Annotated in this window: 111 protein-coding genes and 2 other RNA genes (2 of these 113 cut by a window edge); 103 read left to right on the forward strand and 10 right to left on the reverse strand. The window is 57.1% G+C overall.

Annotation, left to right across the window (positions count from 1 at the left end):
- The 9 genes from GXN74_RS00245 to ssrS all read left to right on the forward strand — a co-directional run.
- Positions 1-373, forward strand: partial view of a ferritin-like domain-containing protein gene (locus GXN74_RS00245; protein ID WP_162368904.1) — the 3' portion only. Its footprint begins 95 nt before the window's first position; the window shows 373 of its 468 coding nt (coding positions 96-468); its start codon lies beyond the left edge, outside the window; its stop codon occupies positions 371-373.
- 162 nt (positions 374-535) lie between these two features.
- Positions 536-1,543, forward strand: coding sequence for a deoxyguanosinetriphosphate triphosphohydrolase (locus GXN74_RS00250; protein WP_162368905.1), 1,008 nt, complete (start codon positions 536-538; stop codon positions 1,541-1,543).
- A 118-nt stretch (positions 1,544-1,661) separates the two neighbouring features.
- Positions 1,662-3,437, forward strand: a complete 1,776-nt coding sequence (gene dnaG, locus GXN74_RS00255; RefSeq protein WP_162368906.1) for a DNA primase — start codon at positions 1,662-1,664, stop codon at positions 3,435-3,437.
- 34 nt (positions 3,438-3,471) lie between these two features.
- Entirely contained in the window at positions 3,472-4,596 is a 1,125-nt protein-coding gene (gene rpoD / locus GXN74_RS00260) for an RNA polymerase sigma factor RpoD (RefSeq protein WP_425481799.1), read from the forward strand.
- Positions 4,597-4,671: 75 nt separating this feature from the next.
- Positions 4,672-5,397: a tRNA (adenine(22)-N(1))-methyltransferase gene (locus GXN74_RS00265; protein ID WP_162368908.1), complete on the forward strand. Its 726-nt coding sequence runs from the start codon at positions 4,672-4,674 to the stop codon at positions 5,395-5,397.
- Positions 5,398-5,408: 11 nt separating this feature from the next.
- Positions 5,409-6,203 (forward strand): Nif3-like dinuclear metal center hexameric protein, encoded by a 795-nt coding sequence (locus tag GXN74_RS00270; RefSeq protein ID WP_162368909.1) that lies wholly within the window; start codon positions 5,409-5,411, stop codon positions 6,201-6,203.
- Between the two features lie 17 nt (positions 6,204-6,220).
- Positions 6,221-7,888, forward strand: coding sequence for a nucleoside kinase (locus GXN74_RS00275; protein WP_162368910.1), 1,668 nt, complete (start codon positions 6,221-6,223; stop codon positions 7,886-7,888).
- A 1-nt stretch (position 7,889) separates the two neighbouring features.
- On the forward strand, positions 7,890-8,567 hold the full coding sequence (locus GXN74_RS00280) for an RluA family pseudouridine synthase (RefSeq protein WP_343032779.1): 678 nt from the start codon (positions 7,890-7,892) through the stop codon (positions 8,565-8,567).
- A 59-nt stretch (positions 8,568-8,626) separates the two neighbouring features.
- Positions 8,627-8,805, forward strand: a non-coding RNA gene (ssrS, locus tag GXN74_RS00285) — 6S RNA.
- Between the two features lie 91 nt (positions 8,806-8,896).
- On the opposite strand, the gene aroA is transcribed toward ssrS, so the two are convergent.
- Genes aroA through aroF form a run of 3 tightly spaced genes read right to left on the reverse strand, consistent with a single transcriptional unit; the run spans position 8,897 to position 12,325 of the window.
- Positions 8,897-10,183, reverse strand: a complete 1,287-nt coding sequence (gene aroA, locus GXN74_RS00290; protein WP_343032775.1) for a 3-phosphoshikimate 1-carboxyvinyltransferase — start codon at positions 10,181-10,183, stop codon at positions 8,897-8,899.
- A 25-nt stretch (positions 10,184-10,208) separates the two neighbouring features.
- Positions 10,209-11,312, reverse strand: a complete 1,104-nt coding sequence (locus GXN74_RS00295; protein WP_162368912.1) for a prephenate dehydrogenase/arogenate dehydrogenase family protein — start codon at positions 11,310-11,312, stop codon at positions 10,209-10,211.
- A complete protein-coding gene (gene aroF, locus GXN74_RS00300) occupies positions 11,312-12,325 on the reverse strand; it encodes a 3-deoxy-7-phosphoheptulonate synthase (RefSeq protein WP_162368913.1) in 1,014 nt (337 codons plus the stop codon). The genes GXN74_RS00295 and aroF overlap by 1 nt, the downstream gene beginning before the upstream one ends.
- Positions 12,326-12,647: 322 nt before the next feature.
- Here aroF and fusA point away from each other — a divergent pair, with 322 nt between their 5' ends.
- The 5 genes from fusA to mnmA all read left to right on the forward strand — a co-directional run bounded on the left by fusA (position 12,648) and on the right by mnmA (position 18,100).
- Positions 12,648-14,723 (forward strand): elongation factor G, encoded by a 2,076-nt coding sequence (fusA, locus tag GXN74_RS00305; protein ID WP_162368914.1) that lies wholly within the window; start codon positions 12,648-12,650, stop codon positions 14,721-14,723.
- 164 nt (positions 14,724-14,887) lie between these two features.
- The gene (locus tag GXN74_RS00310; RefSeq protein WP_162368915.1) at positions 14,888-15,334 is read left to right on the forward strand and encodes an RrF2 family transcriptional regulator; all 447 of its coding nucleotides are present in this window, start codon (positions 14,888-14,890) and stop codon (positions 15,332-15,334) included.
- On the forward strand, positions 15,331-16,512 hold the full coding sequence (gene nifS / locus GXN74_RS00315) for a cysteine desulfurase NifS (protein WP_162368916.1): 1,182 nt from the start codon (positions 15,331-15,333) through the stop codon (positions 16,510-16,512). The genes GXN74_RS00310 and nifS overlap by 4 nt, the downstream gene beginning before the upstream one ends.
- Positions 16,513-16,543: 31 nt before the next feature.
- On the forward strand, positions 16,544-16,981 hold the full coding sequence (nifU, locus tag GXN74_RS00320) for a Fe-S cluster assembly scaffold protein NifU (RefSeq protein WP_162368917.1): 438 nt from the start codon (positions 16,544-16,546) through the stop codon (positions 16,979-16,981).
- A gap of 24 nt (positions 16,982-17,005) precedes the next feature.
- The gene (gene mnmA / locus GXN74_RS00325) at positions 17,006-18,100 is read left to right on the forward strand and encodes a tRNA 2-thiouridine(34) synthase MnmA (protein ID WP_162368918.1); all 1,095 of its coding nucleotides are present in this window, start codon (positions 17,006-17,008) and stop codon (positions 18,098-18,100) included.
- A gap of 81 nt (positions 18,101-18,181) precedes the next feature.
- Here mnmA and GXN74_RS00330 read toward each other — a convergent pair whose 3' ends face one another.
- Positions 18,182-18,985 carry a histidinol-phosphatase HisJ family protein gene (locus GXN74_RS00330; protein WP_162368919.1) on the reverse strand — a complete coding sequence of 268 codons (804 nt, stop codon included), beginning with the start codon at positions 18,983-18,985 and terminating at the stop codon, positions 18,182-18,184.
- Positions 18,986-19,151: 166 nt separating this feature from the next.
- On the opposite strand from GXN74_RS00330, the gene GXN74_RS00335 reads away from it, so the two are divergent.
- The 33 genes from GXN74_RS00335 to GXN74_RS00495 all read left to right on the forward strand — a co-directional run bounded on the left by GXN74_RS00335 (position 19,152) and on the right by GXN74_RS00495 (position 51,941).
- Positions 19,152-20,813 (forward strand): Na/Pi cotransporter family protein, encoded by a 1,662-nt coding sequence (locus GXN74_RS00335; RefSeq protein WP_162369054.1) that lies wholly within the window; start codon positions 19,152-19,154, stop codon positions 20,811-20,813.
- A gap of 193 nt (positions 20,814-21,006) precedes the next feature.
- Positions 21,007-22,059: a sugar-binding transcriptional regulator gene (locus GXN74_RS00340; RefSeq protein ID WP_162368920.1), complete on the forward strand. Its 1,053-nt coding sequence runs from the start codon at positions 21,007-21,009 to the stop codon at positions 22,057-22,059.
- Between the two features lie 46 nt (positions 22,060-22,105).
- Complete coding sequence (locus GXN74_RS00345; protein ID WP_162368921.1) at positions 22,106-23,299, forward strand: phosphoglycerate kinase; 1,194 nt, start codon at positions 22,106-22,108, stop codon at positions 23,297-23,299.
- Between the two features lie 22 nt (positions 23,300-23,321).
- A complete protein-coding gene (gene tpiA / locus GXN74_RS00350; protein ID WP_162368922.1) occupies positions 23,322-24,068 on the forward strand; it encodes a triose-phosphate isomerase in 747 nt (248 codons plus the stop codon).
- Between the two features lie 75 nt (positions 24,069-24,143).
- Positions 24,144-25,151, forward strand: coding sequence for a type I glyceraldehyde-3-phosphate dehydrogenase (gene gap / locus GXN74_RS00355; RefSeq protein WP_162368923.1), 1,008 nt, complete (start codon positions 24,144-24,146; stop codon positions 25,149-25,151).
- 67 nt (positions 25,152-25,218) lie between these two features.
- Complete coding sequence (gene gpmI / locus GXN74_RS00360) at positions 25,219-26,760, forward strand: 2,3-bisphosphoglycerate-independent phosphoglycerate mutase (protein WP_162368924.1); 1,542 nt, start codon at positions 25,219-25,221, stop codon at positions 26,758-26,760.
- A gap of 97 nt (positions 26,761-26,857) precedes the next feature.
- Positions 26,858-28,171, forward strand: a complete 1,314-nt coding sequence (gene eno, locus GXN74_RS00365) for a phosphopyruvate hydratase (RefSeq protein ID WP_162368925.1) — start codon at positions 26,858-26,860, stop codon at positions 28,169-28,171.
- A 105-nt stretch (positions 28,172-28,276) separates the two neighbouring features.
- Positions 28,277-28,516 carry a preprotein translocase subunit SecG gene (gene secG / locus GXN74_RS00370; protein ID WP_162368926.1) on the forward strand — a complete coding sequence of 80 codons (240 nt, stop codon included), beginning with the start codon at positions 28,277-28,279 and terminating at the stop codon, positions 28,514-28,516.
- 166 nt (positions 28,517-28,682) lie between these two features.
- Positions 28,683-31,091: a ribonuclease R gene (gene rnr, locus GXN74_RS00375; protein WP_162368927.1), complete on the forward strand. Its 2,409-nt coding sequence runs from the start codon at positions 28,683-28,685 to the stop codon at positions 31,089-31,091.
- Between the two features lie 120 nt (positions 31,092-31,211).
- Positions 31,212-31,679: an SsrA-binding protein SmpB gene (gene smpB, locus GXN74_RS00380; protein ID WP_162368928.1), complete on the forward strand. Its 468-nt coding sequence runs from the start codon at positions 31,212-31,214 to the stop codon at positions 31,677-31,679.
- A 66-nt stretch (positions 31,680-31,745) separates the two neighbouring features.
- Positions 31,746-32,073: a transfer-messenger RNA gene (gene ssrA / locus GXN74_RS00385) on the forward strand.
- Positions 32,074-32,507: 434 nt separating this feature from the next.
- A complete protein-coding gene (locus GXN74_RS00390; RefSeq protein WP_162368929.1) occupies positions 32,508-32,984 on the forward strand; it encodes a permease in 477 nt (158 codons plus the stop codon).
- A gap of 16 nt (positions 32,985-33,000) precedes the next feature.
- Entirely contained in the window at positions 33,001-33,528 is a 528-nt protein-coding gene (locus GXN74_RS00395; protein ID WP_246208530.1) for a permease, read from the forward strand.
- Between the two features lie 139 nt (positions 33,529-33,667).
- Complete coding sequence (locus GXN74_RS00400; protein ID WP_162368931.1) at positions 33,668-34,549, forward strand: universal stress protein; 882 nt, start codon at positions 33,668-33,670, stop codon at positions 34,547-34,549.
- A gap of 101 nt (positions 34,550-34,650) precedes the next feature.
- Complete coding sequence (locus GXN74_RS00405; RefSeq protein WP_162368932.1) at positions 34,651-37,218, forward strand: calcium-translocating P-type ATPase, PMCA-type; 2,568 nt, start codon at positions 34,651-34,653, stop codon at positions 37,216-37,218.
- 102 nt (positions 37,219-37,320) lie between these two features.
- Positions 37,321-38,010, forward strand: a complete 690-nt coding sequence (locus GXN74_RS00410) for a FadR/GntR family transcriptional regulator (protein ID WP_162368933.1) — start codon at positions 37,321-37,323, stop codon at positions 38,008-38,010.
- Positions 38,011-38,121: 111 nt separating this feature from the next.
- Positions 38,122-38,775: a bifunctional 4-hydroxy-2-oxoglutarate aldolase/2-dehydro-3-deoxy-phosphogluconate aldolase gene (locus GXN74_RS00415; RefSeq protein WP_162368934.1), complete on the forward strand. Its 654-nt coding sequence runs from the start codon at positions 38,122-38,124 to the stop codon at positions 38,773-38,775.
- Positions 38,776-38,804: 29 nt separating this feature from the next.
- Positions 38,805-39,827: a sugar kinase gene (locus GXN74_RS00420; RefSeq protein WP_162368935.1), complete on the forward strand. Its 1,023-nt coding sequence runs from the start codon at positions 38,805-38,807 to the stop codon at positions 39,825-39,827.
- Between the two features lie 183 nt (positions 39,828-40,010).
- Positions 40,011-40,394, forward strand: a complete 384-nt coding sequence (locus GXN74_RS00425) for a DUF302 domain-containing protein (protein WP_162368936.1) — start codon at positions 40,011-40,013, stop codon at positions 40,392-40,394.
- Positions 40,395-40,427: 33 nt separating this feature from the next.
- A complete protein-coding gene (locus tag GXN74_RS00430) occupies positions 40,428-41,702 on the forward strand; it encodes an O-acetylhomoserine aminocarboxypropyltransferase/cysteine synthase family protein (protein WP_162368937.1) in 1,275 nt (424 codons plus the stop codon).
- A 110-nt stretch (positions 41,703-41,812) separates the two neighbouring features.
- The gene (locus GXN74_RS00435) at positions 41,813-42,193 is read left to right on the forward strand and encodes a GntR family transcriptional regulator (protein ID WP_162368938.1); all 381 of its coding nucleotides are present in this window, start codon (positions 41,813-41,815) and stop codon (positions 42,191-42,193) included.
- Positions 42,190-43,101 (forward strand): ABC transporter ATP-binding protein, encoded by a 912-nt coding sequence (locus GXN74_RS00440; protein WP_162368939.1) that lies wholly within the window; start codon positions 42,190-42,192, stop codon positions 43,099-43,101. Before GXN74_RS00435 ends, GXN74_RS00440 begins: the two co-directional genes overlap by 4 nt.
- The gene (locus GXN74_RS00445; protein ID WP_162368940.1) at positions 43,076-45,202 is read left to right on the forward strand and encodes an MnmG/GidA family protein; all 2,127 of its coding nucleotides are present in this window, start codon (positions 43,076-43,078) and stop codon (positions 45,200-45,202) included. Before GXN74_RS00440 ends, GXN74_RS00445 begins: the two co-directional genes overlap by 26 nt.
- Positions 45,203-45,320: 118 nt before the next feature.
- Entirely contained in the window at positions 45,321-46,124 is an 804-nt protein-coding gene (locus tag GXN74_RS00450) for an amino acid ABC transporter substrate-binding protein (protein WP_162368941.1), read from the forward strand.
- A gap of 10 nt (positions 46,125-46,134) precedes the next feature.
- Positions 46,135-46,776, forward strand: coding sequence for an amino acid ABC transporter permease (locus GXN74_RS00455; protein WP_162368942.1), 642 nt, complete (start codon positions 46,135-46,137; stop codon positions 46,774-46,776).
- An 8-nt stretch (positions 46,777-46,784) separates the two neighbouring features.
- A complete protein-coding gene (locus tag GXN74_RS00460) occupies positions 46,785-47,414 on the forward strand; it encodes an amino acid ABC transporter ATP-binding protein (RefSeq protein WP_162368943.1) in 630 nt (209 codons plus the stop codon).
- A 130-nt stretch (positions 47,415-47,544) separates the two neighbouring features.
- Entirely contained in the window at positions 47,545-48,306 is a 762-nt protein-coding gene (locus tag GXN74_RS00465; protein ID WP_162368944.1) for an NYN domain-containing protein, read from the forward strand.
- An 11-nt stretch (positions 48,307-48,317) separates the two neighbouring features.
- The gene (locus tag GXN74_RS00470) at positions 48,318-48,728 is read left to right on the forward strand and encodes a NifB/NifX family molybdenum-iron cluster-binding protein (protein WP_162368945.1); all 411 of its coding nucleotides are present in this window, start codon (positions 48,318-48,320) and stop codon (positions 48,726-48,728) included.
- 27 nt (positions 48,729-48,755) lie between these two features.
- Entirely contained in the window at positions 48,756-49,208 is a 453-nt protein-coding gene (locus GXN74_RS00475; protein ID WP_162368946.1) for a YjbQ family protein, read from the forward strand.
- A 32-nt stretch (positions 49,209-49,240) separates the two neighbouring features.
- On the forward strand, positions 49,241-49,555 hold the full coding sequence (locus tag GXN74_RS00480) for a nucleotide pyrophosphohydrolase (RefSeq protein WP_162369055.1): 315 nt from the start codon (positions 49,241-49,243) through the stop codon (positions 49,553-49,555).
- A gap of 107 nt (positions 49,556-49,662) precedes the next feature.
- A complete protein-coding gene (locus GXN74_RS00485; protein WP_162368947.1) occupies positions 49,663-50,037 on the forward strand; it encodes a desulfoferrodoxin in 375 nt (124 codons plus the stop codon).
- A 106-nt stretch (positions 50,038-50,143) separates the two neighbouring features.
- Positions 50,144-50,962 carry an aldo/keto reductase gene (locus tag GXN74_RS00490; protein WP_162368948.1) on the forward strand — a complete coding sequence of 273 codons (819 nt, stop codon included), beginning with the start codon at positions 50,144-50,146 and terminating at the stop codon, positions 50,960-50,962.
- Positions 50,963-51,065: 103 nt separating this feature from the next.
- Positions 51,066-51,941, forward strand: coding sequence for a universal stress protein (locus tag GXN74_RS00495; protein ID WP_162368949.1), 876 nt, complete (start codon positions 51,066-51,068; stop codon positions 51,939-51,941).
- Between the two features lie 68 nt (positions 51,942-52,009).
- Here GXN74_RS00495 and GXN74_RS00500 read toward each other — a convergent pair whose 3' ends face one another.
- Genes GXN74_RS00500 through GXN74_RS00510 form a run of 3 tightly spaced genes read right to left on the reverse strand, consistent with a single transcriptional unit; the run spans position 52,010 to position 54,937 of the window.
- Entirely contained in the window at positions 52,010-52,738 is a 729-nt protein-coding gene (locus GXN74_RS00500) for a DUF6062 family protein (RefSeq protein ID WP_162368950.1), read from the reverse strand.
- A gap of 20 nt (positions 52,739-52,758) precedes the next feature.
- A complete protein-coding gene (locus GXN74_RS00505; protein ID WP_162368951.1) occupies positions 52,759-53,130 on the reverse strand; it encodes a VOC family protein in 372 nt (123 codons plus the stop codon).
- 1 nt (position 53,131) lies between these two features.
- Positions 53,132-54,937: an O-antigen ligase family protein gene (locus GXN74_RS00510; RefSeq protein WP_162368952.1), complete on the reverse strand. Its 1,806-nt coding sequence runs from the start codon at positions 54,935-54,937 to the stop codon at positions 53,132-53,134.
- A 272-nt stretch (positions 54,938-55,209) separates the two neighbouring features.
- Between GXN74_RS00510 and panB the strand changes: the two genes are divergently transcribed.
- From panB to GXN74_RS00595, 16 genes are all read left to right on the forward strand, one after another.
- Positions 55,210-56,016, forward strand: a complete 807-nt coding sequence (gene panB, locus GXN74_RS00515; RefSeq protein WP_162368953.1) for a 3-methyl-2-oxobutanoate hydroxymethyltransferase — start codon at positions 55,210-55,212, stop codon at positions 56,014-56,016.
- A 13-nt stretch (positions 56,017-56,029) separates the two neighbouring features.
- The gene (panC, locus tag GXN74_RS00520) at positions 56,030-56,905 is read left to right on the forward strand and encodes a pantoate--beta-alanine ligase (protein WP_162368954.1); all 876 of its coding nucleotides are present in this window, start codon (positions 56,030-56,032) and stop codon (positions 56,903-56,905) included.
- Positions 56,896-57,279 carry an aspartate 1-decarboxylase gene (gene panD, locus GXN74_RS00525; RefSeq protein ID WP_162368955.1) on the forward strand — a complete coding sequence of 128 codons (384 nt, stop codon included), beginning with the start codon at positions 56,896-56,898 and terminating at the stop codon, positions 57,277-57,279. The genes panC and panD overlap by 10 nt, the downstream gene beginning before the upstream one ends.
- Positions 57,280-57,290: 11 nt before the next feature.
- Positions 57,291-58,097, forward strand: coding sequence for a phosphopantothenoylcysteine decarboxylase domain-containing protein (locus tag GXN74_RS00530; protein ID WP_162368956.1), 807 nt, complete (start codon positions 57,291-57,293; stop codon positions 58,095-58,097).
- Positions 58,069-58,677 carry a flavoprotein gene (locus GXN74_RS00535; RefSeq protein WP_246208531.1) on the forward strand — a complete coding sequence of 203 codons (609 nt, stop codon included), beginning with the start codon at positions 58,069-58,071 and terminating at the stop codon, positions 58,675-58,677. The genes GXN74_RS00530 and GXN74_RS00535 overlap by 29 nt, the downstream gene beginning before the upstream one ends.
- Positions 58,678-58,800: 123 nt before the next feature.
- Positions 58,801-59,598 (forward strand): sirohydrochlorin cobaltochelatase, encoded by a 798-nt coding sequence (locus GXN74_RS00540; RefSeq protein ID WP_162368957.1) that lies wholly within the window; start codon positions 58,801-58,803, stop codon positions 59,596-59,598.
- Between the two features lie 167 nt (positions 59,599-59,765).
- Positions 59,766-60,995, forward strand: coding sequence for a glutamyl-tRNA reductase (hemA, locus tag GXN74_RS00550; protein ID WP_162368959.1), 1,230 nt, complete (start codon positions 59,766-59,768; stop codon positions 60,993-60,995).
- Positions 60,996-61,007: 12 nt separating this feature from the next.
- Positions 61,008-61,586 (forward strand): precorrin-2 dehydrogenase/sirohydrochlorin ferrochelatase family protein, encoded by a 579-nt coding sequence (locus tag GXN74_RS00555; RefSeq protein ID WP_162368960.1) that lies wholly within the window; start codon positions 61,008-61,010, stop codon positions 61,584-61,586.
- Between the two features lie 3 nt (positions 61,587-61,589).
- Positions 61,590-62,516 carry a hydroxymethylbilane synthase gene (gene hemC, locus GXN74_RS00560; protein WP_162368961.1) on the forward strand — a complete coding sequence of 309 codons (927 nt, stop codon included), beginning with the start codon at positions 61,590-61,592 and terminating at the stop codon, positions 62,514-62,516.
- The gene (gene cobA / locus GXN74_RS00565; protein ID WP_162368962.1) at positions 62,513-64,033 is read left to right on the forward strand and encodes a uroporphyrinogen-III C-methyltransferase; all 1,521 of its coding nucleotides are present in this window, start codon (positions 62,513-62,515) and stop codon (positions 64,031-64,033) included. Before hemC ends, cobA begins: the two co-directional genes overlap by 4 nt.
- Positions 64,034-64,035: 2 nt before the next feature.
- Positions 64,036-65,028, forward strand: coding sequence for a porphobilinogen synthase (gene hemB, locus GXN74_RS00570; protein WP_343032776.1), 993 nt, complete (start codon positions 64,036-64,038; stop codon positions 65,026-65,028).
- Positions 64,989-66,323 carry a glutamate-1-semialdehyde 2,1-aminomutase gene (gene hemL / locus GXN74_RS00575; RefSeq protein WP_246208532.1) on the forward strand — a complete coding sequence of 445 codons (1,335 nt, stop codon included), beginning with the start codon at positions 64,989-64,991 and terminating at the stop codon, positions 66,321-66,323. Before hemB ends, hemL begins: the two co-directional genes overlap by 40 nt.
- Positions 66,324-66,718: 395 nt before the next feature.
- Positions 66,719-68,605 (forward strand): DUF4914 family protein, encoded by a 1,887-nt coding sequence (locus GXN74_RS00580; protein ID WP_162368964.1) that lies wholly within the window; start codon positions 66,719-66,721, stop codon positions 68,603-68,605.
- 69 nt (positions 68,606-68,674) lie between these two features.
- A complete protein-coding gene (locus GXN74_RS00585; protein WP_162368965.1) occupies positions 68,675-69,325 on the forward strand; it encodes an MtnX-like HAD-IB family phosphatase in 651 nt (216 codons plus the stop codon).
- Between the two features lie 46 nt (positions 69,326-69,371).
- Positions 69,372-69,746 carry a CoA-binding protein gene (locus GXN74_RS00590; protein WP_162368966.1) on the forward strand — a complete coding sequence of 125 codons (375 nt, stop codon included), beginning with the start codon at positions 69,372-69,374 and terminating at the stop codon, positions 69,744-69,746.
- Positions 69,747-69,763: 17 nt separating this feature from the next.
- Positions 69,764-70,984: an ATP-binding protein gene (locus GXN74_RS00595; RefSeq protein WP_162368967.1), complete on the forward strand. Its 1,221-nt coding sequence runs from the start codon at positions 69,764-69,766 to the stop codon at positions 70,982-70,984.
- 129 nt (positions 70,985-71,113) lie between these two features.
- Here GXN74_RS00595 and GXN74_RS00600 read toward each other — a convergent pair whose 3' ends face one another.
- Complete coding sequence (locus GXN74_RS00600; protein ID WP_162368968.1) at positions 71,114-71,533, reverse strand: acyl-CoA thioesterase; 420 nt, start codon at positions 71,531-71,533, stop codon at positions 71,114-71,116.
- 197 nt (positions 71,534-71,730) lie between these two features.
- On the opposite strand from GXN74_RS00600, the gene pilM reads away from it, so the two are divergent.
- The 21 genes from pilM (at position 71,731) to recN (ending at position 90,131) form a co-directional block, all read left to right on the forward strand.
- Complete coding sequence (pilM, locus tag GXN74_RS00605; protein WP_162368969.1) at positions 71,731-72,798, forward strand: pilus assembly protein PilM; 1,068 nt, start codon at positions 71,731-71,733, stop codon at positions 72,796-72,798.
- Between the two features lie 12 nt (positions 72,799-72,810).
- Entirely contained in the window at positions 72,811-73,374 is a 564-nt protein-coding gene (locus tag GXN74_RS00610; protein ID WP_162368970.1) for a PilN domain-containing protein, read from the forward strand.
- On the forward strand, positions 73,358-74,539 hold the full coding sequence (locus tag GXN74_RS00615) for an S-layer homology domain-containing protein (RefSeq protein ID WP_162368971.1): 1,182 nt from the start codon (positions 73,358-73,360) through the stop codon (positions 74,537-74,539). The genes GXN74_RS00610 and GXN74_RS00615 overlap by 17 nt, the downstream gene beginning before the upstream one ends.
- 72 nt (positions 74,540-74,611) lie before the next feature.
- Positions 74,612-75,376 carry a prepilin peptidase gene (locus GXN74_RS00620; RefSeq protein ID WP_162368972.1) on the forward strand — a complete coding sequence of 255 codons (765 nt, stop codon included), beginning with the start codon at positions 74,612-74,614 and terminating at the stop codon, positions 75,374-75,376.
- 18 nt (positions 75,377-75,394) lie between these two features.
- Positions 75,395-75,907, forward strand: a complete 513-nt coding sequence (locus tag GXN74_RS00625) for a YqeG family HAD IIIA-type phosphatase (protein ID WP_162368973.1) — start codon at positions 75,395-75,397, stop codon at positions 75,905-75,907.
- 23 nt (positions 75,908-75,930) lie between these two features.
- Positions 75,931-76,431 (forward strand): shikimate kinase, encoded by a 501-nt coding sequence (locus GXN74_RS00630; protein WP_162368974.1) that lies wholly within the window; start codon positions 75,931-75,933, stop codon positions 76,429-76,431.
- Positions 76,432-76,443: 12 nt separating this feature from the next.
- Positions 76,444-77,511: a M24 family metallopeptidase gene (locus GXN74_RS00635; RefSeq protein ID WP_162368975.1), complete on the forward strand. Its 1,068-nt coding sequence runs from the start codon at positions 76,444-76,446 to the stop codon at positions 77,509-77,511.
- 93 nt (positions 77,512-77,604) lie between these two features.
- Positions 77,605-78,162, forward strand: a complete 558-nt coding sequence (efp, locus tag GXN74_RS00640; RefSeq protein ID WP_162368976.1) for an elongation factor P — start codon at positions 77,605-77,607, stop codon at positions 78,160-78,162.
- A gap of 91 nt (positions 78,163-78,253) precedes the next feature.
- Entirely contained in the window at positions 78,254-79,342 is a 1,089-nt protein-coding gene (locus GXN74_RS00645) for a response regulator (protein WP_162368977.1), read from the forward strand.
- Positions 79,343-79,430: 88 nt separating this feature from the next.
- Positions 79,431-79,802: an Asp23/Gls24 family envelope stress response protein gene (locus GXN74_RS00650; protein ID WP_162368978.1), complete on the forward strand. Its 372-nt coding sequence runs from the start codon at positions 79,431-79,433 to the stop codon at positions 79,800-79,802.
- A gap of 63 nt (positions 79,803-79,865) precedes the next feature.
- Entirely contained in the window at positions 79,866-80,300 is a 435-nt protein-coding gene (nusB, locus tag GXN74_RS00655) for a transcription antitermination factor NusB (RefSeq protein WP_162368979.1), read from the forward strand.
- 1 nt (position 80,301) lies between these two features.
- Positions 80,302-81,534 carry an exodeoxyribonuclease VII large subunit gene (xseA, locus tag GXN74_RS00660; RefSeq protein ID WP_162368980.1) on the forward strand — a complete coding sequence of 411 codons (1,233 nt, stop codon included), beginning with the start codon at positions 80,302-80,304 and terminating at the stop codon, positions 81,532-81,534.
- Complete coding sequence (gene xseB / locus GXN74_RS00665; protein WP_162368981.1) at positions 81,527-81,748, forward strand: exodeoxyribonuclease VII small subunit; 222 nt, start codon at positions 81,527-81,529, stop codon at positions 81,746-81,748. The genes xseA and xseB overlap by 8 nt, the downstream gene beginning before the upstream one ends.
- A gap of 10 nt (positions 81,749-81,758) precedes the next feature.
- Positions 81,759-82,637 (forward strand): polyprenyl synthetase family protein, encoded by an 879-nt coding sequence (locus GXN74_RS00670; protein WP_162368982.1) that lies wholly within the window; start codon positions 81,759-81,761, stop codon positions 82,635-82,637.
- An 18-nt stretch (positions 82,638-82,655) separates the two neighbouring features.
- A complete protein-coding gene (locus GXN74_RS00675; protein WP_162368983.1) occupies positions 82,656-83,108 on the forward strand; it encodes a divergent PAP2 family protein in 453 nt (150 codons plus the stop codon).
- Between the two features lie 609 nt (positions 83,109-83,717).
- Entirely contained in the window at positions 83,718-84,314 is a 597-nt protein-coding gene (locus GXN74_RS00680) for a hypothetical protein (RefSeq protein WP_162368984.1), read from the forward strand.
- A gap of 16 nt (positions 84,315-84,330) precedes the next feature.
- Positions 84,331-86,229: a 1-deoxy-D-xylulose-5-phosphate synthase gene (gene dxs, locus GXN74_RS00685; RefSeq protein WP_212505660.1), complete on the forward strand. Its 1,899-nt coding sequence runs from the start codon at positions 84,331-84,333 to the stop codon at positions 86,227-86,229.
- Entirely contained in the window at positions 86,219-87,046 is an 828-nt protein-coding gene (locus tag GXN74_RS00690; RefSeq protein WP_162368985.1) for a TlyA family RNA methyltransferase, read from the forward strand. Before dxs ends, GXN74_RS00690 begins: the two co-directional genes overlap by 11 nt.
- A gap of 13 nt (positions 87,047-87,059) precedes the next feature.
- Positions 87,060-87,965: an NAD(+)/NADH kinase gene (locus GXN74_RS00695; protein ID WP_162368986.1), complete on the forward strand. Its 906-nt coding sequence runs from the start codon at positions 87,060-87,062 to the stop codon at positions 87,963-87,965.
- A 20-nt stretch (positions 87,966-87,985) separates the two neighbouring features.
- Positions 87,986-88,438 (forward strand): arginine repressor, encoded by a 453-nt coding sequence (argR, locus tag GXN74_RS00700; protein ID WP_162368987.1) that lies wholly within the window; start codon positions 87,986-87,988, stop codon positions 88,436-88,438.
- A gap of 19 nt (positions 88,439-88,457) precedes the next feature.
- A complete protein-coding gene (recN, locus tag GXN74_RS00705) occupies positions 88,458-90,131 on the forward strand; it encodes a DNA repair protein RecN (RefSeq protein WP_162368988.1) in 1,674 nt (557 codons plus the stop codon).
- Here the strand turns inward: recN and GXN74_RS00710 are convergent.
- Positions 90,128-91,873 carry an Rqc2 family fibronectin-binding protein gene (locus tag GXN74_RS00710; RefSeq protein WP_162368989.1) on the reverse strand — a complete coding sequence of 582 codons (1,746 nt, stop codon included), beginning with the start codon at positions 91,871-91,873 and terminating at the stop codon, positions 90,128-90,130. The two genes, recN and GXN74_RS00710, sit on opposite strands and share 4 nt — an antisense overlap.
- A gap of 197 nt (positions 91,874-92,070) precedes the next feature.
- Here GXN74_RS00710 and GXN74_RS00715 point away from each other — a divergent pair, with 197 nt between their 5' ends.
- From GXN74_RS00715 to GXN74_RS00735, 5 genes are all read left to right on the forward strand, one after another.
- On the forward strand, positions 92,071-93,246 hold the full coding sequence (locus tag GXN74_RS00715) for an ABC transporter substrate-binding protein (RefSeq protein ID WP_162368990.1): 1,176 nt from the start codon (positions 92,071-92,073) through the stop codon (positions 93,244-93,246).
- Positions 93,247-93,349: 103 nt separating this feature from the next.
- Positions 93,350-94,228: a branched-chain amino acid ABC transporter permease gene (locus GXN74_RS00720; RefSeq protein ID WP_162368991.1), complete on the forward strand. Its 879-nt coding sequence runs from the start codon at positions 93,350-93,352 to the stop codon at positions 94,226-94,228.
- Positions 94,229-95,221 (forward strand): branched-chain amino acid ABC transporter permease, encoded by a 993-nt coding sequence (locus GXN74_RS00725; RefSeq protein WP_343032777.1) that lies wholly within the window; start codon positions 94,229-94,231, stop codon positions 95,219-95,221.
- 11 nt (positions 95,222-95,232) lie between these two features.
- A complete protein-coding gene (locus GXN74_RS00730) occupies positions 95,233-95,991 on the forward strand; it encodes an ABC transporter ATP-binding protein (RefSeq protein ID WP_162368992.1) in 759 nt (252 codons plus the stop codon).
- A gap of 9 nt (positions 95,992-96,000) precedes the next feature.
- Positions 96,001-96,702, forward strand: coding sequence for an ABC transporter ATP-binding protein (locus GXN74_RS00735; protein ID WP_162368993.1), 702 nt, complete (start codon positions 96,001-96,003; stop codon positions 96,700-96,702).
- Positions 96,703-96,776: 74 nt separating this feature from the next.
- On the opposite strand, the gene GXN74_RS00740 is transcribed toward GXN74_RS00735, so the two are convergent.
- Positions 96,777-97,430, reverse strand: coding sequence for a CBS and ACT domain-containing protein (locus GXN74_RS00740; RefSeq protein WP_162368994.1), 654 nt, complete (start codon positions 97,428-97,430; stop codon positions 96,777-96,779).
- A gap of 168 nt (positions 97,431-97,598) precedes the next feature.
- Here GXN74_RS00740 and GXN74_RS00745 point away from each other — a divergent pair, with 168 nt between their 5' ends.
- From GXN74_RS00745 to xerD, 14 genes are all read left to right on the forward strand, one after another.
- Entirely contained in the window at positions 97,599-100,016 is a 2,418-nt protein-coding gene (locus tag GXN74_RS00745) for an FtsK/SpoIIIE family DNA translocase (protein ID WP_162368995.1), read from the forward strand.
- Positions 100,013-101,683, forward strand: coding sequence for a formate--tetrahydrofolate ligase (locus GXN74_RS00750; RefSeq protein WP_162368996.1), 1,671 nt, complete (start codon positions 100,013-100,015; stop codon positions 101,681-101,683). Before GXN74_RS00745 ends, GXN74_RS00750 begins: the two co-directional genes overlap by 4 nt.
- 13 nt (positions 101,684-101,696) lie before the next feature.
- On the forward strand, positions 101,697-102,539 hold the full coding sequence (folD, locus tag GXN74_RS00755) for a bifunctional methylenetetrahydrofolate dehydrogenase/methenyltetrahydrofolate cyclohydrolase FolD (RefSeq protein WP_162368997.1): 843 nt from the start codon (positions 101,697-101,699) through the stop codon (positions 102,537-102,539).
- A complete protein-coding gene (rimO, locus tag GXN74_RS00760; protein WP_162368998.1) occupies positions 102,536-103,882 on the forward strand; it encodes a 30S ribosomal protein S12 methylthiotransferase RimO in 1,347 nt (448 codons plus the stop codon). The genes folD and rimO overlap by 4 nt, the downstream gene beginning before the upstream one ends.
- Positions 103,866-104,399: a CDP-diacylglycerol--glycerol-3-phosphate 3-phosphatidyltransferase gene (gene pgsA / locus GXN74_RS00765; protein WP_162368999.1), complete on the forward strand. Its 534-nt coding sequence runs from the start codon at positions 103,866-103,868 to the stop codon at positions 104,397-104,399. Before rimO ends, pgsA begins: the two co-directional genes overlap by 17 nt.
- Positions 104,400-104,461: 62 nt before the next feature.
- Positions 104,462-105,724 carry a competence/damage-inducible protein A gene (locus GXN74_RS00770; protein ID WP_162369000.1) on the forward strand — a complete coding sequence of 421 codons (1,263 nt, stop codon included), beginning with the start codon at positions 104,462-104,464 and terminating at the stop codon, positions 105,722-105,724.
- A gap of 111 nt (positions 105,725-105,835) precedes the next feature.
- Positions 105,836-106,987, forward strand: coding sequence for a recombinase RecA (recA, locus tag GXN74_RS00775; protein WP_162369001.1), 1,152 nt, complete (start codon positions 105,836-105,838; stop codon positions 106,985-106,987).
- A complete protein-coding gene (locus tag GXN74_RS00780) occupies positions 106,974-107,633 on the forward strand; it encodes a regulatory protein RecX (protein ID WP_162369002.1) in 660 nt (219 codons plus the stop codon). Before recA ends, GXN74_RS00780 begins: the two co-directional genes overlap by 14 nt.
- 104 nt (positions 107,634-107,737) lie before the next feature.
- Entirely contained in the window at positions 107,738-109,297 is a 1,560-nt protein-coding gene (gene rny, locus GXN74_RS00785; RefSeq protein ID WP_162369003.1) for a ribonuclease Y, read from the forward strand.
- Positions 109,298-109,489: 192 nt separating this feature from the next.
- Positions 109,490-110,680 (forward strand): pyridoxal phosphate-dependent aminotransferase, encoded by a 1,191-nt coding sequence (locus GXN74_RS00790; RefSeq protein WP_162369004.1) that lies wholly within the window; start codon positions 109,490-109,492, stop codon positions 110,678-110,680.
- A gap of 134 nt (positions 110,681-110,814) precedes the next feature.
- Entirely contained in the window at positions 110,815-112,245 is a 1,431-nt protein-coding gene (gene purB, locus GXN74_RS00795; RefSeq protein ID WP_162369005.1) for an adenylosuccinate lyase, read from the forward strand.
- A 10-nt stretch (positions 112,246-112,255) separates the two neighbouring features.
- Positions 112,256-113,053 carry a pyrroline-5-carboxylate reductase gene (gene proC / locus GXN74_RS00800; RefSeq protein ID WP_162369006.1) on the forward strand — a complete coding sequence of 266 codons (798 nt, stop codon included), beginning with the start codon at positions 112,256-112,258 and terminating at the stop codon, positions 113,051-113,053.
- A 20-nt stretch (positions 113,054-113,073) separates the two neighbouring features.
- Positions 113,074-113,613 (forward strand): NUDIX hydrolase, encoded by a 540-nt coding sequence (locus GXN74_RS00805; protein ID WP_162369007.1) that lies wholly within the window; start codon positions 113,074-113,076, stop codon positions 113,611-113,613.
- Positions 113,614-113,645: 32 nt separating this feature from the next.
- Positions 113,646-114,461, forward strand: the 5' portion of a protein-coding gene (gene xerD, locus GXN74_RS00810; protein WP_162369008.1) for a site-specific tyrosine recombinase XerD. Its footprint extends 69 nt past the window's final position; only the first 816 of its 885 coding nucleotides appear in the window; it begins with the start codon at positions 113,646-113,648; its stop codon lies off the right edge, out of view.

Below are 114,461 nucleotides of genomic sequence, written 5' to 3' on the forward strand. Positions count from 1 at the left end.
GACAGGCGAACTGAAGGAAATCCTGCTGGGGCTTGCGGACGACGAGAAGCGGCATGTGCACATCTTCCAGAAGATGTATGATGAAATGAAAAAAGGGCAGGAATCCGAGGAGTACCTGTTCGACGAGAATGTCAAGGAGTATTTCCATTCCTTTGCGAAAAGCGAGGCCTTCAGCCGGGAGCCCAAGGTGGTCAGCACAGTAAAGGGAGCCCTTTTGGTCGGTGTGGAAACAGAGAAAGCCACCGTGGACTACTACAAGAATTTGATGAAGTACATCCAAGGGGATGCGAAGGACGTGTTGGGACGGATGATCAAAGAGGAGGTCTCCCATATGGAAAGGCTAAAGGAACTGTACGACAACTACCAGGAATAGGTTGTAGGAAGTGCGGCAGATGGACAAGCGTTTGGCAGAGATGCCGGATGCTTGTTTTTTGTTGGAAAAAAGGAAATTTCTGAAAAAAGTCGTATATTATGAGTAATGAAAGAATTAGGGCCCGGGGGTGCGGTCATCGACCACAAGAAGAGGAGGAAAGCCATGAATCTCAGGGAACATCAGGAAGCTTTTGAGGCAGAGTATCTAAGCCCGTATGCGGCGTTGAGCAGGAACTCCAAGGGAAGGGAGGTGGAGGAGCCGGAATGCGACATCCGCCCCGTATTCCAGAGGGACCGGGACAGGATCCTCCATTCCAAAGCCTTCAGGAGGTTGAAGCATAAGACGCAGGTGTTCATATCCCCCGAGGGGGACCACTACAGGACCAGGCTGACCCATACCCTGGAGGTCTCCCAGATCTCCAGGACCATTGCCCGTGCCCTGCAGCTGAACGAAGACCTGACGGAGGCGATCGCGCTGGGGCATGACCTGGGACACACGCCTTTCGGACATGCGGGAGAGTACGCCTTGGACAAGATCTGCCCCCAGGGCTTCAAACACTACGAACAGAGCCTGCGGGTGGTGGAGCGGCTGGAGAACAAGGGAAAGGGACTGAACCTGACCTTCGAGGTGAAGGACGGCATCCTGAACCATCCTTCCAAGGGGATGCCGACCACCTTGGAAGGGAAAATCGTACGGGTCTCGGACAAGATCGCCTACATCAACCACGACATCGACGATGCGGTCCGGGGAAGGATCCTCGCGGCGGAGGACTTGCCCCGTCCATACATCGAAATCCTGGGAAGCACCTCCAGCAAGAGGATCAGCAGCATGATCCACGACATCGTGCGGCACAGCGCAGGGAAGGACGATATCCTGATGGGAAAGGAAATGGAGGAAGCCATGCGCGAGACCCGCAAATTCATGTTCGAGAACGTGTACATGGAGTCCAAGGCCAAGGAGCATGAGGACAAGGCCAAAAACCTGCTGACACAGCTCTACCTGTACTTCAAGGAGAACACCCACCTGCTGCCGGTGGAGTATCTGGAGATGATGGACGAGGGGGATGAGGAAGACCGTGTGGTGGCGGATTACATCGCAGGGATGACGGACAGGTATGCCGTGCGGAAGTTCTACGAGATATTTGTTCCCGCAAATTGGAAGGAAGTTTAGAGGATATCCGAGCTTTATGTCGAATTATTCATACAGTGCGCATCAAAAGGGCAAGGGGTCCAGGATGCGGAAACCGTAAAGGAACAGTCGTCCGTCTTTCGGAGGAGGAGCAGTGGTCATGTATTTTCCAGACGAGATTATCGAAGAGGTGCGGGTGCGGAATGACATCGTGGATGTCATTTCCCAATATGTGAAGCTCACCCCCAAGGGAAGCTCCCACTTCGGCCTGTGTCCTTTCCATCATGAGAAGACCCCCTCCTTCTCCGTATCCAAGGACAAGCAGATGTATTATTGTTTCGGGTGCGGTGCGGGAGGGAATGTATACACCTTCCTCATGGCCTACGAGAATTACTCCTTCGTGGAAGCGGTGAAGAGCCTGGCGGACAGGGTCCACCTGGAGCTTCCGGAACCGGAGGTTTCGGAGGAAATGAAGAAGGAAATAGGATACAAGCAGCAGCTCTACGAGGCCAACCGGCTGGCTGCCCGCTACTTCTACTACCAGCTGACCCAAGGCCAGGGGAAGACAGCCCTTGCCTATCTGGAGAACCGGAAGATCGGCGAAGAATATAGGAAGAAGTTCGGCCTGGGGTACGCCAATTTTTACAGGGACGACCTGCTGCAGTTCATGCAAAGCAAAGGGATTCCGATTCAGGTGCTGCTGGATGCGGGACTGGCGATGGAAGACAAAGGAAAGAAAGGCAGCCATTACGACAGGTTCTTCAACCGTCTGATGTTTCCCATCCTGGACGTGCAGAACAGGATTGTAGGATTCGGGGGACGTGTGCTGGGGGACGGAGGTCCCAAGTATTTGAATTCACCGGAGACAAAAATTTTCGACAAGAGCAGGAACCTGTACGGCATGAACCTGGCGAGGACGTCCAGGGGCGGTTCCATCCTTCTGGTGGAAGGATATCTGGATGTGATTTCCCTCCATCAGGCCGGATACGGCAATGCGGTGGCTTCTTTGGGAACCGCCCTCACGAAAGGGCAGGCGGCCCTCATCAAGCGCTATTCCGACGAGGTGGTCATCGCCTACGATACGGACGAAGCCGGAATACAGGCGGCCCTGCGGGCCTTCCCGGTGCTCAAGGAAGCGGGACTCTCGGTCCGGGTGGCAACCATGGAAGGGGCCAAGGATCCGGACGAACTGATCCAAGCCAGGGGGCCGGAAGCGTTCGGGGAAGTTTTGGGCAAGGCCCTGCCGGGATTCATGTTCGAGGTCCGCACCATGGCCGCAAGGACCGACCTGGAGGATCCGGCCTACAAGACCCAATTCACCAGGGAAGTTGCCCGGAAGATTCTGATGATGGAGGACGGACATGAACGGGACAACTACATCGCAGCCGTCGCCAAAGAGTACGGGATTCGGGAGCATACCCTCGGGAGCCTGGTGAACGAGCTGGGAAACCAGGGGGGGCTGGTCCGTCCGGAACCGCCTTCCAGAGCAAGGAAGAAGCCCATGGACGGGGAAAACGAGGATGCTTTGGTCAAGGCGCAAAAGAATCTCCTGTCCTTTATGGTGAACCATGAGAAATTGTTCGCAGTCATCAAGGAGCATGTTTCGCCCTTTCATTTTACGGATGCGTTGCTCCATCAAGTGGCAGTGACGGTATACGGTCTAGACGGGGAAGGGCTGGAAATCGTACCTTCCGCGGTGATCGACAAATTCATGAAGCTGGAGGACCAAACCAGGGTGGCGGGCGTCTTCAACAACCCCATTCCCATAGAGAACCAAATCCAACTGGAAAAAATGATCAATGAGAGCATCCGGTTGTTGAAAGGGGCCTATCTGGACAATCTGGCCAGGAACCTGGCAGACCCCCAAGCGCTGATGGAAGCCATCCAAGAGAAGCGGATGCTTCAGAACTTCCATCTGTCCTTGCGGGACCTATGAAGAAAGGACGAACGAAATGGCAGCAGATGAGAATATGATCGGCTTTGAAATCAAATTGAGGGAACTCGTACAGAACGCAAAGGAAAAGAAAAACATCCTGGAGTATAAAGAAGTGGAGGAGCACTTCAAGGACCTGGCGCTGGAGCCGGAAAAGATCGAAAAGATCTATGAGTATCTGGAACGGAACGGCATCGACCTGATCAATGCCATCGACGAGCCGGAAACGCCCGTGTTGGACTTGGATCTGGACATCGACCTGGACATCGACCTGGAATTGGAAGTGGAAGAGGAAGAGGAAGTGGAACTGGACCTGTCCCTTCCAGAAGGGTTGAACATTGATGACCCGGTAAGGATGTACCTGAAGGAAATCGGGAAGGTCCCCCTGTTGACAGCGGAAGAGGAGATCACCCTCGCCAAGCAGATGGAGGAAGGGCAGGAGGCAGCCAAGAAGCGCCTGGCCGAAGCGAACTTGCGCCTGGTGGTCAGCATCGCCAAACGTTACGTGGGAAGGGGCATGCTGTTCCTCGACCTGATCCAGGAAGGGAATCTTGGGCTGATCAAAGCAGTGGAGAAGTTCGACTACAGGAAAGGCTACAAATTCAGCACCTATGCAACCTGGTGGATCCGCCAAGCCATCACCAGGGCCATTGCGGACCAGGCCAGGACAATCCGGATCCCCGTGCACATGGTGGAAACCATCAACAAGCTGATCCGCGTGTCCAGGCAGCTCCTCCAGGAATTGGGCAGGGACCCCCTGCCCGAAGAGATTGCTGCGGAACTGGACATGCCGGTGGAAAAGGTCAGGGAAATCTTGAAGATTTCCCAGGAACCGGTATCCTTGGAAACCCCCATCGGGGAGGAGGAGGACAGCCATCTGGGGGATTTCATCCAGGACGAGAATGTTCCCGTGCCTGCGGAAGCTGCCGCGTTCACCTTGCTGAAGGAACAGCTGGTGGAAGTGTTGGACACCCTGACCGACAGGGAACAGAAGGTGCTACGGCTCCGCTTCGGGCTGGACGACGGCCGGGCACGCACGCTGGAAGAGGTGGGCAAGGAGTTCAATGTGACACGGGAGCGGATCCGACAGATCGAAGCCAAGGCATTGCGCAAGTTGCGCCATCCCAGCCGAAGCCGGAAGTTGAAGGACTATTTGGAATAGATGCCCTAGGAGGCGTTGAAGCCACGGCTGGACAGGGAGTTCCTGGAGGCCGTGGTTTTTTGGACAGGAGAAGACATGGAATTATCAAAACGTTTGGAACACATCGCCTCCTACGTGCCCGTGGGAGCGGTTGTAGCCGACATCGGGACGGACCACGGCTACATCCCCATCCAGCTGGTCCTGGAAGGCAGGATCTCCAAGGCCTACGCCATGGATGTCGCCCGGAAGCCGCTGGAAAAGGCAAGGGACAACATCCGTGCCTTTGGGGTGGAACGGCAGGTGGAGGTCCTGCTATCCGATGGACTTGAAGGATTCCGCACACTGAAAGCCAAGGACCCCCATGCGTATGCCGCCATCGATACGGTGGTTGTGGCCGGCATGGGAGGGAAATTGATGGAAAGGATCCTCCTGGAGGGCGGGGACCTGCTTGAGCATGTGGAACATCTGATCCTTTCCCCCCATCTGGACGAAGGTGCCGTCCGCAGGACGGTCCACGGCCTCGGCTACAGGATCCGGGAGGAATCCTTTCTGCGGGAGGAGGGAAAACCCTACCTGGTCCTGCACTGCACGAAAGGGAAGGAAAGCTACAGAAGCAGGTTCGAGTACAGGTACGGAAAGCGGTTGCTGGAGACCCTGCCGGAGGAATACAGGGAATACCTCCGGCAGCAGCTGGAAGCCAAAAGGAGGCTGCTGGAGATGCTGGGAAAAACAGGCTCTGCAGGCGCGGCCAGAAAAGCGGAGGAACTGAAGGAGGAAGTGGAGGAGCTGTCACGGTTCCTCCACGGAGGGACAACCGTATAAGGAGGAAGGGTATGGCGACTACGGTCATGGATTTTATGGAGGCTTTGGGGAAGGAAGCGGACGAGAGTTGGGCGATGGAATGGGACAATGTGGGCCTGTTCCTGGGAGACCCCCGCAAAACGGTGGAGCAGGTGTTCTTCGCCCTGGACCCCACACTGGACGTGATCCGGGAGGCGGGCGCCTGGGGGGCGGACCTGCTGGTGACCCACCATCCTCTTGCCATCCGGGGAGTGAAGGATATCACCACCAGGACTCCGGCAGGCAGGAAAATCCTTGCCATGATGGAGGCGTCCATGGCCCACCTGGTGGCCCACACGAACTTCGACGTTTCCGGCATGGGAATGAACGTGCATCTGGCCCAACTTCTGGGACTGGACAAAATCCAGGGGCTGGGGGGGATGCAGGAAGGGGAGGGTCCCTTCGGATTGGCTGTGGCAGGGGAGCTGAAAGACCCCCTGCCCCTTTCAGACCTTGTGCGGAGGGTGAAGTCGGTTCTAGGGCTTCCCCATGTCCGTTATGCAGGTGATGGGGAAAAGGCCGTACGGCGGGTGGGAATCTGCACGGGAAGCGGCATGGGCCTTTTGCCCCTGGTGGAAAAGGCCCAGGTGGACGCATTCATCACAGGCGACCTGAAGTACCACGATGCGCTGGACGCTGTGGAAGAAGGCAGGGGAATCATCGATGCAACCCATTTCGGAACAGAGCATGCCTTCCGGGAGCTGATGGCCGGATGGTGCGGAAAAAGGTTTCCGGAAATCCGCTGTGCCGTATCCCGAAGCGAAATGAATCCCATCCAAACGATCTGACCACGAAGGAGATCCCTATGAAAAGCAGCGTACAAGCAAGGTTCCCGTCCGGCGTTCAAAAGGAAGTGCACCGGGGAACCATCCTGCTGGAACTGGCGGAGGAATTTGCCGGCGAATTCCAAGGCCCGATCGTGCTGGCGCTGGTGAACGGCCAGCTGAAAGAGCTGGACAACCCTTTGGAGGAAGATGCGGACATCGAATTCCTGGACACGACCAACCAGGATGGATACAGGACATACCAGCGCAGCCTTTCCATGCTGTTCATAAAGGCGGTGAACGAAGTGCTGAAGGGCATCCCCGACGTGCAGCTTGTCATCAATTTCGCCATCAACGAAGGGCTCTATTGTGTGATCAAACCTTTCAAGGGAGTCACCAACGACATGCTGGTGAAGATCCGCATGCAGATGGACGAAATGGTGCGGGCGAACATCCGGTTCAAGAAGAGCATCATGAAAACCACCCAGGCCATGGAGGTGTTCAGGAACCAGGGCATGATGGACAAGGCGGAACTGTTCAAATACCGAAGGTCCTCCCATGTGAACCTGTACGAGCTGAAGGGGTTCTTCGACAACCTGTACGGCTACATGGCCCCGTCCACAGGCTGCATCTGGCATTACGAACTGCATCCCTACGACGAGGGGTTCATCCTCCAGTACATGAGCAAGAACGACCCCACCAGGGTGGCACCCTTCCATCCGGACAAGAGCCTGTTCAACAGCTTGAAGAAGAACAGCCAGTGGGGGGAAATCATGGGCATCAACAATGTGGGGGAACTGAACTCCATCATCGCCAACGGGGAGATGAACGACATGATCCTGGTGGCGGAAGCGCTGATGGAGAAGCAGATCGGACTGATTGCCGATGAAATCATCCATGGCATGGAGAACAAGCGGCTGGTGTTCATCGCAGGCCCCTCCTCTTCCGGGAAGACGACCTTCGCCCACCGGCTCTCCATCCAGTTGCGGGCCAATGGGGTCCATCCGCATATCGTGTCCGTGGACAACTATTTTGTGGACAGGGAGAAGACCCCCCGGGATGAAGAGGGCAACTATGACTTCGAAACCCTGGAGGCCATCGACCTGGAAGCCTTCAACCAGGACATGCTGGACCTGATGGATGGGAAACAGGTGGACATCCCGGAATTCAATTTCATCACAGGGCGCAGGGAATATCTGGGGAAGAACGTGCAGTTGAAGAAGAACGGCATCCTAGTGGTGGAAGGCATCCACTGCCTGAACCCTAAGCTCTCCCGGTCCATTCCCGACGCCTACAAGTACAAGATCTACATCAGCGCCCTGACGGCCCTGAACATAGACAACCACAACCGGATCTCCACCACGGATGCGCGGCTGGTGCGCAGGCTTGTGCGGGACAGCTGGTCCAGGGGGGCCGACGCATCCAGAACCATCACCATGTGGCCTTCGGTGCGGCGCGGCGAAGACAAGTTCATCTTCCCCTACCAGATGGAGGCGGACATGACCTTCAATTCCAGCCTGATTTATGAGCTGGCGGTCCTCAAACAATATGTGGAGCCCCTGTTGTTCAGTGTTCCGAGGGGGACCCCCGCCTACCTGGAGGCGAAAAGGCTGGTGAAGTTCTTCGAGTATTTCCTGGGGGTCACCAGTGAAACGGTTCCCAGGCAATCCCTGCTGCGGGAGTTTATTGGAGGAAACTTTTTTGGGTAAAGTGGAAGTGGCCGTCCATTATGAGGACGGACAGGTGCTGGTGCTGGAAAAACCGCCTGGGATGCCCTCCCAGAAGGATTACAGCCGTGCCTTGGATGTGGAAAGCTGGGCACGGAACCATACGGGAGGGGAGATGTTTTTGGTCCACCGCCTGGACCGTCCGGTGGGGGGGTTGATGGTCCTTGCAAAGGACAAGCGGAGTGCCGCCCTTTTGTCGAAGGAATTCGCCGGACACCAGGCGGAAAAGGAATATCTGGCCGTGGCTTGCGGTGCGGCCGCCTCCCAAGGGAGCTGCAGGGACCACCTGCACAAGGGCAGAGGGAACAGGTCGGAAGTGGTGGAGGCAGGGAAGCCGGGGGCCAAGGAGGCCGTGCTGCACTACCGGCTGCTGGAAACCAGGGAAGTGGATGGGGAACCCCTGTCCCTGCTGGAAATCCGCTTGGAATCAGGAAGGCACCACCAGATCCGGGTGCAGCTGGCAAACGCGCGCCTTCCCCTATGGGGGGACACCAAGTACAATCCCCGGTTCCAAGACTGGAAGGGATGGGTTCGGATCGGCTTGTTTTCCAGCCGTCTCCGGTTCATCCATCCCGGAACCGGGAGGAGGATGGAATTTGCTGTCCAACCCAAGGGATTCCCCTTCGACCTGTTTGAAATTGCCGCCCCAGATCCTTTGTAAAGTCTTGATATAAATGTGAAATGGGTGTATAATCTAATTAAAGAAAAACACAAAGTGTTTATTTCCTGGGATGCTCGATACCCTGATATTTTGAACCTACATTTGTAATAAGGGACTCCTAAATCGTGCTTAGGATGCCAGGCCTCGTCAAGCTGGAGGAAGGCAGAATAGGCATTGCGGACACCCACCTAGCTAGCGCTAGGGATCAAAATTCAGGAACCGGCATTTCGGGTACGATATGAAATGTTCATACATGGAATATTGCAAAAGAGGGGTCCCCATGGCGACATGGGGACCCCTCTTTTGCCCTGTTCCTGGGAAGACCCACCCTAGGGACGGGCCAGCCTTTCCAGGTCATCGAAGAAACCGGGATAGGAGATGGAGATGCAGCCGCTGTTGGCGATGGTGGTCGGGCCGTCCGCCCGCAATCCCGCCACTGCCAAGGACATGGCGATCCGGTGGTCGTGATGGCTTTCCACCGATGCTCCACGCAAGGGAGCTCCTCCATGGATGACCATCCCATCCTCGGTTCCGTAAAGGTCGGCGCCCATTTTGCCGAGCTCTGCAACCATGGCGTCGATCCGGTTGGATTCCTTCACCTTCAATTCCGCAGCATCCCGGATGGTCGTCGTCCCTTCCGCAAAGGCGGCGGCCACGGCGATGGCGGGAATCTCGTCGATCAGCCGGGGAATCTCCCCTTTTTCGACCACCGTGCCGGTCAACCGGCTGCTGCGCACCCGGATGTCGGCCACGGCCTCCCCGTTGGTTTCCCGGACATCCAGCAACTCGATGTCGCCGTTCATGCGCTTCAGCACGTGGATGATTCCATCCCGGGTGGGATTGATGCCCACATTTTTCAGCACCACATCCCCCTGGGGCACGATCAAGGCGGCAACCAGGAAGAAGGCCGCGGAGGAGATGTCTGCAGGCACCTCGATGGCGATGCCTTCCAGAGGAGAGCCCGGGACCAAGGTGGCGGCAGCGCCTTCCCGGGCGATGGATGCGCCAAACTGGCGCAGGAGGATTTCCGTATGGTTGCGGGATACGTAAGGTTCGACAACAGTCGTTGCTCCCTGGGCGTAGAGGCCGGCAAGCAGGATGCTGGACTTCACCTGGGCGCTGGCTACAGGGCTATGATAGGTGATGCCGTGCAGAACGCCGGGTTCGATGGCCAAAGGGGCCAGGTTGTCGCCGCTGAGGCTCCGGATGTTGGCTCCCATACGGGTCAAGGGTTCGATGACCCTGCCCATGGGGCGTTTGCGGATGGAAGCGTCCCCGGTCATGGTGCTGGGAAAGGATTGTCCCGCAAGGATTCCGGACAGGAGGCGCATGGTTGTGCCGCTGTTCCCCACATCCAGCATCTTTCCGGGGGCCTGGAGGCCGCCCAGACCCTTTCCGAACACCGTAAGTTCCGTTGGGGAAGAGAACTCCACAGGAATTCCCATGGCGTGGAAGCAGGAGATGGTGGAAAGGCAGTCCGCCCCGTTCAGGAAACCGCGGATGCGGGTCTTCCCGTTCGCAAGGGAACCGAACATCACGGAACGGTGGGAAATGGATTTGTCGCCGGGAACCGCAAGGATTCCTCGAATGGATCTGATAGGATTGATGGTCTTCACTTGTCACCTCCGAAGGGGATTGGTCTTACAGCACATAGACAGGATATTCCAACCCGCTGAGCAGGGATGCGCTGTCCTGCTGACTTTTCTTGTCATAAAACACAATTTCCAATACACCGGGATCGTCTTCCCGGTTGTTGTTGATGCCGATGTTCTTGATGTTGATGCCATGGGTGCTCAAGGTCGAAGCGATCTTCGCGATGATGCCGGGCTCGTCCACTACGTCCACGGTGACGGAATAGGTCTGCACAAGGGGCCGGCCTCCCTTGTCCTGAAACGAATCCCGGTACCGCTTGGCCTGATTGAAAAAGTCGTAGATGCCGACCGCGTCAAGGTCCGCCAGGGACCGGCGGATACCCTGCAACTCCTGCAGCAGCCGGTCCAACACCTGCAGGATGCTGGACCGGTTGGTCAGGCTGATCTGCTGCCACATGACAGGGGACGCGGATGCGATCCGGGTGATGTCCTTGAACCCCCCTGCCGCCAACGTATGCATATGTCCGGAGCTGTCGTCCAGGCAACGGACGGTGTTCACCAGACCGGAAGCAAGGATATGGGGCACGTGGCTGATGGCCGCCGTGAAGAAATCATGGGTTTGGGGATCCACAACCATGGGGATTGCGCCCATGGAGGAAAGCAGCTCCAGCAGACCCTGCAGCTGCTGGTCATCGGAAAGGCCGGCAGGGGTCAGAAGATAAAAGGCGTTTTCAAAGAGATGGGGATTCGATGCCTTGTAGCCGGTCTTTTCCGAGCCTGTCATGGGATGGCCGCCGATGAAGGCGCTTTGCGCCCGCATGGAACGGACGGCCGCCATGATGTCCTCTTTGGTGCTTCCCACATCTGTGATCAATGTATTCCTGTCCGTGCAACCCTGCAACAGCCTGAAATATTCCAGATTCACCTGGACAGGGCAGCACAGGAAGATATAGTCGAGTCCGCGGAAAAGGTCCGCAAGCTGGGAAGGGTCCTGCGGAAAATCATCGACGACGCCCTCGGCACGGGCCTGCAGCAGGCTCTCCCGGCTGCCGTCATAGGCAACCAGGCGGCTGGTCAGGTGGAAGTGCTTCATTGCTTTGGCAAGGGAACCTCCAATCAAGCCGAGACCTACAATCCCCACCGACGGCTTCATCAGAAGTGCCTGCCCATCAGGTTTGCGAAAGGAAGCAGCTCCCTGCAGAGCCGGTCGAATTCCTGAGGGGTGAGGGACTGGGCGCCGTCCGACAGGGCGGTGGCAGGGGTTGGATGGACTTCGATCATGAGGCCGTCGGCGCCCGCGGCTATGGATGCCCTGGACATGGAAGGCACCAGGTCCTTGATGCCGGTGGCATGGCTGGGATCCACAATGATGGGGAGGTGGCTCTTCGATTTGACCACAGGCACCGCACTGATGTCGAGGGTGTTCCGTGTGGCGGTTTCAAAGGTGCGGATGCCGCGTTCGCAAAGGACCACCTGGTGGTTGCCCTCGCTCATGATGTATTCTGCAGCATTCAGCCATTCGTCGATGGTGGCTGCAAGTCCCCGCTTCAGCAGCACGGGCTTGTCGGTTTTTCCGACTTCCTTCAAAAGATAGAAGTTCTGCATGTTCCGGGCACCGATCTGGAACATGTCCACATGCTGGTATGCCGCTTCCACGGCAGCCAGACTGGTGACTTCGCTGACGATGGCCATGCCGGTTTCCTTGCCTGCCTCCGCCATGAGCTTCAATCCCTGCTCCTCCAGTCCCTGGAAGGCATAGGGGGAAGTCCGCGGCTTGAACGCCCCTCCCCGAAGGATTTGGGCGCCGGAAGCTTTCAGGGCCCGGGCTACGGTGAACACCTGCTCTTCGCTTTCAATGGAACAGGGGCCTGCCATGAAGACCAGCTCATCGCTGCCGATCCTGGCGTTCCCCACGGTCACGATGGAAGGCTGGGCATGGAACTTCTTGTTGGCCAGCTTGTAGCTTTCCGTGATGTGGGTGACCTTTTCCACACCGTCCAGAAGGTCGATGTTGCTGCCTTCCAAGCGGGTCTTGTCGCCAATCACGCCGATGATGGTAACTTGTTCTCCCCGGGAGAGATGTGTCTGCAATCCCTTCTCCTCGACGATGGAAATCACATTTTCTATGGTCTTCTCCGGGGCGTTGGGTTTCATTACAATAATCATGGGTTTCCCTCCGTTTGCTTGTTTTGTCCAGTCCAATCATTTTACAATGGATGCCCGGGAGTGTCAATAGTATGGCGCGTTGAAGTGTGAAAATATTTGACGGAATATTTTGCGCAAATACGACAAATGAAAGAATAGAGAGCGCCGAATGCAGAGCGAATCCCAAAAATGGATGAATGGCTGAGAAAAAAGCGTATAAAATGAAAAAAATGAAAATATCTCAAAATTGGTGAAGGAAAGTCCGGAGTCAGGTAGAATATTCTTATTATCCATTGCAAATCCATGATTGGATCATAAACTGGCAAAGATTGGGGGATACTGCATGAAGATTTATCCATCAGAGCAAATTCGGAACGTGGCGGTTTTGGGCCACGGTGGGTGTGGAAAGACAACCTTGGTGGAAGCCATGGCCCATGTTGCGGGACTGACCAAGCGGCAGGGCCGGGTGGAGGACGGCAGCACCATCAGCGATTTCGACAAGGAAGAAGTCAAACGCGGCATCAGCATCAATGCGGCGCTGGTTCCCATCGAGTGGGAAGATGCGAAATTGAACCTGTTGGACACTCCCGGATATTTTGATTTTGTAGGCGACGTGAAGGGGGCGGTCCGTGTGGCGGACAGCGCCTTGATTGTGATATCTGGAAAGTCCGGCGTGGAAGTGGGCACGGAGAAGGCGTTCGAATACGCGGATGAAATGGAGATACCCAAAATCGTTTTTGTGACGGACATGGATGACGACAAGACCGACCTGCAGAAGATCCTGGATGACCTGAGGAACCTGTATGGGAAGAGCATCGCCCCCTTCCAGGTTCCCATCAGGGAAGGGGAGCATTTTGTGGGGTTTGTGAATGTCCCCAAGATGGAAGGCAGAAGATTCGTCAAGGACCATGTGGAAAATTGCCCCGTTCCTGACGGGATGGACGATGAAATCGGACCCGTCCGGGAGATGATCCTGGAGGCCGTGGCAGAAACGGACGAGGCCCTCATGGAGAAGTACTTCGCAGGAGAAGAGTTCACCTTGGAGGAAATCCAGAGCGCCATCCACAAGGGAGTGGTGGACAGGACACTTGTTCCCGTCCTGATTGGTTCCGGCATGAACAATACAGGCGTGCAGGTGCTGATGAGCGCCCTGGTGAAGTACATGCCCGCTCCCAAAGAAGAGCACACCTCGGTGTTCGGGGAAGACCCCGCCACAGGGGAACCCGTGGAAGTCAAGTGCGACACGGAGGACCCGGCGACCGCCCTGGTCTTCAAGACCATCGTGGACCCCTACATCGGGAAGTTTTCCCTGTTCAGGGTCTATTCCGGCATCATCCGCACGGACGATGTGCTGCTCAACGTGAACAAGGAGAATATGGAGAAAGTCAGCCACATCTATGTGCTGCGGGGAAAAGAGCAGATCGAGGTGGACGCCATCCATGCCGGGGACATCGGAGCTTTCGCCAAACTGGTGAATGTGGGGACGGGAGACACCCTTTGCGCCAAGGAGAGGCCGGTCCGCCTGGAGGGCGTCGAGTATCCGGAATCCCTGGCCTACAAGGCGGTGATCCCCAAGACCAAGGGAGACGAGGACAAGATTGCGGCAGGCCTGCAGAGGCTGATGGAAGAGGATCCCACCATCAAGGTGGTCCTGGACAACGAGAACCACCAGGAGCTGCTTTACGGAGTGGGCAGCCAGCATCTGGAAATCATCGTCAGCAAGCTGGAAGCCAAGTTCAAGGTGGGCGTCGACCTGGTCAAGCCGAAGACGCCCTACAGGGAGACCATAAGGAAGAAGGTGCAGGTAAGGGGAAGGCACAAGAAGCAGTCCGGCGGGCATGGGCAATACGGCGACGTGGTGATGGAGTTCGAGCCCCTGGGAGACAACGACACCGCCTTCGTCTTCGAAGAGAAGGTGTTCGGCGGATCCGTGCCGAGAAACTATTTTCCGGCGGTGGAGAAGGGGATGCAGGAATCCGTGAAGAAGGGGATCCTTGCCGGATACCCGGTGGTCGGAATCAAGGCGACCCTGTTGGACGGGTCCTACCATCCGGTGGACTCCTCGGAAATGGCATTCAAGCTGGCGACCCAAATCGCCTTCAAGGAGGCTTTCAGCCAGGCATCTCCTACCCTACTGGAGCCCATCGCCAAGGTCCTGGTCCTCGTTCCCGACGATTACATGGGAGACATCATCGGCGACCTGAACAAGCGCAGGGGCCGGGTCCTGGGCATGAATCCGTTGGGCGGCAAGCAGGAAATCATGGCGGAAGTCCCCATGGGGGAAATGTACGGCTACTCCACCGACCTGCGGTCCATGACCCAAGCAAGGGGAAGCTATTCCATGGAGTTCCAGCGGTATGAGGAGGCACCGAAAGAAGTGCAGGAAAGGGTCATCGCAGAACGGACAAAAGAGGAATGAGGGATGCCGATATCGGCACGAGGGAACAGGACGCTGGAGACAAGCGTCCTGTTCTTCATTTTGTAACGAAAGTCATTGTTTTTTTATTGACAAGAGGAAAGAAAGGTGATACTCTGATTCTAGTCATATCCTACTTGTTAAGTAGGAATTGGGAGGCTTGAAAGATGAAATTATCTACTAAAGGAAGATATGGATTGAAAATGATGATCGACCTGGCCATTCATTCCGAAAAGGAAATGGTTTCCATCAAGAGTATATCCGAACGACAGGGAATTTCCGAGAACTATCTTGAACAGATCATCGCCCTTTTGAAGAAGGCGAAGCTTGTGGAAAGCGCCCGGGGTTCCAAAGGGGGGTATTCTCTGGTGAAACCTCCGGAAGAAGTCAGTGTGGGAGAAATCCTCCGGGCCCTTGAAGGAAACCTTTCCCCTGTGGATTGCACCTCCTTGAACGATGGCCACAAATGCGAGGAAGCGGACCTGTGTGTGACCAAAAACGTATGGCGAAAAATCAGCGACAGCATCAATGAAGTTGTGGACAACATTCCCCTTTCGGAATTGATGGACGAACAGATCAAGGCGGAAGATACCTATAAAGGAGAGTTTCAATGAAAGAGACGATTTATTTGGACCATGCGGCCACCACGCCGGTGAAACAGGAAGTTTTGGAAGCGATGCTTCCCTTTTTTACAGAATCCTTCGGGAACCCCTCCAGCATCTACTCCTTTGCCCAAGACAGCAAGCAGGCGCTGGAAGAGGCCAGGGAGACCATCGCCAAAGGCATTGGCGCATTGGACAGGGAAATCTATTTCACAGGCAGCGGAACGGAAGCGGACAACTGGGCCATCAAGGGAGTTGCGGAGAGCTACCGATCCAAAGGGAACCACATCATCACCTCCAAGGTGGAGCACCATGCGGTGCTGCATGCCTGCGAATATCTTGAAAAGAACGGATTCGAAGTGACGTACCTGGATGTGGATGCGGACGGAATCGTGGACCTGGAGCAGCTGAAATCCTCCATCAAGGACACCACCATCCTGATCACCATCATGTTTGCGAACAACGAAATCGGAACGGTGCAGCCGATCCGGGAAATCGGACGGATCGCCAAGGAGCGCGGCGTGCTTTTCCATACGGATGCGGTCCAGGCCATCGGCCACGTCCCTGTGGATGTGAACGACCTTGGCGTTGACCTTCTGTCCATCAGCGGGCACAAGTTCTATGGTCCCAAGGGGGTCGGGGTCCTTTATGCCAGAAAGACCGTCAAGCTGAAGGCCTTCATCCATGGAGGCGGCCAGGAGCGGGGCAGGAGGGGCGGAACGGAGAACGTGCCCGGCATCGTGGGGATGGCAAAAGCCATGGAGCTGGCGCTGGCGGACATGGAAGAGGAGAGCGCAAGGCAAAGGGAACTCCGGGATTACGTCAAGGAACGGATCCTGGAGAAGGTTCCTTATGCCAGACTGAACGGGCACCCGGAGAAGCGGCTTCCCAACAACGTAAACATCAGCTTCCGGTTCATCGAGGGGGAATCCCTGCTGATCATGCTGGACATGAAGGGGATTTGCGCCTCCAGTGGCTCGGCATGCACGTCCGGATCCTTGGACCCGTCCCATGTGTTGCTGGCCATAGGTCTCCCTCATGAAATCGCCCATGGTTCCCTGCGGATATCCCTGGGGGAATCCAGCACCAGGGAGGACATGGACACCCTGGTGGAGGCATTGGTGCCTATTGTGGAGAAGTTGCGGGCCATGTCCCCCTTGTACGAGGACTTTGTCAAAAACAACGGATGAAATTGATACGATTCGATCGGGAGGAAAGCATATGTACAGCGAAAAAGTGATGGACCATTTCACCAACCCAAGGAACATGGGAGAAATCGAGAACGCCGACGGGGTAGGCACCGTGGGGAACGCCAAGTGCGGAGACATCATGCGGATTTACCTGAAAGTGGAAAACAACGTGATCCAGGATGTGCGTTTCAAGACTTTCGGTTGCGGAGCCGCCGTGGCGACCAGCAGCATGGCTACGGAACTGGTCAAAGGAAAGACCATCCAGCAGGCCCTTGAAATCACCAATGCCGCCGTGGCGGAAGCGCTGGACGGACTGCCCAAAGCAAAAGTCCATTGTTCCCTTCTTGCGGAGGAAGCCCTCCATGCGGCGATCTGGGACTATGCACAGAAGAACGGAATCGTGATTGAAGGACTGGAGCCCCCCAAAGAGGACATCCACGAGGAGGAAGAGGACGAGGATGAAGACTAGGGCCTGTCCCTGGGGGTGATGGATATGGAAAAGAAGCGTGTGGTTGTGGGCATGTCCGGTGGGGTGGACTCCTCCGTGGCCGCCTATCTGCTGAAAGAGCAAGGATATGATGTGGTGGGGGTGACCATGCAGATCTGGCAGGATGAGGATCCGGAACAGGTCCAGGAGAACGGAGGCTGTTGCGGCCTGACGGCGGTGGACGACGCCCGCAGGGTGGCCAACGCCTTGGGGATCCCCTATTACGTCATGAATTTCAAGAAACCCTTTGAAGAAAATGTGATCGACTACTTTGTCCGGGAGTATCTGGAAGGCAGGACTCCCAACCCCTGCATCGCCTGCAACCGGTATGTGAAATGGGAGTCCCTCCTGGAAAGGAGCCTGGCCATCGGAGCCGAATACATCGCCACCGGACACTATGCCAAGGTGGTGCGGCTGGAGAACGGGAGATATGCCTTGGAGCAATCCGCGACACTGGAGAAGGACCAGACCTATGCCCTGTACAACCTGAACCAGGAACAGCTTGCCAGGACCCTGATGCCCGTGGGCGACTACACAAAGGAAGAAGTCCGGCAGATGGCGGAGAAGATCAGCGTCAGGATTGCGAACAAGCCGGACAGCCAGGAAATCTGTTTCGTACCGGACAAGGACTATGCCGGATTCATAGAGCGCCATACCGGCGCCCCTTCCAAAGAGGGCGATTTCGTTGACCTGGAAGGCAGGGTGCTGGGAAGGCACAAGGGGATAGCCCACTATACCGTAGGACAAAGGAAAGGGTTGGGGCTATCCTTGGGAAGACCCTGTTTCGTGGTGGAAATAAGGCCCCAGACCGGGGAAGTGGTGGTCGGTACGGACCAGGACGTCTATGCCATCGGCTGCATCGCCGACCGCCTCAACTTCATGCCTTTCGAGCAGTTGGAAGGGACCCTGCGTGTCCAGGGAAAGGTGCGGTACAACCAAAAGGCTTCGGACTGCACCGTTCGGATGATTGGGGAGGACCGGTTGGAATGCATCTTCGACACCCCCCAAAGGGCCGTCACACCCGGCCAGGCCCTGGTGCTGTACGACAAGAACCTGGTGGTGGGAGGGGGGACCATCCTCGCATCCATCAAGAAGGAATGATTCCGGACCCATGGAATCCAGCAGCAACGAAAGCGCCGCCGTTCAAGAGAACGGCGGCGCTTTCGTTGCTGGAAATCCTTCCTACAGGGGAAGATAGGTGGGCTTGCGGTTATGGAAAACCGCATAATGGCGGTATCCAAGGGAGCGGAGGAGGTCCGCCGCCTGTTCCATCCGGTTCAAGAGGAACCGGGGATTGTGGGCGTCCGATCCCAAAGTGATGGTTTCGCCGCCCAACTCCCTGTAGCGCCGCAGGATATCCGGGTTCGGATGGGGAGCGTCCAATTTGTACCGGTATCCGGAGGTGTTCAGTTCGATCCCCTTGCCGTTGGAAACGATGGTCTTCAGGATTTCGTCCAGCACATCCTGGAAATCCCGGTAGACCATTTTCTTGTCCTCCTCCAGGCCGTAGCGGACCACATAGTCCAGGTGCCCGTAGGAATCGTAGTCCTGGAAGCGCTGGACATTGTAGAGCATGTCCTCGAAATAGGCCAGGTATCCCGCGCTCTGGCTCCGGCCCTCGAAGAAGGTCCGCTCGTAAGGGTCCAGGCCGTTGGCCAGATGGTTGGACGCGAGGACGAAGTCCAAAGGCCTGCTTCGGACCAGGTCCGAAAGCGCCTTGTGCAGGTGCGCCTGCATCCCCAGTTCGATGCCGGAGAGCAGACGGATCCGGCCCCGGTACTGCTCCTTGTATTTCTCCAGGGCATCGAAATAGCCGTCCAGGTCCAGAAGGAAATTGATGGTCGGGTGGGGGAAGTCCAGGTCGTGGTGGTCGGTAAAACAGAGGTTTTCCATCCGCAAGGCGATGGCGGCCTGGATCACCTCTTCCATGGGGATGTCGCAGTCGCCGGAGAAGGCGCTGTGCACATGGTAATCGGATCGGATCATAAAATGGAACCTGCTTTCTAGGTCGGATGGTCCAAGGTGGATGACCAAAGTTTAGCATATTGCATCTTGTGTTTGCAACCTGGAATATGATAAGATGTAGCAGATGTTAACACATGTTTAACAAACAAAGGTCTAGACTTAGGAGGAACTTCTGCCAATGGAAGGAATGTCGACACAGGAGTATGTTTTTCTAGCGTTTGCTTTTTTTGGAGGATTCGGCATGTTCATCTTCGGCATGCATATCATGGCCGAAGGACTGCAGAAATCCGCAGGGGACAAGATGCGGAACCTGCTGGCGCTGCTCACCAACAACCGTCTGCTGGGTGTGCTGGTGGGTACGGTGGTGACCGTCATCGTGCAGAGCAGTTCGGCCACAACCGTCATGGTGGTTGGCTTCGTGAACGCGGGACTGATGAACCTGGTCCAGGCGGTGGGGGTCATCATGGGTGCCAACGTCGGCACCACGGTCACCGCGTGGATCGTCTCCAGTTCCGAATGGGCGGTGTTCCTGAAACCGGACAAGATTGCGCCCATGGTGGTGGGCATCGGCGCCACCATGCTCTTCTTCCTCCGGGAAAAAAGGCAGAAGCAGGTGGGGGAGATTCTGATCGGTTTCGGCCTGATCTTCATCGGATTGGAATACATGAAGGACGCCATCACGCCCTTCAAGGACGCCCAGGCATTCAAGGACGCCTTCCTGATGCTGGGGCACCATCCCTTCTTCGGTATCCTGGCGGGTTTCCTGGTGACCGCCATCGTGCAGAGCAGCTCCGCCTCCGTGGGAATCCTGCAGACCCTGGCCGCCCAGGGGCTTGTGCCTTGGAGCGCCGCGGTCTACATCATCCTGGGACAGAACATCGGGACCTGCGTGACGGCCCTGCTGTCCAGCATCGGGGCCAGCAAGATGGCCAAGCGGGCTGCGGTGATCCATCTCCTGTTCAACATCTTCGGAACGCTGCTGTTCACCGTAGGCACGATCGTCTACTTCAAGACGGTGGGTTCCGCCCAGGGCGCCGTCATCATCGGCATGACGGGCATCAGCATCTTCCACACGGTGTTCAACATCTCCAACACGGTCCTGCTCTATCCCTTTGCGGACAAGCTGGTCTATCTGTCTGAGAAGATCGTCACCGGCAAGGACGTGGAGGAGGAGAGGGAGGAAATCATCGCCCTCCGGCATCTGGACAACAGGATCCTGGAGTCACCCACCTTCGCCGTGGAGAACGCCATCAAGGAAGTGGTCCATATGGGCGAGCTTGCCGTAGAGAATGTCCGTACGGCGGTGGAGGCTTTGGTCACGAAGGACGAAGGACTGGTGGAAAAGGTGTTCCAAAGGGAAAAGGACATCAACGCCCTGGACAAGATGATCACGGACTATCTGATCAAGATCAGCAACACCCCCTTGAGCGAAAAGCAGCAGATTGTCATCACGAACCTTTTCCACACCGTCACCGACCTGGAAAGGGTGGGGGACCATGCGGAGAACATCGCCGAGCTTGCGGCCTACTACAAGGAGAAGGACTTGACCTTCACGCCGGAAGCCATGGAGGAGTTCGGGCAGATCTCCCGGAAGGCCATCGAAACCATCGAGCTTGCAATCCAGGCAAGAAGGGACAACAATCCGAAGCTGGTCCCCAAGGTGGAGGATTCCGAGGAGGAAGTGGACGCTTTGGAGGAGCTTCTGCGCCAAAGGCATATCGAGCGCCTGGCGGCCAACCTTTGCAATACGGTGACGGGGGTTGTGTTCCTGGACTCCATCAGCAATTTCGAGAGGATTTCCGACCATGCCCTGAACGTGGCCTATTTCGTCAAGGATGAGGCCATCTAAGCTTCGTTCATAGAAAGTTCATTTTCTTGTAAGAAATTCACAAAAGAGCATTTTTTAACAGGAAACAGTTGAAAAATACAACAAATCCGGTATAATGGAAGCATGATGCAAAGTTGTCATGCCTCTTTTTTTAGAGAGAACGGGCCAAGATAGGGCTAATAGGGACTTTTTAAGGCCCGGAAGCGAGCATACTATGACGGAACTGCTAAAAATCCTACAGAAAATCATGCCGAAGGAGATGTCAGCCTTATCAAGACGCTATACCTTGCTGCATACGATCCGGCTTTTCCAGCCCATCGGGCGTAGGCTTTTGTCCCAAAAGATGAGGATCAGCGAGAAGGTAATCCGGACAGACACGGAGCTGTTGAAAAGCGAAGGTTTGATCGACATCGTGTTCGCAGGAATGACGCTGACCGAAGAGGGTGCCCGTGTGCTGGATTCCCTGCAGGAGCTGATGCGGCCTCTGGAGGAGCTGGACAAGGTCAGGGAAGGCGTCCAGACGCTCCTGGAATCCCAGGAGCTGTATGTGGTCCCGGGGGACAGCCAGAACAACCAGGAGGCTTTCAAGGAACTGGGCAAGGAGGCGGCCAGGGTGCTGCTGGAACATCTGCAGGGCAAATCCACCGTGGCGATCACAGGGGGGAGCACGATAAGGAAAGTGGTGGAAGCCATACCGTTCCAAAAGGCCCCCTCGCCCTTCCCCAAGCTGATGGTGGTGCCAGCGCGGGGAAGCCTGGGGAACAACGCGAAAATCCAGGCGAACAACCTGGTGGCCAAAATGGCCGAAAGGCTGCAGTGCAGATACCGGTTGTTGAACCTTCCGGATAATCTGAGCAGGAAATCCCTGGACAGCGTAAGCCAGGAACCGGAAATCAAGGAAGTCTTTTCTTTGATCCGCAATGCGGACATCGTGCTCTTCGGCATCGGTATCGCAGAACGGATGGTGGAGAGAAGGAACCTGGAACCGTCGGTCATGGAGGAAATCAGGGAGAAGCGGGCGGTGGCGGAAGTCCTGGGCCATTATTTCGACGGGCAGGGAAACATTGTATCCACTTCCTGTTCCATAGGCCTGCGCCTCCATGAGTTGGAGCAGGGCGGAGGCTACCCCATCGCCGTGGCAGGGGGAGCCGACAAGGCGGAGGCCATCCTGGCGGTCAGGAAATATCTGCGCAGGGGCGCCCTGGTGATCGACGAAGGCGCCGCCAAGAGGATCCTGGCATTGGCCGCCGGGAGCAAAACATTGTGAATAGCGGCAAAGCCGTTAAATAAAGTGTCCAGAAGGGAGAACGAGAATGCTGAACAAAGTGTCCGTAGACGATTTAGAGGTTAAAGGGAAAAAGGTGCTGGTGCGCTGCGATTTCAACGTCCCATTGAAGGAGGGCGTCATCACGGATTTGAACCGCCTTACAGCCGCTCTGCCCACAATCAAGAAGCTGGTTGGCGACGGAGCGAAAGTCATCCTGTGTTCCCACCTGGGCAAACCCAAAGGGGAGCCGAAACCTGAATTGTCCCTTGCTCCCGTTGCGGCAAAGCTGTCGGAACTCTTGGGACAGGAAGTCGTGTTCGCCGCCGATCCGGAAGTGGTTGGGGAAAACGCCAGAAAAGCGGTGGAAGCCATGAAGGACGGGGATGTGGTCCTTTTGGAGAACACCAGGTACCGGGCGGAGGAAACCAAGAACGGTGAAACGTTCAGCAAGGACCTGGCAAGTCTGGCGGAAGTGTTCGTCAACGACGCTTTCGGAACAGCCCACAGGGCCCACTGCTCCAACGTGGGTGTGACGGAACACATCAAGACATCCGCTGTAGGCTACCTGGTGCAAAAGGAAATCGAATTCCTTGGAAATGCGGTGAACAACCCGGTAAGGCCGTTTGTGGCAATCCTCGGTGGCGCCAAAGTATCCGACAAGATCAACGTCATCAACAATCTTCTGGACAAGGTGGACACGCTGATCATCGGAGGCGGAATGGCCTACACCTTCCTGAAGGCCCAGGGGATGGAAATCGGGAACTCCCTGCTGGAGGCGGACAAGATGGACTACTCCCTGGAGATGGTCAAAAAGGCGGAGGCAAAAGGCGTCAAGCTGCTGCTGCCCGTGGACCATCTGGTAGGCAAGGAGTTCAAGAACGATACTGAATTCAAGACGGTTCTGGACACGGAAATGGAAGAGGGATGGCAGGGCTTCGATATCGGACCCAAGACCAGGGAGCTCTTCACGGAAGCCATCAAGGATGCAAAAACGGTTGTTTGGAACGGTCCCATGGGCGTGTTCGAGTTCGAGAACTTCGCTGGCGGAACAATCGCTGTGGCTAAGGCCCTGGCGGAAGCGGATGCCACAACCATCATCGGCGGCGGAGATTCCGCAGCGGCGGTGAACATCCTCGGATTCGGGGACAAAATGACCCACATTTCCACGGGCGGAGGCGCTTCCCTGGAGTTTTTGGAGGGCAAGGAACTTCCCGGTGTGGCTGCAGTCAACGACAAATAAATCGAAAATCGGAGGAATCGGCATGCGCAAGAAAATAGTTGCAGGAAACTGGAAAATGAACAAGACCCCGAAAGAAGCGGTAGCTTTGATCGAGGAACTGAAGCCCCTGGTGGCGAGCGATGATGTGGAAGTCGTCTTCTGCACACCGGACGTGTCCCTGACCACGGCGCTGGAAGCCGTGAAGGGCACCAACATCAAAATTGGCGCGCAAAACATGTACTTTGAGGAAAACGGCGCCTATACAGGCGAGACCGCACCCTCCATGCTGACGGAAATCGGCGTCGGCTACGTGATCATCGGCCACTCCGAAAGAAGGGCCTATTTCGCCGAAACGGACGAGACGGTGAACAAGAAGGTCCTCAAAGCAATCGAGCACAAGCTGGTTCCCATCATCTGCGTTGGAGAATCCCTGGAGCAAAGGGAACAGGGCATCACGGTGGACCTGGTCCGCCTGCAGACGAAAATCGCCCTGAAGGACGTGCAGCCGGAAGACGCGAAGAACGTCGTGATCGCCTACGAACCCATTTGGGCCATAGGCACAGGCAGGACGGCCACAAGCCAGCAGGCGGAAGAGGTTTGTGCGGCAATCCGCCAGGTCGTTTCCGAAATCTACAGCCAGGAAGTGGCTGAAGCCGTGAGGATCCAGTACGGCGGCAGCGTGAACGGCGCCAATGCGGCGGAGCTTTTCTCCATGCCCAACATAGACGGCGGTCTGGTGGGAGGCGCTAGCCTGAAAGCCGAGTTCGGCAAGATCGTGAACTACAAGTAGCAACCATCCTGAAGGTAAACCGGAACCGGATTTTACGGTTCCTCAATCAAATAAATCAAATTATGAGGTGAAAACATGGTAAAAGTAGGAATCAATGGATTTGGACGTATCGGAAGACTTGTTTTCAGAGCTGCAATGCAGAACCCCAACGTACAGGTAGTGGGCATCAACGACCCCTTCATCGACTTGGACTACATGGTATACATGCTGAGATATGACTCTGTTCATGGACAATACGAAGGAACCATCGAGATCAAAGGCGACAAGCTGGTTGTGGATGGCCAGGAAGTAGCCGTATTCGGAGCCATGAACCCTGAAGAAATCGCTTGGGCTTCCTGTGGAGCAGAGTATGTCGTAGAATCCACCGGCGTGTTCACAACAACGGACAAGGCATCCGCCCACCTGAAAGGCGGCGCCAAGAAGGTTGTCATCTCCGCTCCTTCCGCAGACGCTCCCATGTTCGTAATGGGCGTGAACAACGACAAGTACACGAAAGACATGGTTGTCGTGTCCAACGCATCCTGCACGACCAACTGCCTGGCACCTCTTGCCAAGGTCATCAACGACAAATTCGGCATCGTGGAAGGCCTCATGACGACCGTACACTCCACAACAGCCACACAGAAGACCGTAGACGGACCTTCCAAGAAGGACTGGAGAGGCGGACGCGCAGCGGCTGCAAACATCATCCCTTCCTCCACCGGCGCTGCAAAAGCGGTAGGAAAGGTAATCCCCGAGCTGAACGGCAAACTGACAGGCATGGCTTTCCGTGTTCCCACAATCAACGTTTCTGTGGTTGACCTGACCTGCCGTCTGGAAAAGGCCGCCAGCTACGAAGAGATCAAAGCTGCCATTAAGGAAGCTTCCGAGAACGAACTGAAAGGCATCCTGGGTTACACGGAAGATGCAGTGGTCTCCACAGACTTCATCCATGATGCAAGAACTTCCATCTTCGATGCGGACGCTGGAATCAGCCTGAACGACAACTTCGTGAAGCTGGTATCCTGGTACGACAACGAATGGGGCTATTCAAACAAAGTAGTGGATCTGATCAGCCATATGGCTAAAGTGGACGCTCAATAAGAAACTTTAAGAGAGACTGCCCTGATCCAAGGGCGTCTCTTTTTTTCCCGGGAGGAAGGTGCGCAATATGAACAAGAAGCCAACAGTCCTTATGATTTTAGACGGATTCGGCTTGAACCAGCGGATCGAGGCCAATGCGGCCAAGCTGTCCGCATCACCCAACATCGACAGGATCCTGAACCACTATCCGTTCGTACAGGGACATGCCAGCGGCATGGCCGTAGGGCTTCCGGAGGGACAGATGGGGAATTCCGAAGTGGGGCATCTGAACATCGGTGCCGGCAGGATCGTATACCAGGAATTGACGAAGATCACGAAATCCATCCTGGACGGGGATTTCTTTGACAACAAAGCGCTTGCAGGGGCTGTGGACCATTGCCTGGAGAAGGGCACCGCCCTGCACCTGTACGGGCTGCTGTCGGACGGTGGGGTGCACAGCCACAACACCCATCTGTACGCCCTGCTGGAACTGGCGAAGAAAAAAGGTCTGGAGAAGGTGTATGTCCACTGCTTCCTGGACGGACGGGACACGCCCCCCGCATCGGGTAAATCCTTTGTGGAGGAGCTGGAGGCCAAAATCCAGGAAATAGGAGTGGGCAGGATTGCGACCGTCATGGGCAGGTATTATGCCATGGACAGGGACAACCGTTGGGACCGGGTGAAGCTGGCCTACGAGGCCATGGTCCTGGGACAGGGCGTCCAGGCGGACGATGCGGTCGCCGGGGTCCAAGCCTCCTATGACGCCGGCAGCAACGATGAGTTCGTCAAACCGCTGGTGGTCCAGGAGAACGGCGCCCCTGTGGCAAGGATCGCCGAGGGCGACGCCATCATCTTCTACAATTTCCGACCGGACAGGGCGAGGGAAATCACCCGAGTGTTCCTTGACCAGGAGTTCAAAGGCTTCGAACGCGCCAAAGGCTATTTCCCCGTGCATTACGTGGGATTCACCAACTACGACATCACCATCCAGAACCTGGGGGTGGCGTTCGAGAAGGATTCCCTGGAAAAGACCCTGGGCGAGTACCTGTCCGAGCAAGGCATGACCCAGCTCCGTCTGGCGGAAACGGAAAAATACGCCCATGTGACCTTCTTCTTCAATGGAGGTGTCGAGGAGCCCTACAAGGGGGAGGATAGGATCCTGATTGCTTCCCCCATGGTGGCCACCTACGACCTGCAGCCGGAAATGAGCGCGTTCGGGGTGCTGGAAGCCCTTGTCAAGGCAATCCGGGAAAAGAAGCATGACCTGATCGTAGTGAACTTCGCCAATCCAGACATGGTGGGTCATACAGGAGTGGAAACTGCGGCCATCCAGGCGGTCCAAGCGGTGGACGAGTGTGTGGGGGAAGCCCTGGAAGCCCTCGTGGAGGCAGGGGGACAGATGTTCGTTTGCGCCGACCACGGCAACATCGAACAGCTGCTGGACTATGAGACCAGGCAACCGTTTACGGCCCATACGACAAATCCCGTCCCCTTCGTACTGGTCAATGCGGAGCAGAGCCTGACCTTGCGGGAGAACGGCGTGCTCGCCGACATCGCCCCCACCCTGCTGGACATGATGGGAGTGGAAATTCCCCGCCAGATGACCGGAAAGAGCCTGTTGGTCCGCTGAGCCCAAATCCAGTTGAAAAAATGGCAAAAACAGGTATACTGTAAATGGAAACACATACGATGCGCAACGTCCCAAGGACGACGAAAGGAGTCAAAACATGAAAAACTATCTTGAAATCACAGATGTCATGGCAAGGGAAGTGTTGGATTCAAGGGCAAACCCCACAATTGAGGTGGAAGTGGTGGTTGAGGACCAGTATGTCGGTAGGGCGGCGGTTCCTTCCGGAGCCTCCACAGGAGCTTTCGAGGCGATGGAACTGCGGGACGGCGGCAGCCGTTACATGGGCAAAGGCGTAGAAACCGCCGTTGACAACGTGAATGACATCCTGGCCAATGAACTGATCGGCATGAACGCATTGGACCAGAGAAGCATCGACATGCGCATGTGTGAACTGGACGGAACACCCAACAAATCCAAATTGGGGGCCAACGCGATCCTCGGGGTTTCCATGGCGGTGGCAAGAGCGGCTGCGGAAGCGCTGGGCCTTCCCTTGTACCAGTATCTGGGAGGGTTCAACGCGCACCAGCTGCCTGTCCCCATGATGAACATCATCAACGGAGGAGAGCACGCGGACAACACCGTGGACCTGCAGGAATTCATGATCATGCCGGTGGGCGCCACTTCCTTCAGGGAAGCGCTGCGCACCTGCTCTGAAATCTACCACAACCTGAAGAAGGTTTTGAATGAAAGGGAACTGGCTACCGGTGTAGGCGACGAAGGCGGATTCGCTCCCAACCTCAAATCCACGGACGAAGCCATCGACATCATCCTGGAGGCCGTCGTGAAGGCCGGCTACAAGCCTGGCGACGACATCCGGATCGCCATCGACGCGGCCGCCAGCGAACTGTATGACGAGGAGACCGGCAATTACTTCTTCCCGGGCGAAAGCAAGATGAAGGGGGAAAAGGTCTACAGGACAAGAGAGGAAATGGTGGAATACTATGCCGCGCTTGTTGAAAAATACCCCATCATCTCCCTGGAGGACGGTTTGAACGAGGAAGACTGGGAAGGTTGGAAGCTCCTTACGGAAAGGCTGGGAGACAAGATCCAGCTGGTTGGAGACGACCTGTTCGTAACCAACACCGAGCGCCTGGAGCGGGGAATCGAAGGAGGCATCGCCAACTCGATCCTGATCAAGGTGAACCAGATCGGTACGCTGACGGAAACCTTCGAAGCCATCCAGATGGCCAACAGGGCGGGTTACACGGCAGTCGTATCCCACCGTTCCGGCGAGACCGAAGACACGACCATCGCGGACATCGCCGTGGCGGTGAACGCCGGACAGATCAAGACAGGCGCACCCTGCCGTTCCGACCGGGTGGCAAAATACAACCAGCTGCTTAGGATCGAAGAGGAGCTGGACGAGCAGTCCCTGTTCCCGGGCCTGGGCGCATGGTTCAACCTGCGCTAGGGAAAGCCACCCGCACCCCCATGCTGCCGGCGGTGCAGCCAAAATAGTGGTTGAACATCCTCCTGATTTGTGCTAGAATAGTCATGTTGATTAGGAGGTGTACACATGCCGGTATTCATAGGGGTATTAAAAGTGGCATATGCTTTGGTATGCATCGCCTTGGTGGCCATCGTGCTTCTGCAGCAGGGAAGGACAGCTGGACTGTCTGGAGCAATTGGCGGAGCTGCGGAGACGTATTGGGGCAAGAATAAGGCAAGGTCCATGGAGGGCGGCCTGCACAAGTCAACGATTGGCTTGGCGGCGGCATTCATTCTTCTGGCCTTGGTCATCAGCATATTGAGCTAGCATGACAACACAAGAAGCTGGTTTGAGCGGTCAGAAGACTGTTCAGACCAGTTTTTGTTTTACACTTGGAAAGTGCGCCCAAGCGCGCTTGGGCACAGTCTTTTATGATATAATGAGGAAAAGGGGATCGACGCCGTAGTGCGGAACCTACGCCAGGAGGGACAGAATGGAAGGAGATTTATTGAAGGAAGAACAAAAGAAGGCGCTGCTGGAGGTCATCAACGATCCAGGCTATGCGCCGATGAAAATCAAGGAATTGGCCCATTTGCTGCAGGTGCAGCCGGAGGAAAGGGAGCGGTTGGACGAAAACCTGCGGGAACTGGTGAAGACAGCCAAGGTTGTCTTGACCAAGCACGGAAAATACATGCCCAACAAAAGCAGCCATGTGCTAGCCGGCAAATTCATCGCCCACCAAAAGGGATTCGGATTTGTACGGGTGGAGGGGCAGGAGGACGACATCTTCATCCCTGCGACCGAAGTGCAGGGGGCATTCCACGGGGACCTGGTGACCATCAAGGTCAACAAGGGGACACCGGAAGGAAGCGGCAAGAGAAAAGAAGGACGGGTTGTGGAGGTTCTGGAACGGGGACGCACCGACATGGTGGGCACGTTCGAAAAAAGCCGGAACTACGGCTTTGTGGTGCTGGACAACAAGAAGTTCAGCAAGGACGTGTTCATCCGGCAGGGTAAAGAGAACGGAGCGGTCAGCGGCCATAAGGTCGTGGTGCGGATTACCCACTGGGGCGATGAGGACAGGAAACCCGAAGGGGAAATCGTGGAAATCATCGGCCATGTCAACGACCCGGGAGTGGACATCCTGTCCATCGTACGGGATTTGGGCATCCCCACGGAATTCCCGGAGCTGGTCATGGCCCAATCTTCCCATGTGAGCCAGACCATACCGGAGGAGGAGGCCAAAAGACGGCTGGACATCCGTTCCTGGCAGACCGTAACCATCGATGGAGAGGACGCCAAAGACCTGGACGACGCCATCACCATCCGGAAGAAACAGGACGGCTATGAGCTGGGTGTCCACATCGCAGACGTCTCCCATTACGTGCGGGAAGGGACGGCTTTGGACGAGGAGGCGCTGGAACGGGGAACGAGCGTCTATCTTGTGGACCGCGTGATTCCCATGCTCCCCCACAGCCTTTCCAACGGAATCTGTTCCCTGAATGCCGGGGAAGACCGCCTGGCCCTCAGCTGCATCATGCAGGTGGACAACAAGGGGCATGTCACCAGCCACAAGGTGGCGGAAACGCTGATCAACGTGGACCGCAGGATGAGCTATACGGAAGTGAAGAAAATCCTGGAGGACAAGGATCCGGACCTGGTGCGGGAATGCCATGCGTACCTGGACATGTTCAAGGACATGGAGGAGCTGGCCGCATTGCTGCGGGCCAAACGGAAAACCAGGGGATCCATCGACTTCGATTTTCCGGAAACCAAGGTCATCCTGAACGAACAGGGCGAGCTGGTGGACATCCGGGCCTACGACAGGAACGTGGCCACCAAAATCATAGAGGAATGCATGCTTTTGGCCAATGAGACGATTGCGGAATCCTACTACTGGCAACAGGTTCCCTTTGTCTACCGCACCCATGACGAGCCGGATCCGGACAAGATCCAGGCCCTGGGAGAGTTCATCTACAATTTCGGTTACCACATGAAAGCGACCGGGGAAATCCATCCCCGGGAGATCCAAAAGCTGCTTGCGGACATTGACGGCACCCCGGAGGAACCCATCATCAGCCGGCTGACCCTGCGCTCCATGAAGCAGGCCCGCTATACGGTGAGCAACGACGGGCACTACGGTCTTGCGGCCAAGTTCTACTGCCACTTCACTTCCCCCATCCGGCGCTATCCGGACCTGCAGATCCACAGGATCATCAAGGAAGTCCTGCGGGGCAAAATGAATGAAAGCCGGATCCAGCATTATGACAAGATATTGGAGAAGGTAGCCATCCGGAGCTCCGAAATGGAGCGAAGGGCAGCGGAAGCGGAGAGGGAGACGACCAAGCTGAAGAAGGTGGAGTACATGGCCATGCATGTGGGCGAAGCTTTCCAGGGAGTCATTTCCGGCATCACCGGATGGGGCATGTATGTGGAACTGGAGAACACCATCGAAGGCCTCATCCATGTGACATCCCTCTGGGACGACTACTACTATTTCGACGAAAAGCAGCACTGCATGATCGGAGAGAGGACATCCAAGGTCTTCCGGATGGGGGATGTCCTGACGGTGAAGGTCGTGGGGGTCGACAAGGACCAGCGCACCATAGACTTCGCCATCCATGATCCGGAGGCGGAAGAAAACCCGTCCAGGCCCCAGAACGGAAGGGCCCAGAGCCCCAGGCCCCAGAAGCAGGAAAACAGGGGCTCCGGAGCAAGGGGAAATGCAGCCAGGGAGAAATCCAAACAAGGAACGGGCGCAACCCGGGAGAAGTCCAAGCAAGGAACAGGCGCAGGCAGGGCAAGGACGAAGCAAGGAACAGGCGGTCCCGGAGGCGGAGCGCCGAAACAGGGAGATGGAAATAGGGGAAGGACAAGGAAACGCAAGGAAACCAAAGCATGAAAACCGGCAGTTTTCGCGTTTCCCTTGAATTCCGATGAAAATGTGATATAATGAGGAGGCCGAAGGGATGTTCCAGTGGCAGCACCTTCGGCCAGGCAGAAATGGAGAGTGGTCGTTTGCATGGCGAAAAAGGAAGGGTACAAGCTGGTCGCCCAGAACAAAAAGGCGTGGCATGATTTTTTCATCGACGAAAGCTATGAGGCCGGAATCGTCCTTGCAGGCACGGAAGTGAAATCCCTGCGCATGGGCAAGGGGAGCATCAAGGAAAGCTTTGTCAAGATTGTGGATGGGGAAGTATTCATCTTGGGGATGCACATCACCCCCTATGAAAAAGGAAACATCTTCAACAAGGATCCTTTGCGGACCCGGAAGCTCCTGCTCCACCGGAGGGAAATCATAAAGTTGAACGCAGCCGTGGCCCAGAAGGGATACACCATCGTGCCGCTGAAAATCTACCTGAAGGACAGCCTGATGAAGATGGAAATCGGTTTGGCAAGGGGCAAGAAGCTCTACGACAAACGGGAGGACATCGCCAAGAAAGACCAACGCCGGGAGGCGGAAAAACAATTCAAGATTAAAAATCTGTAGGGACCCCATCGGACCTATGTCCGGAAGGGGCGCCTCGGATCTTTAATATATCCAGTACGGGGGTGTACTGGTTTCGACGGGGATCGATGAAGAGAAGGAAGCCATCCGCAGTTTACGGGGCTGCGTCAACAAACTGTAAAACAATTTAAACGCAGAAGATAATTTAGCGTTCGCTGCCTAACGGCAGCTGTCTTGCCCTGACCACCCGCTGTCAGGGGCCAAGGCATCGACGATGCGGGGACCTATCGTTTCAAAGCTTTGAGATTCGATAAGATTTAATGAAGCTACTGAAGGCCGGAGCCTGTCGTTGGGCGCCGGTTGGAGGGAATGTCAAAACAGCGACTGTGATGGGAGATGCTTTCTTGGATGGGTTTTCGGACAGGGGTTCGATTCGCAGAGGGTCGCCTTGTCCAGTGATGGACAAGTGAAAATCCGGCTTGATCGGTGGAACCGTAACAGATGGGGGACTACACGCCTCCAGGATGACGGCAATACCGAGGAGTATGTGGAGAAATCCAACAGCTCTGTATCGACTCATAGGCTTCTAAAGTCTCGACCAGGAAGCACTAGGATGGCTGTCCCAAACCAGACCATGGCAGCCATAACACGCCGGAAGGCTTTTCATAAAGCCTAAGATATAGTCAGGACCATTGGAAACAATGGAACAACCGTCCCCTCACCTCCATAGAAGAGACCGGAAATCCGGTCTTTTTTCTTGTTCAAAATCCGGTGCATGCCGGAAGGCCACGGAAGGGCCTTGACAAATGACCTTCCGTAATATATTATAATATACGAATAATATGAATTTATTGGAAGGCAGGTGGAAATTTGAACATCGCATTGTATTCTGCAACATTCCTGGCATTGGGGGCTTCCTTCCTCAAGGACAGGGGAAAAACGAAAAAGGCTTTGAAAAAGGCCTGGAAAGCTTTTGAAAACATACTTCCGGAGCTGCTGGTGGTGATCCTGTTGGTCGGCTTCGTTCTGGCTGTTGTGGACCATGCCATGATTTCCCGTGTTATCGGTGAAAGTTCCGGCTGGCTTGGGGTGCTGTTCGCAGCCATCATCGGTTCCATAACGCTGATCCCAGGATTTGTGGCATTTCCCACCGCAGCCATGCTGGTCCAGGGGGGAGCCGGCCTGATGCAGATCGGCGCGTTCGTCTCCGCCCTGATGATGGTGGGAATCGTTACCATGCCGGTGGAAATCAAGTATTTCGGCAAGAAGGCAACCGTGCTCAGGAACCTGTTCGCATTCCTGTTCACCTTCATCGTAGCAATGGTCATCGGATGGGTGGTGGCCTGACATGAGAAGGATTCTAATGAGATACAGGGCTTTTTTGGCTGCTTTGCTAGCTTTCGGCGTGCTGTTCCTTGTGAACAGGGAACTTGGGATGGAAGCGCTGGACATCACCACCTTCTCCTTGAAGGAGATGCTGATGGTCATCCCCCCCATCTTCGTGCTGCTGGGATTGCTGGACATGTGGGTGCCCAGGGAAACGATGGTCAGGTACATGGGCGAGGAATCCGGATTCAAGGGGGTCCTGCTGGCATTCCTGATCGGGTCTGCGGCTGCGGGACCGCTCTACGGTGCCTTTCCCGTCGCGGCGGTCTTCATGAAAAAAGGCGTGAAATTCAGCAACATACTGATTTTCATAGGCGCCTGGTCCACGACCAAAATCCCCCTGCTGATCTTTGAAATGACGTCCCTTGGATTGCAGTTCGCATTGACCAGGCTTCTGGTCAACATCCCGGGAATCATCCTCATCGCCATGCTCCTATCCTCCTTCCTTTCCAAGAAGGAATTGGATACAATCTACGCTTCGGCGGAACAGTTGAATATGGGATAAAAGAACGCGTGCCGAGGCACGCGTTCTTTTATCCCGGAGCTCTCTGCAAATGTTTGACAAATCCCCTAATTGTTGGTAAACTTAGGACAAGAAGATGCAGTTGTGTGATTTTTGCTGCTGTTGGATTGGGAGGTGTATTATGTTCAAACGTGTGGTCATCGCTACGGATTTGTCTCCCCAGGCGGATGCTCTGGTGAACTGCATGGGAAACATGCGGGAATTCGGCATGGAGGAGTGTTTGCTGGTCCAATGCCTGCATACCATGGAAAGCTACGTGGATGTGATTCTCAGCATGAAGACCCATCTTCTGAAAAACCTGAAGGCCCAGGAGAACGTCCTGAAAGGCATGGGTTATCGGGTGGAAAGCCGATTGGTGGTGGGATCCCCCCGGGTCGAATTGAACAAGATTGCGGAAAAGGAAGAGTACGACCTGATAGTCGTGGGAGCCGAGAAACAGAGCCTGACCGGAGGCAGTCCCTTGAGCACCAACGCCTACGAACTCCTCCACCACATGGCCAAACCGGTATTGCTTGTACGCATGGCAGAAGAAGAGCGGGAGGAAGGCTCCAAAACCTGGAGCATCGGTTGCGGCTTGGAGGGGCCGATCCTCTTCCCGACGGATTTTTCCGTCAATGCTGGACAGGCCTTCCAGTATCTGCAGGAAATGGTGCGGAGGGGAGCGAAAAAAATCACCCTGCTGCATGTGCAGGATGAGGGAAGGATCTACCCCTATCTGGTGGAGCAGCTGGTGGACTTCAACGAGACGGACAGGCAGCGCCTGGAAGAGATGAAGGAAACGCTCCTGTCCCATGGGGATGCGGAAGTGGAGACCATGTTGGTCTATGGATATCCCAATGGGGAAATACCCAAAGCCATCCAGGAGAAGGGTGCGGGGCTGGTGGTCATGGGAAGCCAAGGGAGAGGGGTCCTTTCGGAGTTCCTCCTGGGCAGCGTGAGTCAAAACATCGCCCGCCACGGAAACGCATCGGTGCTGCTGATTCCTGTCCATCAGGAGGGGTAGCGGACAAGAAGGAGGCCTTCCCAGGCGGGGGAGGCCTCTTGTTGATGTGTACATGGGATGGTTCGAAAGATGGTCCGGTTGACGGGTGGGAGGTGAATGGAATGGGCGGGGGTTTTCATGGAAAGACCATCGGAGATTTGGAAGCGGCCTTCTCCACGGACCGGAGCCGGGGATTGGGAGACGGCCAGGTGTGCTCCGCAAGGGACACCTATGGCTGGAACAAGCTGTTGGAGACGGAGGGAAGGAAACTGCACCAAATGGTCCTGGAACAGCTGGGGGATGTCCTGATCCTGCTCCTGCTGGCCGCCAGCGTCCTATCCTATCTTGTGGGGGAAAAGGTGGATGCGATGGTGATTGTGGCCATCGTCGTGTTGAACACGGTCCTGGGTGTCGTGCAGGAACGAAAGGCGGGCAAGGCGCTGGAGGAATTGAAGAGGATGGCGGCCCCCAAAGCCAAGGTGGTCCGCGGGGGTGAACTTTCCATGGTGGAAGCGGCGGAACTGGTGCCGGGGGACCTGGTGGTGCTGGAAACCGGCGACTATGTGCCGGCAGACCTGCGGGTAACGGAATCGGTGCTGCTGGAAATCGACGAATCCGCTTTGACCGGGGAGTCCGCCCCTGCACCGAAAGAGGAAGGATTGCTGCAGGAAAAAGACCTGCCGGTAGGGGACCGGTCGAACATGGCCCACATGGGAACCGTAGTGAGCTATGGACGGGGAAAGGGAATCGTGGTGGCTGTGGGGATGGAGACGGAAATCGGGAAAATCGCCACCTTGCTGAATGAAACCGTGGAAGAGAAGACTCCGCTGCAACTGAAGCTGGCCCGGCTGGGCAGGATGATCGGTGCCCTCTGCGTGCTGGTGTGCATGGTGATCCTGTGGATCGGCATCTACCGGCAGCTGCCTCTCCTGGAAGTCTTCATGACCGCGGTGGCGCTGGCGGTGGCCGCCATTCCGGAAGGGCTTCCCGCAGTGGTGGCGGTGGTCCTTGCGATAGGAGTCACCAGGATGGTTTCCCAGAACGCCATCATGAAGAATCTGGGCGCGGTGGAGACCCTGGGAGCGACCACGGTCATCTGTTCCGACAAGACGGGCACACTGACACAGAATTCCATGACCGTGCGCCAGGTACAAGGAAGCAGGGAGCTCCTGCTGCTGGCGGGCGTGCTCTGCAACGACGCCCAGATCAGGGAAGGGAAAGTGGTCGGAGACCCTACGGAAGGGGCGCTCCTGACCGCAGGCGCCAAAGAAGGGCTGGACAGGGACCGGCTCCACAGCCTTTATCCCAGGCAGGGGGAAATCCCTTTCGACGGGAAAAGGAAGATGATGAGCACGCTGCACAGGATGGAAGAAGGGTGGAGGATGTACACCAAAGGAGCACCGGACCTGCTGGTGGACGGTTGCGACAGGATCCAAACCCCTCAGGGAATCCGACCGCTGGCGGCAGCGGACAGGGAGGAAATCCTTGCGGACAGCCATGCCTATGCGGAACAGGCCCTGCGGGTCCTGGGGTTCGCCATGAAGGACTTGGGGGAAAAGGAGGAAATGGAAGGGGGGGAAACCGGCATGGTATTCCTGGGATTGGTGGGGATGATGGATCCGCCCAGGAAGGAAGCCAAAGAAGCGGTGGAAATCTGCCGGAGGGCAGGCATCCGTCCGGTGATGATCACGGGCGACCATATCGCCACCGCCTGTGCCATCGGCAAGGAATTGGGTATCCTGGTGGAAGGCAATCTAGCCATGGACGGGAAGACCCTGGACGGTATGGACCAGGTAGCGCTGGAGGGGGCCGTCCGGTCGGTGGGGGTCTTCGCACGGGTTTCGCCGGAGCACAAGGTTCGGATCGTGGACGCCCTCAAGGCCAACGGGGAGATTGTGGCCATGACCGGCGACGGTGTAAACGATGCACCGGCATTGAAACGCGCGGACATTGGAATCGCAATGGGAATCACGGGCACGGATGTGACGAAGGAGGCCGCGGACATGATCCTGACCGACGACAACTTCTCCAGCATCGTTTCCGCCGTGGGGGAAGGAAGGGTGATCTACAGCAACATCCGGAAATTCGTAGGCTTCCTGCTCTCCTGCAACATCGGTGAAATCTTGATCATCCTGGTGGCCATGCTGGCGGGATGGCCGGTCCCCCTTTTGCCCATCCAGTTGCTCTGGATCAACCTCATTACGGACTCCCTGCCGGCCTTCGCACTGGGACTGGAGAAGAAGGAGGCGGGCGTCATGGACCAGGCGCCTAGGGAACCGGATGTCCCCATCGTGGACAGGGCCATGGGCCTGTCCATCCTCGTGCAGAGCCTGGTCCTGCCCCTGGGCGCCCTGGGCGCCTACCGGTTGGGAACGGATCTGGACGGGGTGGGGTACGGCAGGACCCTCTGTTTTGCAACCCTGATCCTTGGGGAGATGTTCCGGGCCTATTCCGCCCGTTCCGAGCATGCGTTCCTGCATAGGATGCGCCCCCTGGAGAACCGTTACCTGAACGGATCCGTAGCGGCGGCTTCCACGCTTCTGTTGGCTGTCGTCTATATCCCGGTCCTGCAGCCGCTCTTCGGCACAAGGCCCATCGGTGCGGTCCACTGGCTATGGGTGCTTGCCCTGGCACTGCTTCCGCTGACCGCAGGGGAGGTGTCGAAAAACTGGAAGGGAAAGCCCCTTTGATGGGAAACGTCTGAGGCCGCGGAGAGATCCATCTTGTGCAATCCGGAAAAACGGTGTAGAATGTAGCAAGACCAGCAATAGAAGAGAGGAACGTAGAAAACCATGTACGACAAGAACCTGTTGTCCCAGAAAGTGGCAGAGGACATCCGAAGGATGATCAAGGAAAAGGAGCTGAAAGCCGGGGACAAGCTTCCCAATGAACTGGAGCTGACAGCATCCCTGAATGTGAGCAGATCCACCGTAAGGGAGGCCATCAAGATCCTGGTTTCCACCAATGTATTGGAAGTCCGCAGAGGCAAGGGCACCTATGTGACAAGCAAGCCTGGGTTGGTGAAAGATCCGTTGGGGGTGTCCCTGATGGAGAAGGCGAACCTGATGCAGCATCTTTTCGAAAGCAGGCTGATCATGGAGCCGGAGATCGCCGCCTTGGCCGCCCAAAGGGTCACCCCCCAAGACAGGGAGAAGCTGAAGAAGGCCTATGCCAAAGTCAGTGATGACATCTCCCAGAAGCTGGACCATACGGTCCATGACATCGCCTTCCACAATGAAATCGCCAAGAGCGCCCACAATCCGGTAATCCGGAGGATCCTGCCCATCATCAATGAGGGGATTCGTGCCGGCTATGCGGAAACCAAGGACCTTCCGGAGAGCACGGAAATGGTGCTGAAACATCATGCGGACATTCTGGAGGCCATCCTGGAAGGGAATCCCGATAAGGCCAAGGAAGCCATGCGCAGCCACATCCAGTACGGCCTTTCCCAGGTCATGGACCACCAGGAAAAGGAAGAATGAAAAAATGGTGTAAATTTGAGGTTACCCCTTGACTTTCAGAAAGAACAAGGGTATTATATCAGTATTAGATGTCAGACAACAGTCAACAACAGTACAGGGAGGAAACAAGGGATGAAAAAGCATGAAACGATCGCCAGGATTCTGGAAAGCGGTGTTGTGGCGGTGATCCGCGCGGAGTCCAAAGAAGAGGGCCTCAAAGTCATCGAGGCCGTACGCAAGGGTGGCATCAAGGCGCTTGAGATCACCATGACCGTACCGGGAGCGGTGGACATCATCAAGGAACTGGTGGAAGCCTACAAGGGGGAAGACTTGGTCATCGGAGCGGGAACCGTTCTGGACAGCGAGACAGCCCGCGCATGCATCCTGGCCGGAGCGGAATACATTGTAAGCCCCAGCTTCGATGAAGGCACCGTGAAGCTTTGCAACCGTTACAGCATCCCTGTCATGCCTGGCGTCATGACCCCTAGAGAAGCGGTGGAAGCCCTGGAAATGGGTGTGGACGTCTTGAAGGTGTTCCCAGGAAACGCTTTCGGACCCTCCATCATCAGCGCATTCCGTGGTCCCCTTCCCCAAGGCAACTACATGCCCACTGGCGGCGTGGACCTCTCCAACGTGAAGGACTGGATCAATGCCGGGGCTGTGGCTGTAGGCGTGGGAAGTGTCCTGACCAAGGGAGCGGAAAGCGGAGACTTTGAAAGGGTCGCCCAGACGGCCGCACAGTTTGTGGAAGAAGTGGCCAAAGCCAGAGCCGCAAAGAAACAATAGATCCCATCATACCATTGGAGGTTCCTAAGATGAAAAAAATCGTTACCATGGGCGAAATCATGCTGCGTCTGTCCACCCCAGGTCACCAGCGCTTTGTGCAGGCAGAATCCTTTGACGTGATTTATGGAGGAGGAGAAGCCAATGTCGCCGTTTCCTTGGCCAACTATGGCCTTGACCCTTACTTCGTGAGCAAGCTGCCGGACAACCCCATCGGGCAGAGCGCCATCAACCATTTGAGAAAATTCGGGGTCAACACGGATTACGTCGCCAGAGGCGGGGAACGTGTGGGCATCTACTACCTGGAGACGGGAGCATCCATGCGCGCCTCCACAGTCGTCTACGACAGGGCCCATTCCTCCATTTCGGAAGCTGTCCTGGAGGATTTCGACTTCGATGCGATCTTCAAGGACGCGGAGTGGTTCCACTTCACAGGCATCACCCCCGCATTGGGTGAAAACGGAGCGAAAATCACCGAAGCGGCGCTGAAGGCGGCCAAGAGGCACAATGTGACCGTAAGCGTGGACCTGAACTACAGGAAGAAGCTTTGGACTCCGGAGCAGGCGCAAAAAGTGATGACAGGCCTCATGCAGTATGTGGATGTCTGCATCGGAAACGAAGAGGATGCGGAAAAGGTGCTGGGATTCAAGCCCGGGGACAGCGATGTCACCAAAGGCGAATTGGAAATCGACGCCTACAAGGACATCTTCAAGCGGATGAAAGAGACCTTCGGATTCAAGTATGTGGTCACTACCCTTCGGGAAAGCCACAGCGCTTCCGACAACGGATGGTCCGCCCTCATCTACAACGGCGAGGAATTCTACCAGTCCAAGAAGTATGAAATCCGCATCGTGGACAGGGTCGGTGGAGGGGACTCCTTTGCGGGAGGCCTGATCTATGGACTGGCCACATCGGACGATTTCAAACACGCCCTGGAGTTCGCAGTGGGCGCATCCGCACTGAAGCACACCATCTTCGGGGACGCCAACCTGGTCACCGTAGCCGAAGTGGAAGCCCTGATCCAAGGGGACGCATCCGGCCGGGTGCAAAGATAACACCAGCCAACCATATGCATCACCGATAGACTACCTACCTACCTACCCTGTCTCCTCCTGGAGATGAAAAGGCAACCTTTACCTGGGTTGCCTTTTGAATTTGCAAAGGAAAGTCGGACCAAGCTTAACAACCCCCGGCCTGCTATGGTATAATCTTCTTATGCCATTGAAGGGAGGAACAGCATGGAAATCATATATGAAGTGGAAAAGGACATGTCCGTAGCGGAGGCTGCGGACAGGGTCAAGGAGGCCCTTGCGGCGGTGCAGTTCGGCGTGCTTTGGGAATTGAATTTCAAGGAGAAGCTGGCGGAGAAGGGATTGGATTTCGACAGGGATTTTCTGGTCATGGAGGTCTGCAATCCCAAAAAGGCCAAGACGGTTCTGGACACCACCATCAGGGCAGGCTATTTCCTGCCCTGCAAAGTGGCGGTCTATGAGAAGGACGGGAAAGCCGTTGTGGGAATGGCAAGGCCGACGGTGCTGATCAGGGCATTGGAGGTGGAGGCGCTTGTCTCCCTGGCCGCAGAAGTGGAGGCCGACCTGCGCCAAGCCATCGACAGCATCTAGGGAAGCAGGAAATACGACAACCAGGAGGAACAGATGAACGAGTATCGGATCAACACAAAATGCGTGCAATCGGGGTACACACCCAAGAACGGAGAACCCCGGGTGGTGCCCATCGTACAGAGCACCACATTCAAATACGATTCCACGGAACAGATGGGGCGGTTGTTCGCCCTGGAGGAGTCGGGCTACTTCTACACACGGCTCCAAAACCCTACCAACGACGCCGTTGCGGCAAAGATTGCGGACCTGGAGGGCGGGGTGGGCGCCATACTCACCAGTTCCGGACAGGCTGCCGCCTTCTTCGCCATCTTCAACATCTGCAATGCGGGGGACCATGTGGTCTGCGCCTCCACCATCTATGGAGGAACCTTCAACTTGTTCGCCGTGACCTTCGAGAAGTTGGGAATCGGATTCAGCTTCGTTCATCCCGACGCGTCCGAAGCGGAAATCCAGGAGGCGTTCCGGCCGGAGACGAAGGCGGTGTTCGGAGAAACCATCGCCAACCCGGCCCTGGTGGTCCTGGACATTGAGAAGTTCGCCCGGATCGCCCATAGGAACGGCGTGCCGCTGATCATCGACAACACCTTCGCGACACCCATCAATTGCAGGCCCTTCGAATGGGGGGCGGACATCATCATCCATTCCACCACCAAATACATGGACGGACACGCCACCAGTGTGGGCGGAGTGGTTGTGGACAGCGGGAATTTCGATTGGGAAGCCAACAAGGAAAAGTTCCCCGGACTTACGGAACCGGACCCTTCCTACCATGGGGTAACCTATACGAAGGAATTCGGCAGAGCGGCCTACATCACCAAGGCTACCACCCAGCTGATGCGGGACCTGGGTGCGGTCCAATCCCCCCAGAACGCCTTCTACACAAACATTGGATTGGAAACCCTGCACTTGCGCGTTCCCAGGCACTGTGAGAACGCCCAGGGATTGGCCGAATTCCTGGAAGGCCATGGGAAAATCGCTTGGGTGAACTATCCGGGGCTCCCAGGCAACAAATACCACGGGCTGGCGGGGAAATACCTGCCCCACGGATCCTGCGGCGTCATCTCCTTCGGAGTGAAGGGCGGGAGGGAAGAGGCGGTCCGCTTCATGGACAAGCTGAAGCTGGCGGCCATCGTGACCCATGTGGCCGACGCAAGGACCTGCGTCCTGCACCCTGCCAGCCATACCCACAGGCAGTTGACGGACGAGCAGCTGGAGGCCTGCGGCGTAGGCCCCGACATGATCCGGATGTCCGTCGGGATCGAGGACCTCAGGGATATCCTGGGGGATGTGCGCCAAGCGTTGGAATGATTTGACATTTTCCACCCGGGGATTGACAGGAGTCCGATTCCCGGGTATAATTTTCCCATAGTGTACTAATACTAATAGAACACATAGAACAAACAGAACGGAGGTTGGCCATGTTTTCCATTGATTTGCGGAGCAGAACGCCCCTATACGCACAGCTCGTGGACAGCGTCAAGGATGCGGTCCTCCAGGGCCGCTTGGAACCGGACAGCCAATTGCCATCCGTGCGGGAACTCGCCGCCCGGCTGGCAATCAATCCCAACACGATCCAGAAGGCGTTCAGGCAGCTGGAGAAGGAGGGATATCTGTATTCCGTACCGGGCCGGGGCAACTTCGTGGCTTCGCTTCATCCCCGGGATTTGGAATTGGAAAGGGAGAAGGTGGTCCTGGAACTGGAAAGGGTACTGGATGCGGCGGCAAAGCGGGGGCTCCCCTTGGAGACGGTGCTGGAGCTGGCGCGAAAGACATACGATAGGAAGGCGGGAGAAGAATGATCAGCATGGATGCAGTCACAAAGAATTTCGGCAATTTCAAGGCCTTGGACCAGGTGGACCTGCATGTGGCGAAAGGGTCCGTATATGGACTGGTAGGTCCCAACGGAGCAGGCAAGACAACGCTTCTGAAAATCCTGGCGGGCGTCTACCGTCCGGATGGGGGGGCGGTTTCGGTGGATGGCGTCCCCGTATACGAGAATGTGGACGTCAAACAGAGGATGGCATTCATTCCCGACGAACTCCATTTCCTTCCGCTGGCCACCCCAAAATCCCTTGCCGCCTTCTACGGGGACATCTACCGGGAATTCGATTGGGAGCGGTATCGGAAGATTCAAGGGATTTTGGAACTGGACGAAAGACAGAAGGTCTCCAAGATGTCCAAAGGGATGCGCAAGCAGGTCTCCTTCTGGCTTTCCATGGCCTGCAGGCCTGATGTGCTGGTCCTGGACGAGCCTGTGGACGGCCTTGACCCCGTCATGCGGAGGCAGATTTGGAGCCTCTTGCTGCAGGATGTGGCGGAAAGGCAGATGACGGTCCTGGTGTCCTCCCATAACCTGCGGGAGTTGGAAGACGTCTGCGACCATGTGGGGATCCTGAACAAGGGGAAAATGCTCCTGGAACGGGATCTGGACGAGATGAAGAGCGACATCCACAAGATCCAGGTGGCCTACGGACCGGATGTGGCTCCTGGAGTGCTGGAGGAAAGGGAGGTTTCGTTGGACATCCTGAAGAAGGAAAGGTCCGGAAGCGTGTCCACCTATATCGTACGGGGAGCGAAAGCGGAGGTGGAGCCTGTTGTCCTGTCCCTTTCCCCCCTGCTGTTCGAATTCATACCGCTGACACTGGAGGAGATATTCATGTATGAAATTGGAGGTGCGGGTTATGAAGTCAAAAACATCCTACTCTAAAAAGCTGTGGAGCGGCCGGCTGGTAAGGCATAATCTGCGCCTGTATGGCCTGTTGAGCCTGTTGTTCACAATCTTCCTCTGGCTGGTGCACCCTGTGCGGATGTTGCTGGACCATGAGAGGATGCTCGGGATGCAGGAGGTTGGAGCGCTGTACACAGAGGGGATGCGCATCCTGTCCTTTCCAAACCCCGTGGATGGCCTGCTGGCGTTCGTCGTGCCGGTCGTCATGGGGCTGGTGCTACTCCGGTATCTGCAGGAGCCTTCCGCCACTGCTGTCTACCACTCCTTCCCTCTGGGGCGGTCCCAGATTCTGGGAAGCCAGATCCTGTCCGGAGCCGTCCTGTTCCTAGGGCCGCTGCTTCTGAACGCCCTGGTGATGGGAGGGCTGGTGCTGTGGGAAGGGAACGGAGCCTGGACGGAAGCCATCCGCTGGTTTGCAGGATACGGCACCACGGGAATGATGGTGTTCGGCTTCGCATTGATGCTGGGCATGGCGCTGGGTTCCACCCTGGTCCAAGGGGTGCTGGTCTATGTGTTCCTGTTCCTACCGGTGGGGCTGGTGCTGGGGGTGGCGAACATCCTGGAGCTGCTGCTGCATGGATATCCCTATGGGGAGTCGGATGTGATGAAGTGGACCAGAATTTCCCCTGTCATGGCGCTGGAGAACATGGCAAGGGACGGAAACGGATGGGACAGGACCATGGTCCAGTTCCTGGCATACATTCTCCTGTTTTTCGGAATGGCCTTTTTGCTTTACAGGAAAAGGAAACTGGAAAGGAATACCGATTATCTCTGCTTCGACAGCTTCAAGACGGGGTTCGTGTTCCTGATGACTTTCCTGGGGATGACGCTGGCAGGCGTCTACTTCAAGGAAATGATGTACACCAGGACCTCCACCCACGTGGGGATGGCCGTGGGGGCTGTGCTTGCGTACGCAGCCAGCCAGATGATTGCGCAGAAGAGCGTCTTCATCCACCGCACATGGAAAGGGATGGCGGTTTACGGACTGGCCATGACGCTAACCCTGACCGCCATCTCCCTGGACGTGGGAGGCTACAGCCGCCGGATCCCCAACCTGGGGCAGGTCCGGTCCATCCAATTGACCCAGCAGCTGCTGGACACGGAAGGGCAGCTGCGTTCCTATGGGAATTGGGGGAGCCATTACGATCCGGAGACAGGGATGCCCCTGCCGGAAGGATTCAATCCCATCCTGGCCATACAGGAGGGGAACGGGGCGGCGGGCCTGAAAACCTACATCGCCCAGGAGCAGGAGGCCTATGTGACTCCGGAGGCACTGCAGGCGATTTGGGAGCTGCATTTCTCCCGGATGTCCGAAGCGGATCCGGTGGAAAGGGGCAGCCGTGTGGTGCTGGAATACAGGCTGGAAAATGGAGGAACCCTTCGCCGGGGCTACAGCTTCGAGTATGACGCGAAAGTTCCGGAATTGGGAAGGTTGTTCGAGACATTGGAGTACAAGCGGAAGAACAACCCGGTCCTCTTCCTTGCGTCCCAAGGCCTTTCCAAGGCGGTTGTGAACAGCCCCTTGGGGGAACCCATAGGAATCAGGGGGCAGGAGGCGATCGGAGTCCTCCTTGACGGCATCCGGGAAGATGTGCTGGAAGAGACCTACGAGTCCCGGTGGGAGGAAGGCGGGCCTTTCTACTTCGTGGATTTCTACTATCCCTACACGGACCTACAGGGAAAAACCCTGGAATCGTACGTGAATGTGCCTGTCTACAGCGGATACGGCAGGACCAGGGAAGCACTGGATGCCCTGGGACTGCTGGACAGGGTGGTCCCTACCCCGGGGAATGTGCGTTCCCTGGCGGTCCTGGACCGGATGGGGGAAGACCCCTATCTGGAGAAGATGAGAAGCATGGAAATGCCGGAGGCCTATGAAGGCCTGCGGAAGGTGGAGGACAAGGAGAAGCTTGCTTTGCTCCTGCCCCAACTGCAGTCGAACTACCGCTACACGCTGGCGGGAGACTATTACCAGGTCCAGGTGAAGGCCTTGAATGCCGTAGGAGAAGAGGGGCTGCGGACATTCTACCTGAGGAAGGAGAAGCTGCCGAGGGAACTGCTGGCGGAAGTCAACGATTAACTGGGCCTTGACATTATTGCGCTACCCCAGTAAACTCTCCTTATGCGGCCTTTTTTCCGGATGGCGACGGAAGGAAGAAGGCCAGGCACAAGACAATGGAACCTGAAGGAGAGAAGAGATGAAAAAGAAATTTGTATTTACGATCGCGTTGGTGCTTGGGGCCATGGTGCTTGCAGGTTGCGGGAAGAAGGAAACGGCAAGCGATACCTGGGCTGACCTGGAGGCAAGGGGAACCGTCATTGTCGGTTTGGACGACACCTTCGTCCCCATGGGATTCAAGGATGAGAACGGCCAGATGACAGGGTTCGACGTGGAGTTGGCCGTCGAGGCGTTGGGACGCATGGGGCTTGAGCCGGTGTTCCAACCCATAGACTGGAACCTGAAGGAGACGGAGCTGAGTTCCAAGAACATCGACCTGATCTGGAACGGCTACACCATCACGGAGGAGCGCAGGGAAAAGGTCAACTTCACAACCCCCTATCTGGACAACCAGCAGTCCATCGTAGTGCTCGCAGGCTCCGACATCATGGACAAGGCGGCCCTGGAAGGCCGAGCGGTGGCCACACAGAATTCCTCCAGCGCCCTGGCGGCCATCGAAGCCGAAGGCGCCATGGAGGCATTCAAGGATGGGAACGTGGTTCTGTTCGACACCTACAACGACGCCTTCATGGATCTGGAGGCAGGCAGGGTGGACGCAGTGGTGGCGGATGAGATTTTGGCCCGGTACTATATCGCGACAAGAGGCGAAGCGCAGTACCGCGTTCTGGAAGAGGACTTCGGCGACGAGGAATACGGTGTGGGTGTTCGCAAGGGGGACGAAACCCTGCTGGAGAAACTGAACGAAGCTTTGGACGCCATGAAGGCGGACGGGTCGGCAGCTGCCATTTCCGAGAAGTGGTTCGGTGAGAACATCGTAAAGTAAGGGGGGGCCTATGGTAGAAATCATGGAAATGATGCCTTTGATGCTGGAGGGGATGAAAACCACCCTATGGGTTTTTTTCCTAACAGCGTTGTTTTCCATCCCCTTGGGCATGGTGGCCTGCACTTTGCGCCTGTCCAGAAACAGGGCGCTCCAAACCCTGATGCAAGCCTACATCCTGGTCGTCAGGGGAACGCCCCTGCTGCTGCAGCTGATCTTCATCTATTTTGGACTTCCGCTGGTAGGCGTGCGCCTGGACCGGGAAGTGGCGGTGGTCATCGCCTTCGTGGTCAACTATGCGGCCTATTACACGGAGATCTTCAGGGGAGGGGTATTGTCCATCAGCCTGGGACAATATGAGGCCGCGAAAGTGCTTGGGCTGTCCAAGTTCCAAACATTCTTCGGCATCGTGCTTCCCCAGGTGGTCAAGCGGGTGCTCCCCCCTGTGGGAAACGAACTCATCACACTGGTGAAAGACACATCACTGGTCTATGTCCTGGGCTTGGGGGACGTGCTCAGGGCCGCGAAGACCCTGTCGAACAAACAGGCATCCCTGGTGCCCCTGTTTGTGGCAGGTCTGCTGTACCTGTTGCTGATTGCAGCCGTTACCTTTTTCCTGAAGAAAACCGAAAACCGTTATGACTACTACAGGTAGGTGCCCATATGTTGAGAGTTGAAAACATTTCGAAAAGCTTCGGGGACAAGAAGGTGCTGGACAACATCACCTTCGAAGTGGAAAAGGGGGACATCGCCGTGGTGCTGGGCCCCTCGGGCGTCGGAAAGACGACGTTGATCCGATGCCTGTCCTCCCTGGAAACCATCGATTCCGGAAGGATCGAAATCACCGAACGGAGCAGGGAAGAGGAACACCCCGTGGGGCTGGTGTTCCAGAACTTCAACCTGTTCCCCCACCTCAGCGCCATGGAGAATGTGGCCTATCCCCTGCAGAAGGTGAAGCGGCTGTCCAAGGAAGAGTCGGAAGCCAAGGCGAAGGAGCTGCTGGATTCCCTGGGACTGGAGGGTCTGGAAGGGAACTACGAGTTCCAGCTGTCGGGAGGGCAGAGGCAGAGGGTTGCCATCGCCCGGGCACTGGCCATGGATCCGGAATACCTCTGCTTCGACGAGCCGACTTCGGCGTTGGACTCGGAACTGCGGGACAGCGTGGGGGAGACCCTGAAGGAGATTGCGAAAAGGGGAACGGGCGTGATCGTCATCACCCATGACCAGGTCTTTGCAAGGAGCCATGCGACCAAGCTGTATGAATTGGGGACAGAACTGAAGAGGGTGCGTTGAGAAGGCGGCCGGAGCGTATCCGGCCGCCTTCCCTGCCTTCCGGGGGGCGGTCAGGTTGCCATCCCCGGGAATTGGGAGTATAATGGGTGGAGGAACGCAACCAAACACAAGTGCAGGGAGACAACAATCAATGGAAAACGAAAAGAAAATAGCGGTGCTCATCGATGCGGACAATGTGTCGGACAAATACATCAAGTACATCTTCGACGAGCTGTCCAACCATGGGACACCCACCTACAAGAGGATCTATGGGGATTGGACTTCGCCGCAGCTGGGCTCCTGGAAGAACGTGCTTCTGCACTATTCCATCACACCGATCCAACAGTACAGCTACACCACAGGCAAGAATGCCACGGATTCGGCGCTGATCATCGACGCCATGGACATCCTCTACTCCAACAATGTGGACGGCTTCTGCATCGTGTCCAGCGACAGCGACTTCACCAGGCTGGCCGCCAGGCTGCGGGAAGCCGGAATGTATGTGGTGGGGATGGGGGAAAAGAAGACCCCCACCCCCTTCATCGCCGCCTGCGAGAAGTTCAAATATCTGGAGGTGCTGGTTTCCGTTCCTGAGGAGAAACAGGAACCCGAAAAGGCGACCCCTGGAGAGAAGCAGCAACAGGCCAAAGAAGGCCTGGCTGAAATGGTGGAGCTGATCAATTCCATCCGCAACATCATCAACGAAAGCTCCGACGAGGACGGGTGGATCAACCTCAGTGAAGTGGGGAACAAGCTGAACAAGCGTTATCCGGATTTCGACACCAGGAACTACGGATACGCCAAGTTGTCCTCCTTCATCATGTCCCTGGGACAATTCGAACTGCAGACAAGGAAGACGAGCAACCCCAACAGGAAGAAGACGCTGGTGAAGAATAGGAACGGAAAGGCTTAGGGGGGATGAACATGAAAATCGCCATAACGCTGGAACAAGGCAGCGTAAGCCAGAAATTCGGACACTGCGAAGGGTTCCGGCTGTGCACGGTGGAGGAAGGCAAGTGCAGGGAAAGCGTGTTCGTACCGAATCCGGGACATGCGCCTGGAAGGATTCCCGCATTTTTGGTGGAGCAGGGTGTCCAGACGGTGATTTCCGGAGGCATGGGAGAAGGCGCCTTGGGATATTTTTCCGGAGCCGGGGTGGACGTCGTGCTCGGCGTGGAGGGAAGTTGGGAATCCGCGCTCCAGGGGTACCTGGACGGCACCCTGGCAGGAGGCCCGAACCTGCACGGGAAGCCTGGGGGGAAGAAGCCGGAAATGCCGGAGGATTTCAATCGGGAATTGTACAACAAACGCGCCAGGTGCCAATTCCCCCAGTAGGCGGATGACAGACGGAAGGAGAAGGTCATGGGCGTATTCACCATGCGAAAGGACTACCATACAAAAGCCCATATGGGCATGATCGACGTGACGGAGGATTTCCGGGAGGCGGTCGCGAGGGCGTGCAGGGATAAGGGAATCTCCTCCGGCACCGTCACCGGATTCACCACCGGTGGCGTCGCGGGTCTGACCACACTGGAGTTCGAACCGGGAATCGTGGGGACGGACCTGAAGAAGGCCATGGACGTGTTTTCCCCCTATGCGGACGAGACCGGAAAGGTGGTCCAATACAGGCACCACGAAACTTGGAGCGATGACAACGGTTCCAGCCATATCAAGGCGGCGCTCCTGTCCCCCTTCATCACCATCCCTTTTGTGGAGGGAAGGCTCACCTTGGGGCCCTGGCAGAACCTGACCCTGGTCGAGTGTGACACCAGGGACCGGAAGCGGGAAATCGTCTTCCAGGTCATGGGGGAGTGAGGATGGAGGAAGGGAAGAAAACAGGAGGCGGCATGGAGGACGCGGTCAAGCGGATCCTGGCGTTTCGGGACGAGAGGAATTGGAAACAGTTCCACACCCCGGAGAACCTGGCGAAGTCCATTGTGATCGAAGCCGGGGAGCTGCTGGAGAATTTCCAGTGGGACCACCGGTTCGACCTGGAGGCCGTACGGCAGGAACTTGCGGATGTGGTGAACTATTGCATCCTTATGGCTGACGCGCTGGATGTGGACCTGATCCAGGCCATCCAGGACAAGATCGATCTGAACGAACGGAAGTATCCGGTGGAAAAGTCGAGGAACTCCAGCAAAAAATATACGGATCTCTAGGTGCATCCACTTGCGCAAGGGACAGTTCTGGTTTAAAATGGAAACATGAGACACCAGAGGGAGAGGAAAGGCAGCTCCTGGGACTGATGACAAGAGGAGGTATTCCAATGGTACAATTGAATGAAATCTACAAATGCTCCGTCTGTGGGAATATGGTGGAGGTCGTGCACGTCGGCGGCGGTACGCTGGTGTGTTGCGACGAGGACATGGTATTGCAGGTGGAAAACACGGTGGATGCGGCCAAAGAGAAGCATGTTCCGGTCATTGAAAAGGTGGACGGTGGTGTCCTGGTGAAGGTCGGATCCGTAGCCCATCCCATGGAGGACTCCCATTACATCGAGTGGATTGAAGTGGCGACGGCCAGCAAAATCTACCGCAAATACCTGAAGCCGGGTGAAGCGCCGGAAGCCAAGTTCCTGCTGGAGGAAGAAGTTCTTTACGCCAGGGAATACTGCAATCTCCACGGTTTGTGGAAAGCGTAGCAAACAAGCCGCTCCAAGGGCCCTGACGGGTCCGGGGGCGGCTTCTTCCATTCCGGCCGGCTGGCTGGCAAGCGGTTTCAAGGAATTTACAGGGAGGAGATGCGGTATGAACGAAGAAGGGATTGTCCTGTTGGAAAACGGCGTGGCCATGCCCCTCCAGGGGTTCGGCGTTTGGCGGATCAAGGATGGCGAAGAGACCAGGGCTGCGGTGGAAAAGGCGCTGCGGGTGGGCTATAGGAGCATAGACACCGCCGCAGTCTATGGAAATGAAAGGGCTGTAGGAAAGGCTGTGAGGGAAAGCGGCATTCCCAGGGAAGAGCTCTTCATCGCCACCAAAGTGTGGAACCAGGACCAGGGCTACGAAGGCACGCTGGCCGCCTTCGAGGAGAGCAGGAAGAAGCTCGGGTTGGAAAGGCTGGACCTCTACCTCGTCCACTGGCCAGTGCCGGGAAGGTACAGGGAGACCTGGAAAGCCATGGAGAAGCTGTACAGGGAAGGGCTCTGCAGGGCCATCGGCGTGAGCAATTTCCAGGTCCACCATCTGGAGACGCTGGAGGCATCCGAAATCAAGCCCATGGTGAACCAGGTGGAGCTGCATCCACTGCTCACCCAGATGCCTTTGAGGGACCATTGCAGCCGCAAGGGGATCCGGATGGAGGCCTGGAGTCCGCTGATGCAGGGGAACCTGAACCTCAAGGTCCTCCTGGAGTTGGGAGAGAAGCATGGGAAGTCTCCGGCCCAGGTGGTCTTGCGGTGGCATCTGCAGAACGGAATCGTGGCGATACCCAAATCCACCCACAAGCATCGGATCGAGGAGAATTTCCGGATCCAGGACTTCCATCTGGAGCCGGAAGAGATGGCCCGGATCGAGGACATGAACCGGGACCACCGCTTCGGTCCCGATCCGGAGAATTTTTCTTTCTAACAATTTGACAGGATGGGGATAAGTTGTTAGAATATAATAAGGAATGGCCAAAAATGCGTGCCGATACCAGTCCTGCAACAGGTGACAAATGTCAGGAGGGATCATGATGTTCAAACGAATGTTGGTCGCCACAGATACATCGACGGCATCCGATGCGCTGGTCGAAAGTCTGGAGGGCCTGCGGGCCTATGGAGCGGAGCAGTGCCTGCTTCTCCAGTGCACCGGAATCCAAGCGCCTGCCGCCAGAGCGTATCTGGAGACGGAGGAATCGACCGACGAGGCGCTCCAAGCCCAGAAAAGGGTGCTGGAGCGCCAGGGTTACACCGTGGAAACGAGAGTCGTGTCCGGGATTGCAAAGAACGAAATCAACCGGGTTGCGGAAACAGAGGGATACTCCATCATTGTGGTAGGTGCCGAGGCCCATTCCCTAACCAGTGAAGTCCTGTTCAGCGGCCTTGCCTATGATGTGATCCATCATTCCAGGCTGCCGGTGCTCTTGGTACGGCTTGTACGGGATCCGGACGGATCCGAAGTGCGGGCAAGCGGCATGAAACCCGAAGGCCCGGTGCTTTTCAACACGGACTTCTCTGAAACGGCGGCCAATGCCTTCCGATACCTGGAAAGCCTGGTGGAAGGGGGAACGAGGCAGGTTGTCCTGTTCCATGTCCAGGACCAGTCCAGGATCTATCCCTATCTGATCGACCAGCTGGATGAGTTCAACCGAATCGACACCGAGCGGCTGGAAAACATGAGGCAGGAGCTGGCTCGAAAGGGGAAGGCAGAGGTGGAATGCATGATCCGGTACGGATATCCCCAGAAGGAAATCCTGCAGCTTGCAAGGGAGAAGGGCGCCCAACTGATTGTCATGGGCAGCCAAGGCCGGGGCTTCCTGAAGGAGATGTTCCTGGGAAGCGTCAGCAACAGCATTGCGCGGCAGGCCGCCTGCTCCGTGCTTCTGGTTCCCGCCAGGCGGGACTGAGGAAGGAGCGGATGCAGACAAGGAGAGGCCGCATTCCCTATGGTAGGGAATGCGGCCTCTCCTTGTCTTTAGGAAGGGTCTGTCAGGGACAGGCCGGAGAGCTTCTCGATGGCCCTCCGGGGAGCGTCCTTGGAGTTCCCCCAGGGCTCGTCCTTGAACCGGTAGTCGAATTTCCGGATGAACCAATCCAGCTCTTCCTGGACCTGACGGTAGTGGCTGAAGAACACCTCCCATGCGGCCAGGCGGAAGTCCTCCAGTTCCTTGCCGGAAAAATGGGAGGCTGCCTCCTCGTAGAGCCGCAGGAAGTGGGGGAGACAAAAACCTTCGGAAGAGCGGAAGAGTTGCTGGAACTCCTCCTCCCTCTTCCACATGTGGAAGAGGGTGTTCACATACTGGTCCAGTTGCTTTTGGACCCGGTCGCACAGGAAGCAATCGGAAAGGAACCGGTCCTGCAGGCTTGCGCCGGCGGGCTGCCTGCCGAAAAGCGTCTTCTTCGGTCCCTTGGCCCCCGGATCCATGGCCAGCTTCTGGAGCTCTCCGGAAAGCCGCGCCATCCTGGTCTGGGTCATCAGAGCGCTCCCCAGCCGGTTGTCCGCCTGGTGCAGGTCCTTCCAATGGGAAGGGCAGAATCCCAGCCGGTCCGTCTCCATGCGGATGTCGTCCACCATGTAGGCCGACCCTGTGATGAAATCCAAGGCATCCTTTTCCAGCTTGTTTTCCATGGAGCACAGGGGACATCCCTCTTTGCTGTGGAAAGCGTCGTTGACGGGAATGGTGTAGATCTTCTCTTTTGCCATGGAATGGCCTCCTTTTCGGCTCAGCGCTTGCCCGGCACGATTTCCATCCAGTAACCGTCGGGATCCTCGATGAAATAGATGCCCATGCCTTTGTTCTCGTAGCAGATGCAGCCGTTCTTCTCGTGGAGTGCATGGGCGCCTTCGAAATCGTCCACATGGAAAGCCAGATGGAATTCATTGTCCCCCAGATTGTAGGGTGCGGACCAGTCCCGCAGCCAGGTCAGTTCCAGACTGTGGCCTGTGACCCCGTCCCCCAGATAGACCAGGATGAAGCTGCCGTCCTCTGCGGCCTTGCGGCGGACCTCCACAAGCCCAAGGTTCTCCTTGTAGAAGGCCAGGCTTTTTTCCAGGTCCAGCACGTTGATGTTGTTGTGATTGAAAGTGAAGCGCATGTCATTTTCCTCCATTCGATTCTCGTCGGTACAGTTGGTTGGCGGCAAATCCCATGCCCAGGAGAACCCAGAACAGGGGGGTGATGCTGACATTGGTATCGTTGAACAGGCCGGCGGTCAGGTAGCCAACCACGCCCGCCAGGGAAGCCAGCCCGAAACGGGCGTTGGGACTGGCGTGGGAGGCTCCGAAGTAGAGACGGACAGACTGGCGGATGTAGCCGAACCACAGCAGGAGGACCAGCAGCAGGGAGGGGACCCCTGTGTTCACCCCATAATTCAGGAGTATGTTGTGGGGTTTGTCCACCACGATGTCCGGATTATGGAGGCCGTTCAGCTTGCCCACCCGGTCCCATTGGGGGAATACCAGCGGGTAGGTGTCCGGACCGCTGCCGAAAAAGAAATATTCCCCAAGCAGAGGGAGGGAACGGGACCAGATGTATCCCCGGGAGGAGCCCAGCCGTTCATACCCTTCGAATCCCCAGGCGGGGACCTCCTTCATCTCGTCCAGGCTACCCATGGAATTGATCCGGTAGAACGCCCCCTGGTAGTGGAGGAAGCGCCAGGGTCTTTTGTCCAGGGTCAGGACAACGGTGGGGAAGCCCTTGGACTCCTCGAAGCGGACGGGGACGGGGAGGGGCTCCCCTTCCCCGGGGGCCAGCAGGAAGCCGTCCCCTTCAGGAAGGAGGGACAGGGGCCTGCCTTCCCCGTCCTGGAAAAGAAAGGGGGGGCGGGACCCGTCGGCTGCCGGGTCCGGACGGATTTCAAGGGAGAAATCCCTGTGCGCCACCGCCACCTTGCCGTCCACGGTCTGGATGCTCTGGAGTGGGTATTCCATGGGGGTGGACAGCTGGTCCGAAATGACCTTGAACTTGCGCAGCAGCACCGTGTCCGCCCAGACGTTCACCACCAGGAAGAGGGCGAGGCTGGCGGCCAGGACACCGAAGAACAAGGCCTTCCGTTGCAGGGAGCGTCCCAGGAGGACCGCCATCAGCAAGATGGAGGCAAGGATGCCCACCAGGCCGTTCCGGCTGGAGCTGGCCACCAGGTTGAAGGCCATCATGAGGCATACGGTCACGTACAGCAGCCTGTGCCAAAGGACCTTGTCCAGGACCAGGAGGACCAGGAAGAAGGGAAGGGCGAGGGATGCGTAGAAGCTTACGTAGTTGGGGTTGAACAAAGTCTGGGAGATGCTTCCCGTGATGTTCGCCTGGAGGTCCACGCCCTCCAGGAAGCGGGAGGGGATGTAGAAGCGCTGGGCGAAACGGCTCATGAGGATGTCCCGGCCGAAATGCTGGGTGAGGCCGATGAGGAACAGGAGGGCGATGGAAACCATCCAAGCGTAGGACAGGACCTGCATGTCCCGGTGGTCCTCCAGGAAGGTGGACGCATACAGGAAAATCACCACGTAGGCCACCAGGACCAGGGCGTTCTCATGATGGTCCATGTACCCGACGGTGGAGAAGAACCTGTCCACGGAAAAAACCCAGGATAGGACCACCAGTCCCATATAGGCATAGGAAAGGAGGAAGACGGGGCGCTTCCAGAAGCCGGACCGCTCCAGGAAAACCCTGTGGAGGAGGAACAGCAGGCAGTAGAAGGCGGTGCCGATCAACAGAAGGGCTTTGCCGTGGGTGTACAGATTGGCTACGGTGGACTGGGTGTTGGCGCCGGTGATTTTAAGCATGGGGTATTCGGTCAGAAGCAGGCGCATGAACAGGGGCACCAGGGCCAATGCGGTTGCGATCGGTGCTAGACGCCAAAAGGACGGGAGCTTGGAAGCCTTCCTGGCGTTGTTTTTTCTGGACATATGGATCTCCCTCGTTTTCATTGTATTTTCCAAAGCATTATAACATGAATCGGGATGGGATGGGAAGGGGCATACCAGGTCGTCTTGACAGGGGATCCCGGTTGGTGTATGATGAAACCAAATGAAACTGCTTTGATCCTTGAGGACAGAGACGGGAATAGCGCGACATGCACGAGCCAGGTCTTTTTCTTCTGCTTTCATCCGGAGGAAAGGGACTTTTTTCGATTGGAGGCAAGAAGCGGGCCAGGCCGTGCGGGAGGAAGGAAGACCTGATGGACCGGAAAAAAACCATACGGAGTTTGCAGGAAAAAAAGGGGAACAAGGAAAAGATAACGATGCTGACGGCATACGACTACACCATGGCCAGCATTCTGGACCAGGCAGGTGTGGACGCCATCCTGGTGGGGGATTCCCTAGGGATGGTCGTCCAAGGGAAGGACACCACCCTGGAGGTGAGCATGGACCAGATGGCATACCATTGCCGCTGTGTGGCGGCAGGCGCCCGGTCCGCCCTATTGGTGGGGGACTTGCCTTTCCTTTCCTACCACATCAGCTTGGAGGAGGGGATCCGGAATGCGGGAAGGCTGGTCCAGGAGGGAGGCGTCCACTGCGTGAAGCTGGAGGGTGGCCGGGAGATGGTCCCCATGGTGGAAGCGATCCTGCGGGCCCAGATTCCCGTGATGGGGCATATCGGCCTCACCCCCCAATCCGTCAATGCCCTGGGAGGATTCAAGGTCCAAGGCCGGGAGGCGGAGAGGGCCAAGGCATTGGTGGAGGACGCCTTGGCGCTGGAAGCGGCGGGCGTCTTCGCCCTGGTGCTGGAAGCGGTTCCCGCATCCTTGGCCCGGGAAATCACAGGAAAGCTGGAGATTCCGGTGATCGGCATTGGAGCGGGAAAGGATTGCGACGGACAGGTTCTGGTGGTCCATGACATGTTGGGCCTGTATGCGGACCACACCCCCAAATTCGTGAAACGGTATGCGGAACTGGGGGAGGCGGCCAGGAACGCGGTGCAGTCCTATGTCCGGGAAGTGTCTTCAGGCGCATTCCCCGAGGAAAGGCACAGTTTTAAAGGATGACAGGAGGAGAAGGATGTTGTTGATTGAAACCGTCCGGGCTTTGGAGGCCTGGAAGAGGGAGGCGGGCAGGAAAGGAAGGAGTCTTGGCTTCGTCCCTACCATGGGGGCCCTCCACGAAGGGCACCTGTCCTTGATCCGCCGGGCAAAGGAGGAGAATGACCTGGTGGTGGCCAGCGTGTTCGTGAACCCGACCCAGTTCGGTCCGGGGGAGGACTTTGAAAGATACCCCAGGAGCCTGGAGCGGGATTGCGACCTGGCATCCGGAGCGGGAGCCGACGTGGTGTTCCATCCGGATGCCAGGGAGATTTACGGGGAAGGCCATTCCACCATCGTGCGTGTGGAAGGGGAGCTTGCGGGGGTGCTTTGCGGAAAGGCGAGACCCGGGCACTTCCAGGGGGTGACCACCGTGGTGAACATCCTTTTCAACATCGTTGGGCCGGATAGGGCCTATTTTGGACAGAAGGACGCCCAACAGTCCCTGGTGGTGCAGAAAATGGTCCGGGACCTGAAGATTCCGGTGGAGGTCCGGGTCTGCCCCATCCTGCGGGAAGAGGACGGCCTGGCCATGAGTTCCCGCAACGCCTATCTCCAGCAGGAGGAGCGGAGGCAGGCGGTCCGGCTCCACAAGGGTCTGGAAAAGGCCGGAGAAGCCTTCGGGGCGGGAGAACGGAATCCGGAGAGGCTGCTGGAACTGGCCAAGGAAGAAATCCGCAAGGCACCCCTGGGAGAACTGGAATACCTGGAGCTTCTGGACGGAAGGGATTTGAGGCCGGTGGAACGGGCCGCGGCAGGGGACCTGATGGCCGTCGCCGTCCGTTTCGGCAAGACCCGTCTGATCGACAACATCCTCCTGGAGGGGGAAATGGAAAGGAGAACGCCATGCTGCTGAGCATGTTCAAAGGAAAGCTGCACCGGGCCACGGTGACGGAAGCGGACCTGAATTATGTGGGAAGCATCACCATCGATACCCATCTGCTGGAGGCAGCGGACATCCTGCCTGGAGAGCAGGTGCAGGTGGTGAACCTGAACAACGGGGAACGCTTCGAGACCTATACCATCGAGGGGGAGTCCGGGTCCGGCGTGATCTGCGTCAACGGAGCCGCAGCAAGGCTGGTCCAGAGGGGAGACAAGGTGATCATCATCGCCTACGGCCTGATGGACAGGGAGGAAGCCAAGACATTCAAGCCCAGGATCCTTGTCCTGGACGAAGGGAACAGGATCGTGGACATCAAGGACCGGGAGGAACACGGTAGAATCTATTGAGGAGGTTGCCTATGAAACACTTGATCATCACCGCTGGCGGCACGGAAGAACCCATCGACCGTGTACGGGGCATCGTCAACAAGAGTACGGGCCGGGTGGGAGCACAGGTCTATCGGAGCCTGGCGGCCGGCCTGCAGGAAAAAAGGGAACAAGGATGGTCGGTGGAAGCGATTACGGTCCATTATGTCCATGGGGAAAGCGCCATGATACCCGCACCGGTGGAAGGCCTGCCCGTTGTGTTCTATCCGGTAGCGGATGTGAAATCCACCTTGGGCGTGCTGAAACGGATCATGGATCTCCAGAGGGTGGACTTCGTGGTCCATGCCATGGCGGTCTCCGATTTTGCCCGCTCATACCTGGTGGAGAAGAAGATGCTGGTGGACGAGCTTTACCAGGAAGTGATGGACAAGGTCATTGCGGGCAAGAGCGGCAAGGAGATCAGGCAGGCCATCCAGCATGTGATGGACGCACCCAAAGGCAAGTTGGATCCGGACGGAAAAGTCCCCTCCGACAGCGACCTTTTCCTCTCCCTGGACTTGACCCCCAAACTGATCCACATCTTCAAGAAGATCAATCCGGACCTCTTCCTGGTGGGATTCAAGCTGCTGCAGTCCGGCAGCGAGGAGCAGCTGGTGGAAGCGGCGGTCGGCCTTGCCGAGCGGAACGGATGCGACCTGGTGTTGGCGAACAACCTGGACGAGGTGGGACCTGAGAAGCACAAGGCCATCCTCGTGGAGGCGGGCAGGGTCAAGACCTGCTTCAACACCAAAGAAGGGATTGGAGACGGCATTGCCGCTGAAATCCTGGAAAGGCTGTGAGCCGATGCAGGGGCTGAACATCGTCGTAGGGGTAAGCGGCGGCATCGCCTGCTACAAGGCGGTGGAGCTGGTGGGCGCCCTGGTGAAGCTGGGACACCATGTGGATGTGGTCATGACCAGAAACGCCGAGGAGTTCGTAACTCCCCTCACTTTCCAGACCATGTCCAGGAACCGGGTGGTCCGGGGAATGTTCGACAAGGTGGACAGGTATGACACGGAACACATCTCCCTGGCCAAAAGGGCCCAGGTGTTCATCGTGGTCCCTGCCACCGCAAACATCATTGGAAAGATTGCCGGGGGAATCGCGGACGACATGCTGACCACAACGATCATGGCGGCAAAGTGCAGGAAAATAATTGCTCCCGCCATGAACACCGCCATGTGGGAAAACCCCATCCTTCAGGAGAACTTGGAAAAGCTGCGCCGGCACGGCTATGAGGTTCTGGGAACCGCATCCGGAAGGCTTGCCTGCGGCGACCTGGGGGAAGGGAAGTTGCTTCCCTGGGAAGAGATCCTGGAAATTGTCGTCGGAAAGGCAGTGATGCTTGATAGGACCGATCAAATCCAAACGAATCATTGATAAATGGTTTCCGCCGGCGGACGGTGGGACCAAAGGGAAAACGGCCATTTCCACCTCCAACATCGCCTGTTGGAGGTTTTTTCAACTGGCAGGACATGTGGAAAAGACAGGGAGGAAACACGCATGGATAAGACGACAGGATACAGGGAAGAAGCTGTCCTGGTGGTCAGCCACGGCACCAGCCACAAGAGCGCCAGGGAAAAAGCCATCCAGCCCATGGAGGAACTGGTGCGGCAGACCTTTGGGGACTGGAGGGTGGAAACGGCATACACTTCCGTCGCCATCCTGAAGAAACTGAGGGAGCAGGGCGTCGGCTGCAGGAATCCGGAGGAGGCCCTGGAGATGCTTTGGGGGGAAGGATTTAGGAAGGTGGCGATCCAACCCCTGCACCTTGTGGGCGGATACGAATTCGACAAGGTAGGAAAAGCCGCGGCCAGGATGGAAGCCAAGGGAATGCGCGTTTGCTTGGGTGCGCCCCTGCTGGACAGCGGGGAGGACTACATGCAGGTTCTGGATGCCCTTCAGGACAAGATCCTGGAGGAAAAGGGCGGCATGACCCTTCTGGCGGGACATGGCACCAGCCATGAGGCCAACAGCGTGTATGGACAACTGGAGTCCCTGATGCATGCCAGGGGATGGCCGGCCCTGATGGGAACCTTGGAGGAGGGTGTGGAAGCGGTCCTGCCCAGACTGGGAAAGGCGGAAAGGGTCCGGCTGCTCCCGTTCCTTCTGGTGGCGGGGGACCATGTGATGAACGACCTGGCCGGCGGGGAGGAACATTCCTGGTCCAGTATCCTGAAGGAAAGGGGAGTTGCGGTGGAATGCGTGCTGGAAGGGTTGGGGGAAAATCCTGGAATCCGGGCCATCTATCTGCGGCATCTTGAAAAGGCTCTGGACGGGCTGGCGGATGGAGCGTCTTGAGGATCTCCCGGAACGGAGGCGGCTACCCACATCCGCAATTTTGTGGTAACATGGAGACGGTGGAAAAGATTTCCCGCCTGGTGACGGAAATGAGGAAGGTCCGGCACCATTACGGGCAAGGGGCTGTCGCAAGGCAAGGGATCGAATTTTAGCATGGAGGTGGAAATGTGCACATTGGTGTTGTAGGCATCAGCCATCAGGAGGGCGGTGTTGAAATCCGTGAAGCCTTCTCCTTTACGGAATCAAAAAAGATCGAATTCCTGAACCTGCTGCTGGACATGGAGGTGGAAGAGGCGGTTGTCCTGGGCACATGCAACCGCAGCGAGGTGTACTTCACCACAGGGAACCTTGAAACAGCCAGCCAGGTGAAGGGGGCCTATCTGGAATTCTTCCGGGCCTGGCCATTGGAACCTTTCCTTTTCGAAAAGAGGGACAAGGAAGCCGTCGCCCATCTGTTCAGGGTGGCGGCGGGGCTGGACTCGGTGGTGCTGGGGGAAGACCAGATCCTTTGCCAGGTGAAGGATGCCTGGGAGCTTGCCGGGGAAACAGGCGCCAGAAAAAAGGTGATGAACCGTGTTTTTCTGGAAGCGGTCACCTTCGCCAAGAGGATGAAGGCCGCCTATCGGATCGGCGAGACGCCCCTGTCCATCCCTTCCGTGGCGGTGAAGCTGCTGGGGGAGGAGCTGGACCTGACCAAGGCCCAGGTGCTGGTCATCGGGGCGGGGGAAATGGGCCGGTTGGCCATCCGGTACCTGGCGGCCGCAGGAGCCGCCAGGATCCATGTGAGCAACCGCAACCGCTGCAAGGCGGACGACCTGGCGGCCACATGCCCCCAGTGCCGCACCGTTCCCTATGAGGAACGCTATGGAATCCTGGGGGAGATGGACGTGGTGGTGTGCGCCACCAGTTCCCCCCACATCATCCTGAACAGGAAGGAATTCCCTCCCAGGAAGAAGCCTGTCCATCTGCTTGACATGGCCGTGCCCATGGACATAGAACGGTCCATCGGCGAATTGCCGGGGGTCGTGCTGTGGGATGTGGACGATTTCCAGGCAAGGTCCATGGAGAACAGGAAACAGCGGGAGGAAGCCGCCAGACAGATGGAGTCCCAGGTGGAGGGCCAGGTGGAGGTCGTATGGGAATGGCTGGCCAAAACCAGGGTGGACCCCATCATCGCCTCCTTCCATGATGTCTGCGACCAGTCCAGGGAGGACACCATGCGGACAATCCGGAAGAAGATCCCGTTGAACCATAGGGAATACCTGCTTCTGGAAAAGCTTCTGGACAGCGCCATCCGCCGGGTGGTCCGGGAACCCATCCGCCAACTGAAAGCCCTGGAGGATGTGGAGGAAATGGACGCCTACAAGGCCATGATCCACAAGCTTTACGACTGGTAAGGAGGGACGGGAATGCTGCCGGTGATGCTGGATTTGAGGGACAAGGAAGTTCTGGTGGTGGGTGCCGGTCCGGTGGCTCTGGGACGGACGAAGAAGCTGTTGGAAGGGGGAGGGACCGTGACGGTGGCAAGTCCCGCCTTCCACCCGGAATTCGAGACCCTGGCGGGGGTGGAGCTGGTCCGGGAAGCGTACCACCCCCGCCAACTGGAGGGAATCCGTCTGGTGGTGGCCGCCACAGGCGACCCTGAAGTGAATTCCCGGGTGGCTGCGGACTGCAGGGCCAGGGGGATTTTCTGCAACCGGGCGGACCTGCCGGAAGGGTCCGACTGGGGATTCATGGCTTGCTTCCATAGGGGAGATCTGGTGGTGGCGGTCCATACGGGAGGAAAGAGCCCGGCCCTTGCCAAAAAGATGATCCGGGACCTGTCCCGCACCTACGACGAATCCTTTGGAGAAAAGCTGGAACTTCTGGGCGCCCTGCGCCGTCAGGTGCTGGAAAGGGAAAAGGATCCGGCCACAAGGAAGGCGGTCCTGAACCGGGCTGTGGAACTGGAAATCGAAGCTTTGAAAAAACACTTGAAGGATGGATGAGGGATGGAAATCACCGTAGGAACCAGAGGGAGCAAACTGGCCCTGGCGCAAACGCAACAGATCGTAGGGACCCTGGAGGAGGGAAACCCCGGGCTCACCTGCAGGGTGGTGGTCATACAGACCCTGGGGGACAAGGTCCAGGACCGTCCCCTATCCGAAGTGGGCGGAGCGGGGATTTTCGTGAAAGAGCTGGAAAGGGCGCTCCTCCTGGGCCAGGTGGACCTGGCCGTCCACAGCCTGAAGGACATGCCTTCAGCCCTCCACCCGGAGCTCCGGCTGGGGGCGTTCCCCAGGAGGGAAGACCCCAGGGATGTTCTGGTGGTGGGAAAAGGGGTGGGCAACCGGAATGGGTTGCCTGTCCGCGCCCGCATCGGCACCGGCAGCATCCGAAGACGGTGGACGCTTGGACAGCTCCACCCGGAATGGGAAGCGGTTCCCATCCGGGGGAACGTGGACTCCAGGCTTGCCCGTCTTGAGGGGCCCAAAGCCCTGGACGGTGTGGTCCTGGCCATGGCCGGATTGAACCGTCTGGGGATGGGCACGGGAGGGGAGCGGTTCTTTCTCCCCTTTTCCGTGGAGGAATCGGTCCCTTCCCCCTGCCAGGGGATCCTGGGCCTCCAGCACAGGAGGGGGGACCATGGGATGGAGCGGCTCCTGACCGCTGCGGACCATGGGGACACCAGGCTTCAGGCGCTTTGCGAGCGGGCGTTTCTGGAAAGCGCAGGCGGAAGCTGTCATGTCCCCATCGGAGCGTACTGCAGGGTGGAGAAGGACGGCCTGGTGCTGGAGGGGCTGTTGGGGGACGAGAACCTGCGCAAGGTCGTCCGCCGCAGCGGTTCCGTCCGTTGGGAACAGGGAAACAAGGAGGAACAGTCCAGGGCCCTTGGAAGGGATTTGGGTCTGGAATTGCGGCAGGAGGTGGGATTATGACGGGAACGGTGTATCTGGTGGGGGCGGGACCAGGGGATGAGGGGCTGTTGACATTGCGCGGCCTGGAATTGCTGGAGTCCGCCCAGGTGGTGGTCTACGATTACCTGGCGAACCCCCGGTTCCTGAAGCATTGCAGGGAAGACTGCGAAAAGATCTATGTGGGAAAGAAGGCGGACAACCACACCATGCCCCAGGAGGAGATCAACGCGCTTCTGGCGCAAAAGGCCAGGGAAGGGAAGCGGGTTGTCCGTCTGAAGGGAGGGGACCCCTACACTTTCGGCCGGGGAGGGGAAGAGGGGCTCCATCTGCGGGCCCAAGGCGTCCCCTTTGAAGTGGTTCCCGGTGTGACCTCGGCCATCGGCGGACTGGCCTACGGGGGAATCCCTGTCACCCACCGGAATCTGGCCTCCTCCTTCCATGTGATTGCAGGACACCTCTCCAAGGAGCACCCCGAAGGGGAGGAAAAGCGGTATAGGACCTATGGGGAACTGGAAGGCACCCTTGTGTTCCTCATGGGAGCAAGGAATATCCACAGGATTGCAGCCCGGCTCATGGAAGCAGGGAAATCCCCCACAACTCCGGCGGCTGTGCTCTACAGGGCGACAACCCCCCGGCAGGAGGTGGTGGAGGGGACCCTGGAAACCATCGGTGCCCTGGCACACAGGGAGGAGAAGCCGGGGTTGCTTGTGGTGGGGGAAGTGGTCCGGCTGCGGAAGGACCTGGATTTCCTCTCCCGAAGGCCTTTGTTCGGGAAGAAGATTCTGGTGACCAGGGCCGACCGCCAGAACGGCGGCACCTTGGAAGCCGTCAGCCGCCTGGGGGGATGGGGCGTGGAATGGCCCACCATCCGGATCAGGCCGGTCCCCGAAGGGATGGAGCTTTTGAAGGTCCGGATCCGGGAGATGGAGGGCTACAGCCATCTGGTGTTCACCAGCCAGAACGGCGTGGAGCTTTTTTTTCAGGTCTTGAAAGGGATGGGCAGGGACGCCAGGCATCTGGGCAAGGTGAAGGTGCATGCTGTGGGGAAGGTGACCGCCCAAGCCTTGGACAGGCAGGGGATCCTCTGCGACACCGTGGCGACCACCTTCCATTCGGAGGCCTTCGCCAGGGACTTGCTGTCCCAGCTGGAGCCCGGCCAGAGGGTGCTGGCCCCCAGGTCCAGGAACAGCCGCCCGGTGATGGTGGAAAGACTGAAGGACCATTGCATCCTGGAGGAAGTCTTCCTTTACGAGACGGTGGAGGCCGAGCTGGAGGAGGGCCGGGTACTGGAGGACCTGGAGGGAGCGGACTATGTCCTGTTCACCAGTGCCTCCACTGTGGAAAATTTCCACAGGCAGCTGGAGCGGAGGGAACTGCAGGTGCCCCGGAACCTGGGGCTGGTCTCCATCGGTCCTGTGACCAGTGAAGCGATCCGGGGGTTCGGCCTGGAACCCCTGTTGGAGGGGGATCCCCATACCATCGAAGGGATGATGGAACGGTTGGTCGCCCATGTGGAAAAGGAGAAGGGAGGGGCATGAACATGGAAAGAAGGATGCCTGCAAGATTGCGGGGCAGCGCGCAACTTAGGGACATGGTGCGGGAAAACAGGATCGACATGTCCGACATCATCTGCCCCGTGTTTTTTGTGGAGGGCAAAGGGATCAAGGAAGAGATCCCCTCCCTGCGGGGGCAATACCATTATTCCGTGGACGCCTTCCTGAAGGACCTGCCGGAACTGAAATCCAAGGGCATCCGCGCCCTCCTGCTGTTCGGCGTTCCCAAGGAGAAGGACGCCCAGGCGGATTGCGCCAAGGACGCCGGCGGGGTGGTGCAAAGCGCCCTGCGGGCGCTGAAGGAGGCGGATGGGGGGATGCTGCTCCTGACGGACGTATGCCTGTGCCAGTACAAAAGCGACGGCCACTGTTGCTTCTTCCATGGGGACGGGCACATCGACCGGGAGAAGACCCTCAAGGTCCTTGTGGAGGCTGCCCTCAGCCATGCGCAGGCGGGGGCGGACATCCTGGCCCCCTCCGACATGATGGACGGGAGGGTGGGAGCCATCCGGGAAGCGTTGGACGAAGGCGGCTATTCCCATGTCCCCATCATGGCCTACAGCGCAAAATACGCCTCCTCCTTCTACGGGCCGTTCAGGGATGCGGCCCATTCCGCCCCCGGCTTCGGGGACAGGAAGGCTTACCAGATGGATCCCGCCAACAAGCGGGAAGCCCTAGTGGAGCTCCTGCTGGATGTGGAGGAAGGGGCTGACTTCCTCATGGTGAAACCAGCCATGCCCTACCTGGACATCATCCAGGATGCCCGGCAGAACACCCGGCTTCCGGTGGCGGCCTACCAGGTCAGCGGGGAGTACGCCCTCCTGAGAAACGGATTCGAACAGGGGATCCTGGAGGAGAAGGGGTTGTTCGAAAGCCTGCTCTGCATCAAAAGGAGTGGAGCGGACTTGATCATCACCTATTTTGCCAAGGATGTCCAGGAATGGATTGGCAGATACCAGACGGAAGGGAATTGCGTATGATGGATACGGCTAGATCGGACAAGCTGTTCGAACGGGCACGGGAGGTCATTCCCGGGGGGGTCAACAGTCCCGTCCGGGCATTCGCCTCCGTGGGAAGGCATCCGCTGTTCGTGGAAAGGGCGGAGGGGGCCCGGGTCTGGGATGTGGACGGCAACGCCTTCATCGACTACATCGGGTCCTGGGGCCCTTCCATCCTGGGACACGCCAGTCCTGTGGCTTTGGAGGGGATCGGGGAGCAGGCGCTGAAAGGGACCACCTATGGCTTGCCTACGGAACTGGAAATCCAGATGGCGGAGCAGATTGTGGAGGCTTTCCCCGGCATGGATATGGTGCGCATGGTCAATTCCGGTACGGAAGCGACCATGAGCGCCATACGGCTGGCCAGAGGCTTCACGGGACGGGAGATGGTGGTCAAGTTCGAGGGCTGCTACCATGGGCATGCGGACCAGCTGCTGGTGAAGTCCGGATCCGGTGCCCTGACCCTGGGGATCCCCACCAGTGCTGGGGTGCCCGGGGAAAGCACCAGGAACACGCTGGTGGGAAGCTACAACGACCTCCAGGGTCTGGAGGAGCTTTTCAGGAACAACGGCGGGAGGATCGCCGCCGTGATCATGGAGCCTGTTCCGGGGAACATGGGGGTGGTGGCACCCAGGGAAGGGTTCCTTATGGGGGTGCGAAGCCTTTGCGACCGCCATGGAAGCCTGCTGATCTTCGACGAGGTCATCAGCGGTTTCCGGTTGGCCTACGGTGGCGCCCAGACGGTGTACGGAATCCGTCCGGACATCACCTGCCTTGGAAAAATCATCGGCGGGGGGCTGCCGGTGGGCGCCTATGGCGGCCGCCGGGAAATCATGTCCAGGGTGGCTCCGGCCGGGGACGTGTATCAGGCGGGAACCCTGTCCGGGAATCCGCTGGCCATGCGCATGGGACTCCAGGTGCTCCGGCACCTTGCGAAGCACCCGGAGTTCTACCGGGAACTGGAGGAAAAGGCGCGATTCCTGGAGGAGGGTTTTGGCGCCAACCTCCGGCGCTGTGGTGTGGAGGCAGCCGTGAACAGGGTGGGGACCATGGTGTGCCAATTTTTTGCCAAGGGCCCGGTGGAAACCTACCGGCAGGTGATGGAATCCGACACGAAACGGTATGCCGCCTATTTCAACCGCATGCTGGAACAGGGGATTTTGATGCCCCCCTCCCAATTCGAGGCCCTCTTCCTTTCGGGCGCCCATGAGGAAAGGATGTTGGAAATGACCGTATCCGCCCATGGGAAGGCCATGGAAACCCTGGCGGAATTGTAGAAAACAACTAAAATGCAGGCCTGCAAACTGTGGCATATTGACAAAATTACGAACTGGACGAGAAAAGACTTTATTATTCCGGCATTTTTTGCTATAGTATATATTGACCGAGAATTTAATATTCGTGAAAATGGATGCCAAAGCCTTCCTTGCCGCACGTTTGAAAAATCAAACGTGAAGGAATGGCTTTGGCATAATTCATATCATGCCCAAAAAGTGTATACAAAGTACGTTTTAGGGCCGTTCGGGATTGAAATTTGCAAGTATTGAAATAAAAAATTTCAAAAAACACTTGCAATCTTTTTGGAGTTGGTATATGATAATAATATCACAAAGCATTGTTAAGCAGTTGTCAAAATATACGAACCTGTTTGCAGTCGAAAGGAGAAGACACAATGGATCAAAGCGTTATGGACAAGATGATTCTGCCGGAGGAGCTGAAGGCGCTCTTGGAGAAGAGCAAGAACAAGATTGTGGTGCCTGAAAGCAGAACCCATCTTTTGGAATTGGCCATGGGTTCCCAGGATGAAAAGGACTTCATCGAAATCGCCTACGAGGTGCCTGGAAAAGGCCGCGTGGTGGAAGCCACGGTGGCCAAATGCAAGAACGGCTGCTCCGTAAACTACATGGACATGTACATGCGGCGCAGGGATCCGGACAGCATGGTGGTGGCCGACGAGAAGGATACCGACAAACCCAGGTATGAAGAGGTGTTCGAAGCGGACTTCGAGCCCATCCGGAAGGAGACTTTCGAATGGCTGGAGGAGCAGGACCTGATTGTGATGCCCTTCATGGCCGGCGGAAACTCCTTCGGATATCAGGCGTTGCTGGTGGGCCCTCTGAACGCCGGGTTCTTTGCTGGAGGCCTTGCGGACCTGCAGACCTTCATCCCCAAGGGGGAGCTTCCCGACAACTTCACCCCCAAAGCCGTGATCTATCTGGCGCCCCCTTTCAGACACACCCATTTCGACGGCAAGCAGATCGTCGTACACAACCGTCTGGACGACATGCACGAGCTGTTTTCCTACAACCTGTATCCGGGTCCCAGCGCCAAGAAGGGCATCTATGGCGTGCTCCTGAACATCGGCGAAGGGGAAGGCTGGGTCACCGCCCACGCCTCCACGGTCAAGGTGGTCACCCCCTACGAGAACATCATCGTCATCATGCATGAGGGAGCCAGCGGCGGCGGCAAGAGCGAGATGCTGGAGCAGCCCCACAAGCAGCCGGACGGAAGGATGGTGCTGGCGACGAACAGCATCACCAAGGAGAAGACCTACATGGAGCTGGTGGACGAAAGCACCCTGCTTCCCGTGACGGACGACATGGCCCTGTGCCATCCCGCCCTGCAGAACGACTCCAAGAAGCTGGTGGTCCAGGACGCCGAAAACGGCTGGTTCCTGCGGATCAACCACATCGACAAATATGGTACGGACCCCCATTACGAGCGTCTGACCATCCACCCCAAAGAGCCTCTGATCTTCCTGAACATCGACGGTGTGCCTGGAGCCACCTGCCTGATTTGGGAGCACACCATGGATGAAAACGGCAAGCCCTGCCCCAACCCCCGTGTGATCATGCCCAGAAGCTTCATCCCCGGCATCGTGGACGAGCCGGTGGAAGTGGACGTCCGCAGTTTCGGCGTGCGCACCCCCCTTTGCACCAAGGAGAACCCCACCTATGGCATGATGGGCATGGTCCAGGTGCTGCCTCCCGCCCTGGCATGGCTGTGGCGGCTGGTGGCTCCCCGCGGCCATGACAACCCCAGCATCGTGTCCGGAGACGCCATGGGCAGCGAGGGTGTGGGGTCCTACTGGCCCTTCGCCACAGGCAAGAAGGTGGACCAGGCCAACCTGCTCCTGGAGCAGATCCTGAACACCTCCGCCACACGCTACATCCTGATCCCCAACCAGAACATCGGCGCCTACAAGGTGGGCTTCATGTCCGAATGGATGACCAGGGAATACATCTCCCGCAGGGGAAGCGCCAAGTTCAGACGTGAGAACATGGTGCCCAGCAGATGCGGCCTCCTGGGCTACGCCCTGGAGACCATGAAGATCGACGGCCACTACATGCCCAAAGGATTGCTGCAGCCCCAGCTCCAGCCGGAAGTGGGAACGGAAGGCTATGACGCAGGCGCCAAGATCCTGGACGATTTCTTCAAGAAGGAACTCCCGCAGTTCCTGGAGCCCGGACTCAACCCCCTGGGAAGGGAAATCATCGAGGCCTGCCTGAACAACTGCAGCCTGGAAGAATACGAAAAATTCATCCCCATCCAATGGTAGACCAATAGACTGACCGAAAACAGCAAGGCATGCGGCCTTGCTGTTTTCGGTTGTATAAAAGGAGAAGCAATGAAAAAGAGCATTTTCATCTCTGATTTCGACAAGACCATGACCGAACGGGACTTCTACTGGATCATCCTGGACGAGTACGCAGGACCCGGGGCGGATGCGTTCTACCATCGTTGGATTGCACAAGGGAAGATAGGACACGCCTTCCTGAACGGCGTGTTCGACATGCACACCTTCAGCCCCAAGGAGCACGAGGAAATCTTGGGAAAGATCAAACTGGACCCCCATCTGCCGGCGTTCTTCCGCTGGTTGGAGGACAAGGGAACGGATTTCCTGATACTGAGCGCAGGCCTGCGCTACTATGTGGAGCAGCTCCAGGAACGGGGACGGCTCCCCAAAGTGCCGGTCATCTCCAATCCCGGTACCTTTGCGGAAGGCAAGTTCCGGATCGAACCTGATCCGAATGTATGGTTCTATTCCGATGTGTACGGGGTGGACAAGGAGAAGGTGGTGGAAACCTACAAGCGTTCCTACGAGACCGTTGCCTTCGCGGGGGATTCGGAACCCGACTTCAAGGCGGCGGTTGCCGCCCATGTCCGTTTCGCCAAGGGGAGCCTGGTGGACCTCCTTCGGGAAGGCGGATATGATTTCCATCCTTTTGAAACTTTTGCGGAAATCCAGGAGATCCTGGAGGAGATCGGTTTCTCTTGACAGGAAACCGGGAAAACAGTAGTATGGCCGTAAGGAGGTGTTGCCGATGTTGGAGGAAAGAATGCTGGAACAGAAGACCTGGGCCGTGGTGGGCGTGAACAAGGACCATTCCCGGTACGGAAACATGATCTACCACAAGCTGAAGCGGCATGGGTACACGGTTTTTGCCGTGAATCCACGGCATGACCAGGTGGACGGGGATGTCTGCTATCCCAGCCTGCGGGACCTGCCCCAGAAGCCGGATGTGGTGAATGTGGTGGTGGGTCCCGCCCGCACACTGGACCTGTTGGAGGAGGCCGCTTCCCTGGGGATCCGCTACATCTGGCTGCAGCCGGGGACCTATGACGACAAGGTCATGGCAAGGGTCCTTGATTTGGGATTGCTGTCCGTGCATGCGTGCGTGCTGGTGGCCGTCCGCTAGGAGGGAAAGGGAGAGGTATGGATGGTAGGAAACTGCTGGTTTACAGGAACCTGAACGGGCATCCGGTGTTGGGAAGATATTTTCGGCTTTGGGAGGCCAAGGAGGAAGAAGGGGAATCCCTGCATGCGTTCCTGCACTCCCTGGTGATGTCCGGTGAAACGCTCCGGGACCTGCTTCTGAAGGAAATGGTCCGGACGGAAAATCCGTTCACCATGGCGGTGGAAGGGGACCGGACGGTCATGCCGCCGGCCTGGAAGGAAGTGCTGCAGAACGACCTGGGACTGCTGCAGGCGTTCCTTTCGGAAGAGAGGTTCAGGGCACTGCTGGAACAAAAGAACCAGCCGCCCGCATTCCTGGAGCTCTTCCGTTCCTGCAGCACCGATGCTCCAAGGGCCGCCCTGGGGGCCTTTTTCCAGAGGCTGCCGCCGGAAGGGCCCGGGGAGGAAGCATGCCTGGACTATGCAAGGCTGCTGCAGACCCATGGGGTCGGGGAATTCGCCCTGTACGACGCCTTTGTCCTTGACCGGGAAGGACGGATGGAACCGATCGAGGGTTTCCGGCCCCTTGCCTGGGAGCGGCTGTACGCCTATGAACGCCAGAAGAAGAGCCTGTACGAAAATATCAGGGCATTCGCGGAAGGGAGGCCCTGCCACCATGTGCTCCTGGTGGGTGCTTCGGGAACGGGGAAATCCTCTTCCGTCAAGGCGGTCGTCCCCCTTTTCCGGGAGCGGAAGCTCAAGCTCCTGCAGATGTACAAGGGGCAGATGCACCGGTTGCCGGAAGTGTTCGAACGGTTGGGGGACAGGCCTTTCAAGGTGATCCTCTTCATCGACGACCTTTCCTTCGAAGCCAACGAGGACGAGTACAAATTCCTGAAGTCCTTCATCGAGGGCGGTGTGGCAAGCGAAGTCTCCAACATCCTGTTCTGCATCACCTCCAACCGGCGGCACCTGATCAAGGAAATCAGGACGGAGCGGGAGAACGACGTCCATCTGCAGGACTTCATCCAGGAGATGACTTCCCTGTCGGACCGTTTCGGCCTCACCCTCTTCTACGAGGCGCCCGACCAGAAGACCTATTTCGACATGGTGGTCCGGATGGTTGAAAACCGTGGGGGCGCCTATGTAGAGCAGGAGCTCCTGAAGAAGGCCAGGGTTTTTGCCCTCAAGCACGGGGGAATGTCCGGCCGGACGGCGGAACAATTCGTGAAATCCTACTTGGGCGGACAAATGGATTAATGGGCTGGGAAAAACGCGCAAAAAAAAGACGTCTTTCAAAGGCGTCTTTTAGGATGAGGGGGAGAGTATTGTTACCATACAATGATAACACTATCATTATAGGACGAATCCCCCGGTTTGTCAATGGATTCAACGCAGTTGGCGGGCGGTTTCCTGCAGTTTGCGTTCCCTGTCGTCGGCCGCTTCGACGGGTGCCAGGTGGTGCGGCATTTTGTTTCCGTCATGGTCCACGGTCACGAAGGTGATGTAGCCGTCCACCATGGTTGTGTCTTCCCCTTCGAGGACGACCCTGCCGTAGGTGGTGATGCTGGTGTTGCCCACGTGCACGACTTTTGTGGTGATGTTGATGATGGCCCCCTTGTTGATGGGCACCAGGAACTGCAACCCATGGACCTTCAGGCAGACGATGTGCTCGGGTTTCTTGTAGAGGCTTGCGGCGGAAATGAAGGAAGCTTCCACAAACCATTCGGACATCCGTCCTGCAAAAAGGGTGCCGTGGTGGTTCAGGTCCTCTCCTTTTACCAGCCTGCATACTACATGTTCTATCATTTTCGTCCTCCTTTCGTACGGATTCATTCTACCATAGGAAGGCCCGGTTTGCCACAGCTGATTACAATATTGGGAAGATTGTAGCAATGGACCTCTTTCTACAGTATTGTAAAAAAACATTTCAGATGCTATAATTTGACTAGATTTAAAATTGACCGGATATAAAAGTCAGCGTATGGATTGAGAGGTGACGGGGCATGAAGAACAAGAAAATCAAGAAGATCATAGGAATGGACATCGGTGCGGGATCCGTCAAGATCGTCACGGGGGATGTGCAGAACGGACAGATCCTGGTGCGCAAGATGGTCACCCACCATTTGCCGGAACAGGTTTTTTCCGATGGGGACGTGAAGAATCCCGAGGCGATGACCGGAGCCATAAGGGACATGCTGCGGGCCAACAAGATCACGGAGCGGAAATGCCACCTCTGTGTGGACAGCACCCAGCTCATCACCCGGGAGGTGCTGGTGCCGGCAAGCGCCGGGGGCAACCTGTCGGACGTGGCGAAGTTCGAGATGGCCCAGTTCCTGCCGGTGGAACTGAAGAATTATGTGGTCCAGTCCAAGAGAATCCGGGAACTGGAGGTGGACGGGAAGCCCTTCGTGGAAGCGTCTGTGACGGCCTTTCCCAAGGAGATGGTGGACAAGCTCCATGACCTGGTCTTGAACGCGGGCCTGCAGCCGCTGGTGTTGGACACCCATGCCAATGCGGTATCCAAGTTGTTCGAAATGCAGGAAATCATAAACGGAAGCAGCTTCAAGAGGAAAACGGTGGCGTTCATCGAATTGGGATACGAGAGCACGATGCTCACCATCTTCCAGAACGGACAGTTCAAGTTCAACAGGACCATCGCCCGCGGGGGCAGGGACATGGATGCGAACATCGCCAAATTCCTGGACATCCCCTTGGAGGAAGCCATGGTGAAGAAGATGAACGCAGGAGACCTGAACGAAAGTCTGGAGGACTTCAGCGAGGAGTCCAGAATCCTGAACATCATGCGGTCTTCCCTGGACAGCATCCTGGATGAACTGGAGAAGTTCTTCCGCTATCATGCCACAAGGAGCAAAGGCATGGATGCGGTGGAAGTAATGTACCTTTACGGAGGCCTATCCAACCTGAAAGGGATTTGCGGATATTTTGAAGGAAGGTTCAAGACCACGGCAGAGAAAATAGAAAAAGTCGGCATGGTGGATTGGCCCGGAAACGGCCAGAACCATACCATGGCGGATTACTTCAACGCCATCGGCGCCATGGCTAGAAGGTAAGGGGGGGAGCACATGTACGATTTCAATTTCTTCGAAAATTACCGCAACAAGAAAAAGAAGGTGGACAAAGGTTCCCGAAGCGCAATGCTGCTTGTCCTGGCGTTCCTTCTGCTTTTTGGAGGGTTCATGGGGTTCAACTTCTACCGGATGGCGGCCCTGCAGAGCGACATGGACGCCCTTCAGGCGAAGCTTTCCCTTCCCGAGAACCGGGAGACGCTGGCACGTCTGGAGAATAAGCAGAACCAGCTGGTCTCCCTGGAGCGGTTGGTCGTACAACTTGAAAAGGTGAAGGCGACCACAGAGAGCGGGGACACCATCCAACAGGTTTGGTTCGAGAAGATCGTGGCCGCGATACCGGTGGACCTGCAGCTGACATCCATCAGCATGCGCACGGACAGCGTGGAGGTCATGGGGCGCGCGCCCATCCGCTCCTCCATTGCGGAGTTCCAGCACAACCTCAGGAATTCCAAGCTGTCCGGCAACCTCCATGTTTCAAACATCACGTATGGAGAGGACGAAAACAGCTTCACTTTGTTTATGAAAATGGGGGGTGAACCGGATGCGTATAACCAGTAGGGAGAAATTGATGCTGTCCATCCTGGTGGTCGCGGTACTGGGCTGGCTGTCCTTCACCTATGTGATCGATCCGCAAATGGCCAGACTGTCCGAGATGCGGGCGGAAATGGACGTGCTGGAAGAGAAGGAATTGCAGCTGGAGGAAGCTCCTGCAAGGGAGAAGGAGCTGGACGGGAAGCTGGAGGAGAAATTCAATCAGGTGGCGGTTTTCGCCAGGGAACACTTCAATACGACGCCTCAGGAAGAGCAGATCATCCTGTTCAACGACCTGTTCGCGTTGACGCCGGTGGAAGTGCAGAGCATGCGCTTCTCCGAACCTGAAGAAGTCCTCATCGACGAGGTCAATTTCCTGAAGACGAATCTGGACATCGCCTACACGGGAAACTATCCTGTGATGATGAATGTCTTGAACAATATCTGGACATTCCCCAAGACACTGAAAATGGCGTCCCTGGACATGCGGCTGGGGGAAGAAGGGGTCATCGGAGGGAATGTCAGCTTTGAACTGCTCCACCTGGTGGCGGACAGCGGCATGGTGGACAACCTGTACGCATGGTACGTGGACCCCGCATACGACAAGCAGAACCCCTTCATCCCCTTCACCAGGACCAACGCCACCGTGCGCTACATCTACACCGGCGAGGGTGGAGGCATCTTCAATACTGGGCGCTTCATGGAGTTCACCGACATCGGGGGGCACTGGATGGAAGAGGAAATCAAGGAATTCCTGAAGAACGGGTATGTCTACATGAATCCGTACAACACCTTCCTGCCGGACGGGCAGATCACCCGTGGGGACTTCGTTGTCCTACTGGACAACGTCTACCAGTGGAAGGACACCAATGTGGATGTGGACCTGACCGAATTCACCGACTACGAGAGTTTGGGCAATTTGGAAACATCCTACGCCATGGCCATACACAAGGGTTTCCTGGGTGGCTTTGTGGAAGGGTATACGGACAAGACCCTGCGTCCCATGGACCCCATCACCTATGAGGAAGTGGAGAACATCATGCGCAGGATCAAGGACGATGAGGGATTCTCCTGGACAACAGTGGCTGGGGATATCCGAAGCAAGAAGAATGTGACATCCGAACGCTGGTCGGACCCCTACGCCTTCATGAGCAAGGCCGAGGCCGTCTACCTGCTCACCTATTTCAAATGATGCAAAGCGAGCCTCCCATGGCTTGGAACAAGGCCATGGGAGGATTTCGTCCGTTCAAGAAAAGGAGTTGGAATGGATCTGATATTCGGCATCTATACACTTGTTTTGGGACTTCTGGTGGGAAGCTTCCTCAATGTATGCATTTTCCGGATTCCCCGGGAAGAAGAGATCGTCTTCACCCCGTCCCATTGCATGGCTTGCAACGCCCGCATCCGCTGGTATGACCTGGTGCCTGTGTTCAGCTATCTGGCCCTGGGAGGCAAGTGCAGAAACTGCGGCGCAAGACTGTCTCCCCAATACCCGTTGGTGGAGGCTCTCAACGGCGCCGCCTATCTTTTTGTTTTTCTGTGGAAGGGGTTCCAGTGGGAGACTTTGGTCCTTTGGATCCTGTTTTCCACACTGCTTGTGGTTGCGGTCATCGACCTGGGCCATTACATCATACCGGACGGGATTGTCCTGTTTCTGGGAACAGCCGCCGCCATACACACGGTCGCGCGGGTGCTGGCATCCCAGGCGTCCCTGGCCGACCACATCATCGGCTTCTTTGCAGCCAGCGGGATCCTGCTGCTCATGGCGGTCCTATCCGGAGGGAAGATGGGAGGCGGGGACATCAAGCTGATGGCGGTGTGCGGGCTGCTGTTGGGCTGGCAGAAGATCTTTCTGGCGCTGATGCTGGGATCGGTCATCGGTTCCGTGGTGGGGATCGCCCTGCTTGCCACCAAGGTGATCAGGAGGAACCAGATGATCCCTTTTGGCCCCTTCCTTTCCATAGGCATATTCTCGTCCATGGCTTGGGGAGACCGGATCATCGCATGGTATCTGAACAGCGCATATTAAGTGCAAGGAGGTGGAGTTATGAGGATTCTGTTACCAAAGGCTTATTATGCCAACATCTATGAAATCGATTATACCACCCTCTACAGGAACGGCTACAGGGGGATTCTCTTTGACATCGACAACACCCTGGTGCCCTACGACCAGCTGGTGCCCGACGCAAAACTGGTCGCCTTCTTCGGGAAGCTCAAGACGATGGGATTTTCCATCAGCCTGCTTTCCAACAATTCGGCGAAACGTGTCCGCAGATTCAACAAGGACCTGAAGGTTCTGGCCTACCATAGGGCACAGAAACCCAGAAGGGTCACCTTGGAGAAAGCCATGAAGGCCATGGGCACGGACAAAGGGAGCACCATCATCGTCGGAGACCAGCTGTTCACGGACGTATGGGCCGGAAACCGTTTAGGGATCAAGACCATCCTGGTCATGCCCATCCAGGAGAAGGAGCAGTTGATCACCAGGATCAAGCGGTCTACGGAAAAGCGGATCTTGAAAGCTTTTCATGAGAAGGGCATAAAAAACAATCTGGAATGAACTATACAGTCGAGGTGCGTTAAATGAACAATATCGTGTTGATTGGCTTCATGGGTTCCGGGAAGACAAATGTGGGAAGACGTCTGGCGGAGAAACTGGATGCGCTGTGGTTGGATCTGGACGACATGGTGGTGAAGGAAGCCGGCTGTGGAATCCAAGAGCTGTTGGAGAAGGAAGGGGAAGACGGAATCAGGAGCCGGGAGAGGCAGGCGCTGGAAGCCCTCATGGACCGGAGGGAAATGGTCATCTCCACGGGGGGCGGCGTGGTGGAGCTGCCGGAGAACGTGCGGCTCCTCCACCTGTTGGGAACCATCGTTTTCCTGCAGATGGAACCGGAACAGATCCTGGAGAACATCGAACAGGAGGAGGACCGCACCTCCTTTTTGGGAGAGGACCTTGCGGCGAAAGTCAACGAATTGCTGGAGGTGCGGACACCGCTGTATGTAGGTTGTGCGGATGTGATCATCCAGACCAAGGACAAAAAGGTGGAAGCCATCGTAGAAGAATTGATAGGACTATTATAGAGGAGAACGCAGATGGACCGCATTGGCAAACTTATGGATGTCTTGAAACCGTTGGAAGTGGAGGCGGTCCTGGTGCAGGAGCCGTCCAACCGCTACTACCTTTCCGGTTTCACAGGCAGCGCCGGAAGCCTCCTGCTGGCCGGTGGCGAAAGGTTCCTGGTTACAGACTTCCGGTATCTGGAACAGGCAGCCGAAGAATGTCTGGGAATCCAAGTATGGGACCAGGGAAGGGAAGGCCCCTACGCAGCAATCGCAAAGATACTGGAACAGAAGGGGATCGGCCGTCTCGGGTTCGAGGAGGATATGGTCACCTGGAGGGCATGGAAGCGGATGGAAGAGGCCATGCCCCGGACAACGCTGGTCCCTGTGTCGGAGCAGATCCTGCGCCTAAGGACGCGCAAGGACCCGGAAGAGATCGAAAAGATCGGCAAGGCCGCCAAGTTGGGTGACCTTGCCTTTGCCCATATCCTTGGGGAATTGCGCCCGGGGGTCAGCGAGTTGGAGGTTGCCCTGGAAATCGAATGTTTCCTGAGAAGGAACGGAGCCCAGAAGCTGAGCTTCGACACCATCGCGGCCTCGGGCCCCCGCTCCTCCCTCCCCCATGCCCAACCGACGGAAAGAAAGCTGGTCCAGGGGGATTTCCTGACATTGGACTTCGGATGCGTGCTGGACCATTACTGTTCCGACATGACCCGCACGGTGGTCCTGGGCAAGGCCGACGTCCGTCAGAAGGAAATCTACGGGGTGGTCAGGCAGGCCCAGGAAACGGCTCTCTCGGGGATCCGTCCCGGAATGACAGGAAAGGAAGCGGACGCCCTGGCAAGGGATGTGATCGAGGCCGCGGGATGGGGCAAGATGTTCGGCCATGGGCTTGGCCACGGATTGGGGCTGGAGGTCCATGAGTCCCCCAGGTTTTCCCCAAATGACAGCACCGTAATCCAGGAGAACATGGTCATGACCGTCGAACCCGGAATCTATGTGCCGGGTTTCGGAGGTGTCCGGATTGAAGACCTGGTGGTGGTCGTCAAGGACGGCGTCCTGAACATGACGGGGAGCCCCAAGGAATTGATGGAGCTTTAGGGCAGGCGAACTTCCTCCATGCGGCAAAAAAAAGGTTGAAAAAATGGACCGATTGCATTAAACTAGAGAAGAAAATCGACTCAGGAGGAAGCTATGGTATCAGCAAGTGATTTTAGGAATGGTCTTACCATCGAATATGAAAACAACATCTATACCGTGATTGAATTCCAGCATGTGAAGCCCGGTAAGGGAGCGGCTTTCGTGCGCACCAAATTGAAGAACCTCAAGACAGGCAGCGTGGTGGAGAAGACATTCAGACCGTCGGAGAAAATGCCCAAGGCCCATATCGAGCGGAAGGATATGGAATATCTCTATTCCGACGGAGAGCTGTACCATTTCATGGACCAGGAAAGCTATGAGCAGATGGCCCTTACGGCTGAACAGTTGGACGGAGCATTGAAATTCGTGAAAGAGAACGTGGCGGTCAAGATTCTTTCCCATGACGGCGTGGTCTTTGGTGTGGAGCCCCCGCTTTTCGCAGAGTTGCGGGTTGTGCACACGGAACCAGGGGTCAAAGGGGATACGGCCACCGGCGCCACGAAACCGGCGGAGGTGGAAACAGGTGCCATCGTCTACGTTCCATTGTTTGTGGAAATCGACGATGTGATCAAGATCGACACAAGAACAGGCGACTATCTCTCCCGCGTCTAAACGGACACCGGCGGGAAGCCCATACACTGTAGACAAGAACCCATGGAGAAATCTATGGGTTTTATTCTAGGGAAAGGAAGGAAGATGTCCCATGTATACGAGAGGCGCCAGGATTCTGGTGGTGGATGACACCAAGAAATATCTGGATATCTGCAGAAAGGCGTTGGAAGGGGACTACGACGTGCTGCTTGCAACCAACGGGCGGGAAGCGCTGGCCTTGCTTGAACGCTACAGGGTGGACCTGATCCTGATGGATGTCCACATGCCCGAATTGGATGGTTTCGAGACCTGCAGGATCCTGAAGGGGATCAGCGCGTACAAACACATCCCCGTCATTTTCTTCACATCTTCCGACAACCATGAGGACATCGCCACCGCCTTTTCCGAAGGAGCTGTGGACTATGTGATCAAGCCTTTCCACACGATTGAAATCAGGGAACGGGTGCGGATCCATCTGGAGTTGAAGCTGAGCCGAGACGAACTGATCCGCCAGAAACTGGAACTGCAGGACGAGGTGGAACGCCGGATGCAGGAGGTGGAAAGGACCAGGGATTCGGTGATCCGGGTGTTCGCCAACATCATCGAGACCAGGGACCCCCTCTCGGCCAACCGGATGAACAAGATGCAGAGCTATGCCAGGATTCTGGCCAGGGAACTGGCCAAAGAAAAGCGTTACCAGAAGAAGCTGACACAGGAATACATACAAATCCTCTACAGGGCCACCCCCCTCCACGACATCGGGAAGATCGGGGTGCCGGACCGGATCCTGCTCAAGCCGGGAAGCCTGACCCAGGAGGAGTTCCAGGTGATCATCAACCACACCACCTTGGGGTATGAAACCCTGAAGACCGCAAAGCTGGATATCGGAGGCAACAGTGCGCTGTTCGAGATGGCCATGGACATCGCCCTCTACCACCATGAACGCTGGGACGGGAACGGCTATCCCTACGGCATCAAGGGGGAGGAGATTCCTCTGCCGGCAAGGATCGTGGCCCTTGCGGATGCCATCAACCACAAGACGGCGGGGAAGACGGGAGAGGATTCCGCCTATATGGACCAGGTCCTGGAGGAATTGGCCATGGAGAGCGGCAAGAAGTACGACCCGCTGCTGGTGGAGGCCATGCGGCGGACAAGGGACCTCCTGGTAAGGGAGTTTCTGGAAGATGTTCCGGAAACATAAAGGATTTGCATATTCATGCAGGTTTGGTTATAATGAAAGAAACCAAAAGACGGAATCAGCATGGAATCAGCATACGGGAGGTTGTGGCATGGAGAGACAGATACACAAGATCCACCAGAACGGCGACGTGGGCACGGTGCACATCGCCGACGAGGTCATCGCCATCATCGCAGGACTTGCGGCCACGGAAGTGGACGGGGTTGTCGGCATGGTCGGCAATCTGGCTGGAGACCTGGTGGAATTGCTGGGAAAGAAGAATCTGGCCAAGGGAATCAATGTGGAAGTGATGGAGGATACGGTGGCTTTGGACCTTGCCATCATCGTGGCGTTCGGGTGCTCCATCGTGCAGGTGACAAAAAACGTCCAGGAAAAAGTGAAGAGCGCCGTAGAAACCATGACCGGATTGGTGGTCAGTGAAGTGAACATCAAGGTGGCTGGAGTGGACGTGGAAAAGAAATAGGATCAACCATTGCGGGGACTGTACTTAAATGGACTGTCCCCGGGCTTTTTTAGGAGGACTTCGGTGAATAGAAGAAAACAAAGGGAACACATATTCAAAATAATCTTTTCCGCAGGTTTCGGAACAAAAGAGGAATGGGAAAAGAGCGCCGACATGTATCTTTCATCCCTGCAGCAGGAGAGGGAGGCGGAGGCAGCCGAAGAGGAGGCGGACGACGTCAACCGGATTGTCAGGGAAAAGGCGATGCATGTCCTGGAGAAGTCCGAGGAGATGGATGGGGTCCTGAACGAAGCGACACTGAACTGGTCCGTGGACCGGATGTCCAATGTGGATGCGGCAATCCTACGGTTGGCCGTCTATGAAATGATGTATGACGAAGAGGTGCCGGTTTCCGTGGCCATCAACGAAGCCGTGGAACTCGCCAAGCGTTTTGGGGGGGACACCTCCGCCTCGTTCATCAACGGTGTGCTGGCCAATGTGGCCAAGAAGATGGGATGACATGGAACAGGGAATCTTGACGGTCACAGAGGCCAGCGGATACATCCGGTCCCTTTTTGAAAGGGATGCCCTTTTGTCGAACCTTTGGGTGAGCGGGGAAATCTCCAACTACAAGAGGCACAGTTCGGGCCACAGTTATTTCACCTTGAAGGACCAGGGCGCCCAGCTGTCTTGCGTCCTTTTCCGCAGTTACGGGGAGCGTTTGGGATTTCCTTTGGCCGACGGCATGAAGGTGGTGGCGAAGGGGGCGGTCACGGTCTACGAGAAGAGCGGACAGTACCAGCTGTATGTCCGGGATGTGGTCGAAGCCGGAATCGGACGGCTGTACCAGCGGTATGAACAGCTGAAAAAGGACCTGGAGGCAAGAGGGTGCTTCGCCCAAGAGCACAAGAAGGCGTTGCCCCTTTTCCCCAAAACAATAGGAATCGTGACTTCTGAAACCGGCGCCGTCATCCAGGACATCCAGCAGGTTGCCCGGCGGCGCAACCCCTATGTGCGGCTTGTGCTGTATCCGGCTGCGGTCCAAGGCGCCCAGGCGGCGGAGCAGATCGTCCGCGGAATCCGCTATTTCGATTCCAGGAGGGATGTGGAAGCGGTCATCGTCGGCCGAGGGGGAGGTTCCCTGGAGGACCTGTGGCCGTTCAACGAGGAGACGGTGGCCATGGCCATCCATCATGCTTCCAAACCCATCGTCTCCGCGGTGGGGCATGAGACGGATTTCACCATCGCGGACTTCGTTGCGGATTTCCGGGCGCCCACACCCAGTGCGGCAGCCGAGGTCCTGGTGTATCCCTGGGGGGATTTCCAGCGGCGGATGGGTGAATACCGCTACCGGCTGGACCAGGCGGCAGCCCGGAAGCTGACTATGGAGCACAACCGGCTGGGGATGCTGGAAAGCGGCCTGGAACGGCACAATCCCCGGAAGGTCCTGGAGCAGCGCCTGCAAAGGTCCATGGACATGGAAATCCGCCTGGAAGCGGCGGTCCGGAGGGCCTTCGAAATGAAGGCCCAGAGGCTGGCGCTGCTGCGGGAGCAGCTGGAAGGGATGTCCCCCATGCGTCGCATGGGGAATGGTTTCGCGTTTCTGACCGACGGTTCGGGACGCAGGATCCAGGGGACCGGTCAGATCCGGACCGGTCAGGAAGTAAGGGCCCATCTGCAGGACGGTTGGCTGAAGATGCGGGTGGAAGAGGTGAACAGGAACTTACCGGAAAGAGGGGACAAGGATGCCTAGAGCGAAGAAAACGGAAGAACAGCCCGAACAAGCCAAGAGCTTTGAGGAGCTGGCAGGCCGCATCGAGGAAATCATCGCGGCTTTGGATGAGGGTAAAGCGTCTCTGGAAGAAACGGTGGCGCTGTACACCGAGGGGGTCCAGGCGGTCAAGCAATGCACCCTCTCCTTGGAACAAGTGCAAAGGAACCTGGAAGTGGTCCGGGAGGAAGAATAGAAGGTTTGGTATGCGTGTAGAAGAAAAAGAACTGGAAGGGATTCTTGCATCCTATCTGCCTGTGCGGGAAGAACCCTACAATGCAAAGGTTCTGGAGGCCATGGCCTACAGCTATCTGGCGGGAGGCAAAAGGCTGCGCCCGCGGATCCTGGAGGCGGTCTGCGCCCAGTACGGACTGGAGCCGCCGCTAATGTGGCCTTTCATGGCAGCCATCGAGATGATCCACACCTATTCCCTGGTACATGACGACCTGCCGGCAATGGACGACGACGTCCTCCGCAGGGGGCTGCCCACCTGCCATGTGCGGTATGGGGAGGCAACCGCCATTCTTGCGGGCGACGCCCTATTGAACAGGGCATATGAAGTCATGCTCCAAGCCTGCCTCCACATGGAAGACAAGAAGGCGGGCTTGGAGGCGGCAAGGGCATTGGCCGCCGCCGCCGGCAGCCATGGCATGGTGGGAGGGCAGTCCGCCGACATGGAGTCCCAGGAGCTGGAATCCGGAAGCGGGGAGGAGGTGCTGGCCTACATCCACGCCCACAAGACGGGGAGCATCCTGGAAGCGGCCTTCGTAATGGGCGGCATCCTGGCCCGACAACCGGAGTCGGTGTTGCAGAAGCTGAGGAAGATGGGGGCCTCCATGGGGATGGCATTCCAGATCCAGGACGACCTCCTGGACCTTGTGGCCAGCCCCGTGGAGTTGGGCAAGACGAACAGCGACGAAAGGAACAGCAAGCTGACCTACGTGTCCGTCCACGGGGAAGAGGCGGCGGAAGCCGCTGTGGCGGCCTGTTTCAAGGAAGTCTACCAGTTGTTGACGGATTTGCGTTTCGGAGCGGATGGAAGCCTTTGGGCCCTGGTCCAAGAGATGGAAAACCGAAAAAAATAAAGAGTGCTAGGAGAAAGAATGAAAGAATTTATCACCATCATCCAAAACCCGGTCTTCCTGTCCGCCATCATCGCATGGTTCCTGTCCCAGGGAATCAAGGTGGCGACAAGCGTTTTCCGATACAAGCGATTCGACCTGGAGCGGGTCATGGGGTCCGGGGGGATGCCCAGTTCCCATACAGCTTCGGTGGTGGCTTCGACCTTTACCGCAGGTTTGCTGGAAGGTTACGGATCCACGTTCTTCGGGCTCGGGATGGTCCTGTCGGGCATCATCATGTACGATGCTGCCGGTGTGCGGATGGCTGCAGGCAAGCAAGCAAGGGTCATCAACCGGATCGTGAAGGAACTGGGGGAACACAGGTTCAAATTCGATGAGAATCTGAAGGAATTGCTGGGACACACGTATTTTGAGGTGGTCGGGGGAGCCGTTTTGGGGATTCTGATCGCCTATCTGCACGTGGGACGCCATTAAAAAAGAGGCTGAAGATGCAGTATTCTAGTCATTGTTTCCTATTTTGAAGACGGGCCTAAAAATCCGTTGAAGGGCATATCGATGAAGTTCCTGGTGTAGGCTTGCGACGCCCAGTTGCGGGTTTATGCTGGGAGTTAAGACTTGAGGGCGATCCGCAATGGCATGCGGGCGTTGACCCTTTTGTCGTGGAGACCGGCGCCTGTGGAGCGGTAAGATTCCGCTTTACGGGGTCGGATTAAACCTGTCATGCGGCGAAAGCTGTGGACAGTGTAGCCTGCCTTGCGCGGAGGTGTCGGGAATAGCCATCAAGATGGGAGGCCTTTGGCCAAAGGCCTCCCGTTATCGTGGCTTGAAAGGCGCTTCTGCAAAAGAGGCTAGAAATAGGAAATCGTGTCGGGGAAAACCCCTAGACTGTTCGACGGACATTCTCCAGGGATTACAGTGTGGCTTCAAGGCGATTCGGCTATGCTTTTGGCAACAGGGCATGGACACTTTTAAAGGGGAACCGCGGAATTGGCGACAATGCCGCAGGTGTCCGGGAAAACCTGCCGAACCATAAACCGCAAAATTTACCTGGAAAATGGTCTTCAGCAATCAATGAGGAGAAAAATGGGCAAGGGACATACGACGAAGAAACACCATGTCAAATTCAGAAGCCTTTACAAACATAAACCAATCAACCAGAAATGGATCCGTACGATCACATTGGTCAGCTTCACCATTTCCGCCATCCTAGGGTACTTTTCCATCGTATTCATGGAAATCGTCAGTCTGGCTGGAGCCGTAGCCATTCTGCTGGCGATCATCGGCGCGGGCGTTTTTTTTGATTTGCTGGGCATCAGCGTCACCGCGGCCGACGAGACACCGTTCCATTCCATGGCGGCCTCCCGGATTCCCGGAGCCAGGGAAAGCATCCTGTTGATTCGGAATGCGGGTGTCGTGGCGAATTTCTTCAATGATGTGATCGGGGACATCGCGGGCATAATATCCGGATCGGCTTCAGCGGCCATTGTGCTGAAGCTCCATCTGGAAGGGAACCGGAACAGCATCGTTCCGGGAATCCTGCTGACATCCCTCATCGCTGCGATGACAGTGGGAGGGAAGGGGCTCGGGAAGGAAATCGCCATGCGCAACTCCAATTCCCTGGTGTACAAGATGGGACAGGTCATGCATTATGGAAAGAAGTTGACCGGAAGGTCGTTTTGAGAAGGATGGTTGGACAATGCAGGAAATTTTGGATAGGATCGCCGGACCGGAAGATGTGAAAAAACTGGGAAGGCGCGAACAACAGCTTTTGGCAAAGGAAATCAGGCGTTACCTGGTTTCCCATGTCAGCAAGACCGGCGGACACTTGAGCTCCAATCTGGGGGTGGTCGAATTGACCATCGCCCTCCATGGGGTGTTCACCTCTCCCGCGGACAAGATCATCTGGGATGTGGGGCACCAGTGCTACGCCCACAAGATCCTCACCGGCCGAAAGGACCGGATGGGAACGATCCGCCAGTTCCATGGCCTGTCGGGCTTCCCCAAGCCTTCGGAAAGTCCCCATGACCACTTCCAGACGGGGCACAGCTCCACTTCCATATCGGTGGCATTGGGCATGGCCAAAGCCAGGGACCTCCGGGGGGACGGCAGCCATGTGGTGGCCGTCATCGGAGACGGTGCCTTGACGGGGGGCATGGCCTATGAAGCCATGAACAATGCGGGACAGATGAAGACGGACCTGATCGTCGTGCTCAACGACAACCAGATGAGCATCTCGAAAAATGTGGGGGGCATGGCCCTGTACCTGGACTCCATACGGACCGGCTCCGTCTACAGGGTAATCAAGGCGGATGTGGAAAAGGCCTTGAAACGGATCCCTTGGGTGGGGGAGAAGGTGCACGACCTGGCCGTAAGCATGAAGAACGGCCTGAAGCAGGTGCTGGTGCCGGGGATGTTTTTTGAAGAACTGGGGTTCACCTACCTGGGACCGGTGGACGGGCATGACATGGAACAGCTGCATACGGTGCTGGAGCAGGCCGAATCGGTGGCCGGGCCGGTGCTCGTCCATGTGAAGACGGTAAAGGGCAAAGGCTACAGGCATGCGGAAGCGGACCCCATGAAATACCATGGAACCAAACCCTTCGAGCCCCAGAGCGGACAGGTGCCGGCCAGCCCCCAGGGGGGACAGGGATATTCCGAGGTCTTCGGCCGCTGCCTGACGGAATTGGCCCGGGAAGACGGGAAGGTGGTGGCCATCACCGCGGCCATGACCGACGGAACAGGACTGGAACCTTTTGCCCATGCGTTTCCCGAAAGGTTTTTCGATGTGGGGATTGCGGAGCAGCACGGGGTGGCATTTGCGGCGGGGCTGGCCTGCGAAGGGTACAAGCCCGTGTTTGCCGTCTATTCCACCTTTTTGCAGAGGGCCTACGACCAGCTGGTCCATGACGTCTGCATCCAGGAGCTGCCCGTGGTCCTGGCCGTCGACAGGGCGGGACTTGTGGGCGAGGATGGGGAGACCCACCAGGGGGTTTTCGATGTTTCCTTCCTGAACCAGATGCCGAACATGACGGTGATGGCACCCGCCGACGGCAGGGAGCTGGAGGCGGCACTGGCGTTCGCCCTCTCGGGAACGGCCAGGCCCAAAGGTCCGGTGGCCATCCGCTATCCCCGCGGCACGGCTCCCTTCCGGGAGGAGGTCGCGCCCATCGTTTACGGGAGGATGGAAGTCCTGGCCAAAGGGGAAGGGGTCGCTCTTGTTTTCGTAGGCAGCATGATGGAAACCGCCCTGGAGCTGCAGCGCCGTCTGGTCCGGACAGGCATCCGGCCTACCCTGGTGAACGCACGCTTCATCAAGCCGTTGGATATGGAATTGCTGGAGAGCCTGTGCCGAAACCACCATACCATGGTGGTCCTGGAGGAAAACCAGGTCATCGGAGGGTTGGGCAGCGAAATCCTTCGCCGGCTCAACGAAGGCGGATTCGAGAAAACGTGCAGGATCGCAATCTACGGCATCCAGGACCGTTTTGTGGAGCATGGGGACAGGAAGAGCCTGTTGCAACTGCTGGACCTGGATCCGGACAGCATCTGGGAAGACTTGCAGAAGAAATGGAAGGTGGATGCCCATGGCGGTTGAAAAGGAAAGGCTGGACATGTTGCTCGTCGCCAAGGGTCTGGTGGAATCCAGGGAAAAGGCGAAGACATTGGTCATGAGCGGAAATGTGTATGTGAACGGCCAGAAGGAGGACAAGGCCGGCACAAGGGTGGACATCGCGGCGGATGTCCAGGTGCGCCAGAATCCCAATCCCTATGTGAGCAGGGGCGGATTGAAGCTGGAGAAGGCCATCCGGCGCTTCGGCATCGGACTGGAGGGGAAGACCTGCATGGATGTGGGAGCGTCCACGGGGGGATTCACCGACTGCATGCTGCAGAACGGGGCGGCGAAGGTCTATTCCGTGGATGTGGGGTATGGACAGTTCGCCTGGAAATTGCGCCAGGATCCCAGAGTGGTCTGCATGGAGAAGACGAACATCCGTTATGTCACCCGGGAGCAGGTCCCCGACCCCATCGATTTCGCCTCCATCGATGTATCCTTCATTTCCCTTGTGAAGGTCTTGGATCCGGTCCAGAAGCTGCTTGCCCCCGGCGGGGGCGTGGTCTGTCTGATCAAACCGCAGTTCGAGGCCGGAAGGGAGAATGTGGGGAAAAAAGGCGTTGTACGGGATTTTGCCGTCCACAGGGAAGTCATCCTCAAGGTGGCGGGTTTCGCCAGAGGCCTGGGTTTTTCCGTCAGGGCCTTGGACCATTCCCCCATCAAGGGACCGGAGGGGAACATAGAATACCTCCTTTTTTTGGAGATGGAAGGCGGCACCTCTGGAGACGGGGAGGCCGTCCAGGAAATGGAAGGCTTGGTGCGGAAAGTGGTGGAAGCGGCACAGACGGACCTCGCCTAGAAGGGCGGAAATCATGCGGAAATTTTGGATCATACCGAACCACACCAAGGACAAGGCGTACCATACCGCCAAACGGATCACCCAATGGCTGGAGTGCCATGACAAGGAAGTGATCTTCCAGGATACGGACAAGAACGGCCAGGGGGACTGGATCGACCGGCACCTGAGGACAAAAAGGGAAGCCATGGAGCAGGCGGACTGCGTCATCTCCCTCGGGGGCGACGGAACCATCATCCAGGCCGCCAGGAGGCTGGCCAATGTCCATGTTCCCATCCTGGGGGTAAATCTCGGCAATCTGGGATTCCTTGCGGAAGTGGAAATGAAGGAGTTGGAGAGCGCCCTGGAGAAAATTGTCCGGGGAGAATATACCCTGGAGAACAGGATGATGGTGAAGGCGGACATCCTCCGTGAAAAGGAGTCCTGCTGCTTCGGACTGGCCTTGAACGATGTGGTCATCAGCCGGGGGGCCATCTCCCGGATGATCGGCTTCAATGTGTACGTGAACAACGTGTTCGTGAACCATTATTATGCGGACGGGATCATCATCTCCACCCCCACAGGTTCCACCGCTTACAACCTGTCGGCGGGAGGGCCCATCCTTGCGCCCCAGAGCGACGTGGTCGCAATCACACCCATCTGCCCCCATTCCCTTACGGCGCGGAGCATCGTCCTCCCAGGTTCGGATGTGATCCGCATCACCTTCAAATCCCGCAGGGACCAGGGGGAGCTTCCCCCGGAGTGGAAACAGAAGGAGTCCATGATCATCACCATCGACGGTCAGATGGTCCAGGACCTGTATGGCGGCGATGAGATCATCATCAGCCAGGCGCCCCAGAAGACGAGCCTGGTCAAGTTCAGCAACAAGGACTTCTACACCATCCTAAGGAAGAAGTTGGAAAACGCATATGAAAAGATCTGAGACAGGCAGGGATGTGGAACATGAAGATTGAAAGGCAGACGAAGATATTGCAGCTGGTGAACGAGCAGGAAGTGGAAACGCAGGAGGAGTTGGCGGCACTCCTGACCGCCGCCGGCTATGACGTGACCCAAGCCACCATTTCCAGGGACATCCGGGACCTGAAGCTGACCAAGGTCAACCTGGCCAGCGGCCGTCAGAAATATGCCGTCATGCCACACCAGGACCAGGGCATCAACGAAAAATACATCCGGATCCTGCGGGACGGGTATCTGAGCATGGACAGGGCGGGGAACATGATCGTGCTCAAGACGCTGACGGGCATGGCCATGGCGGTGGCGGCGGCGATCGATTCCCTGGACTTCTATGAAGTGGTGGGATGCATCGCCGGGGACGACACGATCTTTTGCGCGGTGCGTACGGAAAAGGACGCCATCCCGTTGATGGAGCGGTTGCACAGGATCATCCAGGAATAAGGACCTATAGGGGGGAAAAATGCTAACCTATCTCCACGTAAAGAACATTGCCCTGATCGAAGAAATGGAAGTGGATTTCGCTCCGGGACTGAACATCATGACAGGGGAAACCGGGGCAGGGAAATCCATCATCATCGGATCCATGGACGCCGTGCTGGGCGGTAAGGCGAGCAAGGAATCCATCGGAAGCTACGGGGAGGAGGCTCTGCTGGAATTGGTCTTCAAGACCAGGTCCCAGGCCCTCTCCCAGCTGTTGGAAAGTCTGGAAATCCCATTCGACGGGGAACTGGTGGTCACCCGGAAGATGCACAGGAATGGAAGGAGTGTCTTCCGGGTGAACGGAGAAATGCTCAGCCAAAAGCCTGTCAGAAGGATCGCGGAACAGATCGTCGACATCCACAGCCAGCAGGAGCACCAAAGCCTTCTGGACAAGGGCAACCATATCCGGTTGCTGGACAGGTTCCTGGGGGCGGAAGGGGCGGGACCGCTTGCGGCAATGGAGGAGGCCTACAGGGAACTGCAGAAACTGCAAAAATCAGTCGACCTGGAGATGCTGGACGACGAGAAGAGGAAGCGGGAAATTTCCTTCCTGGCGTTCGAGATCAGCGAACTGGAAGAAGCGGCATTGACGCCTGGAGAGGACAAACGCCTGGAGGAACGCCACAGGTTTGTGGGCCATGTCCAGAAGATCAGGGAAAGCCTGTCCCAGGCCAGCCGGCTGCTTCTGGATGGAAGCCTTTGCCAGGAGAACTTGGTCCAAGCCATGAAACAGCTGGAGCAGGTCCGGGGCTATGCACCGGAGGTGGAGAACCTGGCTCGTTCCCTGGGAGAAATAGACGGGCTTCTGACGGACTTCGGCAGGGAGCTCCACCACTATCTGGACGGAGTGGAAGTGGACGAGCAGGAGCTGCATGCCCTGGAGACCCGGATCGACCTGGTCAACCTGATGAAGACCAAGTATGGGAACACCCTGGAACAGATCCTGGAGAACCTGGAGGAAAAGAAGGCGGCGTATGAAAAGCTCCTGCATTTCGAGGAGAACCTGATGGCCACCAGGAAGGCGATCAAGGCGGCTGAAGGAAGGTGCAGGTCGATTGGGGAGGAGCTTTCAGCCTTGCGCAGGCAAGGCGCCAAGCGGCTTGCCGCGGAAATCGGGGAGGCGCTTTCGTCCCTGAATTTCAAGCATGCACAGTTCCAGGTGGCGATCAGGAAGCGCCCGGAGCTGGGACGCCTGGGAGTGGACGATGTGGAGTTCATGGTCTCCCTGAACCAGGGGGAAGACCCGAAGCCGCTGGTGAAGGTGGCTTCCGGGGGAGAGGTCTCCAGGATCATGCTGGCCTTGAAGTCCATTCTGGCTGTCTGCGACGAGATCGAGACGCTGGTTTTCGATGAAATAGACATCGGCATCAGCGGCATGACGGCCCAAAAGGTGGGCGAAAAAATGAAGGGCCTGTCCAAGGCCCGTCAGATTCTTTGCATCACCCATCTTCCCCAGATCGCGGCTTTCGCGGATGCCCATTATGTGATTGAAAAGGAGTCGTCCCAAGGGAAAACAACCACCCGGATGCGCCTCCTGGATGCCGAGGAGGAGGTCCTGGAAGTCGGACGGATGCTCAGCGGCCCCGAAATCACCCCGGCCGTGCTGGAAAACGCACGGGAAATGAAGGGGCGTACCAAGCGGCGTCGGCCCTAGTCCTGCAGGCGCCGGAGGGCGGAGACGGAGGGCTCGATCACCATGGAATAGTTGGTATGGTAGATGACGAAACCGGGAGGGGAACCTGCCGGTTTTTTCAGGTTCTTCTTCAGCGTGTAGTCCACAGCCACTTTGGCGGAAGCCTCGGCCTTGCTGTAATGGGCCGCCAGCGCCGCCGCTTCCTCAAATGCCCTGTCGGGGACTTCCTGCCCGTTGCTCTTGAGGATGACATGGGAACCGGGGAGGCCCTTGGCATGGAACCACCAGTCCCCGCCGTTGGCGAACTTCATGGACAGGGCTTCGTTCTGCAGGTTGTTTTTCCCCACATACAGATGGAAGCCGTCGCTGGAAAGGAAGTGCAGGGGCTGCGCCTTCGGTCCCTGCTGTTTCCGCTTGGAATGCCTCCTCTTCAGGTAGCCGGATTCCACAAGCTCGTTCCGGATCTCCCGCAGGTCTTCCTCCGTTTCCGAAAAATCAAGGGCATACTTGATGCTTTCCAGATGGTCCAGTTCCGTCCTGGTCTCCTGGAGGAGGGTGTCCAAGGCCAGGGCCGTGCGCTTCTTCTTGTTGTATTTGGCGAAAGCCTTCTGTGCGTTCTCGATGGGGGTCAGCCGGGGGTCCAGACGCAGGGTGGTCATGGTGTCCTGATAGTAGTCGTAGACTTCCACGGATTCGCTTCCGGCAGGGATGGCGTAGGCGTTGCTTGTGATCAGTTCCCCCTGGATCTTGTGCCTGTCCAGATCCCTGGTGTCCTCCAGCTGCCGCTGCTGCAGCTCCAGCTTCTTTCCGCAACGGTCCAGATTGTTCTGCACCAGTTTCCGCAAATCCGCGGACTTCTGGAGGATGCGGCTGCGTTTCCCCTGGATGTCATAGAAGGTTTCCAGCATCCTGGAAGGGCTTTCGAAGGGCTGGGTCTCCGAGGAACAGGTCCCCTGGAGGGGCAGCACGTGGAAATCCAGGTAATTCCCCTGGGCATCCAGATGGATTGCAGGCTGGAAGCTGGAGGAACGGACCAGTTCCATGGCTTTTGAAAACCGGTCATGGAGTTCCTGCCATTGGTCCGCTTCCAGTCCGGCAGGGGGGGTCTGGGGAGAAAGACCCGCTTCCAGGCAGAGGGAAGTGGACAGGGAAGGGCTGAACCCGTTGAAGGCTCCCAAAAGGCCTTTGCCCAGAGAGCCCGCCTCCTCCAGCCGGCTGCGGAAGTCGCCCGCGGACAGGGGCAGGGTGGGGTCCGTTTTTCCGTGGCTGGGAGGATACTGGTAGGGGACGCCCGGATAGACCTGCCTCACGGAACTGACCAGGTGGCTGATCCGCTTTGCGCTGTCCAGGACCCTTCCGTCCCCGTCCTTGAGTATCAGGTTGCTGTGGCGCCCCATGACTTCCATGACAAGGGTCTTCACACCCAAGTCCCCCAGCTCGTCCGTGTGCTCGATCTCCATCTCCAGAATCCGCTCCAGGCCCGGCTGGCGGAAACCCAGGATCTTGCCGCTGCCGATATGCTTCCGCAACAGCATGCAGAAGGTGGGGGCGTCGATGGGGTTCTTCCTGGTTTCCTCCGTCAGGTGCAGCCGCGGCATGCTGGCTTGGGCGCTGAGGAGCAGCCGGTACTGGTCCCTTCCTTTCCGGATGGCGAGCACCACCTCATCCTTCTCCGGCTGGGTGATCCGGTCGATCTTTCCGCCGGCCAACAAATCTTCCAATTCTTTACGTATGCATGAAAGCACAATTCCATCCAGTGCCATGTCAATCCTCCTTATGGTCGTCCGGGAACATTCCCGTGCAAGTATAACACAACTGGGAACCGCCGGACAAGGCCGGCCTGGCAGGGGAAAGAGATTTTTGCTTGATTTTAATTATGAAAAAGTGTATAATTCCAACTATGTTTAGACAACGCGTTAAACTCAAAAAAAACTGGAAAAGAGACGGAGGGTGAACGACCATGAAAAAAACAACGACTCTGGTGTTGGCGCTCGTCATGGCTGCATCACTGGTACTGACAGGATGCGGAAAGACGGAGCAGCCGGCCGAGGGCGGATCTGCAGGATCCGAAACAGGCGGAAGCCAAGGAGGAACAATCAAGATCGGTGTTCTGACCCCCAAGACGGGCGATTTGGCCCAGTACGGGATGGCAGTGGAAAATGCGGCCAAGTTGGCGGTGAAGGAAGCCAACGATGCCGGTGGTATCAACGGAATGACGGTGGAGCTGGTCATCTATGACAACGAAGGCGACGCCACAAAGAGCGTGAACCTGTTCAACCGGTTGATCGAGAACGACAAGATCGACGCCCTCTTGGGCCCGGTCATCAGCGGAACCTCCCTTGCGGTGGCCCCTCTGGCGGACGAGGCGGGAATCCCCATGATTACGCCGACCGGAACCAATGAAGACATCACGCCCGACTATCCTTACGTGTTCCGGGCCTGCTATATCGACCCTTACCAGGGACAGATCATGGGCAAGTTCGCGTCGGAGAACATCTCTGCCAAGACCGCGGTGGTCATGGTCAACGTGGGCAGCGACTATTCCGTAGGATTGGGCAAGAACTTCAAGGTTTCCTTTGAGGAGAAGGGCGGTTCCGTCCTCGCCGAAGAGAACTACACCGACAGCGACACGGACTTCAAGGCGATCCTGACCAACATCAAGGCCAAGAATCCGGATGTGGTTTACATCGGCGACTACTACAACGCAGTAGGCAACATCCTCAGCCAAGCCAAGGAAATCGGCCTGGATGCCCAGTTCCTGGGAAGCGACGGATGGGATGGCGTGCAGGTGGACTACATCGATGTGGCGGAAGGCGGATTCTTCACGAACCACTATTCCACCAAAGACACGGATCCTGTGGTCCAGAATTTCATCAAGAACTACACGGACACCTACAACGAGACCCCCAATGCCCTGGCAGCCCTCGGCTATGACGGGGCGCTGATCCTCATGGATGCATTCAGGAACGCAGGATCCACGGACAAGGAAGCGGTCCTTGAGGCCATCAGGACCACGGATTTGAACGGTGTGACGGGACATATAACTTTCGACGAACTGGGAAATCCGATCAAGGACATTTCCATCATCAAGATTCAAGACGGAGACATGGTCCTGGAAACAAAACTGTCCGAATAATCGCTTCATTGAATGATAACAAGGGGCTGTGCAAGGCATCCCCTTGTTATTTTGTTTTGAGGTCAAGCAAGTTTGGTGCAAAGATACCATCGGGAGGTGTCATATGACGCAATTCATTCAACAAATGATCAACGGTCTGCATGTGGGAAGCATCTATGCCCTGATTGCCTTAGGCTACACCATGGTGTACGGGATCGTCAAGCTGATCAACTTCGCACACGGGGACATTCTGATGGTGGGGGCTTATGTGGGGTTCTTCGCCCTTACCGCATTCAACCTTCCCTTCGGGTTGGCGTTGCTGGCGGCCATGGTCCTGAGCGCCCTTCTGGGGATGGCCATCGACAAGGTGGCCTACAAGCCCCTGCGGAATGCTCCACGGATTTCCGCCCTGATCACAGCCTTGGGGGTCAGCATGTTCCTGCAGAACACCTTCCGGCTGTTGTTCGGAGCAAACCCCAGGAAGATGCCTGCGGTCTTCAATGTCCAGCCCATTCTGCTGGGGGACCTGCGGATCCCTCCGCTGACCATCATCACCATCCTGCTGTCCGGCGCCTGCATGGTGGGACTGGAACTGATCATCCGCTTCACCAAGACGGGCAAAGCCATGCGCGGGGTTTCGGAAGACAGCAAGGCGGCCAAGCTCATGGGCATCAACGTGGACAGGACCATTTCCATCACCTTCGCCATCGGTTCGGCCCTGGGTGCCGTGGGCGGAATCCTTTACAGCATCAGCTACTACCAGGTGGAACCTTATATGGGGATGATGCCTGGTCTGAAAGCCTTCGTTGCCGCGGTACTGGGAGGCATCGGCGTCATTCCCGGGGCCATGTTGGGAGGGTTCGTCATCGGCGGGGTGGAGAGTTTCACGAAGGGGTACCTTTCCACGACCTGGGCGGACGCCATCGTATTCAGCATCCTGATCCTGGTGCTTGTTTTCAAGCCTTCAGGCATCCTGGGGAAAAATACCAAAGAGAAAGTGTAGGTGGAGCCATTGCATAAGAAGGTCATTCAAAAATATGCAGTCAATCTTGCCGGTGTGGTGGCGGTCTTCCTGCTCATCCTTCTCCTCATGGGCATGGGTGTGGTCAACAATTACATGACCGGCATCCTGATCTTCACTGGCATCAACATCATCATGGCGGCCAGCCTGAACCTTGCAACCGGCTATTTGGGCCAGCTTGTCCTGGGACATGCGGGATTCATGGCCATCGGCGCCTATGCCGCGGCCCTGTTCGCCCTGAACACGGAAATGCCCGACCTTCCCACACTGGTGGGAGGCATGGCCATCGGCGGTGCGGTCGCAGGGCTTTTCGGCATCCTCATCGGAATCCCCGCCCTTCGCCTGCGGGGGGACTATCTTGGGATCGTGACCCTTGGCTTCGGGGAAATCATCCGGATCGCGCTGCTCAACCTGCCGTTCACGGGAGGTGCGGCCGGACTGCGGAGGATCCCCAAGCTGGTCAACTTCAACATCCTGTATGTGGCGGTGGTGCTGACCATCACCTTTCTGTTCCTGTTCGTCCGATCCAGGCACGGCAGGGCCATCCACTCCATCAAGGAAGATGAGATCGCCGCGGAATCCGTGGGAATCCCCACCACCTTCTACAAGGTCTATGGCTTCGCCGTTTCCGCATTCCTGGCTGGGGTGGGCGGATCCCTGTTCGCGTTCTACCAGAGCATCCTGGATCCGCGCAAGTTCACGTTCATGCTCTCCGTGGAGTTCTTCATCATCGTGGTCCTGGGAGGGATGGGAAGCATCACAGGAACCATCCTGGCGGCCCTGTTGCTCTCCTTCGCCAACGAATTCCTGTATTCCGTGGAGAACTTCCGGCTGGTGATCTACGCCCTGCTGCTCATCACCATGATGATCTTCAAGCCGGACGGGCTGCTGGGAACCAGGGAGTTTTCCCTGAACGGCTTGCTGGACAGGGTGAAAACGCTGGTCGGGAAATCCTTCCCCAAATCGAAACGATAGGAGGTGGCTGCATGCCTTTATTGGACGTAAAAGAAATCGGCATCACCTTTGGTGGCCTCCGGGCTGTGGGGAACTTCAGCATCCAACTGGAACCGGGGGAGCTGGTGGGGCTCATCGGCCCCAACGGCGCCGGCAAAACGACGATTTTCAACATGTTGACCGGTGTCTACAAGCCCACGGAAGGGGAGATCCGGATCTCCGGAAGGCTGGCCAACGGCAAAAAACCCTACCAGATCGTGAACGAGGGTGTGGCCAGGACCTTCCAGAACATCCGTCTTTTCAAGAACCTGACGGTGCTGGACAACATCAAGACCGCCTTCCACAAGGACATGCGGTACAGCACGGTGGAAGCGGTTCTCCGGCTTCCCGCCTTCTGGAGGGAAGAGGCGGAAATCGACAGGAAGGCCCGGGAGCTTCTCGGCCTCTTCAATATGGAGGAGGACGCGGACACCATTGCGGCCAACATGCCCTACGGAAAGCAGCGGAAGCTGGAAATCTGCCGGGCCTTGGCCACAAGCCCCCAGATGCTTTTCCTGGACGAACCTGCGGCGGGCATGAACCCCCAGGAAACCAGGGAACTGATGAACACCATCCATTTCATCCGCGACAAGTTCAAGGTGGCCATCCTTCTGATCGAGCATGACATGAGCCTGGTCATGGGGATTTGCGAGCGGCTGGTGGTCATCGATTACGGGATGATCATCGCCAAGGGCAAACCGGAGGAAATCAAGACAAACAAAAAAGTCATCGAGGCCTATTTGGGCAGTTAAGGAGGGCGTATGTTAAAAGTAGAAGGTTTGCACGTGTATTACGGAGCGATCCATGCCCTCAAGGACATCAGCTTTGAGGTCAGGGAGAAAGAAATCGTGACCTTGATCGGAGCGAACGGAGCGGGGAAGACCACCACGCTGCATGCGGTTTCCGGGCTGTTGTCCCCCAAAGCGGGGTCCATCCGCCTGGACGGCCATGACCTGATGAAGACGCCTGCGGAAAAGATCGTAGGCCTGGGTCTGGCGCAGGTGCCGGAGGGACGGCGTGTGTTCGCTAGGATGAGCGTCCACGAGAACCTGATGATGGGCGCCTATCTGCGGAAGGACAAGGCGGCTGTGGAGGCGGACCTGGAGCGGATGTACGGGAAATTTCCACGCCTTCGGGAGAGGAGCAAGCAGCTGGCCGGAACCATGAGTGGCGGGGAGCAGCAGATGCTGGCCATCGCCCGGGCGCTGATGTCCAAGCCCAAACTCCTCCTGATGGACGAGCCTTCCATGGGTCTGGCGCCGATCCTGGTGGACGAAATATTCAAGATTATCCAAGAAATCAACGAGATGGGAACCACGGTGCTCCTGGTGGAGCAGAATGCCCACAAGGCCCTGGCCATCGCCCACAGGGCTTATGTGCTGGAGACGGGAAAGGTCCTCATGGAAGGGGACGCCAAGACCTTGCTGGACGATGAACGTGTCAAGCACGCCTATTTGGGATGATTCCAAGGGGATGGAAAAGAGAAAAGGCTGCAAGCGAAGTCGTATCTTCGTCTGCAGCCTTTTCTCTTGGTGTGTCAGGCACCCGCGCTCTGGTCCACGCGCAAGACCCGGTACCCTTTCTTCTCCAGGGCCTGGATGATCCCGTCCACCTGCCCCGTGTTCATACGGAGGATCAGCTCGCTTTCCGTTCCGTCGGGGGAAGTGAAGATGGTGATATGGGTGATGTTGGCCCCATACTCCGTGATGATGGTGGCGATGTCGGCTAGGGTTCCCGTTCGGTTGGGGGCTTCGATGGCGATCCGGGCCCCGGTGTCCTTGGCGCCGATGATCTCCAGGAAGGCGTCCAGCATGTCGTTCCTGGAAATGACCCCTACCAGGGTGTTGTTCTCATTCACCACAGGAAGCATGTTCACGTCCTGTTCCCGCATGATGGAGACCACGGTTTCAATGAGCATGTCCGGGTGGCAGACAGGAACATCGGTGGCCATGATGGACGCCACCTTTGTCTTGGCAAGGATGTAGTTCAACTCGTAGATGCTGAGGGAAGTGGCCTTGGAGGGGGAGAACTCCGCCAGCAAGGTCTCCGTCACCAGCCCCACCAGCTTGCCGTTCTTGACCACCGGAAGCTGCTTGACCCCCTTTTCGTGCATGGTCTGGAAAGCCAGGGAAATGGATGCCTCGGGAAAAACGGTAATCACGTCCGTTATCATCTTGTTCTTCACATACATGTGGATACCCCCATTCTAGTCCTGAATCTTATGGTATGCTCCCATTTTAGCATGTTTGGGGTCTTGATTCAACTGCTTCCATGGGAAGGGAGGGGTTCCGGAAATATTATTGTAATCTCATTTGTCCTATGGTATATTTAATGAAGTCAATGGAAAGGAGGCGTGCCCATGCCGCGCAGAAGTGCCGACAAAAAAAGCAATCGAAGCAACACACGCAGACGACGGACGGCATCCTCGAAAAAGCCCTTGAAAGAGAACATGTTGCTTTACGAAGCCGTCGTCATGTTCTTTTTTGCGTCTTCGCTGATTCTGATCGTCAGCATCTACGGGAATGCGGGAGGATTCATCGGAAGCGGTCTCCGTTCCCTGGCCTTCGGCCTGCTGGGGGCAGGAGCCTACGGATTGCCCCTGCTGCTGTTCATCGGAGCTTTTTTCAAGATTTTCAACAAGGGAAATGTGGAGTTGAACGTGAAAATCATCTTGGGCTTCTTCCTTGTGGTCCTGGCTTCCACCGCAGCCCATGTCTGGCTGATCAAAACACCCCAAATCAGCGGCAGGTTCGGAGAGAGCCAGGCCTTTTTCGCCGTATTGGTCCACTACTACAAGACATCTTCCCGCTTCCATGTGGCGGGGGGGTTCGTGGGAGGGTTGCTGGGAGATGTGTTCGTGCTCCTGCTGGGCAAGCTGGGCAGCTACATCGTCCTCTTTTTCCTGGCCGCCCTGAACGTGGTCGTGCTGACGGAAAAATCCTTCCTGCGCCTCCTGGAAAAGGTGAAGGATGCGCTGTGGACATGGTTCGACCTGTGGAGGGCGCAGAGGGAAAAAGCAAAGGCGGAGCGAGCCGCCACGGCCTTGGAGGAAATGCGGGCGGCGGCGGAACCCGTTCCGGACGCCCTGCCTCCGTCCGTTTCCCCGCCTGCGGACGTTCCACCCGCTCCCGTCCAAGAGGCGGTTCCCGATGTGGTCGTGCAGGAGAAGGCTGCGGCAAAGGGCGCCTCCCGACAGGAAATCCTGGTGGAGAAGGACCTGGAGGCGGCCATGGAGCGTTCCATGGAGGAACGGGATTTCTCCCCCCCTCCCCTGTCCCTGCTGAAGGAAAACCCCTTTGGAGGCCGGGGGGCGGACAAGAAGGGGATCGAACAGAACAGGAACATCCTGGAACGGACCCTGGAAAGTTTCGGGGTCCGGGCCAAGGTGGTGGATGTGAGCAGCGGCCCTGCGGTCACCCGCTATGAGCTGCAGCCGGACATAGGCGTGAAAGTGAGCAAAATCGTGAACCTGTCCGACGACCTGGCTTTGAACCTGGCGGCTGCGGGCATCCGGATCGAGGCGCCCATCCCGGGGAAATCCGCCATCGGCATCGAAGTGCCGAACAAGGAAGTCCATTCCGTTTTCCTCCGGGAAGTCCTGGACACCGAGGAGTTCCGCCGCTTTCCGGGCAAGCTGGCCTTCGCCGTAGGCAAGGACATCAGCGGCAAGACCATGGTGGCGGACATCGGCAAGATGCCCCACCTGCTGGTGGCGGGCGCCACCGGTTCCGGAAAAAGCGTCTGCATCAACACCCTCATCGCCAGCATCCTGTACAAGTCGGACCCGAAGGAAGTCAAGTTCCTCATGATCGACCCCAAAGTTGTGGAACTGAGCGTTTACAATGGGATTCCCCACCTGCTGATCCCGGTGGTCACGGATCCCAAGAAGGCGGCGGGGGCGCTGCGCTGGGCAGTCCAGGAAATGGACGAACGCTACCAGCTTTTTGCGGAGAAGAACGTCCGGGACCTCCAGGGATACAACGGCGCGCTGGCTGCGGAAGGGGAAACGAAACCGCTGCCCCAGATCGTGGTCATCGTGGATGAGCTTGCGGACCTGATGATGGTAGCCTCCAACGAAGTGGAGGAGGCCATCATCCGTCTGGCGCAAAAGGCCAGGGCCGCCGGAATCCACCTGATCATTGCTACCCAAAGGCCTTCCGTGGATGTGATCACTGGTCTGATCAAGGCGAACGTGCCTTCCCGGATCGCGTTTTCCGTATCCTCCGGCGTGGACAGCCGGACCATCCTGGACATGAACGGTGCGGAAAAGCTCCTGGGTAAAGGGGACATGCTCTTCTATCCTTCGGGATACCCGAAACCGGTTCGGGTCCAGGGGGCGTTCGTATCGGACCAGGAAGTTTCGGCCATCGTGGATTACTACAAGGAATCCCAGCAATCGGCATACAACGAGAAGCTGATCCAGCATTTGAACCGCGGCGCTGAAGAGGCATCGGAGCAGCCGTCGGACCAGGACACCCTGTTCGACGAGGCACTGGAGCTGTGCATGGAGCAGGAGAAGGCTTCCGCATCCATGATCCAACGGAAATTCAGGGTGGGCTACAACCGCGCCGCGCGGATTGTGGACCAGCTGCACGATGCGGGTTTCATCGGCCCGGATGAAGGCAGCAAACCCAGAAGGCTGTTGCTGGACAGGGCGTCCTATCTGGAAAAGAAGCGCTCCCTGCAAGAGGGAGCCGACCGGGAGGGGGAAACGGAGACGACCGACCGCCCTCCCCAGGAACAACCATCATCGGAAAATCAGGAGGTCAGACCATGAAGAGCGACATTGAAATAGCAATGGCAGCAAAAATGCGCCCCATCAGGGAAGTGGCGAACGCGCTGGGGATCCACGAGGAGGACCTGGAGCTGTACGGAAAATACAAGGCCAAACTTTCGGATACCTTGTGGGAAAAGGTGAAGGACAGGAAGGACGGCAAGCTGGTGCTGGTGACGGCGATCAATCCGACTCCGGCGGGAGAGGGCAAGACAACGACCACGGTAGGTTTGGGCCAGGCCATGGGATTCCTGGGCAAAAAGGCCGTCATCGCCCTACGGGAACCTTCCCTGGGCCCCTGCATGGGGGTCAAGGGAGGAGCCGCGGGAGGCGGCCATGCGCAGGTGGTTCCCATGGAAGACATCAACCTCCATTTCACCGGTGACATCCATGCGGTCACCACCGCCCACAACCTGTTGGCATCCCTTCTGGACAACCATATCCACCAGGGGAACAGCCTCCAGATCGATCCCCGCCAGGTCGTGTTCAAGCGGGTCGTCGACCTGAACGACAGGGCCCTGCGCCATGTGGTGGTGGGACTGGGGGGCCATGCCCAAGGGGTCCCAAGGGAAGACGGATACATGATTTCCGTGGCTTCGGAGGTCATGGCCATCCTGTGCCTGGCCCAGGACCTCCAGGACCTGAAGAAACGGTTGGGGCAGATCATCGTGGCCTACACCTATGGAGGGGAGCCGGTGACCGCAAGGGAGCTGAAGGCATCCGGAGCTATGGCGGCCCTTTTGAAGGATGCGGTGAAGCCGAACCTGGTCCAGACGCTGGAGAACACCCCCTGCATCATGCATGGAGGGCCTTTCGCCAACATCGCCCACGGCTGCAACAGCATCCTTGCCACACGCCACGCCCTGAAGCTGGCGGATTACGTGATTACGGAGGCGGGTTTTGGCGCCGACCTGGGTGCGGAAAAATTCTTCGACATCAAGTGCCGGAAAGGAAAGCTGAAGCCGGATGCGGTGGTGCTGGTGGCCACCGTGCGCGCATTGAAATACAACGGAGGCGTGGCGAAGGCGGATTTGGGCGCCCCTGCACTGGAGGCGGTGAAAAAAGGATTCGCCAACCTGGAGAAGCACATCGAAAACCTGCAGCACTTCAAGGTGCCGGTGGTGGTGGCGTTGAACCATTTCGTCACGGACCACAAAGACGAGGTGGCCTTCATCAAGGAACGCTGCCTCGCCATGGATGCGGAGTTCGCCATATCCCAGGTGTGGGAGAAAGGTGGGGAAGGCGGTGTGGAACTGGCCCACAAGCTCCTGGAGACATTGGAGGTCAAGGAAAGCGGGTTCCAGGTCCTGTATGACGAAAAGGATCCGGTGAAGGCGAAGGTGGAGAAAATCGCCACGGATATCTACGGCGCGGCAAAGGTCCTCTACACCCCGCATGCCGAGAAGAGCATCCGCAGGATCGAGGCCATGGGGCTGGGAGGACTCCCGGTTTGCATCGCCAAGACCCAGTATTCCTTTTCGGACAACCCGAAATTGCTGGGAAGGCCGAAAGGATTCGACGTCACCGTACGGGAGGTGAACATCTCCGCAGGGGCTGAATTCATCGTGTGCATCACGGGGGACGTCATGACCATGCCCGGGCTTCCCAAGTTGCCCGCAGCCGAACAGATCGACATTGACGAAGATGGAAGAATAACAGGATTGTTTTAGCAAAGGAGAATTCATGCAGGCGAAAATCATAGACGGAAAAGCAATAGCCCGGGACATCAAAGAGGAGCTGCGGGTGGAAGTGGAGCGGTTGAAGGCCAATGGGACGGTCCCCACCCTGGCGGTGGTGCTGGTGGGAGGGGATCCGGCTTCCGCAGTATACGTGAAGAACAAGAAGGCGGCCTGCGCCCATGTGGGCATCCGGTCCCTGTCCTATGAACTTCCGGCGGACACCACGGAGGCCTCCCTGCTGGAACTGGTGGAGGAACTGAACAGCCGCCAGGACGTCCACGGGATCCTGGTCCAGCTGCCCCTTCCGGTGCAGATCGACGAGGACAAGGTCCTGATGGCCATCCGGCCTGAAAAGGATGTGGACGGTTTCCATCCCATGAACGTGGGGAACCTCAGCATCGGAAGGCCGGGCTTCGTCAGCTGCACGCCTGCGGGCATCCTGGAGCTGTTGAAACGCACGGGCATCCAGCTGAAGGGGAAGAAATGCGTGATTGTGGGCAGAAGCAACATCGTGGGGAAACCGGTGGCCATGCTGTTGCTCAGGGAACACGCCACTGTCACCATCTGCCATTCCAGGACGGAGGACCTTCCCGGAGAATGCAGGCAGGCGGATGTGCTGGTGGCAGCCGTTGGAATCCCCAACTTCATCAAAGGGTCCCATGTGAAACCCGGAGCCGTGGTCATTGATGTGGGCATCAACCGGCTGGCCGACGGTAAACTCTGCGGGGACGTGGACTACGTCGAGTGCCTGGAGGTGGCCGGCCATATCACACCGGTACCGGGAGGCGTGGGCCCCATGACCATTGCAATGCTGATGAAAAACTGCGTGGAGGCGGCGTCCAAGTGAAGGGGAAAATCTATTTGGTGTCCTTGGGATGCGACAAGAACCTGGTGGACTCGGAAGTCATGCTGGACATGCTGCAGGATGCCGGCTATGGAGTGACCAACGAGGAGCAGGAAGCAGACGTGATTGTGGTGAACACCTGCAGCTTCATCCATGACGCCAAACAGGAGAGCATCGAAACCATCCTGGAGATGGCGGCCAACAAGGAGGCAGGGACCTGCAAGGGCCTGGTCGTCACCGGTTGCCTTTCGGAAAGATACAAGGAAGAGCTGCTGGTGGAGATGCCGGAAGTGGACGGGATCCTGGGTGCCTCCAATTACGACGAGATCCTGCCGGCGGTGGAAAGCATTTTGGCGGGGAACCGATTCAAATCCTTCCGGAGCATAGACCACAGCCCGGCCCCCCATGTGCGCAGGGTGACAGAAACCGCAGGAAGCCATGGGTACCTGAAGATTGCGGAAGGTTGCGACAACTTCTGCACCTACTGCATCATCCCCAAGCTGCGGGGCCGTTTCAGAAGCCGTGACATGGAGAGCCTTGTGGAAGAGGCCCGGCTCCTGGCGGCAAAAGGGAAGAGCGAAATCATCCTGGTGGCCCAGGACGTGGGAAAATACGGACTGGACCTCTACGGATCCAGGAAGTTGCCGGAACTCCTGGAGAAGCTGGCGGCTGTGGAGGAGGTCCAATGGATCCGGCTGCTGTACGTATATCCGGAAGACGTGACCGAAGGCCTCATCCAGGCGATGAAGAGGGAACCCAAGGTGCTTCCCTATCTGGACATGCCCATGCAGCATGCGGACAACGGAATCCTGAAATCCATGGGACGCAAAAGCAGCCGGGAAGAGCTGGAGAGGCTGGTGGAAACCCTCCGCCGGGAGGTTCCAGGCATCTGCATCCGGACCACCTTCATCGTCGGTTTTCCCGGCGAGACGGAAGAGGCCTATGGGAACCTGTATGCCTTTGTGGAGCGGATGCGGCTGGACCGGGTGGGCGTATTCACCTATTCCAGGGAGGAGGACACCCCCGCGGACAGGATGGAAGGGCATGTTCCCGAGGAGGAGAAGGTCCGCCGGCAGGAGGAGCTTCTGGCACTCCTGCAGGAGATTTCCCTGGAGAACAACGGTGGGATGGTGGGCCAGGTCCTGGAAGTGGCGGTGGAAGGATACATGCCGGAAAACGAGGCGTACGTTGGCCGTTCCTACAGGGACGCCCCCCAGGTGGATGGGCTGGTCTTCTTCCCCGCCCCCTTTGAATTGCTTTCGGGACAGCATGTGCGGGTGCGGATCACCGCCGCCAACGAGTATGACCTGATGGGAGAGTTGGTGGAAGATGAATATAGCGAATAAACTGACGATTTTAAGGGTGTTCATGATCCCCTTCTTCTTGCTGGTGCTTTATGTGGTGGAAAAACCCTGGGGCAACTACGCCGCATTCGTGGTGTTCGCCCTGGCCAGCCTGACGGATTGGCTGGACGGATACCTGGCCCGGTCCAGGAACCTGGTTACGGACTTCGGAAAATTCATGGACCCTTTGGCGGACAAACTGCTGGTGGCCGCGGCCCTGGTCTATTTTGTGGAGGCCGGAATGCTGCCTGCCTGGGTGGTCATCCTCATCATCAGCCGCGAATTCGTCATCAGCGGATTCCGGCTGGTGGCAGCCACGAACGGGCAGGTCATCGCCGCCAGCAACAGCGGAAAGGTCAAGACGGCCTCCACCATGGTCATGATCCTGTACCTGCTGCTGGGATTGGAGGGAAGCGCCTTCTACTGGATCGGCATCCTTTTGGTGGCGTTTGCGACGGTGATGACCCTGTGGTCGCTGGTTGAATACATTTGGAAGAACATCAAAATATTCCATGCATGAGCGTGGCGGGAAGCTGCAGGAACAAACTCCTGCGGCTTTTCCTATACAAGGAGGGGAATGGCATGACAGACGAATTGTTGGAAAAGCGTGGAGGGGAAATGATTTTTGTGGGGACGGAGCTCCTGCTGGGAGACATCCTGAACACCAATGCCCAGTATCTGAGCCGGAGACTGGCGGACCTGGGAATATCCTGCTATTACCAGACCGTGGTCGGAGACAATGAGGAGCGGCTGCTCCAGACGATCCGCACCGCCCGGGAAAGAAGCGGGTTGGTGCTGCTGTCCGGGGGATTGGGGCCCACGGTGGACGACATAACGAAAGAGGTGCTGGCCAAGGCTTTGGGAAGGGAATTGCATCTGCATGCCTCCAGCAAGGAAAGGATTGAGGCGTTCTTCAGGAAAAGGGAAATCGTGCCGACACAGAACAATTGGAAGCAGGCCCTGCTTCCGGAAGGCGCCTGGGCCCTGGAGAACGAAAACGGCACGGCGCCAGGGGTTTTCCTGGAGGACGGGGGCGTCCTTTTCTTCCTGCTGCCGGGTCCGCCCAACGAGCTGGTCCCCATGTTCGAGAGCGGCGTGGTTCCGGTGCTCCGGGAGCGGGCCCGGGGAGTGATCCTCTCCAGGACGCTGAAGCTGGTGGGCATCGGGGAAAGCGCGGCGGAGCATCTGGTGCGTCCCCTGATGGAATCCCAGAGGAATCCCACATTGGCCCCTTATGCGAAGATGGGGGAGGTGCATTTCCGCATGACGGCCAGCGGGGCCACCCCGGAGGAGGCGGAACGCCTCCTGGACGCCCTGGAGGTGGAGCTGGAGCCGCATGTGGGGGCGTATGTCTTCACCAACCGTCCGGAGGAGCTGGAGGATGTGGTGGTGCGCATGCTCGGGGAAAAGGGATGGAGCGTTTCCTTTGCGGAATCCTGCACCGGAGGTCTTCTGGCTTCCACCCTGGTGAATACGGACGGAGCTTCCGAAGTCTTCGCCGGCGGCGTTGTGGCCTACGGCAACAAGGTGAAGGAAGAGCTCCTGGGGGTCCCGGCGGAAACGCTGCTGAACCACGGGGCCGTCAGCGGAGAAACTGCGGAAGCCATGGCGGAAGGGGTCCGCAGGACCTTGAAAACGGACGTGGGCGTCTCCATCACCGGCATCGCCGGACCGGGAGGCGGAACCCCGGAGAAGCCTGTGGGCCTTGTCCACATAGGCTGCAGTTGCGGCGGGAGGACCTGGTCCGTGCGGCATCTCTTCTCCGGCAACAGGAGAAAAGTGCGGGAGTCCGCGGCCAAGACAGCCCTTGTCACCCTCTACCGGACACTGCGGGAGATGTCCTGAGTTACCGCAACCCGGGGTGTCGACGGACGTTTCGCCATTTTGGGAAAACCGGTTGACGTCTCCCGGGGGATGGGTTATAATTGAACCGAACAGAAGTTCGATTCGAAAAACATGGAAAGGGGAAACCTGGCAGGCCCCGGGCCCCAGGCGTGGCAAGCATTGAAAGACGACAAGAAGAAGGCGTTGGAGGCTGCGGTCTCGCAAATAGAAAGAAGTTACGGCAAAGGTTCCATCATGAAGTTGGGGGAGCGGGGGGACAAGATGAACATCGAGACGATTCCCACCGGATCCCTCAGTCTGGACATCGCCCTGGGAGCCGGAGGGATTCCAAAGGGACGTATCGTTGAAATCTACGGACCCGAGTCCAGCGGAAAGACCACCGTGGCCCTCCACATGGTGGCGGAAGTCCAGAAGAGGGGTGGCATCGCCGGGTTCGTGGATGCGGAGCATGCCTTGGACCCCCTGTATGCTAAGAAGATCGGCGTGGACATCGACAACCTCTACATTTCCCAGCCGGACAACGGGGAGCAGGCCCTGGAGATCACCGAAACCATGGTCCGGTCCGGTGCCATCGACATCATCATCGTGGATTCCGTGGCCGCCCTGGTCCCTAGAGCGGAAATCGAAGGGGACATGGGCGATTCCCATGTCGGCCTCCAAGCCAGGCTGATGTCCCAGGCCCTCAGGAAGCTGGCGGGGGTCATCAGCAAGTCCAACAGCATCGTGGTGTTCATCAACCAGCTGCGGGAGAAGGTGGGCGTCATGTTCGGAAGTCCGGAGACGACCACCGGGGGGAGGGCGCTTAAGTTCTACGCCTCCATCCGCCTGGATGTGCGCAAGATCGAGACTTTGAAGCAGAGCACGGACATGATCGGTAACCGGACCAGGGTCAAGGTCGTGAAAAACAAGATCGCCCCTCCGTTCAAGCAGGCGGAGTTCGACATCATGTTCGGCCAGGGGATCTCCAAGGAAGGGGATGTGCTGGACCTGGCGGCGGAGAACGGCATCGTCCTGAAGAGCGGCGCATGGTATTCCTATGGGGACATCCGGATGGGCCAGGGAAGGGAAAACTCCAAGCAGTATCTGGTGGAAAACCCGGCTGTTGCCGCGGAAATCGAAAACAAGGTCCGCGAGAAGTTCGGACTGGCGGCTACGGCATCGGCCCCAGCATTGGAGGAATCGGTTGCGGCCGTGGAGGCGATGACCGGCAAGGGAGGCAAAGCGGCGGCTGACAAGGGAGAACTGCAGGATGCGGATCTCTAAGCTGTTAAAGAACGGGAAAAAGACAGAGGTCTTTTTGGACGGAAAGTACGCCTTCTTCCTCTATGGGGGAGAGGTGGAAAAACACGGGCTCCGGGAGGGGGAAATCCTGGAGCCTGAAATTTTTGCAACCCTCCACGCCCAAGTTCTAGCAAGGGGGAAGCGCAGGACCTACCACCTCCTGGGCAAAAGGGACCATACAAGCCATGAACTCAGGAGGAAGCTTGTCCGAGGGGGCTATGCGGAGGAGGATGCGGAGGCCATTCTGGAATACTTCAAGGAAAAGGGGTTCGTGGACGACGTCCGTTACCTGGAGGACCGGATCCGGCAACAGGGTGGCAGGAAAAGCAAGAACGCATTGGCTTTCGGATTGCGCTCCCAGGGACTGGAAAGCCGGCAGGTGGAGCAGGCCTTGGTCCAGGCGGAAGGGGAAGGACTGTTGGACGACAGGGCAAGCGCTCTAGACGCCGCCAGGAAAAAGGTTTCCGGAAAGTGGGAGCGCTTGGAGGAGATGGCCTGGAAGCGGAAACTCTGGTCCCATCTCCAGTACAAGGGATATTCCCATGAGACCATCGGCTGGGTGTGGGAGCGTCTGCAGGAGGAGTGCCTGGACCGGCGGGAGCAGGAGGAAGACCCGGAGGACAGGTAAAAAGAGCACATTAAACTTGACATTGTACCCAAAAAGATATAGAATTTAACTGTTGTATACGGCAACACCTGTACAATGAAAATTACATATAGAGGAGGTGTACAATGCAATTAGGAATTGTTTCTGTCGTCATTATTGTTCTAGTGGAAGCTTTTTTGCTTGGATTGCTGGCGTTCTACGCAGGCGTCGCCTATAGGAAAAAGGTCGCCGAAGCCCAGTATGGATCCGCGGAAGCCAAAGCCATGAAAATCGTGGACGATGGCATCAAGGAAGCGGAAAACATCAAAAGGGAAGCACGCCTGGAAATAAAGGAAGAAACCTACAAAATCAAGAATGATTTGGAGAAGGAAGTAAAAGAGCGTAGAAACGAGTTGCAACGTCTTGAGAAGCGGGTGCTCCAAAAGGAAGAAACCCTGGACAAGAAGCTTGAGAACTTTGAGAAGAAGGAAATTCAAATCCACGAGAAGGAACTGCAGCTGAAAGAGGTGCAGGAAGAAGTGGAGGGGCTCAAAGGACAGCATCTGTTGGAACTTGAAAAGATTTCCGGTCTCACCTCCGAACAGGCAAAAGAATTTTTACTCAAATCGGTCGAAGAGGAAGTGAAACACGAGACGGCGGTTCTGATCAAGGAATACGAAGCCAGAGCCAAAGAGGATGTGGGCAAGAAAGCCAAGGAACTGTTGGCGAATTCGATTCAAAAATGCGCGGCCGACCATGTGGCCGAAACCACGGTCTCTGTCGTCAACCTGCCCAATGATGAAATGAAAGGGCGGATCATCGGTCGTGAAGGAAGAAACATCCGTACGCTGGAGACGCTTACGGGAATCGACCTGATCATCGACGACACGCCTGAAGCGGTCATCCTCTCGGGATTCGATCCCGTACGCAGAGAGGTCGCAAGGATTGCGCTGGAAAAATTGATTGTGGATGGAAGGATCCATCCGGCAAGAATCGAAGAAATGGTCGAAAAGGCCAAGCGGGAAGTGGAAGTCATGATCCGTGAAGAAGGGGAGAACGCGACCTTCGACACAGGCGTCCATGGAGTGCATCCCGAACTGGTCCGTTTGCTGGGCAAGATGAAATTCAGGACCAGCTACGGACAGAATGTGCTGAAACACTCCATTGAGGTGGCACAGCTGAGCGGCATCATCGCTGGAGAAATCGGATTGGATGTGCGCGTCGCCAAGAGGGCGGGGCTTCTCCATGACATCGGCAAGGCTGTGGACCATGAGGTGGAAGGTTCCCATGTGACCATCGGCGCGGAGCTTTGCAGGAAATACAAGGAATCCGCAGTCATCGTGAATGCCGTAGAGGCCCACCATGGGGACGTGGAGCCGGAATCCCTGATCGCCGTCATCGTACAGGCTGCGGATACCATATCCGCCGCAAGACCGGGAGCAAGAAGGGAAACGCTGGAATCCTACATCAAACGGTTGACCCGTCTGGAAGAGATTGCGGACAACTTCAAGGGTGTGGAAAAATCTTTTGCCATTCAAGCAGGACGGGAAGTCCGGGTCATGGTCATTCCAGACCAGACGACGGACGACGAAATGGTCCTGTTGGCCAGGGACATCGCAAAGAAAATCGAGGGCGACCTGGATTATCCGGGACAGATCAAAGTCAATGTGATCCGGGAAACCAGAGCTGTGGAATTTGCAAAATAGGAATGGGAAGAGGCTGCGGCCAGTCCTGTCGGAAGACAGGCTGCCGCAGCCTCTTGTTTTTGTGCACGGGGAAAGAGCACCTTCTTGCGCACCAGAGAATTTGCAAAAAAATGAATCTTTGAAAATAAAAACTTGCATAATGGCATCTGGCATAGTATAATGTATCCATTAATGAAAAGGTGGTGCAATTGGATGTTATCAAACAAAGGAAGCCAGATCAGACCCTCGTCGACCCTGGCCATCGATGCGAAAGCCAAGCAGATGCAGGTGGATGGCATTGATGTAGTTGGATTTGGAGCAGGCGAACCGGATTTCGACACCCCGGACCATATCAAGGAAGCAGCCATCAAGGCCATAGAGGAAGGGTTCACCAAATACACACCGGCGTCTGGAGTCTTGCAGCTGAAGGAGGCCATCTGCAGGAAGCTTGAAGAGGACAACGGGCTGCACTATGAATCGGACCAGATTGTGATCAGCAATGGCGCCAAGCATTCCCTGATGAACGTGTTCCAGGCAATCCTGAACCCGGGGGAGGAAGTGATCATTCCGGCTCCCTACTGGATCAGCTATTCCGAGATGGTCAAGATGGCGGACGGAATTCCGGTCATCGTCAAGCCCCACAAGGAAAACAACCTGAAGGTGGTGCTGGAGCAGCTGGAGGCGGCGGTCACCCCCCGGACAAAGGCAATCATCATCAACAGCCCCAGCAATCCGTCCGGCATGCTGTACCACAGGGAAGAACTGCAGGAAATTGCGGAGTTCGCAGTCAGGCACAACCTGTTCGTGGTTTCCGACGAAATCTACGAGAAGCTGATTTATGGGGATGAGGAGCATGTGAGCATCGCCTCCCTGGGGCAGGACATCTACGAGCGCACCATCGTGGTCAACGGGGTTTCCAAGAGCTATTCCATGACAGGATGGCGGATCGGTTACACCGCTTCCAGCAGGGAGGTGGCCAAACTGATGGGCAACATCCAAAGCCATGCCACCTCCAATCCCAACTCCATAGCCCAAAGGGCGGCGATCGCAGCCCTCACCGGTCCCCAGGAGCCGCTGAAGGTCATGAAGGAGGCCTTCAACGAGCGCAGGATCTACATGTACAACCGGATCAAGGCAATGCCCTATCTGGAGCTGCTGGAACCCAAGGGGGCGTTTTACGTGTTCGTGGATGTTTCCGCCCTGTTCGGAAAGAGCTGCAGGGGGGAAACCATCCGTTCGGCGGCGGACCTGGCCAGACTGCTGCTGGAGCAGGTACAGGTTGCCGTCGTGCCCTGTGAGGACTTCGCCTACGAGACCCACATCCGGCTGTCCTACGCCATTTCCATGGAGAACATCCGGAAAGGCCTGGACAGGCTGGAGGCTTTTCTGAAGGAAATCGAATAGCAGAGCCGTTTTGATGGAAGCGCGTGCCGGGCACGCGCTTCTTGTTGTCTGGCGGGAGCCTTTATGCTATAATAACCTAATGGTCCAACACGGTTCAATGTTCACAAAACATAGATTTTGAAAGGAATGCGGATATGTACGATACCTATGAGACACCTTTGGGATCCAGATACGCCAGCAAGGAAATGCTGTATATCTTTTCCCCGGACAAGAAATTCAAGACCTGGCGCAAGCTGTGGATTGCTTTGGCGGAGGCGGAACAGGAGCTGGGAATCGCCATCACGAAGGAACAGATCGCCCAAATGAAGGCGGCTGCGGAGGACATCAATTATGACGTCGCCAGAAAAAGGGAGAAGGAAGTGCGCCATGACGTGATGGCCCATGTGTTCGCCTATGGTGAGCAGGCTCCCCTGGCCAAGCCGATCATCCACCTGGGAGCCACCAGCTGCTATGTGGGGGACAATACGGACATCATCCTGATGGACGAGGCCCTTGAACTGTTGAAGGTGAAGCTGGTGAATGTCATGGACAAACTGGCCGCATTCGCCATGGAGACGAAGGATGTGCCCACCCTTGGTTTCACCCATTTCCAACCGGCGCAGCTGACGACGGTCGGAAAGCGCGCCACCTTGTGGCTGGAAGACCTTTGGATGGACTACCAGGACATCGTATTCCAACAATCCAAGCGCAGGCTCCGGGGCGCGAAGGGCACCACCGGCACCCAGGCCAGCTTCCTGAGCCTGTTCAATGGGGACCAGGAAAAGGTCAAGGCGCTGGACAGGATGGTGGCGAGGAAGATGGGATATGAGGACACCTTCCCTGTCACAGGGCAGACCTACCCCCGGAAACTGGATTCCCAGTTCCTGAACATCCTCAGCGGCCTGGCCCAGTCCGCCTACAAGTTCAGCAACGACATCCGCCTCCTGCAGAACCTGAAGGAGATTGAAGAACCCTTCGAGAAAAGCCAGATCGGTTCTTCCGCCATGGCTTACAAGCGGAATCCCATGCGTACGGAAAGGATCTCTTCGCTGGCAAGGCACGTGATCGTCAATGCCTTGAATCCGGCCATCACCGCTTCCACCCAGTGGTTCGAGAGAACTTTGGACGACAGCGCCAACAAGCGTCTTTCCGTTCCGGAGGCGTTCCTTGCCATGGACGCCATCCTGGAAATCTACATGAACGTCATGGACGGACTTGTGGTGTACGAGAAGGTCATCCACCAGCGGATCATGAGCGAGCTGCCCTTCATGGCGACGGAGATGATCCTGATGGAAGGCGTCAAGCGCGGAGGTGACCGGCAGGAACTGCACGAGAGCATCCGGGTCCATTCCATGGAGGCGGCCAAACAGGTGAAGATGGAAGGCAAACCCAACGATCTGATCGAAAGGATCCTGGGAGACGGGAACTTCAAGATGTCCGAGGAGGAAATCCAGGCCATCCTGCGTCCGGAGAACTTCACGGGCATGGCAGGACAACAGGTGGTGGATTTCGTGGAAGGTGTCATCCGGCCCATCCTGGAGTCGCACAAGGATTCCCTGGGGAAAAAAGCCGAGCTGAACGTATAAGGGGTGCGCTATGAAAACCATTGGTTTTATCGGAGCAGGGAACATGGGAGCCGCCATGATGCAAGGTGCGAAGAAGGTTTTCGGGGATGGGATCCTGTTCACGGACATCAGCCGTAACCGGATGGAGGAGCTCCAGGACCAGTTGGGGTTGCCTTTCGTCCTTTCGAACCAGGAATGCGTCGACCAGGCCAGCTATGTCGTCCTGGCCATCAAGCCCCAATACTACGGGGAAGCGTTGGAGGGCATCCGGCCCAGGAAGGGCCAGGTTTTCATCTCCATTGCTCCTGGCATCTCCATCAGCAAGGTCAAGGCGCTCCTGGGCGGCGATGTCCGTGTGGTCAGGGCCATGCCCAACACGCCTGCCCTCCTGGGGGAGGGAATGAGCGCCATCAGTTTTTCCGAAGACCCCTACCAGGAAGAGGAGAGGGATACCGTAAGAAGGCTTTTCGACTCCTTCGGCAAGACGTTGACCGTGCCGGAGAGCCAGATGGACATGGTGGTGCCCCTTTCTGGAAGCTCCCCCGCTTACGTTTACATGCTGATTGAAGCCATGGCGGATGCGGGCGTGCTCACGGGCATGCCCAGGAAGGACGCCTACATGCTGGCTGCCCAGTCGGTGGTTGGAGCCGCGCGGATGGTGCTCGAGACAGGCAGGCATCCCGGAGCGTTGAAGGACGACGTCTGCTCTCCCGGGGGAACCACCATTGAAGCGGTGAAGGTTCTGGAGGCAAAGGGATTCAGAAGCGCCATCATCGAAGCGATGGAAGCGTGCTGGAAAAAAGCCAAGAGCTTCCAGTCCCAAGATTAGGGAAGCGAAAAGGAGGTTCCATGGAAGGAACAATCAAGAAATTAGGGCAGACAGAAATATACAGGGGAAGCCGTGTCCACCTGGTGACCGAAACCATCCAATTCCCCAACGGAAAGCGGGCGGAGTGGGAACTGATCCAGCATCCCGGGGCTGCGGCGGTGATTCCGGTGGATGCGGACGGAAAGATCATCATGGTCCGGCAATACCGGAACGCGACCGACGGCTGGACCCTGGAGATTCCCGCAGGATGCCTGGACCATCCTGGCGAGGACCCGCTGGAATGCGCCTGCAGGGAACTGGAGGAAGAGACCGGCCACCAGGCGAAGAAGATGGATTTCCTGTACAAATTCTATTCGAGCATCGGCATTTGCGACGAAATCATCCATATCTACGTAGCCAGGGACCTGGTCAAGACGGAGCAGTCTTTGGATGAGGACGAATTCGTAACCGTGGAGCACCACAGCCTGGACGCCCTGCTGGAGATGTGTTTCCAAGGGGTAATCATGGACAACAAGACCATTTCCGCCCTCTTGGCCTATAGGTACAAATACAAATTGTAGAAAACCAGAGCAAACAGATCAGAGGATTTCATATGACCAAACACATCGAGGAATTTGCATCTTATCTAAAAGACGAAAAAAACGCCTCTGAAAACACGATCGCAAGCTACTGCAGGGACCTGCACCATTTCAACGCCTACTGCCTTGAATCGGGAGTGGACGACTTGAAGAAGGTGCGTTATGTTTTTCTGGCGGGCTATGTCGCCCGTCTGGAGAAGGAGAGGAAGGCCATTTCCACCATTTCCAGAAACCTCTCCTCCCTGCGCTCTTTTTTCCAGTACTTGAAAAGAGGGAATGTGGTGGAGGAAGATCCCACGGAACGCCTCGCATCCCCCAAATCGAACAAAAAGGTGCCGGAGGTGCTCAGCATGCAGGAAGTGGAAATCCTCCTGGAGCAGCCGGACATGGAGGATGTGAAGGGAATCAGGGACAAGGCCATGCTGGAATTGCTTTATGCCACCGGCATCCGGGTGACGGAACTGATTTCCATGCAGTCCCAGGACATCAACCTGGCCATGGGATATGTGAAGTGCCGCGACGGGAAGAAGGAACGGATCATCCCCATCGGAAAGGCTGCACAGCAGGCCATGCTTGTCTATCTGGACCGCTCCAGGCCTGTCATGGTCAGGACGACGGAGGAAACCATGCTGTTCGTAAGCTGTCTGGGACAGGGGATGAGCAGGCAAGGGTTCTGGAAAATCGTCAAATCCTATGCGGACAAGGCTTCCATCAAAAAGGCGATCACGCCCCACATGCTCCGGCATTCCTTCGCCAGCCACCTGGTGGAGAATGGAGCGGACCTGCGCTCCGTCCAGGAAATGCTGGGCCATTCGGACCTGTCCACCACC

It is taken from the genome of Anaerotalea alkaliphila (assembly GCF_010179735.1).
Classification (GTDB): Bacteria; Bacillota; Clostridia; order Lachnospirales; family Vallitaleaceae; genus Anaerotalea; species Anaerotalea alkaliphila.

What these genes read in the sequence shown, in the direction of transcription:
- GXN74_RS00250 (WP_162368905.1), top strand. Translation starts at nt 536, where the DNA reads ATGAATCTCAGGGAACATCAGGAAGCTTTTGAGGCAGAGTATCTAAGC.
- dnaG (WP_162368906.1), top strand. Translation starts at nt 1,662, where the DNA reads ATGTATTTTCCAGACGAGATTATCGAAGAGGTGCGGGTGCGGAATGAC.
- rpoD (WP_425481799.1), top strand. Translation starts at nt 3,472, where the DNA reads ATGATCGGCTTTGAAATCAAATTGAGGGAACTCGTACAGAACGCAAAG.
- GXN74_RS00265 (WP_162368908.1), top strand. Translation starts at nt 4,672, where the DNA reads ATGGAATTATCAAAACGTTTGGAACACATCGCCTCCTACGTGCCCGTG.
- GXN74_RS00270 (WP_162368909.1), top strand. Translation starts at nt 5,409, where the DNA reads ATGGCGACTACGGTCATGGATTTTATGGAGGCTTTGGGGAAGGAAGCG.
- GXN74_RS00275 (WP_162368910.1), top strand. Translation starts at nt 6,221, where the DNA reads ATGAAAAGCAGCGTACAAGCAAGGTTCCCGTCCGGCGTTCAAAAGGAA.
- GXN74_RS00295 (WP_162368912.1), bottom strand. Translation starts at nt 11,312, where the DNA reads ATGAAGCCGTCGGTGGGGATTGTAGGTCTCGGCTTGATTGGAGGTTCC.
- aroF (WP_162368913.1), bottom strand. Translation starts at nt 12,325, where the DNA reads ATGATTATTGTAATGAAACCCAACGCCCCGGAGAAGACCATAGAAAAT.
- fusA (WP_162368914.1), top strand. Translation starts at nt 12,648, where the DNA reads ATGAAGATTTATCCATCAGAGCAAATTCGGAACGTGGCGGTTTTGGGC.
- GXN74_RS00310 (WP_162368915.1), top strand. Translation starts at nt 14,888, where the DNA reads ATGAAATTATCTACTAAAGGAAGATATGGATTGAAAATGATGATCGAC.
- nifS (WP_162368916.1), top strand. Translation starts at nt 15,331, where the DNA reads ATGAAAGAGACGATTTATTTGGACCATGCGGCCACCACGCCGGTGAAA.
- nifU (WP_162368917.1), top strand. Translation starts at nt 16,544, where the DNA reads ATGTACAGCGAAAAAGTGATGGACCATTTCACCAACCCAAGGAACATG.
- mnmA (WP_162368918.1), top strand. Translation starts at nt 17,006, where the DNA reads ATGGAAAAGAAGCGTGTGGTTGTGGGCATGTCCGGTGGGGTGGACTCC.
- GXN74_RS00330 (WP_162368919.1), bottom strand. Translation starts at nt 18,985, where the DNA reads ATGATCCGATCCGATTACCATGTGCACAGCGCCTTCTCCGGCGACTGC.
- GXN74_RS00335 (WP_162369054.1), top strand. Translation starts at nt 19,152, where the DNA reads ATGTCGACACAGGAGTATGTTTTTCTAGCGTTTGCTTTTTTTGGAGGA.
- GXN74_RS00340 (WP_162368920.1), top strand. Translation starts at nt 21,007, where the DNA reads ATGACGGAACTGCTAAAAATCCTACAGAAAATCATGCCGAAGGAGATG.
- GXN74_RS00345 (WP_162368921.1), top strand. Translation starts at nt 22,106, where the DNA reads ATGCTGAACAAAGTGTCCGTAGACGATTTAGAGGTTAAAGGGAAAAAG.
- tpiA (WP_162368922.1), top strand. Translation starts at nt 23,322, where the DNA reads ATGCGCAAGAAAATAGTTGCAGGAAACTGGAAAATGAACAAGACCCCG.
- gap (WP_162368923.1), top strand. Translation starts at nt 24,144, where the DNA reads ATGGTAAAAGTAGGAATCAATGGATTTGGACGTATCGGAAGACTTGTT.
- gpmI (WP_162368924.1), top strand. Translation starts at nt 25,219, where the DNA reads ATGAACAAGAAGCCAACAGTCCTTATGATTTTAGACGGATTCGGCTTG.
- eno (WP_162368925.1), top strand. Translation starts at nt 26,858, where the DNA reads ATGAAAAACTATCTTGAAATCACAGATGTCATGGCAAGGGAAGTGTTG.
- secG (WP_162368926.1), top strand. Translation starts at nt 28,277, where the DNA reads ATGCCGGTATTCATAGGGGTATTAAAAGTGGCATATGCTTTGGTATGC.
- rnr (WP_162368927.1), top strand. Translation starts at nt 28,683, where the DNA reads ATGGAAGGAGATTTATTGAAGGAAGAACAAAAGAAGGCGCTGCTGGAG.
- smpB (WP_162368928.1), top strand. Translation starts at nt 31,212, where the DNA reads ATGGCGAAAAAGGAAGGGTACAAGCTGGTCGCCCAGAACAAAAAGGCG.
- GXN74_RS00395 (WP_246208530.1), top strand. Translation starts at nt 33,001, where the DNA reads ATGAGATACAGGGCTTTTTTGGCTGCTTTGCTAGCTTTCGGCGTGCTG.
- GXN74_RS00400 (WP_162368931.1), top strand. Translation starts at nt 33,668, where the DNA reads ATGTTCAAACGTGTGGTCATCGCTACGGATTTGTCTCCCCAGGCGGAT.
- GXN74_RS00405 (WP_162368932.1), top strand. Translation starts at nt 34,651, where the DNA reads ATGGGCGGGGGTTTTCATGGAAAGACCATCGGAGATTTGGAAGCGGCC.
- GXN74_RS00410 (WP_162368933.1), top strand. Translation starts at nt 37,321, where the DNA reads ATGTACGACAAGAACCTGTTGTCCCAGAAAGTGGCAGAGGACATCCGA.
- GXN74_RS00415 (WP_162368934.1), top strand. Translation starts at nt 38,122, where the DNA reads ATGAAAAAGCATGAAACGATCGCCAGGATTCTGGAAAGCGGTGTTGTG.
- GXN74_RS00420 (WP_162368935.1), top strand. Translation starts at nt 38,805, where the DNA reads ATGAAAAAAATCGTTACCATGGGCGAAATCATGCTGCGTCTGTCCACC.
- GXN74_RS00425 (WP_162368936.1), top strand. Translation starts at nt 40,011, where the DNA reads ATGGAAATCATATATGAAGTGGAAAAGGACATGTCCGTAGCGGAGGCT.
- GXN74_RS00430 (WP_162368937.1), top strand. Translation starts at nt 40,428, where the DNA reads ATGAACGAGTATCGGATCAACACAAAATGCGTGCAATCGGGGTACACA.
- GXN74_RS00435 (WP_162368938.1), top strand. Translation starts at nt 41,813, where the DNA reads ATGTTTTCCATTGATTTGCGGAGCAGAACGCCCCTATACGCACAGCTC.
- GXN74_RS00440 (WP_162368939.1), top strand. Translation starts at nt 42,190, where the DNA reads ATGATCAGCATGGATGCAGTCACAAAGAATTTCGGCAATTTCAAGGCC.
- GXN74_RS00445 (WP_162368940.1), top strand. Translation starts at nt 43,076, where the DNA reads ATGAAGTCAAAAACATCCTACTCTAAAAAGCTGTGGAGCGGCCGGCTG.
- GXN74_RS00450 (WP_162368941.1), top strand. Translation starts at nt 45,321, where the DNA reads ATGAAAAAGAAATTTGTATTTACGATCGCGTTGGTGCTTGGGGCCATG.
- GXN74_RS00455 (WP_162368942.1), top strand. Translation starts at nt 46,135, where the DNA reads ATGGTAGAAATCATGGAAATGATGCCTTTGATGCTGGAGGGGATGAAA.
- GXN74_RS00460 (WP_162368943.1), top strand. Translation starts at nt 46,785, where the DNA reads ATGTTGAGAGTTGAAAACATTTCGAAAAGCTTCGGGGACAAGAAGGTG.
- GXN74_RS00465 (WP_162368944.1), top strand. Translation starts at nt 47,545, where the DNA reads ATGGAAAACGAAAAGAAAATAGCGGTGCTCATCGATGCGGACAATGTG.
- GXN74_RS00470 (WP_162368945.1), top strand. Translation starts at nt 48,318, where the DNA reads ATGAAAATCGCCATAACGCTGGAACAAGGCAGCGTAAGCCAGAAATTC.
- GXN74_RS00475 (WP_162368946.1), top strand. Translation starts at nt 48,756, where the DNA reads ATGGGCGTATTCACCATGCGAAAGGACTACCATACAAAAGCCCATATG.
- GXN74_RS00480 (WP_162369055.1), top strand. Translation starts at nt 49,241, where the DNA reads ATGGAGGACGCGGTCAAGCGGATCCTGGCGTTTCGGGACGAGAGGAAT.
- GXN74_RS00485 (WP_162368947.1), top strand. Translation starts at nt 49,663, where the DNA reads ATGGTACAATTGAATGAAATCTACAAATGCTCCGTCTGTGGGAATATG.
- GXN74_RS00490 (WP_162368948.1), top strand. Translation starts at nt 50,144, where the DNA reads ATGAACGAAGAAGGGATTGTCCTGTTGGAAAACGGCGTGGCCATGCCC.
- GXN74_RS00495 (WP_162368949.1), top strand. Translation starts at nt 51,066, where the DNA reads ATGATGTTCAAACGAATGTTGGTCGCCACAGATACATCGACGGCATCC.
- GXN74_RS00500 (WP_162368950.1), bottom strand. Translation starts at nt 52,738, where the DNA reads ATGGCAAAAGAGAAGATCTACACCATTCCCGTCAACGACGCTTTCCAC.
- GXN74_RS00505 (WP_162368951.1), bottom strand. Translation starts at nt 53,130, where the DNA reads ATGCGCTTCACTTTCAATCACAACAACATCAACGTGCTGGACCTGGAA.
- GXN74_RS00510 (WP_162368952.1), bottom strand. Translation starts at nt 54,937, where the DNA reads ATGTCCAGAAAAAACAACGCCAGGAAGGCTTCCAAGCTCCCGTCCTTT.
- panB (WP_162368953.1), top strand. Translation starts at nt 55,210, where the DNA reads ATGGACCGGAAAAAAACCATACGGAGTTTGCAGGAAAAAAAGGGGAAC.
- panC (WP_162368954.1), top strand. Translation starts at nt 56,030, where the DNA reads ATGTTGTTGATTGAAACCGTCCGGGCTTTGGAGGCCTGGAAGAGGGAG.
- panD (WP_162368955.1), top strand. Translation starts at nt 56,896, where the DNA reads ATGCTGCTGAGCATGTTCAAAGGAAAGCTGCACCGGGCCACGGTGACG.
- GXN74_RS00530 (WP_162368956.1), top strand. Translation starts at nt 57,291, where the DNA reads ATGAAACACTTGATCATCACCGCTGGCGGCACGGAAGAACCCATCGAC.
- GXN74_RS00540 (WP_162368957.1), top strand. Translation starts at nt 58,801, where the DNA reads ATGGATAAGACGACAGGATACAGGGAAGAAGCTGTCCTGGTGGTCAGC.
- GXN74_RS00555 (WP_162368960.1), top strand. Translation starts at nt 61,008, where the DNA reads ATGCTGCCGGTGATGCTGGATTTGAGGGACAAGGAAGTTCTGGTGGTG.
- hemC (WP_162368961.1), top strand. Translation starts at nt 61,590, where the DNA reads ATGGAAATCACCGTAGGAACCAGAGGGAGCAAACTGGCCCTGGCGCAA.
- cobA (WP_162368962.1), top strand. Translation starts at nt 62,513, where the DNA reads ATGACGGGAACGGTGTATCTGGTGGGGGCGGGACCAGGGGATGAGGGG.
- hemB (WP_343032776.1), top strand. Translation starts at nt 64,036, where the DNA reads ATGGAAAGAAGGATGCCTGCAAGATTGCGGGGCAGCGCGCAACTTAGG.
- hemL (WP_246208532.1), top strand. Translation starts at nt 64,989, where the DNA reads ATGGATTGGCAGATACCAGACGGAAGGGAATTGCGTATGATGGATACG.
- GXN74_RS00580 (WP_162368964.1), top strand. Translation starts at nt 66,719, where the DNA reads ATGGATCAAAGCGTTATGGACAAGATGATTCTGCCGGAGGAGCTGAAG.
- GXN74_RS00585 (WP_162368965.1), top strand. Translation starts at nt 68,675, where the DNA reads ATGAAAAAGAGCATTTTCATCTCTGATTTCGACAAGACCATGACCGAA.
- GXN74_RS00590 (WP_162368966.1), top strand. Translation starts at nt 69,372, where the DNA reads ATGTTGGAGGAAAGAATGCTGGAACAGAAGACCTGGGCCGTGGTGGGC.
- GXN74_RS00595 (WP_162368967.1), top strand. Translation starts at nt 69,764, where the DNA reads ATGGATGGTAGGAAACTGCTGGTTTACAGGAACCTGAACGGGCATCCG.
- GXN74_RS00600 (WP_162368968.1), bottom strand. Translation starts at nt 71,533, where the DNA reads ATGATAGAACATGTAGTATGCAGGCTGGTAAAAGGAGAGGACCTGAAC.
- pilM (WP_162368969.1), top strand. Translation starts at nt 71,731, where the DNA reads ATGAAGAACAAGAAAATCAAGAAGATCATAGGAATGGACATCGGTGCG.
- GXN74_RS00610 (WP_162368970.1), top strand. Translation starts at nt 72,811, where the DNA reads ATGTACGATTTCAATTTCTTCGAAAATTACCGCAACAAGAAAAAGAAG.
- GXN74_RS00615 (WP_162368971.1), top strand. Translation starts at nt 73,358, where the DNA reads ATGCGTATAACCAGTAGGGAGAAATTGATGCTGTCCATCCTGGTGGTC.
- GXN74_RS00620 (WP_162368972.1), top strand. Translation starts at nt 74,612, where the DNA reads ATGGATCTGATATTCGGCATCTATACACTTGTTTTGGGACTTCTGGTG.
- GXN74_RS00625 (WP_162368973.1), top strand. Translation starts at nt 75,395, where the DNA reads ATGAGGATTCTGTTACCAAAGGCTTATTATGCCAACATCTATGAAATC.
- GXN74_RS00630 (WP_162368974.1), top strand. Translation starts at nt 75,931, where the DNA reads ATGAACAATATCGTGTTGATTGGCTTCATGGGTTCCGGGAAGACAAAT.
- GXN74_RS00635 (WP_162368975.1), top strand. Translation starts at nt 76,444, where the DNA reads ATGGACCGCATTGGCAAACTTATGGATGTCTTGAAACCGTTGGAAGTG.
- efp (WP_162368976.1), top strand. Translation starts at nt 77,605, where the DNA reads ATGGTATCAGCAAGTGATTTTAGGAATGGTCTTACCATCGAATATGAA.
- GXN74_RS00645 (WP_162368977.1), top strand. Translation starts at nt 78,254, where the DNA reads ATGTATACGAGAGGCGCCAGGATTCTGGTGGTGGATGACACCAAGAAA.
- GXN74_RS00650 (WP_162368978.1), top strand. Translation starts at nt 79,431, where the DNA reads ATGGAGAGACAGATACACAAGATCCACCAGAACGGCGACGTGGGCACG.
- xseA (WP_162368980.1), top strand. Translation starts at nt 80,302, where the DNA reads ATGGAACAGGGAATCTTGACGGTCACAGAGGCCAGCGGATACATCCGG.
- xseB (WP_162368981.1), top strand. Translation starts at nt 81,527, where the DNA reads ATGCCTAGAGCGAAGAAAACGGAAGAACAGCCCGAACAAGCCAAGAGC.
- GXN74_RS00670 (WP_162368982.1), top strand. Translation starts at nt 81,759, where the DNA reads ATGCGTGTAGAAGAAAAAGAACTGGAAGGGATTCTTGCATCCTATCTG.
- GXN74_RS00675 (WP_162368983.1), top strand. Translation starts at nt 82,656, where the DNA reads ATGAAAGAATTTATCACCATCATCCAAAACCCGGTCTTCCTGTCCGCC.
- GXN74_RS00680 (WP_162368984.1), top strand. Translation starts at nt 83,718, where the DNA reads ATGGGCAAGGGACATACGACGAAGAAACACCATGTCAAATTCAGAAGC.
- dxs (WP_212505660.1), top strand. Translation starts at nt 84,331, where the DNA reads ATGCAGGAAATTTTGGATAGGATCGCCGGACCGGAAGATGTGAAAAAA.
- GXN74_RS00690 (WP_162368985.1), top strand. Translation starts at nt 86,219, where the DNA reads ATGGCGGTTGAAAAGGAAAGGCTGGACATGTTGCTCGTCGCCAAGGGT.
- GXN74_RS00695 (WP_162368986.1), top strand. Translation starts at nt 87,060, where the DNA reads ATGCGGAAATTTTGGATCATACCGAACCACACCAAGGACAAGGCGTAC.
- argR (WP_162368987.1), top strand. Translation starts at nt 87,986, where the DNA reads ATGAAGATTGAAAGGCAGACGAAGATATTGCAGCTGGTGAACGAGCAG.
- recN (WP_162368988.1), top strand. Translation starts at nt 88,458, where the DNA reads ATGCTAACCTATCTCCACGTAAAGAACATTGCCCTGATCGAAGAAATG.
- GXN74_RS00710 (WP_162368989.1), bottom strand. Translation starts at nt 91,873, where the DNA reads ATGGCACTGGATGGAATTGTGCTTTCATGCATACGTAAAGAATTGGAA.
- GXN74_RS00715 (WP_162368990.1), top strand. Translation starts at nt 92,071, where the DNA reads ATGAAAAAAACAACGACTCTGGTGTTGGCGCTCGTCATGGCTGCATCA.
- GXN74_RS00720 (WP_162368991.1), top strand. Translation starts at nt 93,350, where the DNA reads ATGACGCAATTCATTCAACAAATGATCAACGGTCTGCATGTGGGAAGC.
- GXN74_RS00730 (WP_162368992.1), top strand. Translation starts at nt 95,233, where the DNA reads ATGCCTTTATTGGACGTAAAAGAAATCGGCATCACCTTTGGTGGCCTC.
- GXN74_RS00735 (WP_162368993.1), top strand. Translation starts at nt 96,001, where the DNA reads ATGTTAAAAGTAGAAGGTTTGCACGTGTATTACGGAGCGATCCATGCC.
- GXN74_RS00740 (WP_162368994.1), bottom strand. Translation starts at nt 97,430, where the DNA reads ATGTATGTGAAGAACAAGATGATAACGGACGTGATTACCGTTTTTCCC.
- GXN74_RS00745 (WP_162368995.1), top strand. Translation starts at nt 97,599, where the DNA reads ATGCCGCGCAGAAGTGCCGACAAAAAAAGCAATCGAAGCAACACACGC.
- GXN74_RS00750 (WP_162368996.1), top strand. Translation starts at nt 100,013, where the DNA reads ATGAAGAGCGACATTGAAATAGCAATGGCAGCAAAAATGCGCCCCATC.
- folD (WP_162368997.1), top strand. Translation starts at nt 101,697, where the DNA reads ATGCAGGCGAAAATCATAGACGGAAAAGCAATAGCCCGGGACATCAAA.
- pgsA (WP_162368999.1), top strand. Translation starts at nt 103,866, where the DNA reads ATGAATATAGCGAATAAACTGACGATTTTAAGGGTGTTCATGATCCCC.
- GXN74_RS00770 (WP_162369000.1), top strand. Translation starts at nt 104,462, where the DNA reads ATGACAGACGAATTGTTGGAAAAGCGTGGAGGGGAAATGATTTTTGTG.
- recA (WP_162369001.1), top strand. Translation starts at nt 105,836, where the DNA reads ATGGAAAGGGGAAACCTGGCAGGCCCCGGGCCCCAGGCGTGGCAAGCA.
- GXN74_RS00780 (WP_162369002.1), top strand. Translation starts at nt 106,974, where the DNA reads ATGCGGATCTCTAAGCTGTTAAAGAACGGGAAAAAGACAGAGGTCTTT.
- rny (WP_162369003.1), top strand. Translation starts at nt 107,738, where the DNA reads ATGCAATTAGGAATTGTTTCTGTCGTCATTATTGTTCTAGTGGAAGCT.
- GXN74_RS00790 (WP_162369004.1), top strand. Translation starts at nt 109,490, where the DNA reads ATGTTATCAAACAAAGGAAGCCAGATCAGACCCTCGTCGACCCTGGCC.
- purB (WP_162369005.1), top strand. Translation starts at nt 110,815, where the DNA reads ATGTACGATACCTATGAGACACCTTTGGGATCCAGATACGCCAGCAAG.
- proC (WP_162369006.1), top strand. Translation starts at nt 112,256, where the DNA reads ATGAAAACCATTGGTTTTATCGGAGCAGGGAACATGGGAGCCGCCATG.
- GXN74_RS00805 (WP_162369007.1), top strand. Translation starts at nt 113,074, where the DNA reads ATGGAAGGAACAATCAAGAAATTAGGGCAGACAGAAATATACAGGGGA.